The organism is Shimia sp. R10_1, from assembly GCF_017744095.1.
GTDB lineage: Bacteria > Pseudomonadota > Alphaproteobacteria > Rhodobacterales > Rhodobacteraceae > Shimia.
In genome coordinates this window covers 1-115343 of the sequence record NZ_JAGHQX010000009.1, presented here as the reverse complement: position 1 = coordinate 115343, position 115343 = coordinate 1, and the positions used below count along the sequence as shown (strand labels likewise).

General features: G+C 58.1%; 109 protein-coding genes (1 of these 109 running past the window's edge). 59 read left to right on the top strand and 50 right to left on the bottom strand.

The window, feature by feature from the left end:
* The 3 genes from J7413_RS16665 to J7413_RS16655 form a co-directional block, all read left to right on the top strand.
* Window positions 1-619, top strand: partial view of a Xaa-Pro peptidase family protein gene (locus J7413_RS16665; protein WP_209100237.1) — the 3' portion only. The gene continues 551 nt to the left of window position 1, outside the view; 619 of the gene's 1170 nt are visible here — the last part of the coding sequence; the start codon falls outside the window, past its left edge; its stop codon occupies window positions 617-619.
* 4 nt (window positions 620-623) lie between these two features.
* Window positions 624-1370 carry an aspartate/glutamate racemase family protein gene (locus tag J7413_RS16660; protein ID WP_209100235.1) on the top strand — a complete coding sequence of 249 codons (747 nt, stop codon included), beginning with the start codon at window positions 624-626 and terminating at the stop codon, window positions 1368-1370.
* 86 nt (window positions 1371-1456) lie between these two features.
* A complete protein-coding gene (locus J7413_RS16655; protein WP_209100234.1) occupies window positions 1457-2407 on the top strand; it encodes an NAD(P)-dependent oxidoreductase in 951 nt (316 codons plus the stop codon).
* 15 nt (window positions 2408-2422) lie between these two features.
* On the opposite strand, the gene J7413_RS16650 is transcribed toward J7413_RS16655, so the two are convergent.
* The 4 genes from J7413_RS16650 to J7413_RS16635 all read right to left on the bottom strand — a co-directional run bounded on the left by J7413_RS16650 (window position 2423) and on the right by J7413_RS16635 (window position 6350).
* Window positions 2423-2806 (bottom strand): cupin domain-containing protein, encoded by a 384-nt coding sequence (locus tag J7413_RS16650; RefSeq protein WP_209100233.1) that lies wholly within the window; start codon window positions 2804-2806, stop codon window positions 2423-2425.
* Between the two features lie 205 nt (window positions 2807-3011).
* The gene (locus J7413_RS16645) at window positions 3012-3926 is read right to left on the bottom strand and encodes a tyrosine recombinase XerC (protein ID WP_209100232.1); all 915 of its coding nucleotides are present in this window, start codon (window positions 3924-3926) and stop codon (window positions 3012-3014) included.
* Window positions 3923-4633 (bottom strand): DUF484 family protein, encoded by a 711-nt coding sequence (locus J7413_RS16640; RefSeq protein WP_209100231.1) that lies wholly within the window; start codon window positions 4631-4633, stop codon window positions 3923-3925. The genes J7413_RS16645 and J7413_RS16640 overlap by 4 nt, the downstream gene beginning before the upstream one ends.
* An 88-nt stretch (window positions 4634-4721) precedes the next feature.
* Complete coding sequence (locus J7413_RS16635; protein ID WP_209100230.1) at window positions 4722-6350, bottom strand: AMP-binding protein; 1629 nt, start codon at window positions 6348-6350, stop codon at window positions 4722-4724.
* 351 nt (window positions 6351-6701) lie between these two features.
* Between J7413_RS16635 and J7413_RS16630 the strand changes: the two genes are divergently transcribed.
* Complete coding sequence (locus J7413_RS16630; RefSeq protein ID WP_209100229.1) at window positions 6702-7379, top strand: Hint domain-containing protein; 678 nt, start codon at window positions 6702-6704, stop codon at window positions 7377-7379.
* A 93-nt stretch (window positions 7380-7472) separates the two neighbouring features.
* On the opposite strand, the gene J7413_RS16625 is transcribed toward J7413_RS16630, so the two are convergent.
* The 7 genes from J7413_RS16625 to J7413_RS16595 all read right to left on the bottom strand — a co-directional run bounded on the left by J7413_RS16625 (window position 7473) and on the right by J7413_RS16595 (window position 14874).
* Entirely contained in the window at window positions 7473-9671 is a 2199-nt protein-coding gene (locus tag J7413_RS16625) for a 3-hydroxyacyl-CoA dehydrogenase NAD-binding domain-containing protein (RefSeq protein ID WP_209100227.1), read from the bottom strand.
* Window positions 9672-9695: 24 nt separating this feature from the next.
* Window positions 9696-10907, bottom strand: a complete 1212-nt coding sequence (locus J7413_RS16620) for an acetyl-CoA C-acetyltransferase (protein WP_209100225.1) — start codon at window positions 10905-10907, stop codon at window positions 9696-9698.
* Window positions 10908-10931: 24 nt separating this feature from the next.
* Window positions 10932-11570: a glutathione S-transferase family protein gene (locus J7413_RS16615; protein ID WP_209100222.1), complete on the bottom strand. Its 639-nt coding sequence runs from the start codon at window positions 11568-11570 to the stop codon at window positions 10932-10934.
* Between the two features lie 56 nt (window positions 11571-11626).
* The gene (locus J7413_RS16610) at window positions 11627-11839 is read right to left on the bottom strand and encodes a hypothetical protein (protein WP_209100220.1); all 213 of its coding nucleotides are present in this window, start codon (window positions 11837-11839) and stop codon (window positions 11627-11629) included.
* Window positions 11840-11906: 67 nt separating this feature from the next.
* Entirely contained in the window at window positions 11907-13682 is a 1776-nt protein-coding gene (locus J7413_RS16605) for an acyl-CoA dehydrogenase C-terminal domain-containing protein (protein WP_209100218.1), read from the bottom strand.
* Window positions 13683-13730: 48 nt separating this feature from the next.
* On the bottom strand, window positions 13731-14132 hold the full coding sequence (locus J7413_RS16600) for a MerR family DNA-binding transcriptional regulator (RefSeq protein WP_209100216.1): 402 nt from the start codon (window positions 14130-14132) through the stop codon (window positions 13731-13733).
* Between the two features lie 361 nt (window positions 14133-14493).
* Complete coding sequence (locus tag J7413_RS16595; protein ID WP_209100214.1) at window positions 14494-14874, bottom strand: MerR family DNA-binding transcriptional regulator; 381 nt, start codon at window positions 14872-14874, stop codon at window positions 14494-14496.
* 118 nt (window positions 14875-14992) lie between these two features.
* Between J7413_RS16595 and J7413_RS16590 the strand changes: the two genes are divergently transcribed.
* The 4 genes from J7413_RS16590 (at window position 14993) to J7413_RS16575 (ending at window position 18568) form a co-directional block, all read left to right on the top strand.
* Entirely contained in the window at window positions 14993-15415 is a 423-nt protein-coding gene (locus tag J7413_RS16590) for a PaaI family thioesterase (protein WP_209100212.1), read from the top strand.
* Window positions 15415-15924, top strand: coding sequence for a PaaI family thioesterase (locus J7413_RS16585; RefSeq protein ID WP_209100210.1), 510 nt, complete (start codon window positions 15415-15417; stop codon window positions 15922-15924). Before J7413_RS16590 ends, J7413_RS16585 begins: the two co-directional genes overlap by 1 nt.
* Entirely contained in the window at window positions 15917-17251 is a 1335-nt protein-coding gene (locus J7413_RS16580; protein ID WP_209100208.1) for an MATE family efflux transporter, read from the top strand. Before J7413_RS16585 ends, J7413_RS16580 begins: the two co-directional genes overlap by 8 nt.
* A 153-nt stretch (window positions 17252-17404) precedes the next feature.
* Window positions 17405-18568, top strand: a complete 1164-nt coding sequence (locus J7413_RS16575; protein ID WP_209100206.1) for an isovaleryl-CoA dehydrogenase — start codon at window positions 17405-17407, stop codon at window positions 18566-18568.
* A 107-nt stretch (window positions 18569-18675) separates the two neighbouring features.
* On the opposite strand, the gene J7413_RS16570 is transcribed toward J7413_RS16575, so the two are convergent.
* The gene (locus tag J7413_RS16570) at window positions 18676-19281 is read right to left on the bottom strand and encodes an OmpW family outer membrane protein (RefSeq protein ID WP_209100204.1); all 606 of its coding nucleotides are present in this window, start codon (window positions 19279-19281) and stop codon (window positions 18676-18678) included.
* A 139-nt stretch (window positions 19282-19420) separates the two neighbouring features.
* Here J7413_RS16570 and J7413_RS16565 point away from each other — a divergent pair, with 139 nt between their 5' ends.
* The 28 genes from J7413_RS16565 to J7413_RS16430 all read left to right on the top strand — a co-directional run bounded on the left by J7413_RS16565 (window position 19421) and on the right by J7413_RS16430 (window position 46382).
* Complete coding sequence (locus J7413_RS16565; protein WP_209100202.1) at window positions 19421-21025, top strand: carboxyl transferase domain-containing protein; 1605 nt, start codon at window positions 19421-19423, stop codon at window positions 21023-21025.
* 69 nt (window positions 21026-21094) lie between these two features.
* Window positions 21095-23053: an acetyl/propionyl/methylcrotonyl-CoA carboxylase subunit alpha gene (locus J7413_RS16560; protein ID WP_209100200.1), complete on the top strand. Its 1959-nt coding sequence runs from the start codon at window positions 21095-21097 to the stop codon at window positions 23051-23053.
* Window positions 23050-23715: a glutathione S-transferase family protein gene (locus J7413_RS16555; RefSeq protein ID WP_209100198.1), complete on the top strand. Its 666-nt coding sequence runs from the start codon at window positions 23050-23052 to the stop codon at window positions 23713-23715. Before J7413_RS16560 ends, J7413_RS16555 begins: the two co-directional genes overlap by 4 nt.
* A 3-nt stretch (window positions 23716-23718) precedes the next feature.
* Window positions 23719-24579, top strand: coding sequence for a hydroxymethylglutaryl-CoA lyase (locus J7413_RS16550; RefSeq protein WP_209100196.1), 861 nt, complete (start codon window positions 23719-23721; stop codon window positions 24577-24579).
* An 11-nt stretch (window positions 24580-24590) separates the two neighbouring features.
* On the top strand, window positions 24591-25376 hold the full coding sequence (locus J7413_RS16545; RefSeq protein WP_209100194.1) for a crotonase/enoyl-CoA hydratase family protein: 786 nt from the start codon (window positions 24591-24593) through the stop codon (window positions 25374-25376).
* A 625-nt stretch (window positions 25377-26001) separates the two neighbouring features.
* Window positions 26002-26367 (top strand): NADH-quinone oxidoreductase subunit A, encoded by a 366-nt coding sequence (locus J7413_RS16540; RefSeq protein WP_209100192.1) that lies wholly within the window; start codon window positions 26002-26004, stop codon window positions 26365-26367.
* Window positions 26358-26891: an NADH-quinone oxidoreductase subunit B gene (locus tag J7413_RS16535; protein WP_209100190.1), complete on the top strand. Its 534-nt coding sequence runs from the start codon at window positions 26358-26360 to the stop codon at window positions 26889-26891. Before J7413_RS16540 ends, J7413_RS16535 begins: the two co-directional genes overlap by 10 nt.
* The gene (locus tag J7413_RS16530; RefSeq protein WP_209100188.1) at window positions 26888-27493 is read left to right on the top strand and encodes an NADH-quinone oxidoreductase subunit C; all 606 of its coding nucleotides are present in this window, start codon (window positions 26888-26890) and stop codon (window positions 27491-27493) included. The genes J7413_RS16535 and J7413_RS16530 overlap by 4 nt, the downstream gene beginning before the upstream one ends.
* Complete coding sequence (locus J7413_RS16525) at window positions 27493-28716, top strand: NADH-quinone oxidoreductase subunit D (protein ID WP_209100458.1); 1224 nt, start codon at window positions 27493-27495, stop codon at window positions 28714-28716. The genes J7413_RS16530 and J7413_RS16525 overlap by 1 nt, the downstream gene beginning before the upstream one ends.
* On the top strand, window positions 28713-28985 hold the full coding sequence (locus tag J7413_RS16520) for a hypothetical protein (protein WP_209100186.1): 273 nt from the start codon (window positions 28713-28715) through the stop codon (window positions 28983-28985). The genes J7413_RS16525 and J7413_RS16520 overlap by 4 nt, the downstream gene beginning before the upstream one ends.
* The gene (gene nuoE / locus J7413_RS16515; RefSeq protein WP_209100184.1) at window positions 28985-30076 is read left to right on the top strand and encodes an NADH-quinone oxidoreductase subunit NuoE; all 1092 of its coding nucleotides are present in this window, start codon (window positions 28985-28987) and stop codon (window positions 30074-30076) included. Before J7413_RS16520 ends, nuoE begins: the two co-directional genes overlap by 1 nt.
* A gap of 9 nt (window positions 30077-30085) precedes the next feature.
* A complete protein-coding gene (locus J7413_RS16510) occupies window positions 30086-30319 on the top strand; it encodes a DUF5337 domain-containing protein (protein WP_209100457.1) in 234 nt (77 codons plus the stop codon).
* A gap of 4 nt (window positions 30320-30323) precedes the next feature.
* Complete coding sequence (gene nuoF / locus J7413_RS16505; RefSeq protein WP_209100182.1) at window positions 30324-31622, top strand: NADH-quinone oxidoreductase subunit NuoF; 1299 nt, start codon at window positions 30324-30326, stop codon at window positions 31620-31622.
* A gap of 19 nt (window positions 31623-31641) precedes the next feature.
* The gene (locus J7413_RS16500; RefSeq protein ID WP_209100180.1) at window positions 31642-32013 is read left to right on the top strand and encodes a hypothetical protein; all 372 of its coding nucleotides are present in this window, start codon (window positions 31642-31644) and stop codon (window positions 32011-32013) included.
* 103 nt (window positions 32014-32116) lie between these two features.
* Window positions 32117-32521, top strand: a complete 405-nt coding sequence (locus J7413_RS16495; RefSeq protein WP_209100178.1) for a DUF5333 domain-containing protein — start codon at window positions 32117-32119, stop codon at window positions 32519-32521.
* Between the two features lie 3 nt (window positions 32522-32524).
* Window positions 32525-34543 (top strand): NADH-quinone oxidoreductase subunit NuoG, encoded by a 2019-nt coding sequence (nuoG, locus tag J7413_RS16490; protein ID WP_209100176.1) that lies wholly within the window; start codon window positions 32525-32527, stop codon window positions 34541-34543.
* Between the two features lie 7 nt (window positions 34544-34550).
* Entirely contained in the window at window positions 34551-34967 is a 417-nt protein-coding gene (locus J7413_RS16485) for a hypothetical protein (protein WP_209100174.1), read from the top strand.
* Between the two features lie 6 nt (window positions 34968-34973).
* Complete coding sequence (nuoH, locus tag J7413_RS16480; RefSeq protein ID WP_209100172.1) at window positions 34974-36014, top strand: NADH-quinone oxidoreductase subunit NuoH; 1041 nt, start codon at window positions 34974-34976, stop codon at window positions 36012-36014.
* Between the two features lies 1 nt (window position 36015).
* Window positions 36016-36510 (top strand): NADH-quinone oxidoreductase subunit NuoI, encoded by a 495-nt coding sequence (gene nuoI, locus J7413_RS16475; protein WP_209100170.1) that lies wholly within the window; start codon window positions 36016-36018, stop codon window positions 36508-36510.
* Between the two features lie 17 nt (window positions 36511-36527).
* Window positions 36528-36935: a carboxymuconolactone decarboxylase family protein gene (locus J7413_RS16470; protein WP_209100168.1), complete on the top strand. Its 408-nt coding sequence runs from the start codon at window positions 36528-36530 to the stop codon at window positions 36933-36935.
* Window positions 36936-36937: 2 nt separating this feature from the next.
* The gene (locus tag J7413_RS16465) at window positions 36938-37540 is read left to right on the top strand and encodes an NADH-quinone oxidoreductase subunit J (protein ID WP_209100456.1); all 603 of its coding nucleotides are present in this window, start codon (window positions 36938-36940) and stop codon (window positions 37538-37540) included.
* A gap of 45 nt (window positions 37541-37585) precedes the next feature.
* Window positions 37586-37891, top strand: a complete 306-nt coding sequence (nuoK, locus tag J7413_RS16460; protein WP_209100166.1) for an NADH-quinone oxidoreductase subunit NuoK — start codon at window positions 37586-37588, stop codon at window positions 37889-37891.
* Between the two features lie 6 nt (window positions 37892-37897).
* Entirely contained in the window at window positions 37898-40054 is a 2157-nt protein-coding gene (gene nuoL / locus J7413_RS16455) for an NADH-quinone oxidoreductase subunit L (protein ID WP_209100164.1), read from the top strand.
* A complete protein-coding gene (locus J7413_RS16450; protein WP_209100162.1) occupies window positions 40054-41598 on the top strand; it encodes an NADH-quinone oxidoreductase subunit M in 1545 nt (514 codons plus the stop codon). The genes nuoL and J7413_RS16450 overlap by 1 nt, the downstream gene beginning before the upstream one ends.
* A gap of 14 nt (window positions 41599-41612) precedes the next feature.
* Complete coding sequence (gene nuoN, locus J7413_RS16445) at window positions 41613-43052, top strand: NADH-quinone oxidoreductase subunit NuoN (protein ID WP_209100160.1); 1440 nt, start codon at window positions 41613-41615, stop codon at window positions 43050-43052.
* Between the two features lie 114 nt (window positions 43053-43166).
* Complete coding sequence (locus tag J7413_RS16440; RefSeq protein WP_209100158.1) at window positions 43167-43919, top strand: biotin--[acetyl-CoA-carboxylase] ligase; 753 nt, start codon at window positions 43167-43169, stop codon at window positions 43917-43919.
* 25 nt (window positions 43920-43944) lie between these two features.
* The gene (locus J7413_RS16435) at window positions 43945-44721 is read left to right on the top strand and encodes a type III pantothenate kinase (protein ID WP_209100156.1); all 777 of its coding nucleotides are present in this window, start codon (window positions 43945-43947) and stop codon (window positions 44719-44721) included.
* On the top strand, window positions 44718-46382 hold the full coding sequence (locus J7413_RS16430; protein ID WP_209100154.1) for a ribonuclease J: 1665 nt from the start codon (window positions 44718-44720) through the stop codon (window positions 46380-46382). Before J7413_RS16435 ends, J7413_RS16430 begins: the two co-directional genes overlap by 4 nt.
* A gap of 88 nt (window positions 46383-46470) precedes the next feature.
* On the opposite strand, the gene J7413_RS16425 is transcribed toward J7413_RS16430, so the two are convergent.
* The 5 genes from J7413_RS16425 to J7413_RS16405 form a co-directional block, all read right to left on the bottom strand.
* Complete coding sequence (locus J7413_RS16425) at window positions 46471-47868, bottom strand: DEAD/DEAH box helicase (RefSeq protein ID WP_209100153.1); 1398 nt, start codon at window positions 47866-47868, stop codon at window positions 46471-46473.
* Window positions 47869-48045: 177 nt separating this feature from the next.
* The gene (locus tag J7413_RS16420; protein WP_209100152.1) at window positions 48046-48996 is read right to left on the bottom strand and encodes a glycosyltransferase family 2 protein; all 951 of its coding nucleotides are present in this window, start codon (window positions 48994-48996) and stop codon (window positions 48046-48048) included.
* On the bottom strand, window positions 48993-49748 hold the full coding sequence (locus J7413_RS16415) for a hypothetical protein (protein WP_209100151.1): 756 nt from the start codon (window positions 49746-49748) through the stop codon (window positions 48993-48995). The genes J7413_RS16420 and J7413_RS16415 overlap by 4 nt, the downstream gene beginning before the upstream one ends.
* Window positions 49749-49796: 48 nt before the next feature.
* Window positions 49797-51404, bottom strand: a complete 1608-nt coding sequence (locus tag J7413_RS16410) for a peptide chain release factor 3 (protein WP_209100150.1) — start codon at window positions 51402-51404, stop codon at window positions 49797-49799.
* A 99-nt stretch (window positions 51405-51503) separates the two neighbouring features.
* Window positions 51504-52532, bottom strand: coding sequence for a Hint domain-containing protein (locus tag J7413_RS16405; protein WP_247743579.1), 1029 nt, complete (start codon window positions 52530-52532; stop codon window positions 51504-51506).
* 150 nt (window positions 52533-52682) lie between these two features.
* Between J7413_RS16405 and J7413_RS16400 the strand changes: the two genes are divergently transcribed.
* The 4 genes from J7413_RS16400 (at window position 52683) to J7413_RS16385 (ending at window position 57252) form a co-directional block, all read left to right on the top strand.
* Window positions 52683-53462, top strand: coding sequence for an SDR family oxidoreductase (locus J7413_RS16400; RefSeq protein WP_209100149.1), 780 nt, complete (start codon window positions 52683-52685; stop codon window positions 53460-53462).
* Between the two features lie 33 nt (window positions 53463-53495).
* Window positions 53496-54632 carry a hypothetical protein gene (locus J7413_RS16395; protein ID WP_209100148.1) on the top strand — a complete coding sequence of 379 codons (1137 nt, stop codon included), beginning with the start codon at window positions 53496-53498 and terminating at the stop codon, window positions 54630-54632.
* Between the two features lie 90 nt (window positions 54633-54722).
* Window positions 54723-56108, top strand: coding sequence for a sodium:proline symporter (locus tag J7413_RS16390; protein ID WP_209100146.1), 1386 nt, complete (start codon window positions 54723-54725; stop codon window positions 56106-56108).
* Window positions 56109-56208: 100 nt separating this feature from the next.
* Window positions 56209-57252 carry an ABC transporter ATP-binding protein gene (locus J7413_RS16385; protein ID WP_209100454.1) on the top strand — a complete coding sequence of 348 codons (1044 nt, stop codon included), beginning with the start codon at window positions 56209-56211 and terminating at the stop codon, window positions 57250-57252.
* Here the strand turns inward: J7413_RS16385 and J7413_RS16380 are convergent.
* Complete coding sequence (locus J7413_RS16380; RefSeq protein ID WP_209100144.1) at window positions 57249-57917, bottom strand: HTH domain-containing protein; 669 nt, start codon at window positions 57915-57917, stop codon at window positions 57249-57251. The genes J7413_RS16385 and J7413_RS16380 overlap by 4 nt on opposite strands.
* A 186-nt stretch (window positions 57918-58103) precedes the next feature.
* On the opposite strand from J7413_RS16380, the gene J7413_RS16375 reads away from it, so the two are divergent.
* From J7413_RS16375 to J7413_RS16360, 4 genes are all read left to right on the top strand, one after another.
* Window positions 58104-58322: a twin-arginine translocase TatA/TatE family subunit gene (locus J7413_RS16375; protein ID WP_209100142.1), complete on the top strand. Its 219-nt coding sequence runs from the start codon at window positions 58104-58106 to the stop codon at window positions 58320-58322.
* 17 nt (window positions 58323-58339) lie between these two features.
* Complete coding sequence (tatB, locus tag J7413_RS16370) at window positions 58340-58810, top strand: Sec-independent protein translocase protein TatB (protein WP_209100140.1); 471 nt, start codon at window positions 58340-58342, stop codon at window positions 58808-58810.
* Entirely contained in the window at window positions 58807-59742 is a 936-nt protein-coding gene (locus J7413_RS16365) for a twin-arginine translocase subunit TatC (RefSeq protein ID WP_209100138.1), read from the top strand. The genes tatB and J7413_RS16365 overlap by 4 nt, the downstream gene beginning before the upstream one ends.
* 116 nt (window positions 59743-59858) lie before the next feature.
* A complete protein-coding gene (locus J7413_RS16360; RefSeq protein WP_209100136.1) occupies window positions 59859-60698 on the top strand; it encodes an ATP-binding protein in 840 nt (279 codons plus the stop codon).
* Between the two features lie 46 nt (window positions 60699-60744).
* On the opposite strand, the gene J7413_RS16355 is transcribed toward J7413_RS16360, so the two are convergent.
* The 21 genes from J7413_RS16355 to J7413_RS16255 form a co-directional block, all read right to left on the bottom strand.
* Window positions 60745-61962, bottom strand: coding sequence for a LysM peptidoglycan-binding domain-containing protein (locus J7413_RS16355; protein WP_209100134.1), 1218 nt, complete (start codon window positions 61960-61962; stop codon window positions 60745-60747).
* A gap of 124 nt (window positions 61963-62086) precedes the next feature.
* On the bottom strand, window positions 62087-62740 hold the full coding sequence (locus tag J7413_RS16350) for a protein-L-isoaspartate(D-aspartate) O-methyltransferase (protein WP_209100132.1): 654 nt from the start codon (window positions 62738-62740) through the stop codon (window positions 62087-62089).
* Window positions 62740-63522 carry a 5'/3'-nucleotidase SurE gene (surE, locus tag J7413_RS16345; protein WP_209100130.1) on the bottom strand — a complete coding sequence of 261 codons (783 nt, stop codon included), beginning with the start codon at window positions 63520-63522 and terminating at the stop codon, window positions 62740-62742. Before surE ends, J7413_RS16350 begins: the two co-directional genes overlap by 1 nt.
* 166 nt (window positions 63523-63688) lie before the next feature.
* Window positions 63689-64363, bottom strand: coding sequence for an SDR family oxidoreductase (locus tag J7413_RS16340; protein ID WP_209100128.1), 675 nt, complete (start codon window positions 64361-64363; stop codon window positions 63689-63691).
* 83 nt (window positions 64364-64446) lie between these two features.
* Window positions 64447-64704, bottom strand: a complete 258-nt coding sequence (locus tag J7413_RS16335; protein ID WP_209100126.1) for a hypothetical protein — start codon at window positions 64702-64704, stop codon at window positions 64447-64449.
* A 138-nt stretch (window positions 64705-64842) separates the two neighbouring features.
* Window positions 64843-65409, bottom strand: coding sequence for a DUF2199 domain-containing protein (locus tag J7413_RS16330; RefSeq protein ID WP_209100124.1), 567 nt, complete (start codon window positions 65407-65409; stop codon window positions 64843-64845).
* Between the two features lie 5 nt (window positions 65410-65414).
* A complete protein-coding gene (gene purF / locus J7413_RS16325; RefSeq protein ID WP_209100122.1) occupies window positions 65415-66944 on the bottom strand; it encodes an amidophosphoribosyltransferase in 1530 nt (509 codons plus the stop codon).
* A gap of 367 nt (window positions 66945-67311) precedes the next feature.
* Complete coding sequence (locus J7413_RS16320; RefSeq protein ID WP_209100120.1) at window positions 67312-68574, bottom strand: TAXI family TRAP transporter solute-binding subunit; 1263 nt, start codon at window positions 68572-68574, stop codon at window positions 67312-67314.
* A 165-nt stretch (window positions 68575-68739) separates the two neighbouring features.
* Window positions 68740-69294 carry a CvpA family protein gene (locus J7413_RS16315; protein WP_209100119.1) on the bottom strand — a complete coding sequence of 185 codons (555 nt, stop codon included), beginning with the start codon at window positions 69292-69294 and terminating at the stop codon, window positions 68740-68742.
* A gap of 82 nt (window positions 69295-69376) precedes the next feature.
* Window positions 69377-70744 carry a DNA repair protein RadA gene (gene radA, locus J7413_RS16310; RefSeq protein WP_209100117.1) on the bottom strand — a complete coding sequence of 456 codons (1368 nt, stop codon included), beginning with the start codon at window positions 70742-70744 and terminating at the stop codon, window positions 69377-69379.
* A gap of 14 nt (window positions 70745-70758) precedes the next feature.
* The gene (locus J7413_RS16305) at window positions 70759-71196 is read right to left on the bottom strand and encodes a paraquat-inducible protein A (protein WP_209100115.1); all 438 of its coding nucleotides are present in this window, start codon (window positions 71194-71196) and stop codon (window positions 70759-70761) included.
* Window positions 71197-71587: 391 nt separating this feature from the next.
* The gene (locus J7413_RS20760) at window positions 71588-72895 is read right to left on the bottom strand and encodes an HlyD family efflux transporter periplasmic adaptor subunit (protein WP_209100112.1); all 1308 of its coding nucleotides are present in this window, start codon (window positions 72893-72895) and stop codon (window positions 71588-71590) included.
* Between the two features lie 8 nt (window positions 72896-72903).
* Window positions 72904-74979, bottom strand: a complete 2076-nt coding sequence (locus tag J7413_RS16295; protein ID WP_209100110.1) for an ATP-binding cassette domain-containing protein — start codon at window positions 74977-74979, stop codon at window positions 72904-72906.
* A gap of 7 nt (window positions 74980-74986) precedes the next feature.
* Window positions 74987-77401, bottom strand: a complete 2415-nt coding sequence (locus tag J7413_RS16290; RefSeq protein ID WP_209100108.1) for a calcium-binding protein — start codon at window positions 77399-77401, stop codon at window positions 74987-74989.
* Between the two features lie 110 nt (window positions 77402-77511).
* Window positions 77512-78258 (bottom strand): ATP-binding cassette domain-containing protein, encoded by a 747-nt coding sequence (locus J7413_RS16285; protein ID WP_209100106.1) that lies wholly within the window; start codon window positions 78256-78258, stop codon window positions 77512-77514.
* The gene (locus J7413_RS16280; protein ID WP_247743587.1) at window positions 78255-78980 is read right to left on the bottom strand and encodes an ABC transporter permease; all 726 of its coding nucleotides are present in this window, start codon (window positions 78978-78980) and stop codon (window positions 78255-78257) included. Before J7413_RS16280 ends, J7413_RS16285 begins: the two co-directional genes overlap by 4 nt.
* 56 nt (window positions 78981-79036) lie before the next feature.
* Entirely contained in the window at window positions 79037-80074 is a 1038-nt protein-coding gene (gene alr, locus J7413_RS16275) for an alanine racemase (RefSeq protein ID WP_209100102.1), read from the bottom strand.
* Between the two features lie 238 nt (window positions 80075-80312).
* A complete protein-coding gene (locus J7413_RS16270; protein WP_209100100.1) occupies window positions 80313-81800 on the bottom strand; it encodes a replicative DNA helicase in 1488 nt (495 codons plus the stop codon).
* A gap of 209 nt (window positions 81801-82009) precedes the next feature.
* On the bottom strand, window positions 82010-82690 hold the full coding sequence (locus J7413_RS16265) for an orotate phosphoribosyltransferase (RefSeq protein ID WP_209100098.1): 681 nt from the start codon (window positions 82688-82690) through the stop codon (window positions 82010-82012).
* Between the two features lie 21 nt (window positions 82691-82711).
* The gene (pyrC, locus tag J7413_RS16260) at window positions 82712-83758 is read right to left on the bottom strand and encodes a dihydroorotase (RefSeq protein ID WP_209100096.1); all 1047 of its coding nucleotides are present in this window, start codon (window positions 83756-83758) and stop codon (window positions 82712-82714) included.
* A 60-nt stretch (window positions 83759-83818) separates the two neighbouring features.
* Window positions 83819-84763 carry a phosphoadenosine phosphosulfate reductase gene (locus J7413_RS16255; RefSeq protein WP_209100094.1) on the bottom strand — a complete coding sequence of 315 codons (945 nt, stop codon included), beginning with the start codon at window positions 84761-84763 and terminating at the stop codon, window positions 83819-83821.
* A gap of 204 nt (window positions 84764-84967) precedes the next feature.
* Between J7413_RS16255 and J7413_RS16250 the strand changes: the two genes are divergently transcribed.
* From J7413_RS16250 to J7413_RS16215, 8 genes are all read left to right on the top strand, one after another.
* On the top strand, window positions 84968-85876 hold the full coding sequence (locus tag J7413_RS16250; protein ID WP_209100092.1) for a MoxR family ATPase: 909 nt from the start codon (window positions 84968-84970) through the stop codon (window positions 85874-85876).
* Between the two features lie 60 nt (window positions 85877-85936).
* Window positions 85937-87193 (top strand): VWA domain-containing protein, encoded by a 1257-nt coding sequence (locus J7413_RS16245; protein WP_209100091.1) that lies wholly within the window; start codon window positions 85937-85939, stop codon window positions 87191-87193.
* A gap of 93 nt (window positions 87194-87286) precedes the next feature.
* Entirely contained in the window at window positions 87287-88255 is a 969-nt protein-coding gene (locus tag J7413_RS16240; protein ID WP_209100089.1) for an XdhC family protein, read from the top strand.
* On the top strand, window positions 88252-89271 hold the full coding sequence (locus tag J7413_RS16235; protein WP_209100087.1) for a molybdopterin-binding protein: 1020 nt from the start codon (window positions 88252-88254) through the stop codon (window positions 89269-89271). Before J7413_RS16240 ends, J7413_RS16235 begins: the two co-directional genes overlap by 4 nt.
* Before the next feature lie 144 nt (window positions 89272-89415).
* Window positions 89416-89901: a (2Fe-2S)-binding protein gene (locus J7413_RS16230; protein ID WP_209100085.1), complete on the top strand. Its 486-nt coding sequence runs from the start codon at window positions 89416-89418 to the stop codon at window positions 89899-89901.
* Window positions 89902-90007: 106 nt separating this feature from the next.
* A complete protein-coding gene (locus tag J7413_RS16225) occupies window positions 90008-92371 on the top strand; it encodes a xanthine dehydrogenase family protein molybdopterin-binding subunit (protein ID WP_209100083.1) in 2364 nt (787 codons plus the stop codon).
* 12 nt (window positions 92372-92383) lie between these two features.
* A complete protein-coding gene (locus J7413_RS16220) occupies window positions 92384-93172 on the top strand; it encodes an FAD binding domain-containing protein (RefSeq protein WP_209100081.1) in 789 nt (262 codons plus the stop codon).
* A 128-nt stretch (window positions 93173-93300) separates the two neighbouring features.
* Entirely contained in the window at window positions 93301-93639 is a 339-nt protein-coding gene (locus tag J7413_RS16215) for a hypothetical protein (protein WP_209100079.1), read from the top strand.
* Between the two features lie 60 nt (window positions 93640-93699).
* Here J7413_RS16215 and infC read toward each other — a convergent pair whose 3' ends face one another.
* Window positions 93700-94245: a translation initiation factor IF-3 gene (gene infC / locus J7413_RS16210; RefSeq protein ID WP_209100453.1), complete on the bottom strand. Its 546-nt coding sequence runs from the start codon at window positions 94243-94245 to the stop codon at window positions 93700-93702.
* A 223-nt stretch (window positions 94246-94468) separates the two neighbouring features.
* On the opposite strand from infC, the gene J7413_RS16205 reads away from it, so the two are divergent.
* Window positions 94469-94810 (top strand): hypothetical protein, encoded by a 342-nt coding sequence (locus J7413_RS16205; protein ID WP_209100077.1) that lies wholly within the window; start codon window positions 94469-94471, stop codon window positions 94808-94810.
* Window positions 94811-94863: 53 nt separating this feature from the next.
* Here J7413_RS16205 and J7413_RS16200 read toward each other — a convergent pair whose 3' ends face one another.
* The 5 genes from J7413_RS16200 to J7413_RS16180 form a co-directional block, all read right to left on the bottom strand.
* Window positions 94864-95712, bottom strand: a complete 849-nt coding sequence (locus tag J7413_RS16200; protein WP_209100074.1) for a ferredoxin--NADP reductase — start codon at window positions 95710-95712, stop codon at window positions 94864-94866.
* 119 nt (window positions 95713-95831) lie between these two features.
* Window positions 95832-96239 (bottom strand): DUF934 domain-containing protein, encoded by a 408-nt coding sequence (locus J7413_RS16195; protein WP_209100072.1) that lies wholly within the window; start codon window positions 96237-96239, stop codon window positions 95832-95834.
* Window positions 96236-97033, bottom strand: a complete 798-nt coding sequence (locus J7413_RS16190; protein ID WP_209100070.1) for a phosphoadenylyl-sulfate reductase — start codon at window positions 97031-97033, stop codon at window positions 96236-96238. Before J7413_RS16190 ends, J7413_RS16195 begins: the two co-directional genes overlap by 4 nt.
* Entirely contained in the window at window positions 97023-98690 is a 1668-nt protein-coding gene (locus tag J7413_RS16185; RefSeq protein ID WP_209100068.1) for a nitrite/sulfite reductase, read from the bottom strand. Before J7413_RS16185 ends, J7413_RS16190 begins: the two co-directional genes overlap by 11 nt.
* A gap of 55 nt (window positions 98691-98745) precedes the next feature.
* Window positions 98746-99051, bottom strand: coding sequence for a DUF2849 domain-containing protein (locus J7413_RS16180; RefSeq protein ID WP_209100067.1), 306 nt, complete (start codon window positions 99049-99051; stop codon window positions 98746-98748).
* 141 nt (window positions 99052-99192) lie between these two features.
* Here J7413_RS16180 and J7413_RS16175 point away from each other — a divergent pair, with 141 nt between their 5' ends.
* Window positions 99193-99654 carry an Lrp/AsnC family transcriptional regulator gene (locus J7413_RS16175; RefSeq protein ID WP_209100066.1) on the top strand — a complete coding sequence of 154 codons (462 nt, stop codon included), beginning with the start codon at window positions 99193-99195 and terminating at the stop codon, window positions 99652-99654.
* A gap of 237 nt (window positions 99655-99891) precedes the next feature.
* Here the strand turns inward: J7413_RS16175 and J7413_RS16170 are convergent, their stop codons facing one another.
* From J7413_RS16170 to J7413_RS16155, 4 genes are all read right to left on the bottom strand, one after another.
* Entirely contained in the window at window positions 99892-101391 is a 1500-nt protein-coding gene (locus tag J7413_RS16170) for a BCCT family transporter (RefSeq protein WP_209100065.1), read from the bottom strand.
* 220 nt (window positions 101392-101611) lie between these two features.
* The gene (locus J7413_RS16165; RefSeq protein WP_209100064.1) at window positions 101612-102793 is read right to left on the bottom strand and encodes an MFS transporter; all 1182 of its coding nucleotides are present in this window, start codon (window positions 102791-102793) and stop codon (window positions 101612-101614) included.
* Window positions 102790-104037, bottom strand: coding sequence for a sigma-54 dependent transcriptional regulator (locus tag J7413_RS16160; RefSeq protein ID WP_209100063.1), 1248 nt, complete (start codon window positions 104035-104037; stop codon window positions 102790-102792). Before J7413_RS16160 ends, J7413_RS16165 begins: the two co-directional genes overlap by 4 nt.
* Complete coding sequence (locus J7413_RS16155) at window positions 104034-105806, bottom strand: ATP-binding protein (RefSeq protein ID WP_209100062.1); 1773 nt, start codon at window positions 105804-105806, stop codon at window positions 104034-104036. The genes J7413_RS16160 and J7413_RS16155 overlap by 4 nt, the downstream gene beginning before the upstream one ends.
* Before the next feature lie 200 nt (window positions 105807-106006).
* On the opposite strand from J7413_RS16155, the gene J7413_RS16150 reads away from it, so the two are divergent.
* The 3 genes from J7413_RS16150 to J7413_RS16140 are packed head-to-tail and all read left to right on the top strand — an operon-like array spanning window position 106007 to window position 109566.
* Window positions 106007-107185 carry a M20 aminoacylase family protein gene (locus J7413_RS16150; protein ID WP_209100060.1) on the top strand — a complete coding sequence of 393 codons (1179 nt, stop codon included), beginning with the start codon at window positions 106007-106009 and terminating at the stop codon, window positions 107183-107185.
* A 24-nt stretch (window positions 107186-107209) separates the two neighbouring features.
* Window positions 107210-108373: a M20 aminoacylase family protein gene (locus J7413_RS16145; protein WP_209100058.1), complete on the top strand. Its 1164-nt coding sequence runs from the start codon at window positions 107210-107212 to the stop codon at window positions 108371-108373.
* Window positions 108374-108399: 26 nt separating this feature from the next.
* Entirely contained in the window at window positions 108400-109566 is a 1167-nt protein-coding gene (locus J7413_RS16140; protein ID WP_209100056.1) for a M20 aminoacylase family protein, read from the top strand.
* A gap of 49 nt (window positions 109567-109615) precedes the next feature.
* Here the strand turns inward: J7413_RS16140 and J7413_RS16135 are convergent, their stop codons facing one another.
* A complete protein-coding gene (locus tag J7413_RS16135) occupies window positions 109616-112063 on the bottom strand; it encodes a response regulator (RefSeq protein WP_209100054.1) in 2448 nt (815 codons plus the stop codon).
* 243 nt (window positions 112064-112306) lie between these two features.
* Here J7413_RS16135 and J7413_RS16130 point away from each other — a divergent pair, with 243 nt between their 5' ends.
* Both J7413_RS16130 and J7413_RS16125 read left to right on the top strand, forming a co-directional pair.
* Window positions 112307-113608 (top strand): glycosyltransferase N-terminal domain-containing protein, encoded by a 1302-nt coding sequence (locus J7413_RS16130; RefSeq protein WP_209100052.1) that lies wholly within the window; start codon window positions 112307-112309, stop codon window positions 113606-113608.
* Window positions 113605-114942, top strand: coding sequence for a glycosyltransferase N-terminal domain-containing protein (locus J7413_RS16125; protein WP_209100050.1), 1338 nt, complete (start codon window positions 113605-113607; stop codon window positions 114940-114942). Before J7413_RS16130 ends, J7413_RS16125 begins: the two co-directional genes overlap by 4 nt.
* Window positions 114943-115343 lie beyond the last annotated feature (401 nt).

The window sequence follows — 115343 nt, the reverse complement described above, 5'->3', positions numbered from 1 at the left end:
CATCTCCGAATACGCCGCCGAGGGCCGCACCCATGCGCAGGTCTTCCGCGATTTCCAGCGTGTGTTGCTGGAGGAAGGCGCCGATTGGATCAGCTACACCGCTGGTGGCGCGGGGCAGGGCGGCTACGGCGATGTCATCTCCCCCGCTGGCGATCAAAAACTCATGGCAGGTGACGTCCTCATGCTCGACACCGGCGCAGTGCTCGATGGCTACTTCTGCGATTTTGACCGCAACTTCGCCATCACCCGCGCCGATGACGCCGCCAAACGCGCCTATGACGCACTCTACCGGGCCACCGACCACGTGCTTGCCACCCTGCGTCCCGGCCACCGCGCCTGCGATGTGCATGCCATGTTTGTCGACAGCCTCACCGCGCAAGGCGCCACCCCCGGCGACGGACGGCTCGGCCATGGCCTTGGCATCACGCTCACCGAATGGCCCAGCTTCACGCCACATGACACCACAGAGCTGCGCGCTGGCATGGTGCTCACGCTGGAGCCGGGCGTGGAAATCGCCCCGGGACTCTTTCAGGTGCATGAAGAAAACATCGTCTTGCGCGAGGATGGTTGCGAGCTCCTCTCAACCCGCGCCCCCGCCGCGCTCCCGATCCTGAGGTAACCCTATGGACACCATCCCTTTCACGCTTGGCACACCCGCCTCTGGCGAACACACGCTCGGCCTCATCGTGCTCAAATTTGACGAAACGCTGGAGCAGGATTTTCGCCGCCTCTTCCCCTCTCGTGATCTCGCGCTTTACACCTCCCGCGTGCCGTCCGGTGCCGAAGTCACCACCGACACCTTGCAGGAAATGTCCCAAACCCTGCCGGCAAGTGCCGCGCTCTTCCCGCCTGCCGCGCGCTTTGATGTGGTCGGCTACGGCTGCACCTCAGGCACCACCATGATCGGAGCCGCCAAAGTGGCCGCGCTCGTTGCGCAGGGCGTGAAAACCCCCGCCGTGACCGACCCGCTCTCCGCTGCCATCGCCGCCTGCCGCGCGCTCAACATCACGCGCCTTGGCATGGTTACGCCTTATGTGGCCGAGGTCTCCCTCCCGGTGCAACGCGCCTTTGAGGCCGCAGGTATTTCTGTCCCCGCACTGGTGTCCTTTGGCGAAGCCGGAGAGGAGAACGTCGCCCGCATCACCGCCGCCTCCGTCAAAGCCGCCGCAACCCAAGTGGGGCAGCAAGATGTGGAGGCGGTGTTCCTCAGCTGCACCAACCTGCAGACGCTTGATGTGATCGCCGAACTGGAGGCCACACTCAACAAGCCGGTGTTCAGCTCCAACACCGCGCTGGCATGGCATATGGCGCAGCTTTCCGGCGCGCCGCTGGCGTCGGAGGCACCGGGCCGCCTCTTTGGCAAATCATAGGTCAAAAACGCCAGATATGTCGCGCCCCGACCTGCCGCGCATGTCAACTCGCGCCACGCTGCAACAGAGGATAGGGGGGAACGCGTGTGAAAATTGGATTTATCGGGTTGGGCAATGTCGGCGGCAAACTCAGCGGCAGCCTGCTCAGAAACGGCAAAGAGCTCTATGTCCATGATCTGAATGTTGATCTTGTGGCCGACAAGCTGGCGCAGGGGGCCAAGGCGGTCTCCGGCCCGGCAGAGATGATGCGCCTCTGTGATGTGGTCATCACCTGCTTGCCGTCTCCCGCCGCCTCAGATGCGGTGCTGCAGCAGATGCTGCCAGAGGTCGGCCCCGGCAAAATCTGGATGGAAATGTCCACCACTGATGAGGCCGAGGCCAAGCGCCTTGGCGCATTGGTCGTCGCGGCTGGTGGCGCTGCGGTCGATTGCCCGGTGTCGGGCGGGTGCCATCGGGCCGACACAGGCAACATCTCCATCTTCGCAGGCTGTGATCGGGCGACCTTCGAGCGCATCCTGCCGCTCCTCACCACCATGGGCCGCCGTGTTTTGCACACCGGCGATCTCGGCTCGGCTTCGGTGTTGAAAGTCGTCACCAACTACCTCGCCACCGCACATCTGGTGGCCAGTGCCGAGGCGCTCACCACCTGCGCCGCCGCCGGCATGGATCTCAACACCGCCTATGAGGCGATCAAGATCAGTTCCGGCAACTCCTTCAGCCATGAGACCGAAAGTCAGGTCATTCTCAACGGCTCGCGTGACATCTCTTTCACCATGGATCTGGTCAAAAAGGACATTGGCCTGTTTCAGGATGTGGCCGACCGTGCTGGCGTGCCGCTGGAGCTCAACCCGCTGATGATCGCGATGTTTGACGACGCCATCGCGCGCTTTGGGGAAAGAGAACTCAGCCCCAACATCATCAAGCGGCTGGAGGAGGCCACCGGTCTTTCTGTGCTGGCCCCGGGCTTCCCGCCTGAGATGGTGGATGATGAGCCCGAGGAGCCGGGGTATGAGGTCGTGCCGCAGGGGCGGGGCTGAAAGGCGCGCAGTTTGTCAGACGGTCGGCGGCCATGCCCCGTCAACATGAGAGGCTTCCCGATCGCCCGGCCATGGCGGCATGGTGATACATATGAATGTCAGCGGCACCTCTCCGGTGCAGCGATACTGAAACGCTGTGCCCAAAGGAATATCAATCGACACACCGGGCGCGAGGGGCGTGATTCTTTCCTCACTCTCGTCGCGTCGCCAGATCTCCCCCTGACCTTCCAGAACATACCAGAACTCGCTAACGCTCTTGTGGATGGTTGCTCTGTTGATCTGCCCCGGGGGAACGGTGCTGTGAATCATATTCCCCGTGGTGCCATCCATAATGAAACGGATGTCGGCCCCGGCGGGTGATTTTGCATCTGGCGCTTCGGGCAAGACGGTTTCTTTCATCACGGCTTCCTTCTGTAAATGGCACCTGTGGCAAAACACGGCGCTTCAGATCGCTGCGGTGGTGGGGCTGGCCCCTCAATCCCCTAACCATGGCGGCCGATTAACCATTTCTGACCCCGAATTTCGCACCTCCGCAATACCGTCGCGATACAGACGCAATACCGACGTTCAAAACAGGCGGTTTTTGACGTTAACTATTTGCCACTCACGCTTTTGGGTGGGTGTTGTTGTAGACTTCCATCAGGCGCGCCGCATCGACCTGCGTGTAGGTCTGTGTGGTGGCAAGCGAGGCATGCCCAAGCAGCTCCTGAATGGCCCGCAAATCGCCCCCCGCGCTCAGCAGATGGGTGGCAAAACTGTGCCGCATCGCATGGGGGGTGGCGGTCGCAGGCAGGCCCAGTTGCTGGCGGGTTTTCTGCATCGCCATCTGCACAATCCGCGCGCTCAGCGCCCCACCACGCACGCCACGAAACAGCGGACCTTCTCGGCTAAGATCATGCGGACAAAGGGAAATATATTGATCCACCGCCGCGCGTGCCGCATCCAGAACCGGCACGATGCGTTCCTTGCCGCCTTTGCCGACAATGCGCAACGTCTTGGGCAGTGGGGCGTCTGCACCTGTCAGGCTCAGGGCTTCGGAAATTCGCAGGCCACAGCCGTACAGCAGGGTGATCACCGCCGTATCCCGCGCGCCAACCCAATCGTCACTTGATTGAAATTCAACGGTTTCAATGACTTGCTTAGCGGCCTCCTCGGAAAGCGGACGGGGCAGTTTGGCATTGAACTTGGGCGACCGGGTGGCCAAAACCGCTGTGGGATCGCATCCCTCGCGTTCCGCCAGCCAGCGGTAAAAACTCTTTACTGCCGAGAGTTTACGCGCCAGAGATCGCGGCGCAATGCCCGTGCGGCGCGCGCTGGCCATCCAGCTGCGCATGTCCTGCACCGACACGGCCATCAACGGCGCAAGCCCCTGCGGCGCGCCTTTGTGAAGCGTTAAAAAGCTTGCGAATTCAATCAGATCGCGCTCATAGGCCGAAATTGTGTTGCTTGAGGCCGCCTCCAATGCGGCCTTATGGGCCAGAAATCGCGTGATCGCGTCACTGACCGCCGCGCTGATCACGCCAGCCAGCGGCGCATGGCGCGCTCAAAAACACCGGCAAAAAACGCCAGCAAATCAGTGCCTTGTTGCGGTGTGAACTGATGCGGATCTTCCGCGCCCATCACCAGCAGCCCCGGCAGGCGGCCCTTGCCGAAATCGAGTTTCAGACAGGCTTCTGAGCAGATCCAGTCACTGTCCTCGCCATAGACCTCCGCACGCGCGCCCTGCACCTGGCGCAACGTCACCTGTCGTTGTGGTATGTTGCGGCCTCCGGTCAGATACTCCTCGACAAATCCCGGCGCCGCCGTCGACAGCACATCACCAAGCCGCGCCAGAGCATTGTCGCCCTCGGTCTCCTGCTCGGTTTCCAGCACCAGCCGAATGGCATCCACACGCAAAATATCGGCGACCTCGCCGCTCAGATCATGGAGAAAACGTTCAAATTCAACCGGATCCAACATCCGCAGGATGGCACGATGCACCTGATTGGTGCCCGCCAAATTGTCGTAAGCCGCCGCAATCACGCTGCGGTGGGTGTCTTCCAGCCGGTCCAGCCGTGCTTCAAGGCGTTCCATCGCAATGCCACGCAAATCGACAATATTGCCGCCCATGGTCTTTTCATTCGCGGCGATCAACGCGCGCATCAGATCGCGATCCTCAAGGATCACATCCGGTTGCGAGATGATTTTCTCACGCAACCCGTCTTCAATCTTAGGAGTGCTGCTCATATCGCTGCCATTTACGGTCGTTAACGAGAGTCTACCAGAGCCTTTGGGCAAATGCCGCAACTTTTTGCAAAGACTTGCCCAAACACACCTAAAGCGCCTTGGCCTGTTCGCGCAGGGCGAATTTCTGGATCTTACCTGTCGAGGTTTTGGGCAGTTCGCCAAACACAACTTTCTTAGGGGTCTTGAAACCAGCCAGATGTGCTCTCGCAAAGGCGATCACCTCTGCCTCCTCAACGCTCACACCGTCCAGAAGTTCGACAAAAGCACAGGGCACTTCCCCCCATTTGTCATCCGGCTTGGCCACCACCGCAGCCAGGCTGACGGACGGGTGATCCATCAATGTGGCCTCTACTTCAACCGAACTGATGTTCTCACCGCCTGAGATGATGATGTCTTTTGCGCGATCCGTGATTTGGATGTAGCTGTCGGGGTGCTGAATGGCGATGTCCCCGGAATGAAAATACCCACCGGCAAAGGCTTCTCGCGTGGCGTCTGGGTTCTTCAGATAGCCTTTCATAACGGCATTACCACGGATCATGATCTCGCCATCCGAAGCGCTATCCATCGGAATCTGTTGCAGTTTTTCGTTTGTAACAGTCACTTCTTCGATAAAAGGCATGGTCACACCCTGCCGCGCTTTGATCGCAGCGCGCTCTGCTGTGTCCAACCCATCCCAACGGGTGTCGTCCCACAGGCATTCGGTGACAGGACCGTAAACTTCGGTCAACCCGTAGATCTGGGTCACGTTGAATCCCATGGGCTCGAACTTGGCCAATATGGCTGGGGCAGGGGGAGCACCTGCAGTGAAAACCTCCACCAGATGGTCAAATGTGCGGCGTTCGCTGTCTGGGGCATTCACCATCATATTGAGCACAATTGGCGCGCCCCCCATATGGGTCACACCTTCATCGGCAATGGCATCAAATATCGGTTTTGCCGCCACATCCCGACAACAGATCAATGTGCCGCCCACCATTGGCATCAGCCACGTATGGCACCAGCCGTTGCAATGAAACAGGGGGACAACCATGAGGTAAACGGGATAGAGCGTCATCTGCCAGCTCAGCACTTGCCCCATCGCATTCAGATAAGCGCCGCGATGGTGATAGACCACGCCCTTCGGCTGTCCGGTCGTCCCGGATGTGTAATTCAGCGAGATGCTTTCCCATTCATCTTTGGGCATAATCCAGTCAAATACTGGATCACCTGAGGCCAGAAGCGCCTCATATGTCATGTATTTTCCACTTGCCGGAAAGCCTGCCGCCTCATCCGGCACTTCCACAAGGGTTGGGCCATCTCCGTCCATCTCTGCAATGGCGGCTTCCGCGAGCTCTAGGAATGCGGTGTCAACCAGCGCGACTTTGGCTTCCCCGTGACCAAAAATGTAAGCCACGGTGTGCACATCCAGTCGGATGTTGATCGCGTTCAGCACGCCGCCACAGGCAGGAACGCCAAAATGGGCCTCCGCCGCGGCAGGGATGTTTGGAACGATGGTGGCAACCACATCCCCCGGCATGACGCCAAGCTGGGCAAGGCCCGACGCAAGGCGTGTGCAGCGTTCATGATATTCGGAATAAGTGCGGCGAGTGTCGCCGCTCACCATCGCTATACGGTTTGGGAAGACCTGAGCCGCGCGGCGTAATCCAGACAGCGGTGTGAGCGGTACAAAATTTGCATCGCATTTTTCGAGACCTGTTTCGTCCGCCATCCAACCCATCGACATCTCCTCCTTGTCGGCCACCCTGTGTGGTGGCAAGTATCTGGTTGCCAAAAGAAAACCTCGGAACGGTGTTGCAATCAAGCAGGATTGCGACAATGACAGCGTAGAAAACTGCATGAGGCCGCGCAAAACGCCTCGTTGCGGCAACGCATATGCCCCAAGAGGCACCGCGATGACGTGCATTTACGGCGCGATTTGTCAAAAGTTTGGATCGAATGCCATGCAAGCGATCTGGATTGTTTACCGATTATCAACGCTGACACAGAACAATCGCAATTGGGGCGCATTGCTTCCTTATTGGCGGCGTGCAGTGGAAATACCAAAATCGTTGGGGATGTTGCGGGACCGATGGAACATGCGGTGGGATCAATTCGTGACAAGGCGATCAAGGCCTTGGCAGAACGGCGCGAGGCGGCGGGCATCAAGCCTGTTTTGATCACAGCGGGATGCGGTTTCGTTCAAGGCACGCGGGTTGTCACGCCCGGGGGCTGGGCTTCCGTAGAAAGCCTTCATGTTGGCGACGAAGTGCTGACATTTGACGCAGGCTTTCAGCGGATCAGAGCTGTGGCTTCTGATTTGATAGCGTCCCCTGACCAAGTGACACCGCACAAACTCAGACCATTGTTCGTACCAAGGGGGACGATCGACAATCGGCGCGACTTGGTTGTGCAACCGCATCAGGGGGTCTTGGTTGAAAGTCCGAAGGTGCGCGACAAATGGGGGGACCCTTTCGCTGTCATTCCTGGGGCGGCGCTTGAGGTTCTGGAGGGGGTCTATCGACTGCAGATGCAGGAAACCCTCAGGGCTTACTTGCCTGCGTTTGCAGAGGATCAGATGATCTTTGCCAATGGCGGGACGCTGCTTTTTTCGCAGTGTGTATGGGGTGTTCGCGCAGGGGTGCGGCCTCGGTTCGCACATGTGGCGAACTACAATTTGATGCCTGTTATTGAGGCCAAGGCTCTTTTGCAAGGCGGTGCCGCGCGTCCTGTGGATGTGAACCTGCAAGAGCTCCGCCGCGCCGCTTGATCTGAGCGCCGAAGGCTTTCGCGCTTTTGAGACGAGATTAACACATGAAAAAACGCCCACCAATTGGCGGGCGTTTTGTTTTGCTTGATCGCGTTACGCTGCGGCTTTGGCCTGTGGACCGAAACGGCCATAGAAGGTCTCACCCTTGTCAGCCATCTCGCGCAGAAGGGCCGGGCACTCAAAGCGCGCACCAAATTTTGCGGTCAGTTCGTCGCAACGCTCTGCCGCCCAGGCTGCGCCCACGATGTCGAGCCAGCTGAACGGGCCACCAGACCAAGGCATAAAGCCCCAGCCAAGGATCGCACCAACATCGCCTTCGCGGATGTCTTCGAGAACACCGGCTTCCAGCGCGCGCACCGCTTCCAACACCTGAACAAAGATCAGGCGGTGCTGCACTTCAATCAGATCGGGTTGCTCTTCCAGAAGCGGGAACTTCTCGTTGAAGCCCGGCCAATAGCCCTGACGCTTGCCTTTTTCATCATAGTCAAAGAAGCCGGCTTTGGCCTTACGGCCCAAACGCCCTTCTTCGACCATCCAGAAGGTCACATCATCCGCGACAGACTTTGGATAGGCATCGCCCATGGCGTCCATCGTTGCTTTGGCAATCTTGGCACCCAGATCAAAGGAGGTTTCATCCACCAGCTGCACCGGCCCCACAGGGAAGCCCAGAAGCTGTGCGGCATGATCCAGAAGCGGGCGGCCCACACCTTCGCCAGCCATCATCACACCTTCGTTGATGTAAGGAATGATGCAGCGGTTGGCATAGAAGAAGCGTTCGTCGTTCACAACGATCGGGGTCTTCTTGATCTGGCGCACATAGTCGAGCGCTTTGGCCACCGCGCGTGGGCCGGTTTCTTTGCCTTTGATGATCTCCACCAGCGCCATCTTCTCAACTGGGGAGAAGAAGTGAATGCCGATGAACTGCTCCTTGCGCACCGATGCTTCCGCCAGACCGGTGATCGGCAGAGTCGATGTGTTGGAAGCAAAGATCGCATCCTCAGGTATGATGGCCTCAACCTTCTTGGTCATCTCCGCTTTCACGCCAACGTCTTCGAACACCGCTTCGATGATCAGATCCACATCAGACAGTGCGTTGAGGTCTGTGGTCGCGTTGATGCGCGCCAGCATAGCCTCTTTCTTGTCTGCCGTGACCTTGCCGCGCTTCATGCCTTTGTCGAGATAGGTCTCGGTGTAGGCTTTGCCGCGATCTGCCGCCTCTTGGGAGGTGTCGATCAGCACAACATCCATGCCTGCCTGAGCAGAGACCAAAGCGATGCCAGCACCCATCATACCCGCGCCAAGAACGCCAACTTTCTTGACGGTTTGATCTGGCACGTCGGGGCGGTTTGCGCCTTTCTCCAGCGCCTCTTTGTTGATGAACAGAGACTGGATCATCGCAGAGGAGGACGGGTTCAAGAGCACGTTCACAAACCAGCGCGCCTCGATTTTGAGCGCTGTGTCAAACGGCACTTGAGCGCCTTCGTAAGCGGCAGACAGCAGCGCCTTGGCGGCAGGATAAACACCCCAAGTGTTGCCGTTCACCATGGCAGAGGCGCCCGCATAGGTCATGAACCCGGCTGGGTGATAAGGCTCACCGCCCGGCATTTTATAGCCCTTGGTGTCCCATGGTTTCACGATATCCGCGTCAGTTGCATTGAGCACCCATTCGGTGGCTGCCGCGACTGGATCGTCTACCACTTCATGAATAATGCCCGCAGACTTGGCTTTCTTTGGGTCCACCATCTTGCCTTGGAGCAGGAAAGGGGAGGCCGCCATGGCGCCCATCATGCGGATAAAGCGGGTGGTGCCACCCATACCGGGGAAAATGCCAACCATGATTTCTGGCAGGCCGATTTTGGCCTTCGGATTGTCTGCCGCAAAGATACGGTGTGTCGCCAAAGGCAGCTCCAGACCGATGCCAAGCGCGGTGCCAGGCAGGGCGGAGGCAATCGGCTTGCCGCCTTTGTTGGTCTTCGGATCCATCCCCGCGCGCTCGATTTTGCGCAGGAACTTGTGGCCCATCATGGTAAAATCAAACAGGGCTTGCGCAGGCTCGTCACCTGCATCTGCGCGAATTGTGCCCAGAACATTGAGATCCATCCCGCCGGCAAAGGTGTCTTTGCCAGAGGTGAGCACGGCGCCTTTGATGTCGTCATTGGCCAGCACTTCGTCGATCAGGGCTTCCAACTCGCCAAACGCTTCGCGGCGCAGGACGTTCATGGATTTGTCAGCCACGTCCCAGGTGATAATGGCGACACCGTTGTCGCCGACGTTCATTGTGAAATCAGTCATGTCTCTTATCCTGTTGTCGGCGGATTACACGCGTTCAATGATGGTGGCTGCCCCCATGCCGGACGCAATGCAAAGCGTGGCAAGGCCAACTTCTTTGTCCTGACGCTCCAGCTCGTCGAGCAGCGTGCCGATGATGATTGCACCGGTCGCGCCCAGCGGGTGGCCCATTGCGATGGAGCCGCCGTTGACGTTCACCAGCGCCGGATCAACATCAAACGCCTGTTGGAAGCGCATCACAACAGAGGCGAAAGCCTCGTTCACTTCAAACAGATCGATGTCGCTGATCGCCATGCCTGCGTCTTTCAGGATCTTTTGGGTCGCGGGCACCGGGCCGGTCAGCATGATGGTTGGGTCCAGACCAATTTTGGCGGTCTGCTTGATCACCGCGCGCGGTTTGATCCCGTATTTCTCACCAAACTCTTTGTTGCCAACCAGAACGCCAGCCGCGCCATCCACGATGCCAGAGCTGTTGCCCGCGTGGTGGATGTGATTGACTTTTTCCAGATGCGGGTACTTCATCAGAGCCAGCTTATCAAAGCCTGGCATCACTTCGCCCTGCTCTTTGAATGCTGGCTTCAGGCCGCCGAGGGATTGCATGTCGGTGCCCGGACGCATGTATTCATCACGGTCCAGAATAGTCAGCCCATTGATGTCTTTCACTGCCACAATGGATTTGTCAAAACGGCCTTCGTCCCATGCCTGCGCAGCACGGCGCTGAGATTCCACCGCCAGCGCATCCGCTTGGTCACGGGTGAAGCCATATTCGGTTGCGATGATGTCGGCAGAGATGCCTTGCGGCACGAAATACATGTCCATGGCGACAGACGGGTCAACGGCAATGGCCGCACCGTCAGATCCCATTGGCACACGGCCCATCATTTCTACACCACCGGCGATGTAGGCATCACCAGCGCCCCCTTTGACCTGATTGGCCGCGAGGTTCACAGCTTCCATGCCGGAGGCGCAGAAACGGTTGATGGCCAGGCCGGGAATGATCTCATCCAGATCCGAAGCCAACACAGCCGTCCGGGCGAGGCAGCCGCCTTGCTCTTTCACCTGAGTCACGTTGCCCCAGATCACATCTTCAACGGCGTGGCCTTCCAGATCGTTGCGGTCTTTCAGTGCGTTCAAAACAGTCGTTGAAAGCGCAACAGAGGTCACTTCATGCAGGCTGCCGTCTTTGCGGCCTTTGCCGCGCGGAGTGCGCACGGCGTCATAGATATAGGCTTCGGTCATTTTGGTCTCCTATGTCAGGCGAATTCAGGCGCGGTCCGCAGGGGAGCCGGGCATAAGGTCGTAAGGGTGCTTCCACCCCGGTGTGTTCGAAATATTGGTGAGCCAGCGGTCAATATTGGGCCAGTCGGCACGATCAAAGCCGAAAGGCTCCGGGTAGTAGAGGTAGGAACAACAGGTCAGATCCGCATTGGTCAGCCCGTCGCCCACAATCCAGTCACGGCCCTCGAGATGTTTGTTGAGAACGTCGTAAGTGCCTTTCAGACGCCCTTGATTGAAGGCAATCACCTCTTTGGGCTGTTTGTCCTCAGGCAGGAAGTTGATCAGAAAACGGGTCGGTCCAGCGACGGCAGACAGCTTGGTGTTGTCCCACAGCACCCAGCGGAACACTTCCAGCTCTTCTTCGCGGGTGGTGCCGCCAAACTTGCCGGTTTTGTCGGTGATGTACGCTTGAATCGCCCCAGACTGAGACAGCTTGAAATCGCCGTCTACCAGTACAGGCGCTTCGCCCATGACATTCACATTGGTGCGGTAGTCTTCGCCGCGGGTTTCACCTGCAAAGAAATCCACTTTTACGGCTTCCCAGCTCAAACCTGAAAGTTCCAGTGCCAAAGCCGCTTTGTAAGAGTGTCCGCTCTCCCCAAAACAATAGAGTTTGATCGTCATGCCTTCCTCCCCTTGGCATTTGGTTCAGCAGAATGGGGCATATCCCAACTCCGCCGTCACCGTTTACGTGCGTCCAATGTTGCGTTGAACTGGCGCAAGCGTTGCGCCAGTTGCTCCGTGTCTGTCACAGCGTCAAAATTCTCAAACAGGAACGACAGCGCCTCGCCTTCATCCAGACCCGCCTCGGCCGCAAAGCTCTTGAGCTTGCGATACCCATCTTCTGTCATGGCCACGGGAAACCGTCGGGTCAGGCGAAAGCGTTTTGGCATCTGTCCTCCTTTGAGACAGCTGTTCGCAATACGCTGGGCGGGGGATAAGCCCCGCCCAGCCGATGCATTAGAACTGGTCTGCCGTCAGCGCCATCACAGTGTCGCCACCCGATTGGATGCGCGCCAGGTGCATGCCTGTCGCCGGCAAACGACGTGCCATGTAATAGCGGCCGGTTGCGAGCTTTGTCTCGTAGAACGCGGCGTCGCCTGTGCCCGCAGCCAATGCAGCATTAGCGGCTTTTGCCATTTGCGCCCACATCAGGCCGAGGCACACGTGGCCAAACAGATGCATGAAGTCATTGGAGCCTGACAGCGCATCGTTGGGGTTCTTCATACCAGCTTGCATAAAGTACATCCCAGCCGCTTGTAGATCTTTGGAGGCTTGCTTCAGCGGGCCAACAAAATCCGCGAGCGCTTCGTCTTCGCCGTTTTCCTTGCAGAAGGTTTTGACCAGCTCAAAGAACGCCATCACGTGCTTGCCGCCATCCGCTGCGAGTTTGCGGCCCACAAGATCAAGCGCCTGAACGCCGTTTGCCCCTTCGTAGATCATCGCGATACGCGCATCGCGGGTGAACTGGCTCATGCCCCATTCTTCGATGTAGCCGTGGCCGCCATAAACCTGTTGGGCTTTGACGGTCATGTCATAGCCTTCATCTGTCAGGAAGCCTTTGATGACGGGCGTCAGCAGAGATATGAGGCCATCGGCGTCTTTGTCGCCAGAGCGGTGCGCCTTGTCGATCATGGTTGCACCCCAGAGGATGAACGCGCGTGCGCCCTCGGCAAAAGACTTCTGATCCATCAGGGAGCGGCGGATATCAGGGTGCACGATGAGCGGATCGGCAGGGCCATCCGGGTTTTTCACACCGGTCACGTCGCGGCCTTGCAGCCGGTCTTTTGCGTATGTCAGTGCGTTTTGGTAGGCGACTTCGGCCTGTGCAAGGCCCTGCATGCCCACACCCAGACGCGCTTCGTTCATCATGGTGAACATGGCACGCATGCCTTTGTTCAGATCGCCAATCAAATAGCCTTCGGCGTCGTCATAGTTCAGCACGCATGTGGAATTGCCGTGGATGCCCATCTTCTCTTCGATGCTGCCCACAGACACACCGTTGCGCGCGCCGATGTTGCCTTCGTCGTCGACAAGGAACTTTGGCACGATGAAGAGGGACACACCCTTAATGCCTTCTGGGCCGCCTGGCACTTTGGCAAGCACGAGGTGCACAATGTTGTCGGCCATGTCGTGATCGCCAGCAGAGATAAAGATCTTCTGACCGGAGATTTTGTAGGTGCCGTTGTCTTGTGGTTCCGCCTTGGTGCGCATCAGGCCAAGATCGGTGCCGCAATGCGGTTCCGTCAGGTTCATAGTGCCGGTCCACTCACAAGAGACCATCTTTGGCAGCCATTTGTTTTTCTGCTCGTCGGTGCCGTGCGCAAGGATCGCTGCTGCCGCACCATGGGTCAGGCCCTGATACATGGTGAAGGCTTGGTTGGAAGCAGAGAACATCTCGCCAACCGCGGTGCCAAGAACATAAGGCATGTTCTGCCCGCCGTATTCTTCCGGCATGTCGAGGCCAGTCCAGCCGCCTTCCTTGACCTGCTCAAACGCATCCTTGAAGCCGGTAGGTGTGTAGACAACCCCGTTCTCTAGACGGCAGCCTTCGTGGTCGCCAACAACGTTCAGTGGCGCCAGCACTTCGCTGGTCAGTTTTCCGGCTTCTTCAAGTACGGCGCTGGTGAAATCGGCTTCCAGCTCGCTGTAGCCGGGAACGTCGGAACCAGAAACATTCAGAACATCGTGCAGGACAAACTGCAGGTCTTTCACAGGTGCGGTATATGTTGGCATTGGGCTCTTCCCTTTGGGTGATCCGATACGGAGGTCTTTGTGACGCGCTTACTGCGCGGCGTCTTTTTCTGTGTTGAGGTCAGAGAGGAATCTCTCGCCCCATTTCAGCTGCTCACGAAGATCGTCGATGGCTTCATTAAGCTCATCGCGTTGTTCTTCCATGTCCTTGAGGCGGTGTTTCGCCACCTCATATGTGCGCTGAAGTTGTGTCGCCTGTTGGTCTCCCATGTCGTAAAGATCCAGAAGTTGACGGATCTCTTCGAGGGAAAATCCAAAACGTTTGCCGCGCAGGATCAGCTTCAGCCGCGCGCGATCGCGTTTTGTGAACAGGCGTTTCTGGCCTTCGCGAATGGGGAACAGAAGTTCCTTGGATTCGTAAAAGCGCAGGGTACGAGGTGTCACGTCAAAAGCGTCGCACATCTCGCGAATTGTCATCGTATCTTCGCTCATAATTGCGTCCTTTCTCTATGAAAGTTGAGAAACAAAATGGGCTTCGGGAATGCCAATACTATAGCAGTTGACGTTAACGTAAGTAAGACGTCACGTCACATTAGGAAGTGACGTTGGATCATTTCCAAGTCACGACTTGGTGCATGTGAGGGACGTAAATTGGCGGTTTTGAACACTGCACCAGAGTGGGTTGTGCGTCTCTGAATGACTTTAATAGTAAGTTATATAATGTTGAAAATATTATGTATTCAGGGTGTTTGTGGCTGGTGTGCTTGCATCATTGGAAAGCAATGCACCGCAAAAAAAAAGACCGCGCCTAAGGCGCGGTTTCAAAATTTGGTGAGCTTCGGCTGTGTTGGCGTCAAGAACTGCCGTCTACCAAAAACGCAGCGGTTTCGTCGCGCAATTCCTTGAGTTCACGCATCGCTTCTTCCAGCTGCAGGCGTTGCTCTTCAAGCTCTGCATACTGGCGATCCGCCATTTCCACAAAGGCTTGCATCTGTGCAGACGTGCCCTCGTGTTCATAGATCAGCAGCCACTGGCGAATGTCTTCCAATTTAATCCCAAAGCGGCGGCCGCGCATGATCAGGGTCATCCGGGCGACTTCTTTAGGGCCAAAAAAACGGCTGCGCCCAGACCGCTCAGGGTGCAGCAATTCGATATACTCGTAATAGCGGAGCGTGCGCGGTGTCACATCGAACTTTGCGCACATTTCTTTGAAAGACAGACGAGTATCAGACATGGGCGGGATCTCCTTGCACGGGCAAACTTAGTTTGCATCTGCAGCGAGGGCAACCGCCCCCTTGCGACAGGTCGATTTTGACGCGCATAAATGAGCCCAAGGTTGTAGGAGGCAGTGCATGGACACTCAAAAAGCAAAAATGGCGGAGCACTTCATAAATGCCATTCCGCATTGCAAGGCGCTCAATATGAAATTGACGCAGATCGGCAATGGTAAGGCGTCAATGGAGCTGCCCTACGATTCCAAAATTGTTGGGGACCCTGAAACGGGCGTTTTGCATGGCGGCGCGGTCTCTGCATTGATGGACACGTGCTGCGGGGCGGCCGCAATGTGTCATCCGTCCTCGCCATCAGGAACGGCGACGATTGATCTGCGGATTGATTACATGCGCGCGGCAACGCCCGGGCAAGCGGTGCGCACTACGGCAGAATGCTACCGAATTACCAAGTCAGTCGCGTTTGTGCGTGCCACCGCAGTGGATGACGATGAGCAGCGCCCCGTGGCCACTGCCACCGGCGCTTTCACAGTGGAGCGCAAGTGATGGCGCGTAAACGTCCAGAACCGGTGCAGGTGGTCAAGCAACGTCGCGATGCGGCACTGAATGCCTTGGTGCATGGTGTCCCCTATATCAATTTCCTTGGCATTGAATTTGAGCGTCGGGGCGATGAGCTTACCGCAATACTGCCCTTTGATGACAAGCTGATTGGCAACCCAATGTTGCCTGCCATTCATGGTGGGGTCACAGCAGGCTTTTTGGAAACCACGGCTGTGATTGGTCTCGCGTGGTCGGGGTTATGGGATGATATAGAAAGTGGGCGGCTGTCGATGGAGCGCCTGTCAGAGGGGCATTTGCCACGCATGCCAAAGACCATCGACTTTACCGTCGATTATTTGCGTTCCGGTTTGCCGCGCGATGCCTATGCGCGGGCGCGCGTCAATCGCTCGGGGCGGCGTTATGCCTCTGTGCATGTGGAAGCATGGCAAGATCAGCGCAACGTGCTGTTTGCGCAGGCCACCGGGCATTTCCTGATGCCAAGTCAGGATGACTGACCCCAACGTGCAAGCCGGTGGTGTCGGTGAAATCACGCATCGCCGTATTTTGCACACAGCCCTTCCGATTGTGCTGTCAAACGCCACCGTTCCCATTCTTGGAGCGGTGGACACGGGCGTTGTTGGTCAAATGGGGGAGGCGGCGCCGATTGGCGCAGTGGGGATCGGGGCGATCATTCTTGCCGGACTTTACTGGATCTTTGGTTTCCTGCGGATGGGGACCACCGGCTTGACGGCCAAAGCCATCGGTGCGGGACGGCAAGGCGAAGTTGCGGCCATGCTCACGCGGGCGGTGATGATTGGTTTTGCTGGTGGCGTGCTCGTGATTGTAGCGCAGGTCTACCTCTTTCGCGCGGCGTTCTGGCTGTCCCCTGCGTCGCCAGAGGTGGAAAGCCTCGCGCAGCAATATCTGCAGATTCGGGTCTGGTCTGCGCCTGCGGCCATTGCGATTTACGGGCTGACCGGGTGGCTGATTGCGCATGAACGCACCAAGGCAGTGCTTGTGATCCAGATCTGGATGAATGGGCTGAATATCCTGCTGGATCTGTGGTTTGTGCTTGGCTTGGGCTGGGGCGTGGGTGGTGTGGCGACTGCGACGGTAATCGCCGAAGTATCTGGCGCTTTCTTGGCGTTGTGGCTGTGTCGGGATGTGTTTCAGACTCCGGCCTGGAAGGATTTGGCGCGTCTTTTGGATGCTGTCGCATTGCGTGAAATGGCAATGGTCAATCGCGACATCTTGCTGCGATCACTTTTGCTGCAGGCGATCTTTATGTCTTTTCTGTTTCTGGGTGCCGACTTTGGGGATGTCACGCTCGCCGCCAATCAGGTGCTTTTGCAGTTCCTTGAAATCACGGCCTATGCGCTTGATGGCTTTGCCTTTTCCGTTGAGGCTATGGTGGGGCAGGCCTTTGGGGCCAAAGACAGGGCAAGCTTGCGCAAAGCCTCTCTGATGTCGAGTTTCTGGGGGCTGATCTGCGTGGTTTTGATGTCACTGACCTTTGCGCTGATAGGCGGCTGGGTCATTGATGTGATGACCACCGCGCCGGAGGTGCGTGTCGAGGCAAGGGCGTATTTGCCCTGGATGGTGCTTGCGCCCATCATTGGTCTGGCGGGATGGATGCTGGATGGGATTTTCATCGGTGCCACCCAAACGAGAGAGATGCGCAATATGATGTTCATCTCGGCTCTGGTCTATCTGGTGGCGTTATTGGTGCTAGTGCCAAGTTTTGCCAATCATGGTCTTTGGATCGCGCTTTTGGTCAGCTTTGTTGCACGCGGCGTCACGCTTGGCGCGCGTTATCCGGCGCTTGAGGCCAAGGCCTCCTGAGCGGCGTACTTTTTCCTCTAAATTTACACCCCGTGCGCGGTTCGGTTGCGCGCGTTTCATGTTGTGATGCGGGCCGATGAGGAAATCCTCTTGATCCGATGCGCGAGTCAGCCTAATTATATGAACAAGTGTTCAATAACGGAGGAGGGGCCAATGTTCACGCACACCATGAATTTTGATCTGGGTGAGGACATCAACGCATTGCGCGAGATGGTGCACCGCTTTGCGCAGGAGCGCATCAAGCCGATGGCCGCCGAGATTGATCAGAAGAACGAATTTCCAAATGAACTTTGGAAAGAGTTTGGCGAGCTGGGTCTGCTTGGCGTCACCGTGCCGGAGGCCTACGGCGGTGCAGAGATGTCCTATCTGGCCCATGTGATCGTGGTGGAGGAATTGGCGCGTGCAAGCGCATCGGTGTCTCTTTCTTACGGCGCGCATTCCAACCTCTGTGTCAACCAAATCAAGCTCAACGGCACCGAAGAGCAAAAGCAGAAATACTTGCCGCGCCTGATTTCGGGTGAACATGTGGGCGCTTTGGCCATGTCAGAGCCATCGGCGGGCTCTGATGTTGTTTCAATGAAGTTGCGGGCCGAAAAGCGTAACGACCGCTTTGTGCTCAACGGCAACAAATATTGGATCACCAATGGCCCGGATGCGGACACACTGGTTGTTTATGCTAAGACCGATCCAGATGCGGGGCCGCGTGGCATCACCGCTTTCCTCATTGAAAAAGAGATGAAGGGATTCTCCACCAGCCCGCATTTTGACAAGCTGGGCATGCGGGGGTCCAACACTGCAGAGTTGATCTTTGAAGATTGCGAAGTGCCGTTTGAAAATGTGCTGGGCGAAGAGGGTAAAGGTGTCGCTGTTCTGATGTCCGGGCTCGATTATGAGCGGGTTGTGTTGGCGGGCATCGGCACGGGTATTCTGGCGGCCTGTCTGGACGAAGTGATGCCCTACATGGTGGAGCGCAAACAGTTTGGCACTTCCATCGGAAACTTCCAACTGATGCAGGGCAAGATTGCCGACATGTACACCGCGATGAACTCGGCACGTGCCTACGTTTATGAATGCGCAAAAGCCTGTGATCAGGGGCGCATCACACGTCAGGATGCCGCGGCCTGCTGTCTTTATGCTTCAGAAGTGGCCATGACACAGGCGCATCAGGCGGTGCAGGCTTTTGGTGGGGCTGGGTATTTGTCAGACAATCCCGTCGGCAGGATTTTCCGGGATGCCAAGCTGATGGAAATCGGCGCAGGCACCAGCGAGATCCGCCGTATGCTGATTGGCCGTGAATTGATGACGGCCATGAGCTGATGGGCGCATTGGCTCCACATCTGAAGACGCGCAAAGCAAAAGGGCGAACCAGAGGTCGCCCTTCGCAAATGTGTCGGCGTTATGCACTGCGGCACAATGCACTGTCTTCAGAAGCGGTGCACATAGCTTGCAGAGATGACAATCGGGTCGATTTCTGCGGTGCCGATGTTGCCACCGTCCAAGGTCACGTCGGAGTCGATATCGATCCAGCGCACGTTAAAGCGCACCGCGCCTTTATCAGAAACCGCGTAGTCAACACCCGCATTCAGCGCGATACCCCAGGAGTCATCGAGCTTCAGAGTGCCAAGGGCGGATTCTTCTTCAAAGAAGGTTGTGTAGTTCAGGCCCACGCCGAAGAATGGGGTGAATTTGCTGTTGGTCGGAATGTGGTAGTTCACCGACAGCGTGGGCGGCAGCTGTTTCACTTTCCCGGCGGTCGCACCGTTCGACAGCGTCACAGTGTGCGAAAATGGGGTTGCTGCAAGCAGCTCGATGCCGATGTTGTCGCGGATGAAGTATTCCAGCGTAAAGATCGGGCGGGTGTTGTCGTCAACGTCTGCTTCAAGGTTCGCGAGCGTGCCGTTGCCAGATTTCGGGTTCACGTTCCCAAAGCCAATACCCACAGTCCAATCCCCTTGGGATTGCGCAAAAGCAGGCGCAGAGAATGCGGCAAGAACGGCGGTCAGAGCCAGCGTGGAGGTCATACGTTTCATGGAGGATCTCATTTCATAGTCGTTATGAGGGGTTATGTCGGGAGTATGACTCAGGCCGCGCGCGCCCGCTCTGATCTGGATCAAAATCGCGTGAGCAAAATCTGCGCGCATCAAAACATTCGCCGCAATTGGGGGGCATATGAAGCTGCAATCTAAAGTTATGACCGGCTCTGAGGACTTTGCCGCCAACCGCGCGGCGCACCTTGAGATGCTGGAAACCGTGCAATCCGTGGCACAGGCTGCCCGTCAGGGCGGCGGCGAAGCCTCTCGTGCGCGCCATGAAAGCCGCGGTAAAATGCTGCCGCGTCGCCGCGTGGCGGGGCTTTTGGATCCGGGTTCGCCGTTTCTGGAAATCGGCGCGACCGCTGCGCATGGGATGTATGAAGGCGCGGCGCCCTGTGCGGGTGTTGTCGCGGGCATCGGGCGTGTGCACGGACAGGAGGTCATGGTGGTCTGCAATGACGCCACCGTGAAAGGCGGCACCTACTACCCCATGACCGTCAAAAAACACCTGCGGGCGCAGGAAATTGCCGAGCAAAACAACCTGCCTTGCGTCTATCTGGTGGACAGCGGCGGCGCCAATCTGCCGCAACAGGACGAGGTCTTCCCGGATCGCGACCACTTCGGGCGCATTTTCTTCAATCAGGCGAATATGAGCGCCAAAGGCATCCCTCAGGTCGCCGTTGTTATGGGCTCCTGCACCGCAGGTGGGGCCTATGTGCCCGCCATGTCCGACGTCACCATCATTGTGAAAGAGCAGGGCACCATCTTCCTTGCAGGCCCGCCGCTGGTGAAGGCCGCAACGGGCGAGGTGGTCAGCGCCGAAGACCTTGGCGGCGGTGACGTCCACACACGGCTTTCGGGAGTTGCGGATTATCTGGCCGAAGATGATGCGCACGCACTGGCATTGGCGCGCGAGTCGCTCAGGCATCTGAACCGCACCAAGCCCCAAACGGTGGATTGGGCCAGCCCCGAAGATCCGGCTTACGATCCCGAAGAAATCCTTGGCGTGGTGCCGGGCGGGCTGCGCACGCCTTATGACATCCGTGAGGTGATTGCGCGGGTGGTGGATGGCAGCCGCTTTGATGAGTTCAAAAAACGTTTTGGCGAAACGCTGGTGTGCGGCTTTGCCCATGTCAAAGGCTGCCCGGTTGGCATCATCGCCAACAACGGTGTGCTCTATTCCGAAAGCGCCGCCAAGGGGGCGCATTTTGTTGAACTTTGTTCGCAACGCCGCATTCCGCTGGTGTTCTTGCAAAACATCACCGGCTTCATGGTCGGGCAGAAGTATGAGGCCGAAGGCATTGCGCGCCATGGTGCCAAGCTGGTGACGGCTGTTGCCACCACCAAAGTGCCGAAAATCACCATGCTTGTGGGCGGCTCTTTTGGGGCGGGCAACTACGGCATGGCGGGGCGTGCCTACAGTCCGCGGTTCCTCTGGACATGGCCAAACTCGCGCATCTCCGTGATGGGAGGGGAACAGGCCGCTGGTGTGCTTGCCACCGTGAAACGTGATGCGATCGAACGGAGGGGCGGGGAATGGTCGGCAGAAGAAGAGGCTGCCTTTAAGCAGCCCACGCTTGAGATGTTCGAAGAACAAAGTCACCCGCTTTATGCATCCGCACGCCTTTGGGATGATGGGATCATTGATCCCCGCAAAACCCGCGATGTGCTGCATCTGAGCCTGTGTTCTGCGCTCAATGCACCAATCGAAGAGACCAAGTTCGGCGTGTTCCGGATGTAAGCGGTGGGGGTCTGCCCCCGCACCCCGGCGTCGTCCGGGCAGAATGAAGGATAAGGTCGGGAGGCCGCTATGTTTGAGAAAATCCTGATTGCCAACCGTGGCGAAATTGCCTGCCGCGTGATGGAGACCGCGCGCGCCATGGGTGTGAAAACCGTGGCCGTCTATTCCGATGCTGATGCGGGTGCCAAACATGTCGCGCTGGCCGATCAGGCCGTGCACATCGGGGGGGCTGCGCCTGCGGAAAGCTATCTTAAGGGCGATGTGATCATTGCCGCCGCTTTGGAGGCAGGTGCGCAGGGCATTCATCCGGGGTATGGCTTCCTGTCTGAAAACCCCGAATTTGTCGAAGCGGTAGAAGCCGCAGGTCTGACCTTCATCGGTCCCTCAGCAGAGGCCATTCGCGCAATGGGTCTCAAGGATGCAGCTAAGGTTTTGATGGAGAAAGCCAGTGTGCCCGTTGTGCCGGGTTATCACGGCACCAATCAGGGTGCTGCGTTTCTGGCGGATCAGGCAGAGGCGATTGGCTATCCCGTTCTGATCAAAGCGGTTGCTGGGGGCGGTGGCAAAGGCATGCGGCTTGTCGAAAATCCTGCTGATTTTGCGGATGCGCTGGCGAGTGCGCAGGGCGAAGCCACAACAGCCTTTGGCAACTCTGATGTGTTGATAGAGAAATTTGTCACAAGCCCGCGCCACATAGAGGTGCAAGTCTTTGGTGATGGCACCAATGCGGTGCATCTATTTGAGCGGGACTGTTCACTACAGCGCCGCCACCAGAAGGTCATTGAGGAGGCGCCTGCGCCGGGGATGACGGAAGAGATGCGTGCCGCCATGGGGCAGGCCGCCGTCAGGGCTGCCGAGGCGATCAATTACAAGGGCGCGGGCACCATCGAGTTTATTGTTGATGGTAGTGACGGGCTGCGTCCGGATGGGTTCTGGTTCATGGAGATGAACACCCGCCTGCAAGTCGAGCACCCCGTGACTGAGGCCATCACCGGAGTCGATTTGGTTGAATGGCAGTTGCGAGTGGCCGCTGGGGAGCCGCTGCCAAAATCCCAAGAGGCGCTGACCATCACGGGCCATGCCTTTGAGGCCCGCATTTACGCCGAAGATGTGCCCAAAGGTTTCCTGCCCGCCACCGGCACATTGAGTCATCTGACCTTCCCACCAGAAGCGCGTGTAGACAGTGGCGTGCGCGCCGGGGATACCATCTCCCCGTGGTATGACCCGATGATTGCCAAGCTGGTCGTGCATGGGCCAACGCGGGATGTGGCGCTCAAACAGTTGGAGCGCGCCCTGCGCTGGACAGAGGTTGGCGGGACCGTCACCAATGTGAGTTTTCTCGCGCTCTTGGCCGCCCAGCCAGATTTTGTCGCGGGCAATGTCGACACTGGGTTGATCGAGCGTCATTTGGAAACACTGGCGCAGCAACCCTCGGCCTGCACCAAATCACGCGCCATCGCTGCGCTCACCGCGCTGGGTCTGCGCCCCATGGATGGGTCTGCCCCGGCAGAAACGCTGGTGCTCTGGTCGCCGCTCACCTATTCGGTATCGCTTGTGCACAATGACGCGCAAATCGACGTTTCAGTGCAAGTGAACGGCACCGGTGATTTTACCGTTGGTGTGGACGACACCACTCACGCGGTCACCTACCGCCACGGCGCATGGTGGGTGGACAGCACCAAGGCGCTTGCCCGCACCGCGCGTGAGGCACAAGAGCTCACGGTGTTCTGGGGCAATGGCTACCGCTTTCATGTTGTGGATCCGCTCGAACGTGAAGATGAGGCCGCTGCCGGAGGCAATGTCATCGCCGCACCAATGCCGGGCGTGGTGAAAGCAATCTTTGCCAGCGCTGGGCAGGCGGTGGCACAGGGAGACCGGCTCGCCATTTTGGAAGCGATGAAGATGGAGCACGCTCTGCTTGCCCCCCGTGATGGCGTTGTTGCAGAGGTGATGGTTGCTGACGGTGCGCAAGTCGAAGATGGCAGCGCACTGATTGTGCTTGAGGACGAAGCGGAGGATGCGGGATGACCATACGCTTGCATCATATCCCGATTTCTCGGTCATTTCGTGTGATCTGGATGCTGGAAGAGCTTGGGCTTGAGGCCGAGATCATCGAGCACAGCATCCGACGTGGCACCATGTACACTCCAGAGATACAGGGGGTCAGCCCTGCCTCACGCGCACCCGCCGTCGAGATCGACGGAATTCCGATGATCGAAAGCGGTGCGATCCTCGAATACCTTGCAGAGACCCACCCGGACGCGGGCCTTGGGGTGGCAATCGGTGCCCCCATCCGTGCGCGCTATTTGCAGCTGATGCATTTTGCCGAAACCCAGGCCGCACAGATCGAGCAGCTCAATATGCAGCATGTGTTCCTGCGCGATCCTGCCATGGCTTCCGTTACAACGATGAAGCTCAACACCAAGCGTTTGCAGCTGACCATGCGCGCACTCGAAGGGATGATTGAGGAAAGCGGCTATTTGCTGCCCACAGGATTTTCAGCGGCAGACATCATGTTTGGTCTCAATCTGCGATTGGCGCGCTATTATGTGCACTTGGAGGAGTACCCAAAGGTTTTGGCCTACCGGGATCGGCTCATCGAGCGTCCAGCCTACAATGCGGCGCTTGCCAAAGATGGCGAACAGGAAATCTACACGCAGGATTTTTATCCTCTTCCGGAAGGCGCATGATCCATGTCTGACTTTGTTGAGATATTTGAAGTCGGCCCACGTGATGGGCTGCAAAACGAAAAGCGACAGATCCCTACAGCCGAGAAAATCGCGCTTGTGGATTGCCTAAGTGATGCGGGTTTCAAACGTATCGAGATCGCGAGTTTTGTCAGCCCCAAATGGGTGCCGCAAATGGCGGATTCTGCGGATGTGCTGGCGGGGATCAGGCGCGCGCCCGGTGTGCGATATGCTGCCCTCACGCCAAACATGCGCGGCTTTGAGGGGGCTCTGGCTGCAAAAGCGGACGAAATTGCCATATTTGGATCGGCTTCTGAAGGGTTTTCCAAAGCCAACATCAACGCAACCATCGCCGAAAGCCTTGAGAGATTTGCGCCGGTGGTCACCGCGGCAAAAAAAGCCGGCATTCCCGTGCGCGGTTACATCAGCTGTGTCACCGATTGCCCCTATGATGGCCCGACACCGCCCAGCAAGGTCGCGGCCGTTGCCAAACACCTCCATGAGGCTGGTTGCTATGAGATCAGCCTTGGTGACACAATTGGACAGGCCACACCAGAAAGTATCTCCATGATGCTCCGGGCAGTGCTCACCGAAGTGCCTGTGGAAAAACTTGCAGGCCACTATCACGACACATCCGGGCGCGCGCTGCTGAATATTGAGGCGTCGCTTGCGCTGGGCGTGCGGGTGTTTGATGCCGCGGTCGGAGGGCTTGGGGGCTGCCCCTATGCGCCCGGCGCAGCAGGCAATGTCGCAACAGAGGCGGTGGTCGCTCGTATGGAAGCGCTCGGTTATGCGACAGGGCTGAACCAAGCTGTTTTGGCCAAAGCCGCCAAGTTGGCGCGCGCCATGCGCACATCAGAGGAGTAAGGACCGTTTCGATGCGCTATGAAACTTTGCTGATTGATGTCGATGCGCGGGGCGTGGCAACGCTCACGCTCAATCGCCCGGAAAAGCACAACGCCATGTCTGGCAAGATGATTGAGGAGCTCAAGGAAGCCGCAGAGGCTTTGGGTGCAAGTCCAGAGGTCCGCGTGGTTGTGCTGACAGGGGCAGGCAAGTCGTTCTGCGCTGGGGGCGATTTGGGCTGGATGCAGGCCCAAATGGCGGCGGATCCAGAAACGCGCTTTGTCGAGGCCCGCAAACTGGCCGAAGCCTTGCAGGCGCTCAACACACTGCCCAAGCCATTGATTGGGCGTTTGCAGGGCAATGCCTTTGGTGGCGGCGTCGGTATGGCCAGCGTCTGCGATATGGCGATTGGTGTCGATAGTCTGACCATGGGGCTGACAGAGACCAAGCTGGGTCTGATCCCCGCCACCATTGGCCCTTACGTGCTTGCCCGCATGGGGGAGGCGCTTGCGCGTCGGGTGTTTATGTCGGCACGCTTGTTCAAAGCCCAAGAGGCTGTGTCGCTCGGGTTGCTGGCAAAATCCGTGCCCGCCGATGCGCTTGACGAAGCTGTGGAGGCGGAAGTGATCCCTTATCTCTCTTGTGCACCTGAAGCCGTCGCGCGCGCCAAAGCATTGGCCCGGCGGCTGGGCCCTCAAATCGACGACACCGTGATTGATCATACGATTTCAGAGTTGGTTGCATGTTGGGAAGGTGCTGAGGCGCAGGAGGGCATCACGGCATTCTTTGCCAAGCAGAAACCGCGCTGGGTGCAATAGCCGCTCAGCTCATTGCATCAAAGGCCTGACGCCAGGACTTGAGCTTATGTCCGTCAGGAGGGGAGGAACGCCCGCATTCTCCGGTCGACTCCTGCGGCAAATTGGCGCTGACTTGGGTTCGCTGATAATGGGGCGTTATGGTCCAATCCTCCACGAACGCGGCCCCGCGCAGGAGAACGCTCAGGGTAAAACGCTGATCAGCCGCAGGCATAGCTGAGGCTTTGTGATGCGATGTCAATGTGTTTTGCTGAGCCATGAGCATCAGAGACCATCACGTATTTGCCCGCCAACCCGTTGATTGGCGCACCAAAATGCGCCTTTTGACCAAATTCTTTGTGAAAGATGCGGTCTCTTAGGAAAACTGTAGGAAATAGATGTCGGAACTGACACTCCGGCTCCGGCCATGCACGACAGTGTTTTAATGGGTGCATCGGGCTGGGTTGAGGGGGCAGCGACCTATGATTTTAAGGCCTAACAGGCTCTTTTTAATCAAGAAACATAAGCCCATCACACTGTGGTGTGATAATGCAAATTGTTGACCCAGACCCAGCGCAGGGGTAAACCGTCTGGGAGTGTTTAAAGCCATCTGACTGCACCGGCTTCGCGTGCATGAAAGGAGCTAACATTGGAAGAGATGCTCAGGGAATATTTCCCAATTCTCGTCTTCATGGCCGTCGCCATCGGGCTTGGCCTAGTTTTCATACTTGCTGCTGTTGTTTTGGCTGTGCGCAGCCCGGACCCTGAGAAGGTGAGCGCCTACGAATGTGGCTTCAACGCCTTTGATGACGCTCGTATGAAATTTGATGTGCGTTTCTATCTGGTGTCGATCCTCTTCATCATTTTTGACCTCGAAATCGCCTTCCTGTTTCCTTGGGCCGTCGCCTTCAAAGATGTCTCCATGGTTGGATTTTGGTCGATGATGGTATTCCTGGCCGTACTCACCATTGGATTTGCCTATGAGTGGAAAAAAGGAGCCTTGGAATGGGAGTGATGACCGGTGCCAACACAGCAGGTGTGGACCGCGAAACGGTCACGCAAGCGCTCAATTCCGAACTCCAGGACAAAGGCTTCCTGCTCACCAACGCCGAAGATCTGATCAACTGGGGGCGAACTGGCTCTTTGCACTGGATGACCTTTGGTCTGGCCTGCTGCGCGGTTGAGATGATGCACACCTCCATGCCGCGCTATGATGCAGAGCGCTTTGGCATCGCGCCCCGTGCCTCCCCGCGTCAGTCTGATGTGATGATCGTGGCTGGGACGCTCACCAACAAAATGGCCCCGGCACTGCGCAAGGTTTATGACCAGATGCCAGAGCCACGCTATGTGATCTCCATGGGATCCTGCGCCAATGGCGGCGGTTATTATCACTACAGCTACTCGGTTGTGCGCGGCTGTGACCGCATCGTACCCGTTGATATCTACGTGCCGGGCTGCCCGCCCACCGCAGAGGCACTGCTTTACGGATTGCTGCAACTCCAACGCAAAATCCGCCGCACAGGGACGATTGAGAGATGAGCGAAGCCCTCAAAGAACTCGGCGCTCATATTGAGCTTAAGCGTCCTGAAAGTGTTCTGGGCTGGGATGTTGCTTTTGACGAGCTGACCATTGATGTGACCGCGTCTCACATTCTGGGATTTGTCGATTTTCTGCGCAGCGATGCGACCTGCCGCTTTTCGACGCTGGTCGATATCACCGCCGTTGATTATCCAGAACGATCGCGCCGCTTTGATGTGGTGTATCATTTCCTCAGCATGTTTCAGAACCAGCGCATTCGCCTGCGGGTTGCCGCGCGCGAGGATGAAACCGTGCCTTCGATCACCTCCGTGCATCCGTCGGCCAACTGGTTTGAGCGCGAAGTTTTTGACATGTTCGGCATCATTTTCTCAGATCACCCGGATCTGCGTCGCCTGCTGACCGACTATGGCTTCCGCGGCCATCCGCTGCGCAAGGATTTTCCGACCACCGGCTATACCGAAGTGCGCTATGACGAAGTGCAAAAGCGCGTGGTCTATGAGCCGGTTCAGCTCACGCAGGATTACCGCCAGTTTGATTTCATGTCGCCATGGGAAGGGGCCAATTACATCCTGCCCGGTGATGAGAAGGAGGGGACGCAATGATGGACGGCTCCAAATTTGATGACGGCAGTGTTGATGCGCTGAGTGGCGAACAGAAGATCCGCAACTTCAACATCAACTTTGGCCCGCAACACCCGGCGGCCCACGGCGTTCTGCGTCTGGTGTTGGAGCTGGACGGCGAGATTGTCGAGCGCTGCGACCCCCATGTCGGCCTGTTGCACCGTGGCACCGAAAAACTGATGGAGAGCCGCACCTACCTGCAAAACCTGCCCTACCTTGATCGCCTCGACTATGTGGCGCCGATGAATCAGGAGCATGCATGGTGCCTTGCCATTGAGAAGCTCACAGGCACCGAAGTGCCCCGTCGTGCGCAGCTCATTCGCGTGCTGTTCTGTGAAATTGGCCGCATCCTCAACCACCTGATGAACATCACCACACAGGCGATGGATGTGGGCGCGCTGACCCCACCGCTCTGGGGCTTTGAGGAGCGTGAAAAGCTCATGGTGTTTTATGAGCGTGCCTGTGGCGCGCGCTTGCACGCGGCCTATTTCCGTCCCGGTGGCGTGCATCAGGATCTGCCCGACAAACTGGTGGATGATATCGAAGAATGGGCGATCGAATTCCCGGAAGTGATCGATGACATTGACGGGCTGCTGACCGAAAACCGCATTTTCAAACAGCGCAACGTCGATATTGGCGTTGTGACAGAGCAGGACGTGCTGGATTACGGCATGTCCGGCGTGATGGCGCGCTCTGTTGGCATGGCCTGGGATCTGCGCCGCGCGCAGCCCTATGAGTGCTACAACGAGTTTGAATTTCAGATCCCGGTCGGCAAAAACGGCGACTGCTATGACCGCTATCTGATGCGCATGGAAGAGATGCGCCAGTCGGTCAGCATCATGCGTCAGGCGATTGTGAAACTGCGCGAAGCCACCGGCGATGTGCTGGCACGTGGCAAACTCACGCCTCCCAAACGCGGTGATATGAAGACGTCGATGGAAAGTCTGATCCACCACTTCAAGCTTTATACCGAAGGCTTCCACGTGCCTGCTGGCGAGGTTTACGCCGCTGTCGAAGCGCCCAAAGGCGAATTTGGCGTTTACATGGTGGCGGATGGCACCAACAAACCCTACCGCGCCAAACTGCGCGCGCCGGGCTATCTGCATCTGCAAGCGATGGATCACATCGCAACCGGCCACCAGTTGGCCGATGTCGCAGCCATTATCGGCACCATGGACATCGTGTTTGGGGAGATTGATCGGTGAGAGTTGCCGCTACAATCGTCGCCATGACCCTCACAACCTCCGCATGGGCCAGTGAGGAGCCACCTGTTTCTCAAGAGCTTGTCGACCTCGTGATTTCAGTTGGGGAAGCCAACAATTGCCTGATCACACGTGATCTTGCCAAAGCTGAGCTGCTGCCCGCCGGTTTCACAGGCCGGTCTTTTGAAAAGACTCTGCGTTACCTTGAGAAAGCGGGGCAGGGCGAGATCGACGCCGGCACATTCAAACTCAATACGGAGGCTTGCCAGTAATGCTCCGCCGTTTGCACCCTGAACAGCCCGAAAGCTTTGCTTTCACCGCCGCCAATCAAACCTGGGCAGAGGCCCAGATCACCAAATATCCCGATGGCCGACAGGCCTCTGCGGTGATCCCGCTGCTGTGGCGTGCACAGGAACAAGAAGGCTGGCTGACCAAACCCGCCATTGAGGCCGTCGCTGACATGCTCGGCATGGCCTACATGCGCGTGCTGGAAGTGGCGTCTTTCTATTTCATGTTCCAGCTGCAACCGGTGGGCTCTGTGGCTCACATTCAGATTTGCGGCACCACCTCCTGCATGATCTGTGGGGCTGAGGATCTCATTTCGGTGTGCAAAGAGAAAATCGCCGCCAAGCCGCACGAGCTCTCCGCAGATGGCAAATTTTCTTGGGAAGAGGTCGAATGTCTTGGCGCCTGCACCAACGCTCCCATGGCGCAGATTGGCAAAGACTACTTTGAGGATCTGACCGCCGAAGGCTTTGCTCAGATGCTGGATGACATGGCGGCTGGCAACGTGCCCACTCCGGGGCCGCAAAATGGCCGCTACGCTGCCGAGCCGCTCGCCGGTCTGACCAGTCTCAAAGACTATGACAGTGGGCAAACGCAGTACAACGCCTCTGTACAGCTTGCCAAAGATACTGGCGACACCATCAAACGCATCGACGGCACCGAAGTGCCGCTTCTGACCCCGTGGGTGGGCAAAGATGGCACCGTTGCGGGCCGCGCCGCCGAAGGGCAGCCGCCCAAACCCGCGCCAGCGCCCAAACCTGCCGCCAAACAGGCCGAAGCGGCCAAGAAGGCGAAACCCAAGAAAACCGCGAAGTCAGATGCCGCTGCGGATGATCTGAAACAGCTCAAAGGGGTTGGCCCGGCGCTGGAAAAGAAACTGCATGATGCTGGCGTTACGACCTTTGCGCAGATCGCCGCGTGGCAGGCCGACGACATAGCCGAAATGGACGAAAAGCTTTCTTTCAAAGGCCGCATAGATCGGGATGGCTGGGTTGATCAGGCCAAGCTCTTGGCCGCAGGGGAAGAAACCGAATTTTCCAAGAAAGTCGCCAAGGGCGACGTGTATGAGGACAAATAGCAGATGTCGATGGGGCAGGCAGAACAGGCTTTGGCACGCAAAGGGCGGGTTGTCGCGCTTGTGATTGCGGGTGCCATGGTGCTCTGGATCACGGCCCAGTGGCTTGCGCCGGTTTTGGGCTTGCCGGGGCGTTTTGCTTTCTTGTTCGATTTTGCCGCAATGGCCGCGCTGATCTGGGCGATGGTCAATATCTATCAGATCTGGCGCGCCCGCCAGACAGGCGACCAGGCAGACGAAAGGTAACGGGATGCTCAAAGATCAGGACCGTATCTTTACCAACCTCTATGGCATGCATGACCGCACGCTCAAAGGTGCACAGGCGCGTGGCCATTGGGATGGCACTGCCAAGCTGATCCAGCAGGGGCGCGATGCGATCATTGACACGATGAAAGCCTCCGGCCTGCGCGGGCGCGGTGGCGCGGGCTTCCCGACGGGTTTGAAGTGGTCATTTATGCCCAAGGAAAGCGACGGGCGTCCGGCCTATCTGGTGATCAACGCTGATGAATCAGAGCCCGGCACCTGCAAAGATCGCGAAATCATGCGCCATGATCCGCACACGCTGATCGAAGGCGCGCTGATCGCCTCTTTCGCGATGAACGCCCACACCTGCTACATCTATTTGCGCGGCGAATACATTCGCGAGCGTGAAGCGCTTCAGGCGGCAATTGATGAAGCCTATGATGCCGGGCTGCTTGGCAAAAATGCTGCCGGGTCCGGCTGGGATTTTGATGTGTTCCTGCATCATGGCGCAGGCGCTTATATCTGCGGTGAAGAGACCGCATTGATCGAAAGCCTTGAAGGCAAAAAAGGCATGCCACGCATGAAGCCGCCTTTCCCGGCGGGCGCAGGTCTCTATGGCTGCCCAACAACCGTCAACAACGTGGAATCCATCGCGGTGGTGCCAACCATCCTACGGCGCGGTGGTGAGTGGTTTGCCAGTTTTGGCCGCCCCAACAACGCAGGCACCAAACTGTTTGCGATCTCTGGCCATGTGAACAACCCCTGTGTTGTCGAAGAAGCCATGTCGATTTCCTTTGAGGAACTGATCGAAAAGCACTGCGGCGGCATTCGCGGGGGCTGGGACAATCTTTTGGCGGTGATACCGGGCGGCTCTTCCGTGCCATGCGTGCGTGGCGAAAATATGCGCGATGCGATCATGGATTTCGACTATCTGCGCAACGATCTTGGCTCAGGTCTTGGCACCGCTGCCGTGATTGTCATGGACAAACAGACCGACATCATCAAAGCAATTTGGCGTTTGTCCAAATTCTACAAGCATGAAAGCTGCGGCCAGTGCACTCCGTGTCGCGAAGGCACAGGCTGGATGATGCGTGTGATGGAGCGTCTTGTCGAAGGAAATGCAGACCCCGAAGAGATCGACATGCTCTGGGATGTGACAAAGCAAGTTGAGGGTCACACCATTTGTGCTCTTGGCGATGCCGCCGCTTGGCCGATACAAGGGCTTATTCGCAACTTCCGCGATGAAATCGAAGGCCGCATTAAAGCCAAAAAAAGCCGACGCCCCGGCGTCATGGCGGCAGAGTGACATACAGATGGACCCAACTATGACCACAGCTCTCAAATCTCCACGCGGCAAACTCTTGATGATCCTGGCTGCGGCCACGGCGTTGTCTGCTTGTGGGGACGGGTTTCGCGACAGTTTTCGCAGCAAACGTGACAAGGTGACATTCGACGGCCACCTTTACAAAGCCAAAGCGCAACAAGTCTCTCGCGGGACGCGAGACCATTTCTCCGTGACAGTGTCTCGGGCCAACCAAAGTTTGGTGGGCGCACGTCAAGCAGGAGAGTACGAAGCCTTCAAATACTGCATTTCGGAGTATGGCACCTCCAGCGTCGATTGGCTGATTGGGCCAGAGCATGAAAACATCGTGCCTGTGGACGACAAAATCACGTTGGAAGGGTTCTGTCGCCCTTGATCGGATATCTGACATACGCTGGCTGTTATTGCCTAACAGCGCCACACGCGCCTTTGAGTGTGCAGGCAAAGGATCACTTTGCCCATGCAAAAGGAGTGTGTGCATGAAACGTCTGATATCGGCCGCCCTGTTGGGAAGCATCGTTCTGGCTGGGGGTGCCTCAGCCAAACCCTCTCTGCGAGAGGTCGAAGAGATCTATGAGCCCCTCTATTGGGCATTGGTGGCTTTTGAAATTGCGGATGCCTGCGACAGTCTTGAGGGGCGCAAGCTCAAAGGGGCCACAGATGGCTGGGCGCTGGTGCGCAAGGCGCGGTCGCTGGGCTACAGCAATGAGGAAATCCGCGCGTTCCTTGACTCCGATGAGGAGAAGGCACGCATGCGTGCGCGGGGCGATGCCTATTTCAAACACAAGGGCGCAAGCCTCTCCAATCCGGAAACATTCTGCGCGCTGGGGCGGGCGGAAATGGAACGCAACAGCCAGATCGGCGTGTACTTGAGGGCGAAGTAATCCATGTCTGACCTCCGCAAGATCATCATCGACGACAGCGAAATCGAGGTCGAGGGCGCGATGACCCTGATTCAGGCCTGCGAAGTGGCCGGGATAGAAATTCCGCGTTTCTGCTACCACGAACGCCTGTCGATTGCCGGCAATTGCCGGATGTGTCTTGTAGAGGTTGTGGGCGGCCCGCCCAAACCGGCGGCGTCCTGCGCCATGCAGGTACGGGATCTGCGTCCCGGCCCGGAAGGGCAGCCGCCTGTTGTGAAAACCACATCGCCCATGGTGAAGAAGGCGCGGGAAGGGGTGATGGAGTTCATGCTCATCAACCACCCGCTGGATTGCCCGATCTGCGATCAGGGGGGCGAATGCGACCTTCAGGATCAGGCCATGGCCTATGGCATCAGCGAAAACCGCTTTCGCGAACCCAAACGGGCGGTGGATGATCTCAACCTCGGCCCGCTTGTCGCCACCACCATGACGCGCTGCATCTCTTGCACGCGCTGTGTGCGCTTCACGACCGAGGTCGCAGGCATCACTCAGATGGGGCAGACCGGGCGAGGGGAAGACGCGGAAATCACCAGCTACCTCAATGAAACGCTCGACAGCAATCTGCAGGGCAACATCATTGATCTTTGCCCCGTGGGCGCGCTGACCTCCAAACCCTATAGTTTCACCGCCCGCCCTTGGGAGTTGAGCAAGACCGAAACCATCGATGTGATGGATGCGCTTGGTTCCAGCATTCGTGTGGACACAAAAGGGCGCGAAGTGATGCGCATTCTGCCGCGCAACCATGACGGGGTGAACGAGGAATGGATTTCCGACAAAACCCGCTTTGTCTGGGATGGGCTGCGCCGTCAGCGTCTTGATCAACCCTATGTGCGTGTGGATGGGAAGCTGCGACCCGCCAGCTGGCCAGAGGCGCTGACAGCGGCCGCCAACGCCATGAAGGGCAAAAAAGTGGCGGGACTTGTCGGCGATCTTGTCCCAACAGAGGCTGCCTTTGCCCTCAAACACCTGATCGAAGGGCTGGAGGGGCATGTGGAATGCCGCACCGACAACGCACGCCTGCCAATCGGCAACCGGTCTGGTTATGTTGGCACCGCTGCGATTGAAGATATCGACAGCGCCGAAACCATCTTGCTGATCGGCACCAACCCGCGTGACGAGGCGCCCGTTATGAACGCCCGCATCCGCAAAGCGTGGCTCAAAGGGGCCAAAGTTGCGCTGATCGGCGCAGCGGCAGATCTCACTTATGAGTACACACATCTGGGGGATGATCGGGATGCGCTGACCGAACTGGCGGCACAGGATCATGGGGGTCAACACGGCAAACCCGGTGTTGTGATCGTGGGGCAAGGCGCCCTGCGCGAAGCAGACGGTGCCGCTGTTCTGGGCACTGCGATGGCCCTTGCAGAGGCCGCGCAGTCCAAATTCATGGTCTTGCACACCGCCGCCTCTCGCGTAGGGGCGATGGATGTGGGTGCCGTGACCGAAGGCGGACTGAGCGCCGCTGTTGAGGGGGCCGAGGTGATCTACAATCTCGGCGCAGACGAGGTGACAATTGATCCGGGTGTGTTCGTGATCTATCAGGGCAGCCATGGCGACCGCGGCGCCAATCGCGCTGATGTCATCTTACCCGCTGCCGCTTACACCGAAGAAAACGGTCTCTTTGTGAACACCGAAGGCCGCCCGCAGCTTGCCATGCGCGCAGGCTTTGCGCCCGGCCAGGCCAAGGAAAACTGGGCCATCCTGCGGGCGCTCAGTGCGGAGCTTGATGCGGTCCTGCCTTATGACACGCTTAGCCAGCTGCGACAGGCTCTTGTGAAACAGGTTCCGCACCTTAAGAAGATCGATCAAGTTATTGAAAACGAATGGCAACCTCTGGACGCTGCCCATCTGGGTAAAGCCACTTTCCTGCCAGCCATACAGGATTTTTACCTGACAAATCCCATTGCCCGGGCCAGCGCGTTGATGGCGGAGCTTTCCGCCAATGCAAAAGCTCGCGGTGCTGAACAGATCGCGGCAGAATGAAGTGAAGATGACACAGACGCCTCTCCATATCACAATCGCAGCGGCAAGCCTGGCCGCGCTTGCGGCCTGTGCGCCGCAACCCAGCGGTGATGTGAGCCGTGGCGAGACGGAATTCGCCCCGCTCTACCTTGGCGTGGACACGCGCCTGCTTGAAGGCGATCTTGTGAATTTTCATGTGACGATGAGCGGCGCCCGCGATGCGGAAGACGTGCATGATTATGCAGAATGCGCCGCCGCGCAGTACACGCTGATCCGCGGGTTTGGCTTTGCGCGACATGTGCGCACAACGACCGATAATCAGGACGGCGTCTGGAAAGGGGATGCGGTGTATACCATTTCCCCGGCGCTACCGCGTGGTCTCAAAACGATAGACGCAGAAGTCATCGTTGCGAACTGCCAAGAAAACGAAATACCAACGGTGTGAGGCTCTATGACTGATTTCTTTTCCTCCACATACCTCGGCATTTTCCTTCTGACCCTTGGGCAGGTGCTGCTGGTTGTGGTGCCGTTGTTGGTGGCACTGGCCTTCCTGCTCTATGCGGATCGCAAAATCTGGGCGGCGGTACAGCTGCGCCGTGGCCCCAATGTGGTGGGCACCTTCGGCCTGCTGCAGAGCTTTGCGGATTTCATCAAATACGCAGTGAAAGAAATCGTGTTCCCGGCGGGCGCAGACAAAGCTGTGTTCCTGCTCGCGCCCATGGTCAGCCTTGTGATGGCGCTGATCGCTTGGGCGGTGATCCCATTCAACGACGGTTGGGTGGTGTCTGACCTCAACGTTGCCATTCTTTACGTCATGGCGATCAGCTCGCTGGAGGTTTACGGCGTGATCATGGGGGGCTGGGCCTCCAACTCCAAATACCCGTTTCTTGGCTCGCTGCGTTCTGCAGCGCAAATGATCTCTTATGAGGTGTCGCTCGGCCTGATCATCATTGGGGTGATCATCACCACCGGCTCGATGAACTTCGGCGATATTGTGAACGCGCAAGACGGCAAATATGGCGCGCTCAGCTGGTACTGGCTGCCGCATTTCCCGATGCTGTTCCTGTTCCTGATCTCCGCGATGGCAGAGACCAACCGCCCGCCGTTTGATCTGCCCGAAGCGGAATCCGAGCTCGTCGCCGGATATCAGGTGGAATACAGCTCGACGCCCTTCCTGCTGTTCATGATCGGCGAATATGTCGCCATCGTTCTGATGTGCGCGCTGGTGTCACTGCTGTTCCTGGGCGGCTGGCTCTCCCCGGTGAATTTCCTGCCCGATGGCATCTTCTGGATGTTCGCCAAGATCTGCTTTGTCTTCTTCATCTTCTCGATGGTGAAGGCGATCACCCCGCGCTACCGCTATGACCAGCTGATGCGCATTGGTTGGAAAGTCTTCCTGCCGATGTCGCTCGCTTGGGTCGTGTTGGTGGCCTTCCTTGCAAAATTCGAACTTTTTGGCGGCGCATACGCCCGCTGGGCGATTGGAGGCTGACATGACAGCAATCGACTACAAACGCGCGGCTGGCTATTTCCTGCTGAAAGATTTCATTGGCGGCTTCCGTCTTGGCATGAAGTACTTCTTCAAACCCAAGGCCACCGTGAACTACCCGCATGAAAAGGGCCCGCTGTCGCCGCGCTTTCGGGGTGAACACGCCTTGCGCCGCTATCCCAATGGCGAAGAACGCTGCATCGCCTGCAAGCTCTGCGAGGCGATCTGCCCGGCTCAGGCCATCACCATTGATGCCGAACCGCGCGACGATGGCTCCCGCCGGACCACCCGCTATGACATTGACATGACCAAATGCATCTACTGCGGTTTCTGTCAGGAAGCCTGCCCGGTGGATGCCATTGTCGAAGGGCCAAACTTCGAATTTGCCACCGAAACACGCGAAGAGCTTTTCTATGACAAAGAGAAGTTGTTGGAAAACGGCGCAAGATGGGAAGCGGAAATCGCCCGCAACCTCGAAATTGACGCGCCCTATCGCTGAGTGAGGATCAAAGGACCATGAGCGACACCAAAAACCCATATCAGGCGATGTTCGCCCAGTATCAGGAGATGGCAAAAGCCTTCAATCCCGCGCTGGAGAGCTTCACGCCCAAAGGGTTTGAGGCGCTCTGGCCGACCATGCCCAAGGATGTGATGGAAATGTTCTTTGGCAACACCCTCAATCAGGGGGGGCTTGATGCCAAAACCCGCCTTCTGCTCACGCTGGGGGCGCTCACCATGCTGGGGGCACAGGCGGACGCACAGATGCGTCTCACCATCCGACATCTGGTCGAGGCAGAGGCCACAAAACAAGAAATTGTGGAAACCATCGGCCAAATGTCGATGTTTGCCGGTATTCCCGCCACCACCCGCGCGATGGAAATTGTGCAGGAGGTTCTGGCCGAACAAGAGGGGCAAGACACATGACCATGGCAGCGATGGCATTCTGGCTGTTTGCAATCTGCGTGATCGCAGGGGGTCTTTTCACCGTGATCAGCCGCAATCCTGTGCACTCGGTGCTCTGGCTGATCCTCGCGTTTCTGAGCTCGGCCGGGTTGTTTGTGCTGCTTGGGGCGGAATTTGTCGCCATGCTTCTGATCATCGTTTACGTCGGTGCGGTCGCGGTGCTCTTCCTCTTTGTGGTGATGATGCTGGATGTGGATTTCGCCGAGCTGAAGGCGGGTATGGCGCAATACATGCCGCTGGCACTGCTCATCGGTGTGATCCTCCTGATGCAGCTTGGCATGGCCTTCGGGGTTTGGCAGTTCGCCGATGAAGCGCAGGCGCTGCGCGGTGCGGTAACGCCAACGGATGCCCATAACACCGAGGCACTGGGGCTGATCCTTTATGATCAGTACTTCCTGCTGTTCCAGCTGGCGGGTCTGATCCTGCTTGTGGCGATGATTGGCGCGATTGTGCTGACCCTGCGACACCGCAAAGACATCAAGCGCCAGAATGTGCTCGAACAAATGTGGCGCGACCCCGCAGATGCGATGGAACTGAAAGACGTAAAACCGGGGCAGGGGCTTTAAGCCGCCGCCGCAGAACCGGAAGACAAAAGAACCGAGGGACCGAGAATGATTGGTTTGGAACACTACCTGGGCGTCGCAGCGACGCTGTTTGTGATCGGCATTTTTGGCCTCTTCCTCAACCGGAAGAACATCATCATTCTGTTGATGTCCATCGAACTGATCTTGCTGTCAGTCAACATCAATCTCGTCGCATTTTCGTCGTTCCTCGGTGATCTTGCTGGGCAGGTGTTTGCGCTCTTTGTGATGACAGTTGCCGCAGCAGAGGCCGCGATTGGCCTTGCGATCCTCGTCTCCTTCTTCCGAAACCGTGGCACCATCGCGGTCGAAGACGTCAATATGATGAAAGGCTAAGCGCGCATGGAAACCTTCATCCTCTTTGCACCGCTGTTTGGCGCGCTGATTGCGGGCTTCGGCTGGCGCGTGATTGGCGAAAAAGCGGCGCAGTGGCTCACCACGGGCATTCTCTTCTGGGCCTGCCTGCTGAGCTGGATTGTCTTCCTCGGGCTCGATGCCGAACACGTGAAACAGATCCACGTTCTGGATTTCATCCAATCCGGCCATTTGGACACCAGTTGGTCCATCCGGGTGGATCGACTGACGGCGATCATGTTGATTGTGGTCACCACGGTGTCCGCCCTCGTGCACCTTTATTCCATGGGCTATATGGCGCATGACGAAAACTGGGGAGACGGCGAGCCCTACAAGGCGCGTTTCTTCGCCTATTTGTCCTTCTTTACCTTCACCATGCTGATGCTGGTCACAGCAGATAACCTCCTGCAGATGTTCTTTGGCTGGGAAGGTGTGGGCGTCGCGTCCTATCTCTTGATCGGGTTCTACTACAAAAAGCCGTCCGCAAACGCCGCGGCGATCAAAGCCTTTGTGGTGAATCGGGTTGGCGATTTTGGCTTCCTTCTCGGGATCTTCGCGATCTTCTTTTTGACCGAGAGCATCAAGTTTGACGATATCTTCGCCGCGGCTCCCGTGTTGGCAGAAACACAGCTTGAGTTCCTCTGGCGCGAGTGGAACGCAGCCAATCTGGTGGCTTTCCTGCTCTTCATAGGGGCGATGGGCAAATCGGCACAGCTGTTCCTGCACACTTGGTTGCCAGACGCGATGGAAGGCCCGACCCCGGTGTCAGCGCTGATCCACGCGGCCACCATGGTGACTGCCGGCGTATTCCTTGTTTCGCGTATGTCCCCGCTGATCGAATATGCCGATGAAGCCAAGGCCTTTATCGTATTCCTCGGGGCCGCCACGGCTTTTGTCGCCGCCACCATCGGCCTCGTGCAAAACGACATCAAACGCGTGATCGCTTATTCCACCATGTCTCAGCTCGGTTACATGTTTGTGGCCGCAGGTGTGGGCGTCTACTCCGCCGCAATGTTCCACCTCTTCACCCACGCTTTCTTCAAGGCGATGCTCTTCTTGGGTGCAGGCTCAGTCATCCATGCGATGCATCATGAGCAGGACATGCGCAACTACGGCGGCCTGCGCAAAAAGATCCCCTATACCTTCTGGGCGATGATGATTGGCACACTTGCCATCACCGGTGTTGGCATCCCGCTGACCCACATCGGTTTTGCAGGCTTCCTGTCCAAAGACGCCATTATCGAAAGCGCTTGGGCGGGCACTGCTGGTGGCTTTGCCTTCTGGGCGCTTGTTGTGGCCGCCATGTTCACCAGCTTCTACAGCTGGCGCCTGATGTTCCTCACCTTTTATGGGGAGCCACGTGGCAATCGCAAAACCCACGAGCACGCCCATGAAAGCCCGATGGTCATGCTGATCCCGCTCGGCGTTCTGTCGCTGGGCGCGATCTTTGCTGGGATGATCTGGTTTGGCGCCTTCTTTGGCGATCATGACACGGTCAACAAATTCTACGGCGTGCCGGGGCATCACGCAGAACACAGCGAAACCCATGACGATCACGGTGATGACCATGCTGAGGCCAAAGCCGGTGATGCTGAGGCCAAAGCCGGTGATCATGCGCATGATGAAGGCCACGCAGAGACACATAGCAATGCAGATCACGCAGCAGTGGCTGCGGCGCATCACGGCGAAGCCCCTCAAGGCGCGATTTTCACCCATCCGTCCAACCATGTGATGGATGAGGCGCACCACGCACCGAAGTGGGTCAAGGTCAGCCCGTTCATCGCCATGCTGTTCGGCTTTGTGATGGCCATGTGGTTCTATATCTGGGATCCGTCGATGCCAGCCAGAACCGCCGAAAGCCAGCGCTACCTGTATCAGTTCCTCTTGAACAAGTGGTATTTTGACGAGCTTTACGACGCGATTTTTGTCCGTCCTGCCAAAGCCATAGGACGCTTCCTCTGGAGGCGCGGCGATGGTGCTGTGATTGATGGCGGCATCAATGGCTTGGCGATGGGCTTTGTTCCGATGCTCACGAAATTGGCGGGCCGCGCACAGACCGGATACATCTTCACCTATGCTCTGGCGATGGTGGTCGGGATCGTGATTCTGGTCACCTGGATGACCATCAGCGGAGGCGCAAACTGATGAATGACAGCCTGCTCTCCCTCGTCACTTTCTTGCCGACCTTTGCGGCGTTCATTCTGTTGGTGTTCCTGCGCGGCGAAGATGAAATGGCCAACCGCAACGCCAAACGCGTGGCGCTCACCACCACGGTGATCACCTTCTTGGTCTCGCTTTTCATTTTGTCGGGGTTTGATCCCAGCAACACGGATTTTCAGTTCGTGGAACAGCGGGAATGGATCATGGGGTTCACTTACAAAATGGGCGTGGATGGGATCTCTGTGCTCTTTGTGATGCTGACCACCTTCATCATGCCGCTGGTGATCTGGGCCTCCTGGGATGTGAAGACCCGTGTCAAAGAGTATATGATCGCTTTCCTGCTGCTGGAAACGCTGATGCTTGGCGTGTTCATGGCGCTGGATCTGGTGCTGTTTTATCTCTTCTTTGAGGCCGGTCTCATTCCGATGTTCCTGATCATCGGCATCTGGGGCGGCAAGAACCGCATCTATGCCTCCTTCAAGTTCTTCCTCTACACCTTCCTCGGCTCGGTGCTTATGCTTGTGGCAATGGTGGGCATGTTTGTGCAGGCAGGCACCACTGACATTCCGACACTCATGACCTATGAGTTTGCCTCTGAAACCATGAATGTTCTGGGCTTCACGGTGATTGGCGGCGTCCAGACTTTGATGTTCCTCGCCTTCTTTGCCTCTTTCGCGGTGAAGATGCCGATGTGGCCGGTCCACACCTGGCTGCCTGATGCCCACGTACAGGCTCCGACGGCGGGCTCCGTGGTGCTGGCTTCGATCCTGCTGAAGATGGGCGGCTACGGCTTCCTGCGCTTCAGCCTGCCGATGTTCCCGATTGGCTCTGAGGTGCTGACCCCTCTGATCCTCTGGATGTCGGCGATTGCGATTGTCTACACCTCGCTGGTGGCGCTGGTGCAGGAAGACATGAAAAAGCTCATCGCTTACTCTTCGGTGGCGCATATGGGCTATGTGACCATGGGTATCTTTGCCGCCAACCAGCAGGGCATTGACGGTGCCATCTTCCAGATGCTGAGTCATGGCTTTATCTCTGGCGCGCTCTTCCTCTGTGTTGGGGTGATCTATGACCGCATGCACACGCGTGAGATCGACGCCTATGGGGGTCTGGTGAACCGCATGCCCGCCTATGCGCTGATCTTCATGTTCTTCACCATGGCCAATGTCGGTCTGCCGGGCACCTCGGGTTTTGTCGGCGAATTCCTCACCCTGATGGGCGTGTTTCAGGTCAACACTTGGGTCGCTCTGGTGGCCACGGCAGGCGTGATTTTCTCAGCGGCCTATGCGCTCTGGCTCTACCGCCGCGTGGTGCTGGGCAATCTCATCAAGGAAAGCCTGAAGTCGATCACCGATATGACCCCGCGCGAAAAGATGATCTTTGCGCCGCTTGTGGCCATGACGCTGATCCTCGGTGTGTACCCTTCGCTGGTCACCGACATCATCGGCCCCTCTGTTGAGCAGCTGATTTCCAATTATGACATCGCTCTGGCCAATGGCGCTGCCGCCAGCCAGATGGCATCGCACTAAGGAGCGTATGAGATATGATCCAGGCTGATCTGAATATCATCTTGCCGGAAATCTTGCTGGCACTTTACGCGATGGGTGCGCTGGTTGGCGTGGTCTACACGGGCAAAGACAAAATGGCGGGGCTGCTCACATGGCTGACCGCAGGTGTGTTTGTGCTCCTTGCCATATGGATTGGCGCGTCAGGAAGCGGCGAAAACGTCGGCTTCAATGGCATGTTCCACGATGATGCGTTTTCGCGCTTTGCCAAAGTCGCCATCCTGCTTGCGGGCGCGGCTGTGCTTGTGATGGGGCAGGACTACATGGCGCGGCGCCGGATTGCGCGATTTGAATATCCGGTCCTGATGGCTCTGGCGACCGTTGGCATGATGACGATGGTCTCTGCCGGAGATCTGATCGCACTCTATATGGGGCTGGAGCTGCAATCGCTCGCGCTCTATGTGGTGGCCTCTCTCCGCCGGGACAGTGTGAAGTCGACAGAGGCGGGTATGAAGTACTTCCTTCTCGGTGCATTGTCCTCAGGCCTGCTGCTTTATGGCGCGTCGTTGGTCTATGGATTTGCTGGCACCACACAGTTTGCGGGCATCATTCAGGCCGCAGGCGACGACAATCTGCCGCTTGGTCTGCTCTTTGGGCTGACCTTCGTGATCTCCGGTCTGGCGTTCAAAGTCTCTGCCGTGCCGTTCCACATGTGGACCCCGGATGTGTATGAGGGCGCACCAACCCCGATCACCGCGTTTTTTGCAACGGCTCCCAAGCTTGCGGCCATGGGTCTGTTTGCCCGCGTGCTGTTTGACGCTTTTGGCGGCGTTGTCAGCGACTGGCAGCAGATCATCGCGCTTCTGTCCGCTTTGTCGATGTTCCTTGGCGCCATCGCCGCAATTGGGCAGCGCAATATCAAACGTCTGATGGCCTATTCCTCGATTGCGCATATGGGCTATGCGCTGATGGGGCTCGCAGCAGGCACCGCATTGGGTGTGGAGGCAATGCTGGTCTATATGGCGATCTATCTCACCATGAACATTGGCACCTTCGCTTTCATTCTGTCGATGGAGAAAGACGGCCGCCCGATGCTTGATATCGATGCGCTCAACATGTATGCCAAACGGTCTTCGGGCCGCGCCCTGGCGATGCTGTTCCTGTTGTTCTCGCTCGCAGGTGTGCCGCCGTTCCTCGGCTTCTTTGGCAAGCTCTATGTGCTGCGCGCCGCTTTTGATGCGGGTCTTGCCTGGCTGGCCGTAGCCGGTGTGATTGCCTCGGTGATCGGCGCATTTTATTATCTGCGCATCGTCTATTTCATGTATTTCGGCGAAGAGCGTGATGCGCTTGATCCACCGCGCTCCCCCATGCAGCAAGTCCTACTGATGGTAAGCGCCGCAGTCATGCTCCTTGGGGTGGTCAACTTCTTTGGAGTGGACACAGCCGCACAGGCGGCTGCCGCAGCATTGCTGCAATGAGTGTTTTGCCGTATGGCGTTTGTAAATGAAGTGTGACGCGTCCAGACAGGGCGCGTCGCTGTTTTTGAAAGTGCCTTCGCCGAAGGTATTTTGACCAGTAGAAGACGAATACATATGACCAATTGGCCCGAAGGCTATGGCCGCCGCGTTTTGGCGGAAGTGGACAGCACCAACGCAGAAGCCGCGCGTATCGCACCAGAGCTTATGGCGCCAGAATGGATCCTTGGGCTGCGCCAGACCAAAGGCCGCGGCCGCCGTGGCCGCGCATGGGTAGATCCTGTTGGCAACTTTGCCGCCACGCTGGTCATGCGCCCTTCAGAAAGCCCTGATCAAGTGGCCTTGCGCTCCTTTGTGGCGGCGCTGGCACTTTATGATGCTTTTGTCGCCGTGACTGGGCGCAGCGCGGGCCTTGCGCTCAAATGGCCCAACGACGTTCTGCTCAATGGGGGCAAAGTTGCGGGGATCCTGCTGGAAAGTGCGGGGCTTGCGGGCGGCGCTGTCAGCCACATCGCCATTGGGATTGGGGTCAATCTTGCCCATGCGCCAGACACAGGCGCGGTAGAGGCACAGGCAACGCGTCCTGTATCGCTGCTGTCAGAAACCGGCGCTGCTGTGGATCCTGAAAGCTTTTTGGATGCGCTGGCCGCGTCTTATGCACGGTGGGAGGCGCAGTTTGTCACCTATGGCTTTGAACCGATCCGCACCGCTTGGCTCGCCCGTGCGGCCCGCATCGGTGAGGTCATGACGGCACGTACCACGCGCGAGGAGACCACAGGCACCTTTGAAACGGTAGACAGCGCTGGAAATCTGGTGTTGAAGACCGCGAAGGGCCGCGTCGCTGTTGCGGCGGCTGATATCTTTTTCTGATCCACGGGATAGGGGGATCTGCGCCATGCTTCTGGCCATCGACTGCGGCAATACCAACACCGTGTTCTCCATCTGGGATGGGGAGAAGTTCCTGTGCACCCTGCGCACTTCCACACACCATGCCCGCACCGCAGATGCGTATTTCACATGGTATTCCACGTTGATTACGCATTACGGCATCGATGCAGATATCACCGATGTGGTGATTTCTTCCACCGTGCCACGTGTTGTGTGGAACCTGCGCGTCTTTGCGGATCGCTTTTTCAACTGTCGCCCACTGGTGGTGGGCAAACCCGATTGCAAATTGCCCCACGCGCCACGCGTGGATCAGGGCACACAGCCCGGTCCCGACCGTCTCGCCAATGCGGTCGCCGCCTATGACCGCCACGGCGGCAATGTTGTTGTGGTGGATTTTGGCACAGCGACAAACTTTGACGTGGTGGCCGAGGATGGCGCTTATGTGGGCGGTGTGATTGCGCCGGGCGTGAACCTCAGCCTAGAGGCGCTGCACTCGGGCGCGGCAGCACTGCCGCATGTCGATGTCAGCCAACCCGAAAAGGTGATTGGCACAAACACTGTGGGCTGTATTCAGTCTGGCGTGTTCTGGGGATATACCGGCCTGATCGAAGGCATTATCTCCCGGATCAAGGCGGAATATGGCGCACCCATGAAAGTGGTGGGCACGGGCGGCCTCGCGCCGCTCTTTGAGCAGGGCGACCACCTGTTTGACTCCATCGAAGATGATTTAACGATGCACGGCTTGACCGTCATCCACGACTTTAACAAGGAGCAGGGCGCATGAGCGACCGCTTGATTTATCTGCCGTTGGGCGGATCCGGCGAAATTGGCATGAATGCCTATGTCTATGGCTACGGGCCAGCAGACAACGAACGACTTATTCTGGTGGATATTGGCGTGGCGTTTTCCGACATGGAAACCAGCCCCGGCGTGGATCTGATCTTCGCCGACATCCGCTGGCTTGAGGAAAACAAAAACCGTCTTGAGGCGGTCTTCATCACTCACGGACACGAAGACCACATCGGCGCAGTTGGCCACTATTGGGAGCGCCTTGGCGTGCCGGTCTATGCCCGTGCCTTCACCGCGAACCTGGCGCGTCACAAAATGTCGGATCGCGGCCAGCCCGAAGAGATGGTGCGCACCGTCTCTGCTTGGCCCGAGGTCACGCAGGCAGGCCCTTTCAAAGTGGGCTTCCTGCCCGTCAGTCACTCGATCCCGGAAAGCGCTGCCTTGGTGATCGACACGCCCGCAGGCCGTGTCATTCACTCTGGTGACTTCAAACTCGATGAAACCCCGCTGGTGGGCGAACCCTTTGATCCAGCGCTCTGGGCGGAAGTGTCCAAAGATGGCGTCAAAGCGCTGATCTGTGACAGCACCAATGTTTTCTCCCCCCATGAAGGCCGTTCAGAAGCCTCCGTCGGGCCGGAAATCGAAGGTCTGGTTGCCAAGGCGCCCAACATGGTGGTCGCCACCACCTTTGCCTCCAACGTGGCTCGTGTGAAAACGCTGGCAGAGGCCGGCGAACGGGCGGGGCGCTCGATTTGCCTGATGGGCCGTGCCATGCGCCGCATGATCGAAGCCGCCATTCAAACCGGCGTTTTGGCTGACTTCCCCAAAGTGGTCAGCCCCGAAGACGCCGCCAGCATTCCGCGTGAAAACCTGATGCTGTTGGTCACCGGCTCCCAAGGCGAACGCCGCGCTGCGAGCGCGCAATTGGCCCGTGGCAAATACAATGGCATCAAGCTGAAAGAGGGCGATCTGTTCCTCTTCAGCTCCAAAACCATTCCGGGCAACGAAAAAGGCGTGATCCGCATTATCAACCAATTCTCCGAAATGGGTGTGGATGTGGTCGATGACAGCTCTGGCAAATACCACGTCTCCGGTCACGCCAACCGCCCGGACCTCAAACGCCTGCATGACATCGTGAATCCAACGATGGTGATCCCCAACCACGGTGAACACCGTCACCTGCGCGAACATGCCAAGCTTGCCAACGAAGGCGGACGGGCCTCAATCGTGGCGGTAAACGGCACCATGTTGGACCTCTCTGGCGACCAGCCGTCGATCGCGGGTTATGTGGAAACCGGCCGCACTTATCTCGACGGCAGCGCTCAGATCGGCGCGCTTGACGGCATTGTGCGCGATCGTATCCGTATGGCGCTCAATGGCCATGTGATCGTCACCGTGCTGCTTGACGAAGATGACGAGCCTCTGGGCGAAGCCTGGTGCGAAGTCATGGGCCTTCCCGAAATGGGCCGGTCCCAAGCGCCACTGGTTGATGTGCTCGAAGAAGATGTGACCCAGTTCCTGGGCCGTGCCAAAGAGAAGACGCTGTCCGATGATGACAAACTCGAAGGCGACATTCGCCGCATCGTGCGTAACGCCGCACGTGATGAGATTGGCAAAAAGCCCGAAGTCACTGTGATTGTCAGCCGCCTAAGCTGACCTGAGCTGACGGTCACAACCACACGCAACAAAGAAGGGCCCCGGCGGGGCCCTTTGTCGTTTCAGTGGTCTTTCAATAAGTTCTACGTTAGACCGCAGCGTTTTCTGCTTCGCGCCGCTCATCAAAGCTCAGCGCAATGAAGCTAGGTAGATGGTCGCCCATGCCCACCACGCGGTTGTTGTCGTCGCGCCGGTCATAGCGGCCACGTCCACGGCCACGGTTGTTGCGACCACGTGGTTCGTCCTGCGCTGGCATGTCGAGTGCCTCAACCACCGCTGGCTTTTCCTCAACCTTGGCCGCATCCGCTTTGGGCTTGCGCGGTTTGCGTGGCTCAATTTTGACCGGGTTCTCGACGCGAGGGATCTCTTTTTGGATCAGCGCTTCCACCGCTTCAAAGGCTTTCTCGTCCCGTGGATTACAGATTGTGAAGGCCTTGCCTTCACGTCCCGCACGGCCTGTGCGGCCAATCCGGTGCACGTAGTCCTCAGCATGACCTGGCACATCAAAGTTAAACACATGGCTCACGCTGGGAACGTCGAGACCACGCGCCGCCACATCAGAGGCCACCAGAATGCGCAGCTCGCCGCCGCGGAACGCTTCCAGCGTTTTGGTGCGCTGGGATTGATCCAGGTCGCCGTGGATCGGCGCCGCGTCATAGCCGTATTTCTTCAGCGATTTTGCACAGATATCCACATCCGTCTTACGGTTGCAGAAGATGATCGCATTGCTGCATTTGTCGCCTTCGCCATCAATCAGCGCGCGCAGTACTTTACGCTTCTCGCTGCCTTCGCGATCTTTGCGCGAGGCTTTGAACATCACAACGCCTTGCTCAATCGTCTCGCTCGCAGTCGCCTGACGGGCCACTTCCACACGCTCCGGGTTGGAGAGGAAGGTGTTGGTGATCCGCTCGATTTCCGGCGCCATCGTGGCAGAGAAAAACAGCGTCTGACGGGTGAAGGGGGTCAGGCCAAAGATGCGCTCAATATCCGGGATAAAGCCCATGTCGAGCATACGGTCCGCTTCGTCCACCACCATGACTTTCACGTCAGACAGGATCAGCTTGCCGCGCTCAAAATGGTCAAGCAGGCGGCCCGGTGTGGCGATCAGAACATCGACACCTTTGTCGATGATCGCCTCTTGCTCCTTAAAGCTCACCCCGCCAATCAGCAGCGCTTTGGTCAGCTTCAGGTATTTGGAATAGGTGTCAAAGTTCTCGGCAACCTGTGCGGCCAATTCCCGTGTGGGGCACAGCACCAGACTGCGCGGCATCCGTGCGCGCGCACGTCCACGCGCCAGCAAGGAGAGCATCGGCAGAGTGAAGCTCGCGGTTTTCCCGGTGCCGGTTTGCGCAATGCCAAGAACATCTCGCCCTTCAAGTGCGGATGGAATCGCACCCTCCTGAATGGGGGTTGGCGTTTCATATCCCGCTTCGCTGATCGCTTTCAGCACCTTCGGGTTGAGGTTCAGGTCAGAAAATTTTGTCATTTGTATCCGTGGTTTACGGACACATCTTGGCCCGTATCGGCTTTTGGATCAGGCCCGTATGGCCCCGCAACACATGGCGATATCGATCCATGGCGGGCGTTCTAACCCACGAAAGGCTCTAGGTCAACGAAACCAGCAGCGTCTCATCATTTTGGCGTGATTTAGGAAACATTTAGCCTAAAACTCAGGGAAGTGTTTCTGCCGTGTCGCATCCAAATGCAATGCGCAGTCTTGCAGCAGGTCGTGCGCCTGCAATCGGGCAATCAATTCAGGCGTTGCCAGACAGGCTTCTTCATAAAACTGGCGCAATCCGTCTGGCTCCTCCGCAAGATGGGCAAAGAGCTTGTGCAGATTAAGTCCGCCTTCCTCTTCTGGTGTCGCCGCGCCAAGCTCATCACGGTAAGAGCCTTTGCGATGGCGGTAAGCGAAGCTCTTTTCCCAATGCGCCCACCCTTTGGTGTGCATGTGTAGCAGCGTTGTGTCCGTCAGTTCTACCTGACCCGGATTGCGGTTTCCGTTCTGGATCACGTTGTGAATTTTGATCGTCATGTCATCCTGTTTGGTGCGCATGAAGATCTTGCCTGCCACATGACTCACAAACCCGCCTTTCAGATAGGGCGCAAACGTCGGATAGATTTCGGCCACAAGCCGCGTACGGTCGTCTTTGCTCGCAATGAAGCGTTTATACAGCCGTGGCTCCGTCCCGTCTTCGAGCGGGGCCAGCGCCTCAGCAGGCCGCACACGCGCCACCAGACAGTCAGTGGGTAAGGCCGCAAGTTGCGCTGCAATGGAACGGTCTGGCCACAAAAACTCATCCACATCGCAATGCAGCAACCAGTCCAAATTCCGCGCTCGGTGATAGGCGTGACGCGCGTTGTAGGCTTGTCTGTTCTGATGCATCGGCGGGCGTTTTCCGCGCGCCTTCAGCCAATAGTTCTCCCCCGTGCTCACCGGGGTCACCTTTGGGTGCGCTTTGAGCAGCGCTTTGGCCTCCGGATTGGGCGCGTCCAGATAGATCCAGATATGCTGGGCACCCATTTCCAAGTGATGGGCAACAAAATTCAAGATATCTTTCGCAGGGGCTTTGACGGTCGCAACCACGCCCCAGCTTGTTTGTTGTCCTGTCATTTATCAGCCTTTTGCCGCATGCGTTTGGCGCGCATTTGCGCGAGCCTGCGAAACACGCCACCCGGCTCCGCAATCAGTTCCGACAGCAAATGTTCCGCCAGCGGGGCAATCACGGTATCTCGCTTGGCCATGTCCCAGACGGGTGCAATCAAGTTGATGTCCAGCCCCCCGTGAATCAGTGAAAACGGCTCCATATCCAGCGGCAGCCGGGTTCTTATCCGTTTGCCGAAGCTATGTTCCTTTTGCGGAGGCAACCCACTGAAACTGCGCTCAAACTCATAGAGTTTCATCATGCCAAACAGCATCTTCAAAGCCTGCCCAACCTCCCGCTGTGCGGCGGTGTCCCCATGGTCGGCGAATGTCTGTGCCGAGCTCACCAACCAGCGCAGGTTCAACTCTGCGATGAGGTGCGCGTGTTCTTCGGCCCAAATCCTGTGAAACAAAGCGGCAGACTGCGGCGGGTGTTCACGTTTGCGCAGGTTGGAAATCAGCTGCGCATTCAGAAAAGCCAACGCGCTTTTGCCGACAAACTCTTCCGCAATCTGGCGACGCTTGCGCGCCCAACTGGTGTTTGGGTCATCCGGCTGTTTTTGCGTGGCGCTTTCCGGCACAATTGTTGCCTTCAACGCCGCCAGATCCACATCCAGCGGCGGCAGGTCTTCGGGGCCAAAATCAAAGGGATCGCGACGCCCCTCATAGCGCTCCATCATATAGGCGAAGCCGCCCGGGTAGGTGAGGGTGTCGTCGGTCATGGCGCGATGTTTGCACGAGGGCAATCCCCCGTGCAATCGCAGACTGTGTCAGACCATCATTTCTTTGGTGGCCGTCAGTGTCACATCAGGATAATCGCGTGCAACGCGGTCGATGTCCCACTGCAGACGCGTCAAGAACACCACATCGCCATCATGGTCGTAGCTGATGTGCTGTTTGTTCATATCCGCAAATTTTTCAACGGCTTGCCGTTCGCCATTCACCCAGCGGGCAGAGGTGAACTGGCTCTGTTCAAAGCGCACGGGCAGGCCGTATTCCATCTCGATCCGGCTGGCGAGCACTTCAAACTGCAGCTGCCCAACAACCCCCACAATAAAGCCGGAACCGATCATCGGTTTGAACACTTTCGCCGCGCCTTCTTCGGCAAATTGCATCAGCGCTTTTTCAAGGTGTTTCGCCTTCAGCGGATCGCCTGCGCGAATGCCCTGCAACAATTCTGGCGCAAAGCTCGGAATGCCAGAAACCCGCAGCGCCTCGCCCTCGGTCAGCGTGTCGCCAATCCTCAGTTGTCCGTGGTTGGGGATACCGATGATATCACCCGCCCAGGCTTCGTCTGCGAGCTCTCGGTCAGACGCCAGAAACAGCACAGGGTTGGAAATCGCCATCGGCTTTTTGGTGCGCACATGGGTCAGCTTCATGCCGCGCTTAAAGTGGCCTGACGCCATCCTCACAAAGGCCACACGGTCGCGGTGTTTGGGGTCCATATTGGCCTGAACCTTGAACACAAAGCCCGCGACCTTCTTCTCCTCGGGTGCAATTTCACGCGGCTGCGCGGTCTGCACCTGCGGCTCCGGCCCGTAAGAGCCAATGCCATCCATAAGCTCTTTCACCCCAAAGGAGTTGATCGCAGAGCCAAACCAGATCGGCGTCATATGCCCTTCCAGCACCGCCTGCGGATCCAGCTGCGGCAGCAGCTCTTTGGCCATCTCAACCTCTTCCTGCAGCTTCTCCAGCAGATGCGCAGGCACGTGGTCGGCCAGTTTCGGATCGTCCAGCCCATCAATCTGGATGGTCTCGGCGACCACATTCCGATCCGCGCGGTCCATCAGCTCCAGCCGATCGTTCAGCATGTCATAGCAGCCGAGGAACTCGCGCCCCATGCCAATCGGCCAGCTTGCTGGTGTCACGTCAATCGCGAGGTTTTCCTGAATCTCGTCAATGATATCAAAGGTATCGCGACTCTCGCGGTCCATCTTGTTACAGAAGGTCAGGATCGGCAGGTCGCGCAGACGGCAGACCTCAAACAGCTTCTGTGTCTGGCTTTCCACACCTTTGGCGCCGTCAATCACCATCACCGCCGCATCCACGGCGGTCAGCGTGCGATAGGTGTCTTCAGAGAAGTCGCTGTGGCCCGGTGTGTCCACCAAGTTGAAACGGAAGTTGCCAAAATCAAACGACATCGCAGAGGCCGATACGGAAATCCCGCGGTCTTTCTCCATCTGCATAAAGTCAGAGCGTGTCCGCCGCGCCTCGCCCTTGGCACGCACCTGGCCCGCCATCTGGATCGCACCACCATACAGCAGGAACTTCTCCGTCAGCGTGGTTTTCCCGGCGTCCGGGTGCGAAATGATCGCAAACGTACGGCGGCGCGCAATCTCAGGCGGCAATTCGGGGCGGTTTGTGCTCGTGTCCAACATGGTCGCGCGTATAGGCGCGCGCGCGCCTTTTCGCAAGGAAAAGCAGAGAGCAGGGCGCGACAGTGCCCCGTCAAATCATCCCGTTAAATCAATTGGAATTCACTTGGAGGAGGCGCGCCGCAACAGCTCAACCGCGTCGGGGCGGTCCAGCAGGCTTTCATGCACTTCAAGATGCGCGGCGGGGGCCCCACGCGTGCTGTTGTTTGCGGCCTGCCGTTGCAGGCGTTCCGTCACCTCTTTGGGCACAGCGGGACGGGTGCGTGTGTCCATCTGCATGGTTTCCGCCGAAATCCCTTCGGCAAAAATGATCTGATGAGTGTCAAACATCAGCTGGTAGTAGTCGACAAAACCACCCTCAGCCGCATAGACGGTTTCGCCGTTCACCAGATGGCGGGCCTTTACAAGCAGCTCGCTGCGGCCCACGCCAATATGGTCATGACGTTGATACACAAACAGCCGGTGGTCCGGGCTCACCCGAAGATCGTCGGCGTTGTTTAACGTGCCTTTGGTAATCACAATCGGCGCAAATTCCCCGCTGGCGCGTTGAACAGAATGGCCAATCCAGCGCAGTTCCTGCGGGCCGTCGTCCCGTGTCAGGACGCGATCCCCAACTTTCAGATCTTCGACCCTGCGCTGCTCACCGGTGGCCATCGTGATATGTGTGCCGCTGGTGAAACTCACACAGGCCAGCTGCGCCAGCCGCGTTTCTGCCACGCCACGATCAACGCCAACCAGCGCGTAGTTGGTTTTGGGGGTCAGCGGCGCCAACGCCGCCCCATATATCTGAACAACGCCTCCGGCGTCATCCACCTCTACCAGTACCAGCACCTCAATCGTGTCACCGCTTGGGGGCATGAATGTTGCGACACAATCTAAAAACACCCGCGCATCTTTTGCGCCCAGTCCACGGGTATTTGCCACAAAATGCTGCCCTGCCGCATCTGTGCGCAACGACAGGCTCTGCACTTTGGCGGACCCTGCAAGCGTGTAGATGTCATCCAGCACCAGTTCTTCTGCAAAAGATAGAGCATCCCCAAGGTTTGCACCATCCGTTACAGAGAATGCTTCCGCAAGATACACTGGCAGCCGCTGTGACGGCATCGCTGTGTCCTGACCTTGTGCAAACATATCTAACTTTCTCATTTGGTTCCGAGTGGGCGCCCTAGGAGGCCTAACCTATACCGCAATTGTGGCAGCAAGAAGCCCGCGCATTGGTATATTGCTGGCATCCCAAAGGAATTAGGTATTTCTTAGCCGCAATACAAAGGGGAGAATCGCATGGAATTGGGAATCAAAGGTAAACGCGCGCTTGTTTGTGCGTCTTCCAAGGGTTTGGGGCTGGGCTGCGCCCGCGCGCTCGCCGCTGAAGGTGTCGATCTCATCATGAATGCCCGTGGCGTTGAGGCGCTGGAAGCCTCCGCCGCAGCCATCCGCAAAGAGTTCGGCGTGCAGGTCGAGGCCATCGCCTGTGATGTCACCACGCCGGAAGGGCAGGCGAAGCTGATTGAGGCCGCTGAGGGTGTAGATATCCTCGTCAACAACGCCGGTGGTCCGCCCCCCGGAATGTGGACAGATTGGAACCGCGACGATTTCATTTCCGCGCTCGATGCCAACATGCTCGCCCCCATCGCGCTGATCAAGGCGCTGGTCCCGGGCATGATGGAACGTGGCTGGGGCCGCGTGGTCAACATCACTTCGGTTTCCGTGAAATCCCCGATCCCGGTGCTGGGATTGTCTAACGCTGCGCGCGCAGGGCTCACCGGCTATGTGGCTGGCACAGCCCGTCAGGTGGCAGGCGCAGGGGTGACCATCAACAACCTTTTGCCCGGCATTCACGCCACCGACCGCGCGGTGTCCCTCGACACGGCCGTGACCCAGCAACAGGGCATCACCATGGAAGAGGCGCAGGCCCAACGCGCTGCCACCATTCCTGCTGGCCGCTATGGCACCGCAGATGAATTTGGCGCAACCTGTGCCTTCCTCTGCTCCCATCATGCAGGCTTTATCGTGGGTCAAAACGTGCTGCTGGATGGCGGTGCTTTTGCCTCAGCCATGTAAGAAGGGTCACTGAATTTGGCGCGGGGTGTCGGTGTGTCGCAAGGGTTTTCGCTGAAAGATCATCTGTTTAACGCAGAAAGCATGGCCGATCTGGCGACAGAATATGCCGCCGGTGTGCCGGGCTTTGATGCGGAAGGCTTTCAGGCGGAAACCCTTGCTGGTTTTCCAGAGCGAGAGCTTATGGAGCGGCTCGACTGGATTGCCGACTGCATCGAGAAACGCCTCGCGCCTGATTTCCCCACCATGGCGGATCAGCTGGAGGCCGCCATGCCTCCGGCGCTCGATCCCGCGCTCACCGATGATGACTTTGGCCGTTTTATTCATGCTGTGCCGGGCATCCTTGCCGTGCGCCACGGGTTGGAAGATCACCGGGACCGCGCCTTTGATCTGCTTTATGCCGCGACCCAACGCTTCTCCATGGAGTTTTACATTCGTCCCTTCCTCAACCGCTGGCCCGAGGAAACCTTTGCGCGGCTCACCGTCTGGGCGCAGGATGAAAACTACCACGTGCGCCGACTGGTCAGCGAAGGCACACGTCCGAAGCTGCCTTGGGCCAAGAAGATTGACATAGACCCCCGCGCACCCTTGCCATTGCTGGCTGCGCTGCACGCAGATCCCACCCGGTATGTGACGCGCTCGGTGGCCAATCATCTCAACGATATTTCCAAGATCGACACGGGGTTGGTCGTGGACCACCTCAAATCTTGGCAGGCAGAAGGGCGGCAAGCCGTTAAAGAGCTTGATTGGATGACCCGCCACGCCCTGCGCACCGCCGTGAAAGCCGGCGATGCCGACGCACTTGCGCTGCTGGGTTTTGCAGCGGATGCGCCGGTAACCGTTGAAAACCTCTCTGTTGGGGCTGGTCGCATCGCCATTGGGGAGGCGCTCAATGTGGCCGTGACCCTCAGTACCGACGCTGCCAAACCCGTGCCCGTGATGGTCGATTATGTCCTGACGTTCCACCGCCCGGATGGCAAAACCGGCCAGAAGGTGTTCAAGCTCAAACAGGGAAAAGTGCCCGGCAATGGCCAATTGGAGCTTGCCAAAAAGCACCCATTGAAAGGCAATGCCACCACCTTCACCCTGCATCCCGGCCCGCACAAGCTCGCCATTCAGGTGAATGGCACGCAGCGCGCTGAAGTGGCGTTTGAATTGGTGGCCGCAGGGTAACCCTATAACAGCACTTCACATTTTTGTGGGGCGGCTGGTGCGGTTTGGGCCTGCCTGCTAGGCGAATGTCAGACCAACTGGGGAAGTACCATGCAGGCCACCGCTATTATCGCAATATTTGCCGCCATCATCGCGCTCAGTTTTCTTGTCGCGCCGCGTCGCGCCTCCGTCGAAGGCTTCTTTGGCGGGCAATCCACCACAGGTGATGCGCCCAAACTCTGGACGCTGGTGTTTTCGCAGGTCACCACGTGGATCTTTGCGCGCTCTCTGATGAACGCCGCCATTCTGGGCTTTTACTACGGCATCGCTGGCACGCTGGCTTATGCGGCATACTACGGCTCCTTCCTCACCGGTGGCTATATCGTCAATCGCATGCGGGCGCAGGGCGCACGTTCGGTACAGGATTGGCTGACCGATCGGTTTGGCAGCACCGGCACCACCGCCTACAACGTGGTGATCGCACTGCGCCTGCTGTCTGAAGTTTTTGCCAATCTGCTGGTGGTTGGCCTGATCTTTGCGGCCGCCTTCCCCGAGGTCTCCAGCGCCAGCACCACCGCGATTTTGGTCGTTGGCGTGCTTGCATTGGCCTATTCCGCTTGGGGCGGTCTGTCCGCCGCCCTGCGCACAGACGTGGTGCAGATGAGCCTGTTTCTTGTGGTCTTTGGCGCGGCCTTTGTCGCACTGATCCTGCGCCCCGGATTTGATCTCGGTGCAGTGCTGACCGCGCCGGGCGTTGCTGGCCCACACAATGGCTGGGTGCTGCTCGTGGTCGCCGCGCTACAGGTGTTTTCCTACCCGGTGCATGATCCGGTGATGATGGATCGCGGCTTCCTGGCGGATCGCGACACCACACGCAAAAGCTTCCTGCACGCCTTCTGGATCTCCACGCTCTGCATCATCGCCTTTGGCTTCTTTGGCATTCAGGCTGCGCTTGAGGGGGCCGCTTACGAGGGCCAGCTTATTGGCACATGGGCCACGATGCTGCCCACTTGGGTCTTCACGCTTCTGCTGGTGTCCTTGCTGGTGTCTGCGCTGTCCACCTTGGATTCTGCGCTTAGCTCTGCCTCTCGTTTGGTGGTCGAAGAGCTGCGTGTTGCCCCCCGCACCTTGCTGGGTGGCCGCATCGCGATGTTGGTCTTTGCACTGGCCGGTGGCGCGCTCACGCTTTGGGGCAATCAGACCCTGTTTGATGCCGTCGCTGTGTCGGGCACAGCTTCAATGTTCCTCACGCCGGTGCTGGTGGCGGGCCTGCTGACCAATCGTGATGTCCCGCTCTGGGCCTATCTGGTCAGCTTTGCCGCCGCGCTCACCGGTGCCGCCGCCTATATGTTTCGCGACAGCGCGCTATTGTCTGGTTTGCTTTATGATGGCCACAAATACGAACAGCTCCTGCAGATCTGTTTGATCGTGCTCGTGGTGGGCTTTGCGGCTGTGATCCTTGGCAGTCGCAGGGTTGAAGCGCGGGTAGGGGGCTGATAAACCTGCACGAAACCCGATGGAAACCATCGGGGATCGCATGAGGCCATAAGTGCAGTCACAGACCGAAACACTCCCCCCACGTCTTGAGATCCGCAACATGCGCCGCCGGTTTGGCAACCGGCAGGTGGTGGATGATGTGTCCCTGTCCCTGCATTCGGGGCAGGTAACCTGCCTTTTGGGCCCTTCTGGCTGCGGCAAATCCACCACGCTTCGCATGATCGCCGGGGTGGATATGCAAGACAGCGGTGAAATCTATGTGGATGGCAACCTGATCTGCGACACGGTTTTTCGTGTCCCCCCAGAGCGTCGCCAGATCGGCCTGATGTTTCAGGACTTTGCCCTCTTCCCGCATCTGTCGGTGGCCGACAATGTTGCATTCGGTCTCAAGGGCAGCGGCGCGGCAAAACGCGCCCGTGTCGAAGAGCTGCTGGCCAAGGTGAACCTCGGCTGGGCGATCGACAAGTATCCACATATGCTGTCGGGTGGCGAACAACAGCGCATCGCCTTGGCCCGCGCCCTCGCCCCGCGCCCGCGCATCATGCTGATGGATGAGCCGTTCTCTGGCCTTGACAACCGCCTGCGCGACGGCATTCGCGATGAAACCCTTGCGGTGCTCAAAGAAGAGGACACCGCCGTCCTGCTCGTGACCCATGAGCCCGAAGAGGCCATGCGCATGGCCGATGAAATTGCCCTCATGCGCGACGGCAAGATTGTGCAGCAGGGCGCGCCCTACAACATCTACAATGCTCCGGTGGACAAACAGGCGGTGGCGTTTTTCAGCGACATCAATGTGATCCGGTCCACCAGCAACGGCGCTCTTACAAACACCCCATTTGGTGATTTTCTGACCCCGGGCCTGGCCGATGGCGCACCGGTGGAAATCGTGATCCGCCCGCAACACCTCAAGCTTGATTTTGACCGTAAAGGCAATGGCCCGCGCCCGACCAAAAGCGACGGTATCGCCGCGCGCGGACGCGTCAGGCGCGCACGTTTCATGGGCAATGAAAGCCTTGTCGAGTTCATCATGGATCACGACGCCTCAGAGCTGAAAGTGACCGTGCCCAATGTGTTCCTGCCCAAAGAGGGCACCCCGCTCTGGCTCACCATTCGTCGTGACCGGTGCTTTGTGTTCCCAGCCTAAAGCTGTGCCTCAAAGTCGCGCAAACTCTTGCCCGGCTCTTCCACAAACAGGCCGGGCAGGGGGGTGATCTCAGTGATCTGATCCACGCGCTGCTCTGCAAACGCGTTGCCTGTTTCATCCCACACCGCCAGCACCCAGACACGCCCCCAATAGCGCAGCTTCAAAGGGCGCACATCCCGCGCTCCGTCCTGCGTGACCAGCCGCAGCTTTTGTTTGGCCCGGATCGCTGTGCGCAAAGGCTCAAGATGCCTGAGCGCCCGCGCGCTTAAGTCAAACGGATAGCTGGCAAACCCAAACCCCTGCACCACACCACCTGCCTCTTCAGGCAACACCGCATCAATTTTTGCGCTCAGGCTTTCCGCCGCAGCGCGCAACTCACCTTCCATCCCGGTGCCCACCACCGCCAAGCCAATATGCAGAGCCTCCAGCTCGGTCTCCGTCAGGTTCAGCGGTGGCAGGGTCAGCGCCGTCTGCGCGCGGTATCCAGTGCCACGCGCGCCCTCTATCGCCACGCCGCTTGCCATCAGGGTTTTCATGTCGCGGTAGATCGTGCGCAATGACACCCCCAGCGTTGCAGCCAGGTCTTCCGCCCGGTGCAGCTGTCCGTCGCGCAGAACGTCCATCAACGCCAGCAACCGTTCGGCTCGATTTTGCGATGTCCCCATGGGCTGATTCTCACATCTGCTGTCAGTTTTTTGGCAACTGACACAATAGTGACAAATCAAGCGCTGAAAACCTTCGAATTCCGCTCAATTGCCCGTGCGCGCGCCTTTTCCGCACCCAGCCCAAGGAGTAGGAAAAGGGCAGGGAATTTTTTCGGGGCCAACGCCCCACCAAGAAGGAGAGACATCATGGGTATTGGAAACATCGGTCTGCCCGGCATTCTGCTGATCGCGGTTGTGGTTCTGGTGCTGTTTGGTCGCGGCAAAATCAGCGGTCTGATGGGCGAAGTTGGCAAAGGCATCACCTCGTTCAAAAAAGGCATCAACGAAGGCCAGCAGGAGCTGGAAGAAGAGGCCGCTGACACAGCCAAAGACGTGACCCCATCTGACGACAAAGACAAAGTTTGATCTGAGGCCCAGTCCATATGTTTGATTTGGGTTTGCCAGAGCTGTTGGTCATTGGGGTGGTCGCGTTGATCGTGGTCGGTCCCAAGGATCTGCCGGTTCTGTTCCGCAATGTGGGCCGCTTTGTTGGCAAGGCCAAGGGTATGGCGCGGGAGTTCTCCTCTGCCATGAACCAGGCCGCCGATCAGGCGGGCGTCAAAGACGTGACCGACACCATCAAGGGCGCCACTGACGGTCTGAACAAAGTGTCCAATCCGCTGAAAGCGGCCAGCGATGCTTTTGCCGACAGTGCCAATGAGGTGAAGCGCTCCATGAGCTATGAGCCGGGGGCCGAAACCACGCGTCTGTCCAAAGAACGCGCCGAAGCGGCAGAGAAGATCCGCAAGCATTCGGCAGATGTTGCGCAGGCCCGTCTGGACAAAGAAGCCGCCGAGAAAGCGGCGTCAGAGGCGGCGGAGCCAGAAACCGCGCCCAAAAAGGATGAGGCATGAGCAACACTGACGAGATTGAAGACAGCTCCGCCCCGCTGATCGAGCATCTGGCAGAGCTGCGCACCCGGCTGATCCGCTCCGTGCTGGCGTTCATTGTGGCCATCAGCTTCTTCTTCGTACCGATTGGCGGGCAGTTCATCGCCGAACACGTGCTGCATTTCCTTGTGGCACCCATTGTCGAAGTGCTGCGCGATCTGGGCGACCCGTCGCCAACGCTGCAATTCACCTCGCCACAGGAATACCTGTTCACCCTGTTCCGCATCTCCATGGTGGGCGGCTTTGCGCTGGCCTTCCCGGTGATCGGCTATCAGCTCTGGCGGTTTGTCGCGCCGGGTCTGTACAAAAGTGAGCGCGGCGCGTTTCTGCCCTTCATGATCGCCTCGCCGTTCATGTTCCTCTTGGGCGCAAGCTTTGCACAGCTGGTGGTGACCCCGCTGGCGATGCAGTTCTTCCTCGGCTTTGCCGATGTGGCGTCTGTCTTTGCCAATCTCATGGCCCCGGCGGTTGAGGATGTGCCCGGCACTGTCGCAGCAGCCACGCCGCAGGCCGCAGAGGGGGTACAGATCACCTTCTTTGGTAAGGTCAACGAAAGCCTTGATATCACGCTGAAATTCATCATGGCCTTTGGTCTGTGTTTCCAGCTTCCTGTGCTTCTGACCTTGATGGGCAAGGCCGGTCTGGTCAGTGCCGATGGCCTCGCATCTGTGCGCAAATACGCCATGGTTGGCATTCTTGTGCTCGCTGCGTTGGTCACGCCGCCCGATGTGGTGACACAGTTGATCCTCTTCACAGTGGTCTATGGCCTCTATGAGGTCTCGATCTTCCTTGTGCGCCGTGTGGACAAACAGCGCATCGCCAAACTGAAAGAAGAGGGCGTCTACTTTGAAGATGACGAAGAGGCCGAAGACCTCGCCGACATCGACACGAAGTAAACTTCGCTCAATGCAGACAAACGCGCCCCACGTTGGGCGCGTTTTTCGTTGGGCCTATGCCCTTGTTGTTGCGCATAGAAAGTGCTCTTTAGCGGCAACAACACCGGAGGCCCGCCATGGATGACACCACTTTGACCCGCATTGCCGACGCGCTGGAGCGTCTGTCCCCCGCGCCACTGGCCGCGCCGGATTTCGCCGCCGCAGATGGGTTTGTCTGGCATGTGGAGCCGGACCGTCTGGAACCTGTGCCAGACATCAACCGCGTCTCCCTCGATCTGCTGGTCGGCATAGACCGCTCCCGCGACACGCTTCTGGAAAACACCCGCCAGTTTGCGCAAGGTTTGCCTGCAAACAACGCGCTTTTGTGGGGCGCGCGCGGCATGGGTAAATCCTCCATCGTGAAAGCCGTACATGCACAGGTGTTGTCTGAAGGCCATGCGCTTAAAATCGTAGAGCTTCAGCGCGAAGATCTCCCCACGGTGTCACGCCTGCTGAATCTCCTGCGTGCCAGCTCCGAACGGTTCCTGCTGTTCTGTGATGACCTCAGCTTCAGCCACGACGATCAGCACTACAAATCGCTGAAGGCGGTGCTGGATGGTGGCATCGAAGGGCGGCCTGACAATGTGGTGTTTTACGCCACCTCCAATCGCCGCCACCTGATGCCGCGCGACATGATCGAAAATGAACGCTCCAGCGCGATCAACCCGTCAGAGGCCGTAGAGGAAAAAGTCTCGCTGTCAGACCGTTTCGGTCTCTGGCTTGGCTTCCATCCCTGTTCGCAGGATGACTACCTCGCGATGATCGACGGCTACTGCGCCGCCCACGGCGTGTCCGTTGACCCAGACCGCCTGCGTGCCGAGGCTATCGAATGGCAGGCCACACGCGGGGCCCGTTCTGGCCGCGTCGCATGGCAGTTTTTCCTGGATCTGGCCGGGCGCGAAGGCGTCAAAATCTGACGGATGAATAAGGCAGTGCAGGGGGCGTACCCCCTGCAAGCCAAGCTCACTTCAGGTAGGGCGCAGGGTTCACGCTCTCAAAACCATCCCGCACTTCAAAGTGCACAAAGGCGTTTTCAGCGGGCAGTTGCGCCATGGTTTGCCCCCGTTTCACGGCAGCCCCCTTAGCCACTTTTACCTCGGCCACATTGTAGTAGACCGTCATCAGATTGTTGGGGTGGCGCACCACCAGAATGGTCACATCATCTGCATCTGTCGTGATCGCGGCCACTGTGCCATCTGCCGCGGCGAGCACCGGCGCGCCCGCATCCCCTGCAATGTCGATGCCGTTGTTTTTGCCTTTGGCATATGGGCGAATGATTTTGCCCGCGACCGGATAACCCATCGCAGCCTTAGAGGCGCTTTGCTGTGCGCCAAGATCCGGGCTTTCGGGTTTCGGGGCTGGGGCCGCTTTGGGGGCGGTGGCATCATCGGGCAATGGTTTGGACGCACTTGGTGGTGTTGGCGTCGGGGAGCCTTCCCCCGGTTTCGTGGTGGCCGTTGTCGCCACCGGTGCTGGTGCCGGTGCAGGCGCGTTTGTATCCGCTGGTGGGATCAGCAGGATCTGGTTCTCGCGAATGGTGAAATCACTGCCCAGTCCGTTCCACTCTGCCAGCGAGCGCACCGACACATTGTAAAGCCGCGCAATGGTAAAGGCCGTCTCGCCGCGTTTGACCTTATGGCGCACCGGTTCAAGCCCGGTTTGGGCATTCTCTGTCGGCGTCGCAATTGGTGCCGCGGCAGGTGAGAGCGTGCTGGTCTGTACTTCGGTGGTATTGGCATTGGCAATTGCACCGCCCGCAAGCGCCGCAATGTCCACGCCACCCGGCGGCACAATCACACCGGTGCCCCCTGTCGCTGCAGAGGGCTCCGCCACGCGATAAGGCAGCACAATCACCTCATCTTTGCGCAGTTTCACATCCGGGGCGATGCCATTGGTGCGGCTCAGTTCTTCCACCGGGATACCAACCCGGCCAGACACATCTTGTAGCGTGTCGCCGCCTTGGGCCACCGCCACCTGATAGTTTGGATAAGAGATCACACCCCGATTGTCAGGCAAGGGCCGTTTGGAGGTCGCCGTCAGCGCCGCATCCGAGGTGTCGAGCCCACCGCCTGCCGCATCTCCGCGCAGATCATAGTCAAAACCACCCTCACAGGCCGCCAGCACACTCAGCGCCAGTCCTGCACCAAAAAAGCGAATGCGCTTGGGCTGGGAAAAAACCATCTCGATATCCTCACATGCGGTCCCTTAAGTAGGGGTCTGATGCCATGACCGCTTTGGTTCCGTTTACTGCTTGTGCCCAAATGGGCGACGCTGCCCCCTTTGCCAAGAGGAAAGCCCTGAAAAGTCAATCGTTTTCCCGGGCAACGCCTTCCAGCAAAGGCACAAAACGCACCGCCCTGAGCTCGTCATAGTCAAACCCGCTCTCTGTGCGCCGCACCCGGATCAAACTTTGAACCGCATCCGACTGCCCAACGGGCACCACCATGATACCGCCGATCTTCAGCTGCGCCAAGAGGGGGCCGGGGGGATCCTCGGCTGCGGCGGTGACGATGATGCGATCAAACGGCGCCTGATCAGGCAGGCCAAAGCTGCCATCGCCAATCAAAGAGGTGATATTGACGATGCCCAACGTGTCAAAAACACCCCGGGCCTCTTGCACCAGACGCTTGTGACGGTCCACTGTATAGACCCGCCGCGCCAGCTGCGACAGAATGGCCGCCTGATAGCCAGAGCCGGTGCCAACTTCGAGCACTTTGTCTCGCGGCGTGACCTCCAGCGCCTGCGTCATCAATCCCACCACCGAGGGTTGAGAAATGGTCTGCCCACAGGCAATCGGCAAAGGTGTGTCCTCATAGGCGCGCTCCGCAAACAGCCCACGCACAAACAGCCCCCGGTCCACGGCTTCCATGGCGCCAAGAACCGCAGCCTCCGTCACCCCGCGCGAACGCAGGGCAAACAGAAATTGCATTTTGCGTTCTGCGAGCGCGTCCGGGTCCATTATTCGATGTCTTTCAAAGCGCTCAGCGCATCATGTGCGGTCAGATCCGCACGCATGGGTGTCACGCTGATATAGCCGTCCAGATTGACCGCCGCATCGGTGTCTGGGGCGGTTTTGACCTGCTGATTGCCACCCTTTGCCCACAGGAACCGACGCCCAGATGGCGAGGTATGCGGCGCAACAGAGAAGCTTGTGCCAGCACGCAACCCTTGGGCAACAACCCGCACGCCCTTCACGTCATCGGCCAAAACCGGCGGAAAGTTGATGTTGTAAAACAGCCCATAGTCAGATCCATTGGGCACCTCGGTGGCCAGAATCTTGCGCAGGACCTGCGCACCATGGCGTCCAGCGGCCTCAAACGGATCCTCTGCATTGGCATTGTGTGGGCCATAAAACTGCGATAGCGCAAAGGATGGGATTCCCTGCAAAGCGCCCTCAATGGCAGCCCCTAATGTGCCGGAATAAAGCGCGTTTTCCGCAGAGTTGTTGCCCCGGTTCACGCCCGACAGGATCAGGTCAGGACGCGAGTCCTTCATCACGTCATGCACACCAGCCAGCACACAATCTGCCGGGCTGCCTTCGGCGGCAAACCGGCGCGTGCCCATCTGCGCGATCATCGTGGGGTGGGTGTAGCTGATGCAATGGCCCACGCCGGATTGCTCAAACGCCGGGGCGACACACCAGACTTCGCCGTCCGCGCCTGCAAGGTCGGCGGCAATCTGTTCCAGAACCGCCAAACCGGGCGCGTTGATGCCGTCGTCATTTGTGATGAGAATGCGCATGGTGCCTGCCCCCAAGTTTTGCTGTCGCCACAAGGCCTAAGCCCCACTGATTTTCTTCTGTCTAGTGGAGCGATCACAGCGGGGCAAGCGCGACAATGTAGGACGCGGTGCAAGCCCGTCACATTGGGGAAACCCCGTCACAGTCTGGCGGCGCTTCGCGGGACCTTTAGAGACCTAGCTCTGCGATCAAGCGCGCCGCCTCTTCGCGCGGGTGCACAAGCGTGTCACGATCCTCCCCGGGGAAGAACCGTGCGCGCGTACCCGTGGGCATGCCTTTGGGCGACAGGATCGACACTTTTGGGCCGATGGCGGCGGTTTCCGCCTGCCAACTTTTGGCGAGCGCGATCTGCGCACCTTTCGTGGCCCCATAAGAGCCAAAGAATTTCTGTCCCGCACGGGGATCGTCAAAGAAAACCGCGTGCCCACTATGGCCCAGCAGCGGGCTCAAAAAGGGGATCAGCCGGCCGACAGCATCCAGATTGATCGCAACAGATTTCTGCCAGTCTTTGGCATCAATGTGATCCGCAGGCGTCAGTGGCGCGCCGTGGGCGGCGGTATGCACCCAAAGATCCACCTTGCCCCAACGGTCATGGATCGAACGGCAAAGCTGTGCCATTGCGTCCTGATTGGTGATGTCCATTGGTGCCAGCGTGGCCTGTCCGCCCTTGGCGCGGATGCGGTCATCCAGCTCTTCCAATGCGCCAGTGGTGCGCCCAACAGCGACAACATGATAGCCCGGTGCCAGCGCTTCAGCAAAAGCGGCACCAAGACCGCGGGAGGCCCCCGTGATCAAAGCGATTTTTTCGTCCTGGGGTGCGGGAGAGGCATGTGTATCTGTCATGCCTCTGGAATGCGGCCATTGCGCTATGAGGTCAAGAGGCAAGCAGGCGCATCAATGTCGCAGCGTGCGCGCGATCCTGCGTCTTACCGCGGCATCGACAGGCGTGTTGCGCCCTGACCGCTGTGAAGCACGATGCTTTGGCCATCAATGGCGATCACCTTGCCAGAGGGCGTGCGGTCCCCAAGTTGCACGCGCAAGGTCCGTCCGCTGCCTGTCATCAGCAGCGCGCGGGGGGCTGATTTTGATCCCATGACGCCGATCAGCGTGAGGCGAGATCGCTTTTTCAGCACACCCGTTTCTGTGGCCAGTCCGGCCACCTTCGAAGACGTTCTGGAGGTCATGGGCTATCCCGATAATGTGAGTGGTGGCGGCCTTATAGAGATCGCTCCATTGACTGCCAGAGCTGGATATCGGGATCGTGGTTAATGAGGGCTTAATGTCGCCGATGGGCGCGATTTTGTCATAAAAATAAGCGGATTTCAGCCGGTCAGGTCAGCGCGGATATCATTGCCGGTTGCAGCGTAGAGATCCAGCAACGCCTCAAAGGAGATCCCCTCTGCCTGCGCCTGTTTCAGCGGTCCGTCATTCGCCTCAAATGTCGGCCGCTCATCTGCGTCACCGGGAATCAGCTGCCCTTCAAAAGGGGTGTCGCTTTCAAATCCGGGGATGTCATTCATCAACCAGGCTGCGCATCCGGCAAAGCCCGGCGTTTCGCCGGTGGCATCTTCCAGATACCGGTAGAAGTCGGCGTCATCCACATGCGCCCAGATGGCAAATTGCACGGCCTCATCGCTGCCTTTGATCGGCAGCGCCAGCATGGCGCGCACAAAGCGCATCCCGTCACAGCGGCACAGGTCGGCGGAGAGCTTGTCCGCGCCGACCTCCAGCACATCTTGCCCGCACTCAGCCAGATCGCCATGCGGCCATGGATCCGGGTGGTCATAGCCAATGTCGATCAGCCCGCCAAAGCTGCGACCGCTCTTGGGGCTGATCCACGCCGGGTCATGGAGACGCCGCCATCGGCTATCAAGCGCAAGCAGGTTCACCGGGCTCAGCTTTGCGTGGTTGCCAAAGTGGCGCCATTCCAGCTTGCGCCAGGGGCCGGGGCCTCCGCGATTTTTTTGCTCACACGGCTGCTGTTTTCCAGATCGGCCAAGTACTCTGGCGTCACGCCACCCGTGATGTAATTGCCGTCAAAGCAAGAACAGTCAAACTGATCGATCTCGGGATTGCCTTCCTTGGCGGCCCAGATCAGATCATCCAGCTTCTGATAAAACAGCGCATCCGCTCCCAGCTCGTCCCGGATCTGCTCCACGCTCATGTCATGGGCAATCAGCTCATGTTTGGTGGGCATGTCGATGCCATACACATTCGGATAGGCCACAGGCGGGGAGGCGGAGGCGATATAGACCTTTTTCGCGCCTGCTTCGCGGCACATCTGCACAATCTTCTTGATGGTGTTGCCGCGCACAATGGAGTCGTCAATCAACAGAATGTTGCGCCCGTCCATCTCACGCGGGATCGCATTCAGCTTGCGCCGCACGGATTTCTGACGCTCTTCCTGTCCCGGCATGATGAAGGTCCGACCCACATAGCGGTTTTTCACCAGCGCTTCACGATACCGCACGCCGGTGATGTTGCTGACCTCCAGTGCCACGGGGCGGGCACTGTCTGGCACAGGAATAACCGCGTCAATCTCAAGACCGCTGTCTGCAATCTGTTTGGCCAGTGTTTTGCCCATGCGGATCTGCGCCTGATAGACGGACACACCGTCCAGCACGCTGTCAGGCCGCGCCAGATAAACATACTCAAAGATACAGGGCGTCAGCTGGCCTTCCACCGCCTGGAACTCATGCAGGTTGCCCTCCAGGTCCACCAGCAGTGCCTCGCCGGGCTTCACATCGCGCAGCTTTTCAAACCCATTGATGCCAAAGGCCACGTCTTCACTGGCAAAAGCGTAGTCATCGCCTTCGCCGTCAGCCGCACGCTTGGCCACCGACAATGGGCGAATGCCATGTGGGTCACGGAAGGCGAGCATGCCAACACCCGCGATCAGGCAGATCACCGAATAGGCCCCCTGCACGCGCTCCATGGTCATTTTGACACCGGCAAAGATATTGCGGATCGCATCCGCGCTGCCGTTCACCTTGATCGCATCAGCCACTTTGTCGGCCAGCACGTTCAGCAGAATTTCACTGTCGCTGGTGGTGCGCAGGTGGCGGCTGTATTTGCCTGTCACCTTCTCGCGCTGCGCATCTGTGTTGGTGATATTGCCATTGTGCACCAGATAAATGCCATAAGGGGCATTCACAAAAAACGGCTGCGCCTCCGCTGCGCTCAGGCTGCCAGCGGTCGGATAGCGCACATGGCCCATGCCCACACGGCCGGTCAGCGTTTCCGCATCGCTGGCCTGAAACACGTCTTTCACCAGCCCGTTGGCCTTGCGCTCTCGGAAAAATCCGCCGGTGTAGGTCACCACACCTGAGGCGTCCTGCCCCCGATGCTGCAACATCAGCAGACCGTCATAAATCTCCGCAAAAACGTCGTCATTGCGATTTGCGATCCCCAGAATTCCGCACACGTGCAGTGCTCCTATTTTCGGACTAGGCTTGGCTAGATTGGGTGGTCAGGCACCTTTGTTGCGCAGAGGCTCTGTGCTTGGCAAAGGTCGGTGGGTGTGCACGGTCGGCGCAATGCGCATAGGTTGGGATGCAAATCCACGTCCCGCGAGGCGCGGTTGCGTGTCGGGTATGTGTCAGCCCAATGACCACAGAGGTGGCTCCGAATCCCTGTTTCGTGCTGGCCCTGTCTTAAGCGCTCTGGGGGGGCATGTCACGAAAGGATCACATTCCAAGTGCCAGAATCCGCAGCCCCTAGGGTAAAGTTGATCAAGCGGTTAAAAATGCTGCGCAATTCCCACTTTTCCAGCGCCGTGCGCGAACGCGGGCTTATTTGGCTTTCGATGTCAGTTCAGCAATGCGGCTTCGCACCAGATCAATGTGCAGTCGCGCGTGGTAGGCTGTTTGTCGATAGGCTGGCGGCAGCCGCAACTGGGAGATTTTCTGATCCAGCGCGTCCAGAGCATTTGAGAGCTTCCTGAGCTGCTTGGCGCTCGACGTTTCGCTCACCTTCGCTTCGATCTCTCGGATCTGGCCATAGTGTTTCCACACCTGCCAGCCACGAAAATACGCATAAACCGCAGGCACGATCCGCAGCAAAGGCAACAGCACCAATAGAATGGGCAAAATCAACAGCAAAAGCCGGTTCACCTGAGCCGCCATCCAATAGGGCAACAGATTGTGCCAAGTGGACGGCCCGTTCTGGATCAGCTGCCGCGCGACATTGTTTTCTGGCATGCCAATGCCTTCGGCGGAGGGAAAGGTGCCTCGATCAGAAAGAATATCGCGCCCCGCATGCAGTTCTTTGGCGGCCATGGTCAGGCGGTTCACCAGCGCCGGGTGAAGCGCCGGATCGATCGCCATTTGCGCCTTCAGCGCCAGAAGCTGTTGGGTTTCCATTGGCTGCACCGGATCCAGAGAGATCGCCCCAATCGGGATGTCCACGATATCTGCGTAGTCCATATGCCGCGCAATCGCTTTGACGTAAGACAGCGGCAAAAGGCTGATGTCGTCAGTGCTGAACGCCTGCGCAAGATAGGGCGCCTCAATGCTGCTCACCAGAAAAGCCATGTCGATCCCGCCTGCCTGCAACGCAAAAATCGACTGCGCCGCGCCCAGATCCAATTCCTTGTTGGCCTCTTCTGGCAGGCCGACTGCGGCGCGAAAATCCGAAAATGCCGCTGCGGTGCCAGAGCCTATCTTGCCCCGCGAAATCTGAAGCCCTTGCCAGAGCGCGGGGTTTAACGGCAGTTGATGACCTTCTCGTACAAGGAAGATCATAGGCTCATAAAAGATACCACCAATGGCCTCCGCTTTGCCTGGGGGCACAGAAATCCCGGCCTGCAGAAACGCGGCATCCACAGCCTCAAGCGCCAAAAGTTCTGCATTATCAACGGATCCATTGGTATAGAGGATCTCCAGCGTGATCCCGTCGCGCGCCAAAATATCCCGGTAGCGCTCCGCCATAAGCGCATAGGCGCCGCCACGCGCACCTGCCGCCAGTGTGAGTGTTTTGGGCGGCAGCAACAGCAGTGCTACAAGAGTCGCGCATACCGCGAGTGTGACAGTGGTGATGGCGATCCAAAGGCGCATAAACGGCTCGAAAATAGCTTGTTTCTCCGAACGTTAGCCGCCGTTGGTTTCGCAAACAAGAGCCAGTAGAGAGCGGCGTTTAAAAATCTGAATTGGGTAAAAATTTCGCCCAGAAAAAAGCCCGCAACCATGTGGTGCGGGCTCTGAAAACTTCTAAAGTGCGGCTTAGCCTTCGCAGACGCCGACCAGCTGTTCATATTGCGCTGTGATCCAGCCCAATGCGTCCTGCGGGTCGCGGTCGTCAATCTGGCGTGTGATGCGGCTGAACACTTCGGCAGACCGGCTGTCATCCACCATCGCAATCGACTGGCTGGTGATCACGGTTTCATAGACAAAGAAGGCAATCGCCACCAACAAAATGCCGCGCAGCACACCAAAGATGAAGCCCATCCCTTGGTCGAGCCCGCCAAGTGCAGAGCGCTGAATGATCGAGGAAAACAGCGGGGTGAACAACGATACAACAACCAACGAGAGTGCAAACACAGCTGCAAAGGCAGCGATGATCGACAATTCACAGCTGTCGGCGAGGTATTCGCCCAGCACGGGCACCTCTTTGACCAGCGGCTGTAAAGACCCGGCAAACATGAAGGCCAGCACAGCAGCGGCAACCCAGCCCGCAATGGCCATGGTTTCCCGCACAACGCCGCGGCTGTAGGCCAGCAGCGCCGAGATAACAATGATGCCTGCCACAACGGCATCGATGATGGTGAAACCTTCCATGTATTCCTGTCCCTTTTGGATGACGCAATCTGTGGGCCAACCTGCCTTGCGGCGTATTTATGTGCGCGTGCCTCAGATGCCCTCAGCCCGCTCCGAAAACTTCGCCAACAAAACTCGCCAAATCCCCGATCCGGTTCAGCTTGATGCCGTCCACCGGATTGGATTTGCCGCCCTTCGGAGCGATTGCAGATGAGAAACCAAGTTTTTGGGCTTCTTTCAACCTATTTTCCGTCTGACTGACCGCGCGCAGCGCGCCAGAGAGGCTGATTTCGCCAAAAACCACCGTGTCAGCGGGTAAGGCGCTGTCTTCACGCGCAGAAACCAGAGCGCAGGCCACGGCCAGATCGGCGGCAGGTTCGGCGATTTTCATGCCGCCTGCCACGTTCAGGTACACATCGAGCCCTGCAAAGGGGATGCCGCAGCGCGCTTCAAGCACGGCAAGAATCATCGCAAGCCGCCCGCTGTCCCAGCCCACAACCGTGCGGCGCGACTGGCTGTGCGGCGACGGGGCCACCAGCGCCTGCAGTTCTGTCAACACAGGGCGCGTGCCCTCGATGCCGGCAAACACCACGCTGCCGGGCGTGGGCTGGCCGCGATCTGACAGAAACAGCGCGCTAGGATTGCCCACTTCCACTAGGCCGCGTCCGGTCATCTCAAACACGCCAATTTCGTCAGCCGGGCCAAAGCGGTTTTTCACCGCCCGCAGAATGCGGAACTGGTGGCCGCGTTCGCCCTCAAAATAAAGCACGGTATCGACCATATGTTCGACCACGCGAGGTCCTGCGATCTGGCCTTCTTTGGTGACATGACCCACCAGAATGATTGCCATGCCTTTGCGTTTGGCAAAGGCCGTCAACTCATGGGCTGCGGCGCGTACCTGACTGACAGAGCCGGGCGCACTGCCCACGGTGTCGCTCCACATGGTTTGAATGGAGTCAATGATGGCAAGCTGCGGCCGCTCTGCCTCCAGCGTGGTCAGAATATCGCGCAGATTGGTTTCGGCAGCCAATAACACCGGGCTTTCGGTCAGCCCCAGTCTTTGGGCGCGCATGCGCACCTGTGCGCTGGCTTCTTCACCGCTCACATAGATGGTTTTCACACCTTGGCGCGCAAACCGCGCGGCGGCCTGCAACAACAGCGTGGATTTGCCGATCCCCGGATCGCCCCCAACCAACAAGGCGCTTGCGGGCACCAGCCCGCCACCCAGCACCCGGTCGAGTTCTTTCACGCCGCTTATGGTGCGCGGCGGAGGGGTTTCTTTGGTGGCCAGATCAGACAGTTCCATCCGCCGCCCTTTGGCATTGCCAAGCGCGCTGCCAGCGGGGCCTGCCCCAAAAGGCGCTTCCTCAACGATGGTGTTCCATTCGCCGCAGGCCTCACAGCGCCCCGACCATTTGGTCGAGACCGCGCCACAGGCCGAACATGTAAATTGGGTTTTGCTTTTTGCCATGGGGACGTTTTGGATCACGACCGCTTGCGGGTCAAATAGCTAATCGCCAGTGACACCAAAATGCATCCGGTAAACAGATAAAGCCCCCAGCCGGTATAGACGGTGACATGTCCCGCGCCTTTGGCGATCACAATGTATAGGGCGATCAAAAACACATCGCCCATCGCCAGCTTGCCCAAGAATTCAAGCACCGGCAGCACCTTGCGCCTCAGCAGCCCAAACTGGATCAGCGCGACACCGATGACTTTCACATAAGGCGCAAAAATCGCCAGAAAAGTCACCAGCAGCGCGAGCGCCACGTCGCTGTCCCAGAGCGATTGTAAACCAGACACAATGGAAATCTCACTCAGTCCAAAAATCGGCAACAGGCCAGCGCGCATCAATGGCGCAAACCATGCGATTGGGAACAATAGCAACAAAGAGAGGTTCGCAAGGCGTAAAAACAGCTTCATGCGCCAAGAGCTATCTGCATTGCTCTGCGCAAACAAGCACGCAACCGAGGGGAAAATGGAGGTGGTTTTGTCAGTCTCTGACGTTTCAGCGCCCGGTGACGACGCGCCGCGTCCTGAGGATCAAAGGGTAGGTGCCGCGCCGGGAGCCTGTTTCTGTCTGCCGAGCTATTCGGGTGCGGCCTGCCTATGTTCGGGGCGCTCAAGCGGGCTCGCGCACAACCGGCTTTGCTTGCCCCGTGATCGCTCCCGCCAAACCAACTGGCGCGCCGAGGATCGGCTTGGGCATTTTCCCTAAGCGCCAGATCAGCTTGATCTACATCGCAGATTTGCCAAGGGTATCTTGAGTGGACTGGCTGCCTTGGTTGGTGTCACGCGCATTGGGTCGCCGGTTTCAGTCCTGCATTGCTTTTTCCAAAAAGCCCCAAAACGGCCCCACCAAATAGGCGCCGAAGGTGGTCTGACGACCGGCAAAAACCACGCTTACAGGCATATCCGTGGTCAGCGTTGCATCATCGCCCAGCTGTGCCAGCAGTGCGGCATGGTCCTCTGCATCGATCTCTGCCACGCCGTCATAGCCCACCACCGCCCCGTCACTATTGCGCCGGGCTTCTGGTGACAGAGAGGTGATCGTCGCGCTGACCCGAGGGTGGCTGCGTTGCGGCAGTGCTGCGACCGTAAGCTGGCCGGGCATGCCCACGTGCAATTGATCGATCACCTGCGGGTTTGCGATAAAAGAGACTTGATGCCGCTCGGTAGGGCGAGACAACGTCAAAACCGTATCCCCACGTGCCACAACCATTGCGGCGGTGTCATAGAAAAGGGAGGCCACAATACCTGCTTCCGGCGCGCGAATGTCTGCTTGGTCGATGCGTGCTGACAGGCCGAGCACCTGGCGCTGCAGCCGCGGTATCGCTTCTTCCAGTTGCGCAAGGCGATCCAGCAGTTTCTGGCGATGTTCGACCTGTTCGCGTGTGGCCTGCATCTCTGCCTGCAGCGCTTGATTGCGCAGGGACGCCCGTTCCGCCCGGTCCCGTTCCAAGGCGGAGTCCAGTTCCAGAATATCTTCGCTCAGGGCGTCGATGTCGGCCGCCCGAAAGGCACCTTGCGCGCGCAGCCCCTCATAGCGTGCTTTGCGGGCCATCATAGACCGCTGTTGGGCTTCGCGCTGCGAAATGCTGCGGGCCAGAAAGGCTGCGCGCTCCTCAAGTGCTTGTTTTTGTGCGGAGCTCATGCGCGCGCGCAGCCGCATCGCTTTTTCCATATTTTGCATGCGTCTGATGGCCATTTGTGCGGGATCGCGCAGCGCATCTATGCCCTGCATGTCAAACAGCTGCCCCGCAACGGCTGCGCGTATGGCGGCCCGTTCCTCCATCATTTGGGTCAGCGCGCGCTGCAAGGCGGCGCGTTCGGCCTGTTCCTGTGTCACATCCAAAGTGATCAGCAGGGCGCCTTCGGTAACGGTGGCATGTTCACGAATGTGAATCTCCGCGATCTTTCCGCCGTAGGGATGCTGCACATCAAAACTGGGGCGACTGGCATTGAGATGGCCCTGGGTTGGGATGGATGTCGAAAGCGGGGCAAGTGCGGCCCAAAGAACAAACAGGGTCACACCCGCAACAATACAGGCAAACCCAATGTGCAGCGGGCGCAGCACATGAGGCGGCAGCCTGCGGTCTTGCGCCAATGGATGAGAGATCACAGCGGGGCTCAATGTCGTGCCACCCCTTGCAATGCGATCGTACGTGTTGAAATCGCCGCCCGATAGACCGACTGTCCTTCCTGATTTTGTATGTCCAAGCGGTCACTCATTTGCGATAGCACAGCGAGGGCGGCTTCGTCGCTTGGCAGCTCAGCGATGTTTGCGTCAGGGCGGCGCAACAGGTCCGCCACCTTGCGCATTTTGGTGTCGGCAGCAGTATGGCCTGCTTCCGTGACAGTGAGTTCGCAGCTTTGCTCTGAGAGGAAGCGAAACAGGAACACCGCCGTGCGTGCCGCGTCAGAGGCCCCGCTTGCATGCGCCAGCGCGAAGAGCTCTGTGGCCACCAATTCCGCGCGTTTTGACAGTGCCGCATCAGAGGCACGTGTGAATTGCGCGCTCACCCAATCGGTCAGATCCTGCAAACTGGTTGCGCGCAGTGGCAGCTCGATGCGCCGTCGGCCGCTGCTCATGCGGCCAAGCACCTCACCACGGGTCCCAAAATCGGCCATGCGACCATTTTCGAGAGACAGGATCTGATCTGCCAGCCCCATCAGGCCGGAGCGATGCAGCACCATAACCACCGTGGTCCCCTCACTTTTCAGCCGCGCCAGCGCGGCGCAGAGTTGTCGCTCTCCGGCCGCATCCAAAAGCGCGTTGGGCTCATCAAGAAAAAGATAACGCGGGCGGTGATAGATCGCACGCGCCAAGGCCACACGTTGTTTTTGCCCGGCGGACAGCAGATGCGGCATGGCGCCGATATCGGTGTCATAAGAGTGAGGCAGGGCGGATATGAGCCCATGAACCCCTGCGGTTTTTGCCGCGGCTATGACATCCGCGTCGCAGAGATCCAGATCGAAAGACGCAATGTTCTGTGCGAGCGTGCCGTGAAACAGCTGTGCCTGTTGTGGCAAAAATCCAATCTGTTTGGCGTGGCTGGCAACGGAGAGCGTTTTGACCTCTGTTTCGTCAAACCAGACTGCCCCAATGGGGCAGGGGTGCGCACCGCTCAGCGCATCCAGCAATGTGGTTTTGCCACTGCCGGAAGGGCCGATGATCGCAAGGCACTGGCCGGCGGACAATTGGAAGCTGATCCTGTCCAGTCTGGGTGGGGCGCCTGCACCACGGGGCGCGATCAGGCCCTCACAGCGCAGCGCGCCAGAAAGGGTGTCGATGGTCGTGCCGTCACGCGATGGGGCATTTGGTATGTCACGCAGATCTTGATAGGCCGCCAGTGCCGCGCGCATGTCAGGCAGCGCCGCGAGAGCGGTTTCAAAGCTGTTTACTGTTTTCATGAGGATCAGACTGGCCGCGATCATGCCGCCAGCGCTCAGGGATCCGTTCACCACCAAGCCTGCCCCTAGGCTGAGGCCGAGCAGCTGCGCCATGTTGCGTAGCAAACTCTGCGCTGCTGTGCTGGCGGCGGACATAGGGGTCATTTGATCTTCGACTGTCGCGCGTTTGGCCATCGCCTGTGTCAGCTTGGACATAAGGTTGCGGCTCAGCGTATCCAGTCCGCGCAACGCATGCGTGGTTTGCGCATCACGCTGCGCATGGCTTTCCGCTTCAACGGTCTGGTTCAGTTCTGACTGCTGTGGCGCCAGCACTCCAGAGGTGATGATCCGCAGGGCTGCGGTCACCGCAAACAAGGCACAGGCAAGCGCGACAAACAAAGGATGTATGAGCCAAAGCACTGCCACAAACAGCGGCAGCCATGGCATCGTCAATGCCGCAACTGCGGTGGCGCCGAGCAAGCTGTTTTTCAGCGTCGCAAGCGATGCGATCAATGTCTGACGCCGCTCTGGTGTGGCTGACAGGATCTCAGGGAGGCAGAGGGTTTCGCTCCAACGTGCGCTATATTGCAATGTGACATCTCGCAACCCATCCACAATGGCTTGCAAAAGAAAGGCCCCCACCGCAACCACCAGCAGTAGGACAAGTGTATGCAGATTTTCAGTAGGGATGACGCGGTCCAGAACCTGCATCATGAAGATCGGGCTGATCAACACGGCGAGATTGGACAGCGCGCTCAACCCGATGAGCGGGGGTAGCAACCGTTTTAGTTGCGTGAGTGGCGAGGTTTGCATGATCGGATCAGAGCAAGAAGTTTGTTTCGTCCAGATCGTCCGGATCCACAGATTTCAGGATGAGCCTGTCATTGCTGGCCCCACCTGTCAGTGCCGACAGATCAATCACGGTGGCCCAGCCCTGATCCTGGATATGGGCCTGCAGGTCGGCAAACTCGATGCCATAGCTGGAGAGATCGATCACATCATGGTCCACTTCAAAGTCGTGTATCATGTCCCGGCCGCCGCCTGCCGATCCAACAAAGGTGTCCGCATCACCGTCTTTCCACCAATTGCCGCCCCAGAGGTGATCATTGCCTGCGCCGCCGGCAATTGTGTCTGCACCTGTCCCGCCGACCAGTTTGTCGTCGCCATCGCCGCCCGTCAGACTGTCAGCGCCATGTTCGCCATGCAGGTAGTCACGCCCTGCGCCGCCTTCGGCGGTGTCGGCACCGTCCCCCATGGTGAGACTGTCGTTGCCTGCGCCGCCGGTGGCAAGATCATCTCCATCGCCGCCCATGATACGGTCGTTGCCGGCCTCACCATGCAGGGCGTCATTGTCGCTGCCGCCGTGCAGCTTGTCATCGCCTCCGCCTCCAAACATCGTGTCGTTGCCATCGCCTCCGCGCAGGTCGTCATTGCCGCCCTGGTCGCTGAGGATCGCCGGTTCGCGTATCAGGACAGTGCTTTCGGTATCGACGGGGGCGAAGGGGTCGGGCGCGCGGGGATCTACGGCGCCATCATTGCTGCCCGTGCTTTGCGCTTCTGCCATGAACTCGGAATAGGCAGTGCCTGCGTTCCAATCGACCTCGACACGATAGATGCCGCCGTTGGCCCCGGTGCTGCCGTCCAGATCATGGTCGCCGTTGTTCAGCCCGAAATACAGATTGCCTTCGCCATCCATGAAGACCGCACCATAGGCGCCTTTGGGCATGCCCGCGCTCATGCTGTCGTCATAAAGAGTGGCGGTGATCGGGACAGAGCTGATCTGAGGGCTGCCGCCATTGGGCACATCTGACATGTCAATGCGGTGCACCGCGCCTGCAGACCCATTGCGTCCGGGGGATTCCACCGCGTAAAAAGCGCCGTCCTCAGCATTGTAAGCCACGTCGTATGTGCGCCCACGGAACAGGCCATCCGGAAGATCGTAGTTGATCACCTGTGGGTTGCCATGCGCATCCAGTGTGTCTACGTCGATTTTTGTGACACGGTTCAGGCTGGATTGAAACGTCCAGAGGTTGCCCTCGCTGTCAAAATCGCCCACGTAATCGGCCACAGGGGTTTCCCCCACGCGATAGGCATAACCTTCGGCATCCACCATCACCAGATCGCGCACCGACACCGGGTTTCCCAATGCGTCCACGCCATTGGCCTTGGCGATGCCGTAGATCAGATCATCTTCGGTGTTGAAGCCGATTGCATTGATGCGCAGCCCCGTAGGATCGCCCGCCACCTCATATTGTTCGGTCTCCGGGTCAAACACGTTGAGCTGCCCGTCAATCATCTGAAACAGTTTTGACTGTCCGGGCGCAAAGGCATGAACCTCCACGTTTTCGCCATTCACAGCAACCTCTTTGCTGTAAAAACTGATCGGCCCGTCCATGTTGATGCTGGGCGTGACATCCGGCGGGGCGAGTTCGCGCAGCGTGAGCCCACCCGCGTCGCCCGTCCCGGTGACCTCAAAGCTATGGGTTTCAAACACGCCGGATGTGGCCTCCACAGTGCCGACCACCTCGCCATTCCACAGCACCTCGACCTTGCCACAGGCCGCACCGCCAGCCAGATTGGCGGCCATTTCAAAGCTGATGGTGTAGGTCTCACCAGCTTCGGTCGCGACCTCTTGGGAGAGCGCGGTTTCGCCTGCGACATCGCTGAGTGCCCAGCCGCCTTGCGCGGCCATCTGGCTGAGTGTTGCGGCCCCGCCGCCTGCGCCATTTAAAAGATTGTTGTTTTCCAAATCGCCAAAAACAAGGTCATGCCCGCCGCCGGCGTTGATTGTATCAGCGCCCATGCCCCCCGCAGCCACATCATGGCCGTCTTCCAGATTGAGCAGATCATCCCCCGCGCCGCCGTCCACCGTGTCATCCCCGGTGCCCGCGTTCACCGTGTCATCCCCCGCGCCGGAGGAGAGCACGTCCTCCCCTCCGTTGCCCAGGACCACATCGTCGCCCGCGCCGGTTGAAATCACGTCATTGTAGCTGCGATCAGCGGCGTCCCCATTAGAGACGATGGCGTCAGGGTTATAGACCCAGCGCCCATCGACAAATATCCATTCATTGCCGACCATATCCCCCGCGGCGAGGTCATTGCCCGCGCCTGATGTGAGGGTGTCATCTCCTGCGTGACCGTTGAGCTTGTCCACGCCCGCGCCGGTGGTGAGGGAGTCGTCGCCAGTCGTGCCAATAACCTGATTGACCGACGCCTGCGGCTCGTTTTCTGGCATACCAAAATACCTTTTACCAATACACACAGAACATTCTGCGAACGAAAGGTTGATAAAAGGTAAAGAGCTTGCGTGTGCTGAGCTGATGCGGCTCCCGTTAGGCGCGCAGCTCACCGCACCGCCTCAATCGGCCCATCCGCGCTGCCTGCGATAAACTGTGTCAGATAAGGGTCGCCACTGGCGTCCATATCGGCTACCGGGCCGGTCCATTGGATCACGCCACCGTGCAGCATCGCGACATTGTCGGCAATGGCGCGCACAGAGCTCATGTCGTGGGTGATGGTCATGGCCGTGGCGCCCATCTCAACTACAATTTCGCGGATCAAGTCATTGATAACGCCCGACATAATCGGGTCGAGTCCGGTGGTTGGCTCATCAAAGAAGATGATGTCGGGTTGCGCGGCAATCGCCCGCGCCAGCCCCACACGTTTCTGCATTCCGCCGGACAGTTCAGAGGGATAAAGATCGGCCACATCCGGGGTCAGCCCCACACGGCGCAGCTTTTCAATGGCAATCTCACGCGCCTCCGCTTTGGGGCGCTTCAGGCTGCCACGCAGCAGGCGAAACGCCACATTCTGCCAGACCGTCATACTGTCAAACAGCGCGCCGCCCTGAAACAGCATGCCAAACTGCGCCAGAAACGCATCGCGATCCCCTTGGGTGGCGTTTTTGCCATCTACCGAGATTTGCCCACTGTCCGGTGTCACCAGCCCAAGCACGGATTTCAGCATCACCGATTTCCCGGTGCCAGAGCCTCCGATAATCACCATGGAACTGCCCTTGGCGATCTCAAGGTTCACCCCGCGCAGCACCTGTTTGGGGCCAAAGCTCTTATGCACATTGTCAAAGCGGATCATGTCGAGAAAAACAGTCCTGTCAGTACGAAGTTCGCAGCAAGGATCAGCACGGCCGCCGCCTGTACTGAGCTTTTGGTGGCTTGGCCCACGCCTTGTGCGCCGCGCCCCGAGTTCATGCCATAGTAACAGCCCATCACCGCCGCAATTACGCCAAAGGCACAGCCCTTCACGAGGCTCGAAACAATGTCGTTCAGATGCAGGAAGTCCACGGTGTTGCGCACGTAATTGGCCGGGTTGAAGCCAAGGTTTTCTGTCGCCACCAGAAAGCCGCCGTAGATTCCGATGATGTCGCCAATTCCCACCAGCACAGGCACCACAATGGCGGCGGCCAGCACGCGCGGTGCGGTCAGATACTTCATCGGATGCGTTGAAAGGGTTACCAGCGCGTCGATCTGTTCCGTCACCTTCATGGTGGCGATTTCAGCGGCAATGGAGCTTGTCACACGTGCCGCCACCATCAGCCCCACCAGCACCGGTCCCAATTCGCGCACCATGCCGATGGCAACAATCTGTGGTACCACGCTTTCCACGGAAAACCGCGAAGAGCCATCATAAATCTGCAAGGCCAATGCACCGCCTGTGAACACGGCAGTCAGGCCAACCACGGGCAGGCTCAGCCAGCCGATGTTAAAAAGCGCGCTCAGAAACTCGCGGCCGTAAAACGGCGGGCGAAAAATGTGGCTCAACGCGCCCCACAGAAACAGCGCCAGATCGCCGATCATCGTGAGGATGGCCAACGTGTTGCGCCCAATGGCGTTGAACGGTTTCAACAAAACGTTCATGAGGATTTGTACCGCCGCTGATAGCGTTGGCCCATAGACGTCAGGATTTCATAGCCAATGGTGCCCGCCGCCTCTGCCAGCGTGTCCACCGACTGATGTTGCCCCAAGAGTTCGACCTCGCTTGGCTCTGTGGTCACATCGGTCACGTCAATGCCGATCATATCCATAGAGATGCGGCCAATCAGAGGGCAATGCGCCTCATCTGCAAATACATCAACTTTCTCGCCCATCGCGCGAATGATGCCGTCTGCATAGCCTGCTGCGATGGTGGCGACGCGGCTGTCACGTTTTGCGATCCAGGTGTTAGAATAGCCAACACTTTCGCCCGCCGCCACATCACGCACCTGAATAACCGGGATGCGCAGGCTGACCACCGGAGCGGCGTCCACAAACGGCATGCCACCATAAAGCCCAACACCGGGGCGGGTCAGATCAAAGTGATAATCCTCACCCAGCAGGATCCCGCCAGTCGCTGCCAGCGAGCGTGGCACCTCAATGCCGTCGGTCATCTCCTTGAAGGCCGCCAGCTGGCGTGGGTTCATCGGATGCTCCGGATCATCGGCACAGGCCAGATGGGACATCAAAAGCGTCGGCCCACGTTGCAGCACCAGCTCCCGCACCGCGTCCCATTCAGGCGCTTCCAGTCCCAGCCGGTTCATGCCGGTGTCCAGCTGCACGCCAAAGGGATGCGCCGGCAGCGCTTCCACGTGACGCACGATCTGATCCACCGAGTTCAGCATCGGGGTCAATCCCATGTCGCTGATCATATCGGTGTCGCCGCGCATGTGCCCGCTAAACACATTGATCTCCGGATCTGGTCCAACAGCTTGTCTTAAGGCCGCGCCTTCCTCGGCGGCGGCGACAAAGAAACGGGACACGCCCGCGCGCATCAATGCGCGCGCCACACGATCCGCACCCAAACCATATCCATCTGCCTTTACAACGGCAGCGGTCTCCGCGCCGGAGCGCGCATCCAGCGCCCGCCAATTGTGCAGCAGGGCGTCCAGATCAATTGTCAAAGTTGCAGTAGCCATGACCGCGTTTGTTGACGCCTCACCGCACAAGGTCAAGGGCTAAGACGCGGCGAATTTTCGCATGCAGGGCTCAGTTTCGCTGTTGCGCAACGTCCGCTGTATCAACGATCTCGATTTGGCGGCTTTCTGAAAATTGCACCTACGCAATACCGTAGGGATACCGACGCAATACCGACGTCCCGTTTTGGCTCTGGGACGCCGTTTACCTTTTGATTCGTTCGCACAAAAAAAGCGGAGGTCAGTACTCCTCCGCCCCTCCCTGCTGCCAGGGCTGCACAAGGTTGCCAAAACGTGTGAACCGCCCCTCAAAGCTCAGTTCCACGGTGCCAATCGGGCCGTGACGCTGCTTGCCGAGGATCACCTCTGCTTTGGCGTGCAAACGCTCCATACGCTCCTGCCAGGCCGCCATCTCATCCAGACGGTCATCCGAAGGCTTTTCACGCTCCACATAGTATTCCTCACGGAACACGAACATCACCACATCGGCGTCCTGCTCAATCGAGCCAGATTCCCGCAAGTCACTGAGTTGTGGGCGTTTATCGTCGCGGCTCTCCACAGTACGGGAGAGCTGAGACAGCGCAATCACAGGGATATTAAGTTCCTTGGCGATGGCCTTCATCCCCATGGAAATCTCCGCGATTTCCTGCACCCGGTTGTCTGCCGTACCGCGACAAAGCTGCAGATAGTCGATGATCAGAAGGTCTAGCCCATGGGTCCGCTTCAAGCGCCGCGCCCGCGCCGCCAGCTGTGCAATCGGCAGGGCAGGGGTGTCATCAATGAACAGCGGGCAGGCTTCAAGATCCTTTGCGGCCTGCACAAACCGGCGGAATTCCTCCTCGGTCATGTCCCCTTTACGGATCTGTTCTGAGGGGATCTCAGCCGCCTCAGACAGGATACGTGCAGCCAGCTGTTCTGCTGACATTTCAAGGCTGTAGAAGCCAACAACCCCGCCTTCGACAGCTCCTTCAGAGCCATCCGGCTTGATGCCTTTCTTATAGGCTTTGGCCACGTTAAATGCGATGTTGGTGGCCAGCGAGGTTTTCCCCATCGAAGGACGCCCCGCAAGGATCAGAAGGTCAGACGGGTGCAGGCCCCCGAGCTTCTTGTCCAGATCGATCAGACCAGTGGAAATCCCGGCCAGACCACCCTCACGCTGATAGGCGGCGTTGGCCGTGTTTACGGCCTCCGTCACAGCCTTCAGAAAGCTCACAAATCCACGCTCAGAGGAGCCCTGTTCAGAGAGCTTATACAGCGCCTGTTCGGCCTGAACGATCTGCTCTTTCGGCTCAAGCTTGATGTCCGCTTTCTTGGCCTTGGTGGCAATGTCATTGCCGAGCCCAATCAGCTCACGCCGCATCGCCAGATCATAGATGATTTGCGCGTAATCCCCTGCCGCAAAAGCAGAAATCGCCGCCCCAGCAAGGCGCACCAGATACGCCGGACCGCCCAATTCTTTTAGGCCTTCGTCGTCTTCCAGAAAGGCTTTCAGCGTCACAGGGGAGGCCAGATTGTTCTTCGCAATCCGCGCAGCCGCCACCTCGAAAATACGGGCATGCACCGGCTCATAGAAATGCTCGGAATTGATAATCGAAGCAACGCGGTCAAATATGTCGTTATTGGTCAGGATCGCACCCAGAAGCTGTTGCTCAGCCTCAATGGAGTGCGGCATTGGGTCGTCTTCTGGGGCCGCTTCTGCGCCCGGATTGATGCTCGATATTTCGTTCATGATTTCGCCCAATTGCCCCCTGACGTCGGTTCTAACAACCGCGCCAAAACCGGGCAAATTGTATGTTTCTGTGGATCACCTGTGGATAACTGCAATACCCCTGATCTTGTCAAAAGATAGGGCCCTACGTCAACATATAGGGGCAAAGCAGCGTTCTCATGCCCGCATATTAGGCAGGCATGAGACAAATTTCGCCGATGATTTCGGCTTTAGCCCTTGCTGCGTGCCTCTTGCCATGCACGCGGGTCTTTGAGGAAGGTTTCAACCTCCGCCAGCGTCTCCTCAGAGAAGGCGCCCTGCGCTTTGGCTTCCGCCAGCACATCCCACCATGTGCAGAGGTAGTGCAGATCTACGCCATGGTCGCCGAGGGTTTTCTCGGTTTCTGGGAAGATGTCGTAGTAGAAAATCACCGCCGTGTTGCCACAGCTTGCGCCGGTCTCGCGGATCGCATCCACAAAGGACAGCTTGGAGCCGCCATCGGTGGTCAAGTCTTCCACCAACAGCACGCGCTCGCCTTCGCTCATCGCGCCTTCGATGCGCGCGTTTTTGCCGTAACCCTTTGGTTTCTTGCGCACATACGTCATCGGCAGCGCCATGCGCTCCGCCACCAGCGCGGCAAAAGGGATGCCCGCAGTTTCACCACCAGCAATGTTGTCAAACGCCTCAAACCCGGCTTCGCGCATCACTGTAACAGTCATGAAATCCATTAGCGTCGCCCGGATGCGCGGGAAGGAGATCAGCTTGCGGCAATCGATATAGCTTGGGGACGGCAGGCCAGAGGCCAGCGTGTAGGGCTCATCGGTGTTGAAGTTCACCGCGCCGATTTCCAACAGCATGCGAGCAGTCAGGCGGGCGATTTCTTCTTTCGGCGGGAAGGCGGTTGGGATCATCTCAATGTCCTTTGGCAGCAGTTATTGGTCGGCGACGGTCCAGAACACGTCAAAGCCCGGATCAAACACAGTGACCGGCCCGTCAGAGCATTCGATTTTCTCTGGGAAAACTGTGGCTTCGGCGCCTTTGGTCAGCGTGAGTTTGGCGTCGTTCACAGGCAGCCCATAGAAGTTCGGGCCATTGCGGCTTGCGAATTTTTCGAGGTTCTCAAGCGCGTTTTCCTCTTCAAACACATGCGCGAGCAGCGCCATTGTATTGGTCGCGGTAAAGCAGCCCGCACAGCCACAGGCGTTTTCTTTCAGATCGTCCACATGCGGCGCGCTGTCGGTGCCAAGGAAGAACCGCGCATCCCCCGACGTTGCCGCTGCGCGCAGCGCCAGGCGGTGCTCTTCGCGTTTGGCCACAGGCAGGCAGTAGTAATGCGGTTTGATGCCACCCACGAGAATGTGGTTGCGGTTGATAATCAGATGGTGCGTGGTGATTGTTGCGCCCAGATCGGTCGCATTGTCTTGCACATAGGCAACACCGTCCTTGGTTGTGATATGCTCCATCACAACGCGCAGACCCGGTGTGGCTTTGCGGATCGGATCCAGAACGCGGTCGATAAACACCGCTTCGCGATCAAAAATATCAATGTCGTGGTCTGTGACCTCGCCATGCACACAGAGCGGCAGGCCGATCTCGGCCATTTTTTCCAAAGCCGCGCGTACGTTTTTGAAGTTGGACACGCCACTTGCGGAGTTCGTTGTCGCCCCAGCCGGATAAAGCTTCACGGCTTTGATCAACCCGCTCGCATGCGCCGCTGCGATGTCGTCTGGGTCACTGTCCTCGGTGAGGTAAAGCGTCATCAGAGGGGCGAAATCCATACCCGCAGGCAGCGCCGCCATAATGCGGTCTTTATAGGCTGCAGCCTGCGCACCCGTCACCACAGGTGGCACCAGATTCGGCATGATGATCGCGCGGGCAAAATGGCGCGCAGTTTCAGGCAGAACGGCTTTCAGCATCGCGCCATCGCGCAGGTGCAGGTGCCAGTCATCGGGGCGGGCAATCGTCAAGCTTTGGGTCATGCCTGCGCCTTACACAAAAGCTTTCCTGCTGGCTAGCCTTTGATGCAAATTGGCGTGCATTCAACCCGCAAGCCTGCCTTGCTCTGCCGCCCGCGCCAGGCCGTTCAGGTGTCTCAGAAAACGCGGCGCTTTCAGACGCCGCGCCACATTTGCGCAAAGCAGCGCGCTGACAAAAGGCCTCTGTTTCCGGCTCACCGCCTCAAGCAGGTTGTTGAGATAAGGCAGATGTCCACGCCGGGCGCGATACAGTTTGAAAAAGGCCGTCCTGCTGAGCGTTCCCGATCCGGCTTTTGCCAAAACCCTGTAGAGAATCTGCATCTCCAGCAGGTCTGTCTCAATTGACGTCCCAAGATGGGGCGTGGGCAACAAAATACTGTTTTCAAGCGCAAAAAGCGTTGCGTGCATGGCGTCCAGCACAACCCGAGGATCATAGATCACAAAGCAACGATCCGCCGCTGCCGCCAGTTCTGGTGCAAAGCCATAGCGGCCATCAAACAACAATCGTCGCGCTTTGGGAAACCTTTGATCCCATCCGGCGAGGTGCGGTGCCAAACTGGCTTGCGGCTGAACGACCACAACCTGAGGGTCCTCTGCCACAGAGGAAAACGCAGCGGCCGCATATCCACCGGAGCCTGCACCGTAAAACACAACTTCCTCAAAACGTTCAAAAAAACCTTCGTCGCGCAGTTTGTCAAAGTGATCCAGCACGGCGTCATCTCGAAACCATGTGTCGCCATTGCTCAGCAGACACAGGTGGGACCAGCCAAGCTCTTTCACCAGTTCCCAGCCCAAAGGTTGACCGGTGTCCGCACGTTTTTGAATGCTTTCAACGGATTCAAAGGTCACGAGCAGGACAGGTTTGTCTTCGATGAGAATGGCACAATGGTCCTCGCCTAGGGCGCTGTACTGACCATGCTGAGTTGCAACTTGCTTGAGTTGGTTGCGCCAAGCCTGTTTGGACAGCCCGAGCATAGGCGTGTCAAACCCGTTGGGTGAATCCTGCATGTTGTTTCCTTTTGGCTCGGTTTGCCCGGCTTTATGGCATAGGTTTTGGCTCTTGTAGGACAGAATAGGAACTGTTTGCGGCAGAAATGTGGTGATGGTCGTGTTTCTACAACTTTTGTCCCAACCGCCTGCGCTTGACGCGCGATCACCGGGAGTGCAGCCTGAGGCGAGAACTCAAAAGCGCGCATTGTAAGGCGAGAGAAGATGCAAGCCATTGAAAGTATTGATGCCGTCCAGTCCATGCTTGCTGAAGAGGGCTATGTTTGCGGACGCCCTCTTGCGACCGTGGTTTTTCTCGCCCTGCGGCTGGGACGCCCTATTTTCCTGGAAGGTGAAGCGGGGGTGGGTAAGACGGAGATCGCCAAAGCCCTGTCTGCTGCCCTAAGTCGCAATCTGATCCGGTTGCAGTGTTATGAGGGACTGGATGCTGCCAGTGCCGTGTACGAATGGAATTTCGCGGCTCAAATGGTTGCGATCCGTACCGCTGAGGCCAGTGGTGGGGCAGATCGCAGCGCTCTGCAGCAGGAGCTGTTCAGCGAAGACTACCTTGTTGAGCGGCCTTTGCTGAAAGCGATGCGGCCTGACCCTGCCGGGGCGCCGGTGCTCCTTATTGATGAGCTGGACCGGACGGACGAGCCTTTTGAAGCCTTTCTGCTTGAAGCGTTGAGCGATTTTCAGGTGACCATACCAGAGCTTGGGACCATCAAATCGCCAGAGCCCCCTATTGTGATTGTCACCTCCAACCGCACGCGTGAGGTGCACGATGCGCTCAAGCGCCGCTGCCTGTATCATTGGGTGGACTACCCGGATTTTGAGCGCGAGATGTCCATTTTGCAGGCCCGTGCACCCGAAGCTGCCGCCAGCCTGAGTCGCGAAGTCGTGGCTTTTGTGCAGAAGTTGCGCACTGAAGACCTGTTCAAAAAACCTGGCGTCGCGGAAACCATTGATTGGGCCAAATGTCTGCTGGCGCTTGATGTTTTGACGCTCAGCCCTCAGGTGATTGCAGATACGCTTGGCGCGGTGCTGAAGTATCAGGATGATATCGCCAAGCTACAGGGATCAGAGGCCAAGCGGCTTCTAGACGAAGTGCGTGCGTCGCTGGAACCGGCCTGATGTTTCCTCTTGCCTTAAATATCCCGGGGGGTGCCGGGGGCTGGCCCCCCGCCCGGCGCGATGCCTGAGTACCTCCCGCTCGACATTCCCGATGATCCCAAGCTGACGCAGAACATCACGTGGTTTGCACGGGCCCTGCGCAAAGCCGGTTTGCCGATTGGCCCGGGGAGATTGCTCGATGCGATTAAAGCTGTTGAGGCCGCAGGTTTCACCAGCAAACAGGATTTCTATTGGACGCTGCATGCGTGTTTTGTGTCACGCCCTGAGCACCGCACAACCTTCGCGCAGGTGTTCCGTCTCTATTGGCGAGACCCGCGATATCTTGAGCACATGATGTCCATGATGCTGCCCGCAGTGCGCGGCGTGCAAGAAGATCGCACAGCGCAGGCAGGGGAGAAACGCGCAGCAGAGGCGCTGCTAGACGGGGCCAACGCTGAACTGCCGGAGGCAGAAACGCAGGAGGAAGAAGGCACACAGATCGAGATTGACGCCTCTATGACGATATCTACGGAGGAAAAGCTGCGCACGCTGGACTTTGAGCAGATGAGCACCGATGAAATTGCCCAAGCCAAACGCATGCTGGCGCGGCTGAAATTGCCTGTGCAGCCTATTCAATCTCGGCGCACCAAAGCGGATCCTCTTGGCGTGGGCGTGGACTGGCGCGCCACCATGCGCAAATCCATGCGGCAGGGCGGAGACCTCTCCGAAATCGCGCGAAAAAGCCGCCGCACGCGCTGGCCCAATCTCGTGGTGATCTGCGATATTTCCGGTTCTATGAGCCAGTACAGCCGCATGGTGCTTCATTTTCTGCATGCCGTGGCCAATCAAAAGGGCGCGGGATGGGCGCGGGTGCATGGTTTCACCTTTGGCACACGGCTGACCAATATCACTCGTCATCTTGCAACCCGGGATGTGGACGCCGCATTGGCCGCCGCTGGTGCTGAGGCGCAGGACTGGGAAGGCGGGACGCGGATTGGCGAATGTCTACATGCCTTTAACCGGGATTGGTCGCGCCGGGTGATGGGGCAGGGCGCGGTTGTATTGCTGATATCGGATGGTCTGGATCGCGGAGCGTCTGAGGATCTCAGCAAGGAGATGCAACGTCTTCATCTGTCTGCGCGGCGTCTTATCTGGCTCAATCCTCTGCTGCGCTGGGAGGGATTTGCCGCTAAGGCGCAAGGCATTCGTGCCATGCTGCCCCATGTGGACAGCTTTCGCGCCGGGCATTCAATTGCGTCTATTGAGGCCTTGGCGGATGCTTTGTCTCGGCCGGACGATGTCGGTGAGAAGGCGCGGCTCTTGCAGGGAATTCAATAGGCTGGCGTATCTGTGTGAAGTTGGGGAGAGGCCAATCGGTCTTGTGTTACGCAAAGGGCTCCCCCATGTTCAGCCAAGATGAGGGAGAGCAAAATGAGCCAACCACCCAAAGAAGCGCCTGAATTGGCGCTGGAATGGCATCGCGCGGGGCGCGGTGCAGCGATCGCAACGGTGGTGGAGACTTGGGGGTCCGCGCCGCGGCGGGTGGGCGCTCAGATGGTGGTCTCTGGTGACGGGCAAATCGAGGGATCGGTCTCGGGCGGTTGTGTCGAAGGCGCGGTGATGGTCGAAGCGATGGACGCGCTCGACACGGGCAAGGGCACTCTGCTTGAATTCGGCGTGAGCGATGGCGATGCATTTGCCGTGGGTCTTGCCTGTGGCGGCACCATCAAGGTTTTGGTGGAACCGGTTGGCGCGGTCCTGCGTGAAGACGTGCTGTCAGAGCTTGTGGCCGCCCGAGCCGCGCGCGAACCGGTGGCCTATGTTTGCGATGTTGAAACTGGAGGAGGGGCGCTGACTCGCAACGGTTATGAGGAACGCTTCCGCATGGACAGATCCGGCGTCGAGGAAGGCGGGCGCTTTGTGGCCATCCACAATCCCCCTTTGCGAATGGCCGTTGTTGGCGCGGTCCACATCGCACAAGCACTGGTGCCCATGGCGCGTATCGCAGGATTTGATCCGCTGATCATCGACCCTCGCTCCGCCTTTGGTTCAGAAGCTCGTTTTCCGGGGGAAACGATCCTTGAAGACTGGCCAGATGAAGCGATGGAGCAAATCGGTCTCGACGCGCGTACCGCGCTTGTTCTGTTGACACATGACCCTAAGCTCGACGATCCGGCGTTGCACATCGCCTTGGGATCTAAGGCTTTCTATATCGGGGCGCTCGGGAGCACGCGCACCCATGCCAAACGGGTGGAGCGACTGACAGAGGCAGGATTTGAGGAGGCCCAGATCGCCCGTATTCACGGTCCGATTGGTCTGGACATCGGAGCAGCCAGTCCGGCAGAGATTGCGGTTTCAATCATGGGTGAGCTTCTCCGCGTGTTGAGGAAGGGCGCATGAAATTTGGCTCTGTTGCACTTTCCGAAGCGGAAGGGGCCATTCTTGCCCATTCGCTGGTTTTGTCAGAGGCGGACGCAGGCACAAGGCCGGTACGCATTCCTAAGGGGACCTGTCTGACCAAGGAGCACTTGCAAGATCTTGCCAGATCAGGGACTGAGGCTGTCACCGTCGCTCGCCTTGAACGCGGTGACATCGGAGAAGATGACGCCGCTAACAAGCTCGCAGCTGTTTTGCTGGAAGGGGGCGCGGCGGATGGTTTCTATGCAAAAGGAGCGGGGGCTGGTCGCGTAAACCTGTATGCATCAGGCTGTGGCCTCGTTCGGATCAATGCAGAGGTGGTCAACCTCATCAATCGTGTAGATCCCATGATCACCCTGGCGACAGTCCCTGATCGCCACAGGGTAGATGCCGATGGGATGGTCGCGACCATAAAAATCATCTCCTACGCCGTGCCTGAAAACTCTTTGAACGCGGCATGTGACGTCGCCGAGGGCGCGTTTTCGTTGCGTAGGCCCCAGTTCAAGACCGCCACACTGATCGAAACAACCATTGGCGGTGACATTCTGTCTGACAAAGGGCGCAGGTCTATGGCCGGGCGGGTCGAGCGGATGGGGATGGCCCTTACCCCGCGCACGCTTGTTGTGCATGAGGTGGATGCCTTGGCCTCTGCTATTGAGGCCGCTTCGGGAGATTTGATTTTCGTACTGACAGCCTCGGCCACCTCAGACACGCTTGACGTTGCGCCGCAAGCGTTGCGGGCTGCTGGTGGTGTTGTTGAGAGGTTTGGCATGCCAGTTGACCCCGGCAACTTATTGTTTTTGGGTCAGTTTCACAACAAACCTGTGATTGGGCTTCCTGGGTGCGCGCGATCGCCAGCTTTAAACGGTGCGGACTGGGTGCTGGAACGTGTAATATGCGGTGAAACAGTGACCCACGATGATATCGCAGCGATGGCCGTGGGGGGATTGCTCAAAGAGATACCCATCCGCCCAATGCCACGAGAAAAGGGTGTGTGAGGCGCGCGACAGCGTTTTGAAAGTGACTGTTTACGACCAAGGTCTTAGCGCTTTCTCCCGATCCCGCGAAAAATCGGGTTCTCAATCGTCAAGCAGACTGCTTTACTCTTATTCAATGACAAAGCCACTTATCGGGAGGAGCCAATGTCGCATGTCAGCATGACTGTGAACGGCAAGCAAATGTCCGGAGACGCCGAAGGACGCACATTGCTCAGTCAATTTTTACGAGAAACACTTGGCCTAACAGGAACCCACGTTGGATGTGACACCAGCCAGTGCGGCGCGTGTGTTGTGCACGTTGATGGCGTCGCGGTGAAATCTTGCACGATGTTGGCCATGGAGGCGGACGGGGCAGATATTTCCACAATCGAAGGTCAGGCAGCAGAGGACGGTACGCTGAACGCACTGCAGCAGGCGTTTCAAGATCACCATGGTTTGCAATGCGGTTTTTGCACCCCTGGCATGATTATGTCTGCCGCAGACCTTCTGAAGAACAACCCGACGCCGACGGAGGCAGAAGTTCGCCATCACCTGGAAGGCAACATCTGCCGCTGCACCGGCTACCACAACATCGTCAAGGCGATCATGGCAGCCAGCGGCCAAGACGTGAGCAGTATCGCTGCTGAGTAAAACTGTTCGCCGCGCAGGAGGAGGCGTGGCGAACGTGTTTGAGATCACGGACCGGAGGTAGAGCGCCGTAAATCGCGCGCCACCCCGGTTGATAGGGAGGAAAGACATGCCAAAAGATCATGGCATCGGCGCCAGCCCCAAGCGGCGCGAAGACGTAAGGTTCCTGAGCGGAACTGGAAACTACACAGATGACATCAACGTAAATGGGCAAGCCTATGTGCATTTCTTGCGCTCCGATGTTGCGCATGGCCGGATCAAAACGATAAATACGGATGCGGCTTCCGCCATGCCCGGTGTTTTGAAGATTTTCACCGGCGCGGACTTTGAAGGCGTGGGTGGTATTCCCTGCGGTTGGCAGGTGACCGACCGCCACGGCGAGCCGATGCAGGAGCCCGCACACCCGGTGCTCGCGCAAGGCAAGGTGCGCTATGTGGGCGATCAGATCGCTGCTGTGGTTGCCGAAACGGTTGAGCAGGCACGCGATGCGGCTGAGGCCATCGAGGTCGATCTGGAGGAACTACCAGCCGTTGTGGACATGAAAGCCGCACTGGCGGACGGGGCCACCAAAGTCCACGACGATTTGACCTCCAATCTTTGCTATGACTGGGGATTTGTTGAGGAAAACAAACCTGCTGTGGATGCAGCCTTTGAGGCGGCGGCGCATGTAACCACCTTGGAGCTGCGCAACAATCGGCTTGTTGCCAATCCTATGGAACCACGTGTTGCGATTGGGGACTTTAATCGCGGGACGGGTGACAGCACGCTTTACACCACAAGTCAGAACCCGCATGTGATCCGCCTTTTGATGGGCGCCTTCGTGTTGGGTATTCCTGAGCATAAACTGCGTGTGGTTGCGCCAGACGTTGGGGGCGGGTTTGGCACAAAGATTTTTCATTATGCCGAGGAAGCCTTCTGCACCTTCGCAGCCAAAGCACTGAACCGCGCCGTGAAGTGGACCTCAACCCGGTCTGAAGCCTTCATTTCAGACGCACATGGCCGTGACCACGTGACCAAGATTGAATTGGCGCTGGATGCGGATAACAACTTCACCGCCATTCGCACCGATACCCATGCAAACATGGGGGCCTATCTCAGCACCTTTGCACCGTCTGTTCCGACCTGGCTGCATGGCACGTTGATGGCGGGCAACTACAAAACGCCGCTGATTTATGTGAACGTCAAAGCGGTCTTCACCAACACCGTGCCTGTTGACGCATATCGCGGCGCGGGACGTCCGGAAGCGACCTACCAGCTGGAGCGTGTGATCGACAAAGCCGCGCGAGAGCTTGGTGTTGATCCGATTGCGCTGCGCCGTCAGAACTTTATCACAGAGTTCCCCTATGCCACGCCGGTGGCAGTGGAATATGACACAGGTGACTATCACGGCACGATGGATGCGCTGGAGAAGATCGCCGATTTCTCGGGCTTCGAAGCGCGCCGCAAAGACAGCGAAGCGCGTGGTAAACTGCGTGGCCTCGGCGTGAATTGCTATATTGAGGCTTGCGGCATCGCGCCATCCAATCTGGTTGGTCAACTTGGTGCGCGTGCGGGTCTTTATGAAAGCGCAACGGTCCGCGTGAATGCGACCGGGGGCCTGGTTGTCATGACAGGCAGCCACAGTCATGGGCAGGGGCATGAGACCTCCTTCCCGCAGGTGATTGCCGAAATGATTGGCATCGACGAAAGCATGGTCGAAATCGAGCATGGCGATACCGACAAAGCGCCTATGGGCATGGGCACCTATGGCTCACGCTCCCTTGCAGTTGGTGGGTCTGCAATGGTCCGTGCAACGGAGAAGATCATCGCAAAAACCAAAAAGATTGCCGCACACCTGCTCGAAGCTGCGGAGGCAGACATCGAGTTGAAGGATGGCACATTCTCTGTCGCGGGTACGGACAAATCCGTGGCGTGGGGCGATGTGACATTGGCCGCTTATGTGCCTCATAACTACCCATTAGAGGACATCGAACCGGGCTTGGAAGAGACGGCTTTCTACGATCCGGCAAACTTTACTTATCCTTCTGGCGCTTATGCCTGTGAGGTTGAGGTGGATCCGGAGACTGGGAAAGTCACCATCGAGGCGTTTTCTGCCGCGGATGACTTTGGCAATGTTGTGAACCCGATGATCGTTGATGGTCAGGTCCACGGCGGGATCGGTCAGGGTATCGGTCAGGCGCTGTTGGAAAACGCCGCCTATGATGAAAATGGTCAGCTGCTGAGTGCGTCTTACATGGACTACGCGATGCCGCGCGCCAGCGACGTACCTTACTACAATGTTGACCATTCCAGCCAAACCCCCTGTACGCACAACCCACTGGGTGTGAAAGGTTGTGGCGAGGCCGGTGCGATCGGGTCGCCACCCGCAGTTGTCAACGCCGTGGTTGACGCGCTGCAATCCGGGGGCCACAAAGTTGACCACGTAGATATGCCCGTTTCGCCATCGCGCGTCTGGGCGGCGATGAACGCCTAAGGAGGAGACATCATGTATAATTTTGACTTTGAGAAGCCCTCCACAATCGCGGATGCGGTGGCAGCGCTGGGGGATGATGAGGCTCAGGCGCTGGGTGGCGGACAGACCTTGATTCCCACGTTGAAGCAGCGTTTGGCGAGCCCCAGCAAACTGGTGAGCTTAAAGGGCATTGGCGAAATGCAGGGGATCTGTATCGCCGATGATGGGGCTGTTTGTATTGGCGGTGCCAGCTGTCACGCAGATGTGGCTGGCAGTTCGGATGTTTTTGCAGGGCTTGCGGGTCTTGCCGGTGGCATCGGTGATCCGGCGGTGCGCGCGCGTGGCACCATTGGCGGCTCTCTGGCCAACAATGATCCGGCAGCCTGCTATCCAGCGGCGGCATTGGGCTGTGGTGCAACGATCATCACAAACAATCGTGCAATCGTCGCAGACGACTACTTTGAGGGCATGTTTGCGACCGCACTTGAGGAAGGTGAGATTGTCACCGAAGTGCGCTTCCCGGTGCCTGAGGCGTCCAACTATCAGAAGTTTGAGCAACCCGCCTCCCGCTTTGCGCTGGTGGGCGTGTTTGTTGCCAAATACGCCGATGGCGTCCGTGTTGCAGTGACCGGCGCGTCTGAGGAAGGCGTGTTCCGCTGGGCAGAGGCAGAGGCAGCGCTTTCCGCCAACTTCTCTGCTGAGGCTATTGCGGATCTGAAACTGGATTCCGATGGTATGATTGCTGATTTGCATGGCACCTCAGAATATCGTGCGCATCTTGTTGGCGTTCTCACACGGCGTGCGGTTGCAGCGGCTGCCTAATGCGTCACATATTTTGAAGACCGAAAAGGCGGCTGTGTGATCAGCCGCCTTTTACTTTTGGCGGGTGATGTATGTGTCTGGAAATTTGGGGTAGTTTTCGTCGGCTCCCGCTGTGGGTGCAGGTCTGGATGTCTACGCTGCTGGTCCCGATCAACCTTGCGCCGCTTCTGTTTATTGGCGTTCACCCTTCAGCGAAATGGATCGCCCTGCTCTCCGTTATGGGGATGCTGGCAAACGTGCCCATCCTGATAATAGAGCGCGGATTTTCTGCGGCTTTGTCTTTTGCGCATTTGATTGTCTGGCTGCCGCTCGTCTCGGCTTTGTTCACGCGTCCGCCGTTCCTAGACGGGGTAACCGGCGTCTATGAGAACTTTCTTGTGACCCTATTGATTGTAAACACCATTTCCTTGGGCTTTGACATCAGAGAAGCAATCAATTGGCTGCGCGGTTGGCGTGATATTGCATGAGGCAAAGAAAAAGCCCCGGCCGATGGCTGGGGCTTGAACATTGGTACGAATTTGTCCGGTTTACTTGGACAGTGGGCCGATCATCATGATCATCTGGCGGCCTTCCATCTTGGGCATGTTTTCCACTTTGCCCAGTTCTTTGATGTCTTCAGCCACACGCTCCAGAAGCTCGCGACCAAGATTCTGGTGGGCCATCTCACGGCCACGGAAGCGCAGGGTGACTTTGACTTTGTCACCATTTTCCAGGAACTTCACGACATTGCGCATCTTAACGTCATAGTCGTGTGTGTCCGTGTTCGGGCGGAACTTCACCTCTTTGACCTCAATGGTCTTTTGCTTTTTGCGGGCCTCGGATTCGCGTTTCTGCTGTTCGTATTTGAACTTGCCGAAATCCATGATTTTGCAAACCGGAGGCGTTGCATTTGGGGAAATCTCAACGAGGTCCAGACCAGCTTCTTCTGCCATTGTCATGGCCTTGGCCGGGTGCACAACACCGACGTTTTCGCCGTCTGCGCCAATCAGGCGGATTTCGGGTGCGCGGATGCGCCCGTTGATACGAGGTCCAGTGTCACGCTGAGGCGGTGCGTTATGAGGTCTGCGGGCTATCGTTTTGTTCCTTCGATGGTGAATGCCTATCAGCGGCTAATTTATTCGCGGTTGCGCGGCGATACAACAGCGGAATCAACGTCTGTGATGCAAATACTGATGCTTTCCCCCTTGAGAAAGAGCGGTTCAATCTCAAGATGTGCTTCAAAGGCAGCTGCCCGGTTCGGTGGCGTTTGCCAATTGGAGTGGGTTAATGAGAAACTTGTTGTGGAGTTTGGTCGCTTTGGTCGCCGCAATTGCTACACATTTGTTTTGGGAAAGCGATGTCGAACCGGTTCCCTTTCCCGCCCCACATACGAGTCTGTTGACTTCGAAAGACGAGGTCGACGCGAAGGCACTCACTGCAACACAGTCAGTTACAAGCGCGGCAGCGCAGAAGGCGGCACTTGACGCCCTTTTCACGCCGCAGGGCTTTGACTTGCAGCGTGTGCTTGAGTTGATTGACAGCGCTGACATTGGCGAACGACAAAAAGCAGCGCTCAAACTCACTTTAGAAGGTTCTATGAACAATCCCGAGTTTCTGCCTTTGGCGCTTGAAAATGCCAAGGATGTACTCGGATACTAAGACATGACGCCCTCGAACAACGAAGGCGCCACGGTATTCTTGGCTTTCAGTGATTAGTCGAGAAACGCTTTTTCGACCACATACTGCGCAGGTTTTGAGTTTGCGCCTTCTTCCAAGCCTGCATCCTCTAACAGCTCTTTAAGCTCTAGGTTGAATGCCAGGTTGCCGCAAATCATGGCACGATCGCTTTCTGGATTGAGAGGCTCGATGTCCAAGTCTTCGAACAGCTCACCTGAGCGGATCAGATCTGTGATCCGGCCCATCTTGGGGCTCTCTTCACGAGTCGTCGTTGGGTAATACCGAATCTTCTTGTGGAAATCTTCGCCCATCAGCTCCGCAAGCATTTCGTCGTTACGGATGCTTTCGATGAGGTCGCGCCCGTAGGTCAGTTCACCAACTTCGCGGCATGTGTGGGTGATGATGACTTCATCGTAGTCTTCGTAGGTTTGCGGCTCGCGCAGCAGCGACGCAAACGGGGCAAACCCTGTTCCGGTCGCAAAGAACCAGATGCGCTTGCCCGGCAATAGGGCATCATGCACCAGCGTGCCCACTGGCTTGGGGCGCAGGATGATTTCATCGCCCGGTTTGATATGCTGCAATTTGGATGTCAGCGGACCATCCTGCACTTTGATTGAGTAAAACTCCATCTCTTCATCCCATGCAGGGGACGCGATAGAATAAGCGCGCAGCAGCGGCTTTTGTTTGCCGGTTTTTGGATCAGGATCGCCCATCAAGCCAATCATGACAAATTCGCCCGAGCGAAAACGCAGCGACGCTGGACGCGTACAGCGGAAGGAGAACAGGCGATCGGTGTAGTGCTTCACCTCAGTTACGCTTTGCGCATCAGGCAATGTCGGCACTTTTACGGATTTTTCTTCGGTCACAGGCGTTTGCTCGGTCATATAAAAACAGGCGGGATTGCCACGCCTCCTCATCTATCATGTCTATTGGGGTTTTGAAGCTCTATCGGAGATATGGCTTTGACATAACGCAAAGCCACATCTCATTTTTGCGATGTGTGTCAGCCACGCATGCGCGCTTGGTAGTCGTTTGCTTGCCAGTTCGCACGAAACTTCCATTCGCTCTCTGGCTGGCGTGCGGCCAATTCGTCTGAGATTTCGACCTCATCAAAGCCACAGCGCCGCGCCATGGCATATTGGTCTGAGATCACGTGGCCCTTTGCACGCAGACGACCAGTGTACCCTGCAAGCCGCAATTGGCGCGCGATTGTAAAGCCGCGGCCATCGGCGAAGCTGGGAAAGTCTACGCGGATCATCTTTACACCCGACAGCTGTGCGATGAGCACGGCCGGATCCGTATCAGATGTCACATCCAGCGAAGCCACGTCATTTGCTGCCTCATCCAGCGCAGCAAAGCCGAGGGTCCAGTCGTCGGTGCCAAAGCCATTGTCGGTCACGATCACAGTCATGTTTTCTCTCCGGTTCGCACAATTTTGCCGTCGACAAAATGAATGCCACATTCTTCTTTGTTCTGGCCCCGCCAACGGCCAGAGCGAGGGTCTTCGCCTTCTGCCACCGGCGAGGTGCAAGGCGCACAGCCGATAGACGGATAACCTTTGGCCACCAGTGGATGGCGCGGCAGGCGGTTTTCTTCCATATAGGCGCGTACATCTTCTGGCGCCCAGTGAGCCAGAGGGTTCACCTTTATGCGGCCTGTGAAGTCTTCGATTTCAAAGAACTCCAATGCGGCGCGTGTGCCAGATTGGAAGCGCTTGCGTCCCGTAATCCAGCCGTCATAGCCGCGCAGGGCTTTCTGCAGCGGGCGGGTTTTGCGCAATGCGCAGCAGGCGTCCGTGTCCTGCTGGTGCAGTGTACCATCCGGGTCTTCTGCGGCCAGCGTGGTGTCGCTTGCGCGGATCACTTGCACATTTTCCAGACGCAGCTGTTCGGCCAAATCCTGTTGATAGACAATCGTTTCCGCAAAGAGCATTTCCGTGTCCACGAAGAGCACGGGAATTTTGCGGTCCACGATTGCCGCCATGTGCAGCAGGACGGCGGATTCGGCCCCAAAAGAGGACACCATAGCCAGTTTCCCAGCTTGGGGGTCCTGCAATGCGGCTTCCATCACCGCCGTTGCAGAATGATGCCGATAGCGCGCGTTCAGCGCATCCACCTTTGCCTGCAGCGGATCCACGCGCTCCGCACCCGGGGCTTGCCCGGTGGTCAGAGGCGAGGTCAGTGGCGTTAGGCCGTTATGCTGCATTCGCCTGCGCCTCTGGGTAGAGATGGGCCTTGAACGGTGCCAACCCCAAACGGCGGTACGCTTCCAAGAAGGTTTCTTCCGGGCCTTCACGCAGTTCCAGATAGCCTTTTACGAGACGTTCGATCGCCGGAACGATTTCATCATAGGCAAAACCGGGGCCTGCGCGTTCACCAATTGCTGCGGTCCATGTCGCATCACCACCCAGCGTGATCTGGTAGTTTTCTACCCCTGCACGGTCGAGACCGAGGATGCCGATGTGACCAACATGGTGGTGACCACAGGCGTTGATGCAGCCTGAGATCTTGATTTGCAGGTGGCCGATGTCGTGCTCGAGCTTCAGCTCTTCAAAGCGGGTTGCGATTTGCTGAGCCACTGGGATTGAGCGTGCAGTCGCCAGCGCACAGTAATCCATGCCGGGGCACGCGATGATGTCGCTCACCAGGCCGATGTTTGCAGTGTGCAAATCTGCTTCGCGCAGCGCGGCATATACCGCTGGCAGATCCGACTTATGCACATGCGGAAGGATCACGTTTTGCTCATGACTGATGCGCAGCTCGTCGTGGCCATAGTCGCGCGCGATCTGAGCCAAAGCACGCATTTGCTCGGCCGTTGCATCCCCAGGAGTCTGGCCGTGCTTCTTGATGGACACTGTCACAATTGTGTAGCCGGGAGCGCGGTGTTCTGTGAGGTTTGTATCCACCCAGCTGCGGAACAATGGGTTTGAATTGTATGTGTTTTCGAACTCCGTCACAGGCGCATTGCGGAACGCAGGCGGCGCGAAATGCGCTTTGATTTCAGAAAGCAGTTCCTGATCGACGCCAGAGAAAGTTGGTTGCACTGATTCAAACCGTTCTTCGACCTTGGCGCGGAACTCTTCCAGACCGGTTTCATGAACGGTGATTTTGATCCGCGCTTTGTACTTGTTGTCGCGGCGGCCGATCTGGTTCCAAACCGAAACCGTTGCCTCAATGTAGGGCAGAAGATCCTCGCGAGGGAGGAACTCATTGAGGACTTTTCCAACCATGGGTGTACGGCCCAAACCGCCACCAACGAGAACTTGGTAGCCCGTTTCGCCTGCATCATTTCTGACGACGCGCACGGCCAGATCGTGTGCTTTGAGAACGGCACGATCCGCTTCGCCTGCGCTTACAGCGATCTTGAATTTGCGGCCCATGAACTGGAATTCCGGGTGGTCTGTGGACCACTGGCGGATCAGTTCTGCGATCGGACGCGGATCTTCGAGCTCGTCAGCCGCTGCGCCTGCGAAATGGTCCGCGGTTACGTTGCGGATGGTGTTGCCGGAGGTCTGGATCGCGTGCATTCCGACTTCACCCAAGGCATCCAGCATATCTGGAACATCCTTTAGTTTCGGCCAGTTATACTGGATATTCTGACGCGTGGTGAAGTGGCCGTAGCCTTTGTCCCACTTCTCAGCGAGGAGCGCGAGCGTGTCCATCTGCGCAGAATTCAAAGTGCCATAAGGAATGGCGACGCGCAGCATGTAGGCATGCAGTTGCAGATAAAGACCGTTCATCAAGCGCAGCGGCTTGAATTCATCTTCGGTCAGGTTGCCGGCGATGCGGCGTTCTACCTGTGCACGGAACTGACGATTGCGCTCTGCCAGGAAGGCTTTGTCAAAGTCGTTGTATTGATACATGGGTGGACCTTTAGCGTTGGGGCGTAGGTTGAGGTGATCGCTGGGATCACTTTACCTAGTTCGCGGCGTCTGCCTGTTTGCCGTGGAAGTAGTTTGATGGGCCGGTGCGGCGGAATTCTTCGCGAAAATGCGTGGGTTCTGGGCCGGTTTCCCCGGCCACAGCATCCGCCAGATACGCGCCAACAACTTCGCTAACTTGTTGAGAAGCCTCAACAAGTCTCAGTTGTGCGTGGGCTTCATCAATTAGTAACTCTGCGTCTGTCAAGTCACGTGACCAATTGTCTTCTGCTGTGAAGTAGATCACGTCGCCTTCTAGCAATGCGTTGGCGGTGATGACTTTGGGTGTGAATGCGCGGGGCATTTGTCCGACTCCGGTGTTTGACTTTGATCCATATATAGGAAATATTCCCCATCAACCGCCAGATACTGGCGAAAATAGAAACGTGCGTTTCGGTGTCAGCGGAAAACTGCGCCGATGTTCCAAATACTAGGGGGAAACGGAATGGCGTTGCGCATTGACGACATGGATAAGAAAATTCTTGGGGAGTTGCAACGGGACGCTGCGCAATCTCTTGATGAAATTGCAAAACGGGTTGGGTCCTCCAAGACACCTGTGTGGAACCGCATCCGTAAACTGCGCGAAGCGGGGGTGATCCGGCAGCAAACTGTGTTGCTGGACGCAGAAGCCCTTGGTTTTGATGCCTGTTTCTTTGTTCTTATCCGCACCAGCGAGCACGAGGCCGACTGGCAGGCAAAGTTTCTCAAAGCTTTGCGGGAACGCCCGGAAGTTCTGGAGGCGCACCGGTTGGCCGGGGACATAGACTATATCCTGAAAGTGCAGGTTCAAAACGCGCGCGCCTATGACACCTTTTATCAAGCTTTGATTTCAGAGGTGAAGGTGCACAACGTTACTGCCTTGTTATCTATGGAAGAAATCAAATCCACCAGTATGTTACCGCTCTGAGAGGTAAGATTTGGCCGGATTTGGCGACCGGCTTGTATTTTACATCGGTATTGCGTCGGTATCGCGACGGTTTTGCGGAGGTAGATTTTCACCGTTTTGCCCCCTAAGCCTGCGCGCGCAGCGTTAACACTTGCGCGCACAAAAACGGGCGAAGCTGCGGTTCAGGGGCGCATCAAAAGCCAGACCATCGCGCCAATGAACGCGAAGGTGGTGAGATTGAGGATGGTGTTTTGCAGATCACCGATCAGCATCTGACATCTCCTCTCGCAATCCGCGGATCAGACACACACACAGCAGCACGCAGACAAAGACAAATGGCAGCGCCCCAATTGCGATCAGCTTTTTGATCGCATCGATCGACCCGGATAGGATCATGGCCGCGCCAAGCAGGCCCAGCAGAAGTCCCCAGATCAGACGCACGCGGGGGCTGGGATCTGGATCGCCCCCTGTGGAGAATGTGCCAAGCACAAACGCGGCACTGACCACACTGGTGACGATGAACAGGAAAGCCGCCAGAATGGTCGCAAGCGTTGTCACTGTTGTCAGTGGCAGGCGCTCTAGCAAAGCGAAGGTCACGCGCTCTACGTTGGTTTGGGTCATTTCCAGCAGAGCGCCATTGCCCCGCAATGCGTCAAACAGGCCAATGCCTCCAAAGGCGCCAAACCAGATCACTGAAAACACAGTTGGCCCTATGAGAACCCCCAAGACAAATTCGCCTATGGTGCGGCCTTTGGAAATGCGTGCGATGAAGACGCCGACAAACGGGCCCCATGCGATCCACCAGACCATATAGGTGAGCGTCCAGTCGTGAAATTGGGTTTCCACTTCGCTGCCAAAAAAGGTGAGGGTTTGAAACCCACGCGGGATTGCCGCGAAAATATAGGTTCCAAATCCATTCAGTATGGAATTGAGCAAAAACTCGGTGGGGCCGAGAACGACGGTATAGAACACCAGAAAAATTGCGATGATCATGGCTGTGTTGGACAGTCGGGCCATTCCGGTTCCGAGATCGACCAACAGCGGCGGAACATAGGCCGCGACCATCACCGTGAATACGGCTGCCAAAAGCCATGGCTCGGCGCGACTGCCGCCGCGCATTACATCAATACCATCCGCAACCTGAAACACCCCCATCGCGATGGAGCCGCCAACGCCAATTGCAATCGCGACAATCGCCATGAAATCAGACAGCCAGCCCACGAGCTGGGCCCATCGTTCCTGTGGAAACAGTGTTTCGATGGGTGCGCTGACCAGCATGGGCGTGCCGCGCCGAAACGTGAAATACGCGATTGTCAGTGCCGTGGTTCCATAGATCGCCCACGCGTGAATGCCCCAGTGAAAGTTTGTTGCCAGCAGAGCTTCTTGTGCTGCGTGTGGAGGCGGTGTGTAGTTGCTGACAAATGCAAAATGCGTGAGCGGTTCTGCCACGGCCCAAAACAGCAAGCCGACACCCATTCCTGCTGCGAACAACATGGCGATCCAAGACGGTGTCGAAAATTCGGGCCGGTCGTCATCCGCACCAAGGCGGATGTTGCCGTATTTTGAGAAAGCCAGCCAAAGGCACAGAAGCAACATGCCGGATACTGAGAGCATGACAAACCAGCCTCGGCTGTCAAAATACTGTTCCACGACTTGGGCAGCCAGTTGCACGAGGCTGTCAGAATCCAGAATGCCCCACGCGCCAATCGCGGTGATAAGTGCGCCGGAAGTGGCCAATGTGATCTGCGCGCGGTTCATTTCAGGTGCCTTGCCACGGGAATGCGGCGCAGGACCTTGCGCGAAACCGGGCGCATCGGGTTGGTGCGTTCATTGTGCTTCAATTGTGTCACAGCAGTTTAGAAACATGTGCGGTGGTTGTTTGCATGATCGAGCATGTCAAATCAGCTGAAGTCAACGGTTGTGCCGATTTTGTCGCTTGTCTGTTTCGCCGTGCGGCCTCTCAAACGGGTGAGGGTGGTTAGGGTCGCTTTAGGGCGTTGCCAAGCAGTGCGATCATCAGGGCAAGCGCTGCAAGCACCGCAAAGGACACGCGCAATGATGTGGCACTGGCGATGAAGCCGATCAGCGGTGGGCCCAAAAGTATGCCGCCGTAGCCAAAGGTGGCGGTGCTGGCCAGCGCTTTGCCGGGGCTGACCACAGGGTCGTTGGCCGCGCGGCTGAAGGCCAGCGGGAAGATCAGCGCGTAGCCCATGCCCATCAGCACAAATCCAGTGAGCATCATGGGCGGTGTCGGGAAGAGCACGGTGAGGGCCGCACCCAGGGCGGCGGTGAGGCCGCTAACCCGTGCGGCCAGTTGTGGTGAGCTGTGTCGCGTGATGCCATCGCCCAGCAGGCGCATGATCACCATGGTGGCGGAGAATATGGCATAGCCCATGGCGGCCCAGTTTTCCGGGGCTTTGCCGATGTCCACAAGATAGACCGCGCTCCAGTCGGCGACGGCACCTTCGCCCATGGAGGCGCCAAGGGCGAGCAGGCCGACCAGCACAAGCGGGCCATTGGGCAGGGAAAACACCGGGTCTTTGGCGTCGCGTGACACAGGGGAGGTCCAGGGGATATGCCCCAGAGCAAAGAGTAGGATCACCAAGGGAAGCCCCACCGCCAGATAGTGGATCAACGGCGTGGCCCCAAGGCTGATGGCGACAAAACCTGTGCCCGCAGCAAGACCGGCGCCCAGGCTCCACATGGCGTGATAAGACGACATCTGTGGCCGCTGGGCCCAGCGTTCCACTTCTGCGCCCCAGACATTCATGGTCACATCCATGCCGCCATGGATCGCCCCGAAGACAAAGAGCGCGACGGCCAGCGTGGGCACATTGGGGGCCAGCGCCAGCGCAAGAAGTGAGGTGATCTTGATCCCGGCCAGAATTTTGGTGACCCGCGCCGCGCCGTAGTGATCGGCCAGTCGGCCCGCCAGCGGAAAGGCGCAGATCGCCCCCCCTGCGAGCAGCAGCAGAAGCGCGCCAAGGCCGGCGTGGCTGAGATCATGCGTGGCTTTAAAGGCTGGGATGCGGCTGGCCCAAAGGCCAAAGAGCGCGCCATTGAGGGCAAACATCGCGGCAATGGCACCCCAAGCACGGCGGCGGGTGAGGCTGTCGGGGGCAGGCTGAGGCGCCGGGGTGGGGTCGGCCAGAGTGCTCATCGGAAGCTTTCAGGTTTCAGGCCGTATTTGGCGAGTTTGTCATACATGGTTTTGCGCGGCAGTTTCAGCGCTTCTGCGGCGGCGGCGGCACGGCCTTCGTGTTTGCGCAGCGCTTCGGCGAGCAGGGAACGCTCGACCTGTGCCATCTGTTCTGTCAGGCCAAGGGCGGCGCTTTGCGGCTCTTCGCCGGGCAGACCCAGCACAAAGCGCATGGCGACACTCATGAGGGCGCGGGCGTTGCCGGGCCAGTCCTGCGCCATGAGGCCGGAAATGACCTCTGGGGTGACCTCTGGGGCGGTGACGCCGGCTTGTTCTGCCGCCTGCGACACATATTGGCGAAACATCACGGGGATGTCTTCGGGGCGTTCGGCAAGGGCCGGGATGCGGACTTGCAGCGCATCCAGACGGTAAAAGAGGTCGGCATGCAGCTGGGCACTGGCCACCGCTTCCGACAGATCTGCGGCGCTGCCAAAGATCAGGCGGGGGTGATCGTCTGTTTCCATGAGGGAAAGCAGGGCGAATTGCGTCTGCATGGGCATGGCCTGGATTTCATCCAGAAAGAGGCTGCCCCCGGCGGCGGCCTCAACCGCCTGTTCAAACCGCGTGACATCCATGTCAACGGTGGTGTGTTTGCCAAAGGGGCCTTTGCTGAAGGGAGAACACAGATGCACCACTTCAGCGACTTTGGAGATGCCCGCGCCGGGTGGGCCGCTGACCAGAACTTCTGCGGGGATGCGGGCCACGGAGCGGACGCGGCGGCGCAGGGTTTCAGACTGCGCTGAGGTGCCAAAAATCCAGCGTGCAGCGGCGTCACCGGTTTCAAGCTGTGCCTTCAGGCGGCGGTTTTCCAGTGCCATGGCGCGGGCCTTTTGTGCCCGGTTGATCACAGCAACAAGCTCTGTCGGGGCGCAGGGTTTTTCCAAAAAACCAAAAGCGCCCTGTGTCATGGCTTTCACCGCCATGGGGATGTCACCTTCGCCGGTCAGAAGGATCACGGGCAGTTCGGTATCTGCGTCCTTGGCGAAGTTCAGCAGGTGAAATCCGTCGCGCCCGGGCATGCGCATGTCTGACAGGATCACACCGGGAAATTGCGCGGTGATGTGGTCTTTGGCCTCAACAAAAGAGCCCGCTGCGATCACTGGAAAGTCTTCGAGCTCTAGGGTTTGTGTGAGCGCCTCGCGCACAATGGGATCATCGTCCACGACGAGGACCGGCGCGGGAGCCTCGGGCAGGGGGGAAGTCATGCGGCGCTCTCCTGTGGCCAGCTTTCAAGTTCAACAGTGAAGAGCGCGCCGCCTTCGGGATGGTTGCTGCCCCGGATATTGCCGCCAAAGCTCTGCACCAAGCCGTAGCTGATGGACAGGCCAAGGCCCATCCCCTCTGAGGTGCCAACCTCTTTGGTGGTGTAGAACGGATCAAAAATCTTATCCGGCGCGTCGATGCCGGGCCCTGTGTCACGCACCAACACACAAAGACGGGGCGCTGTTTGGATTGAGATGTCAATCTGGCGCGCGGGTTGGTCTATCATGGCGTCAGCGGCATTGGTGATGAGGTTCACAAAAACCTGCCCCAAGCGCACTTCGCCACCGCGCACAAAGATTGGCATTTTCTGCGCCTCCGGTGACCAGTTGAGGGTGATGTCATCCTGCAGCAGGCGTGGCTCTGTCAGCTCTACAGCCTGTGTGATGACAGAAACCAGATCGACACGACCCGTGGGCTCGTTTTCATTGCGTGCAAAGGCACGCAGGTTCTTGATGATGCGGGCCATGCGGGTGGCCATTTGAGAAATGCGGGAGAGGTTTTCGCCCGCTTTATCTGCTTTGTCACGTTCCAGAAAACGAGTGCCGTTTTCCGCAAATGTCTGAATAGCCATAAGCGGTTGATTGAGTTCGTGGCTGATGCCTGCGCTCATCTGGCCAAGGGCGGAGAGTTTGCCAGCCTGTACCAGATCGGCCTGCGCTTTTTTCAAAGCGGCTTCGGCTTCTTCACGTTCGGTGATTTCACGGCGCAGAGCCTCGTTGGTGGCGCTGAGCGCCTGCGTGCGCTGGGTGACACGGTTTTCAAGTTCGGCGTTCGCTTCGGTCAACACGCGGCGGCGTTCCAGAACCTGCAACAGGATCAGGCCAAAGATCATGAAGATCGCTGCGATGGTGCCGGCTTGCAGACCTGCAATGCGACGGGCGAGGCTGACGTCGACGATGGCTTCGGCTACCATGTCAATCACCGGCAGATCCTGTACGATGTGCAGGCCGCGTGCAGGGATGTACGGCCCCCAGTCCAGTTGCCAGATTTCGTGTCCTGCTCGGGAATAGGCGCGGAACGCAGGCGCGGTGCCCTCTGGGGGAAGCAATCCGGGGGCTGTGGGGTTTCGCCGCCAGAAGACAAGTTCTGAGCGGTTGGAGATAAAGACCTCGTTCAGATCATCCACAAAGAAAACCGTTGGCCCATCGCCGCGCCAGTTGCCCTCTACATCTTCGACATCCAGCACCACGGTGAGCACTGCACTGACCGTGCCTTCTGCTGAAAAACTCGGGACTGCGTAGTAGAAGGCGCGGCGGCCAAAGCGCGGGTCGACCTGGTGATGTGCGCCAAGCGCGCCCTGGAGAGCGCGCTTGAAATAGGGGGATTGCGCAAGCGTGGTGGGCGGCGCGACGTCTTGCTGTGCGGTCGCCAGAATGGTGCCATCGGCACGGGCATAGATGAGATCAAGCGCGGCGGTTTTATCGGCGGCTTCCAACAGAAGCGGATGGCCGCGCTCTGCGGTGGCGATCGCCGGGTTTTGGGAGAGGGCGAGCAAGCTGGGATGCTCTGCCATGAGCACTGCAAGCTCTTGATATCGTTTGAGTTGGGCGGTCAGACTATCCGCGCCCAAGGCAAGATCTGCCTCTCCGCGGCGCGCGAGTTGATCAAGCGCTTGCCCATAGCCATAGCGCCAGACCCCACCCGCCACGGCGAGCACGGTGAGCAAGAAGATGATCAGAATCGCCGCGCGATGGCGGATCCAGGTGCGCATGGCGCGACCCTATCGCACTTTTGTAGGCAGCGGCGAGTCGTGCTTGTGGTGGTGTGAGGCAATTTTTGTGCGGTATTGCTGGACGCTGGGGGGCTGATACCGCGTTTGGGGATGTGGTTTGTAGAATTTTAGTGAGCCCCCTTGCCCCGGAGTGAACAATCATTCAGTCTCTGCAGGTCAGCACATGGGGAGAGTGACACATGCCAATCAAAAACCGCTTTGCACAGATGCAAGAAGAGATCACAGGCTGGCGGCGCCATTTGCACGCACATCCAGAGCTGATGTTTGATGTGCATGAAACGGCGGCTTTTGTTGAGGCGCGGCTGAAAGAGTTTGGCGTTGATGAGATCACGCCGGGCATTGGCCGCACCGGCGTTGTGGCCGTGATTAAGGGTAAGACAGACACCAAGGGGCGGGTGATTGGCTTGCGCGCGGATATGGATGCGCTGCCCATTGAGGAGATCACGGGGGTCGACTATGCCTCGACCGTGCCGGGCAAGATGCATGCCTGCGGCCATGACGGGCACACCGCTATGTTGCTTGGGGCCGCGAAATATCTGGCCGAGACGCGCAATTTTGACGGCACGGCGGTGATGATTTTCCAGCCAGCCGAAGAGGGCGGCGGTGGCGGCAAAGAAATGTGTGATGACGGGATGATGGACCGTTGGAACATCCAGGAAGTCTATGGCATGCACAATGCGCCGGGCCTGCCGGTGGGGCAGTTTGCCATTCGCGCGGGTGCGTTGATGGCGTCTGCGGATGAATTTGAGATTGAGGTGACCGGCAAAGGTGGTCATGCGGCAGAGCCTCAGGAGGCTGTGGACACCACTTTGGTTGCGGCGCAGATCCTTGTGTCGCTGCAGTCCATTGTGGCGCGCAATGTGAAGCCGATTGAACGTGTGGTGCTGACAGTGGGCACGCTTGAGACAGACAGTAATGCCTCCAATGTGATCGCCCATAAGGTGCGCATGAAGGGCACGGTGCGCACGCTGGACAACAACAACCGGGCCTTGGTGGAGCGCCGTATTCGTGAGGTCGCGACCCATACAGCGCTGGCTTTTGGCGCGACGGCGGAGGTGACATGGGAAGACGGCTATCCGGTGACTGTGAACCATGAGATGGAGACGGCATTCGCGGTGGAGGCGGCGCAGGCTGTCGCGGGGGAGGCCAATGTGGACCCGGATGTGGAGCCGATTATGCCAGCGGAGGATTTCTCTTTCATGCTGGAAGAGCGGCCCGGCGCCTATATTCACCTTGGCAATGGCGACAGTGCGCAATGCCACCACCCGGCGTACAACTTTGAAGATGAAGCGATCCCGTTTGGCAGCAGCTGGTATGCGGAGATGATTGAGCGGCGTATGCCGGCGACAGACAGTTAAGCTGTTGATGGGGAGTAGAAAAACATGCCTGTAAAGAACCGTTTTGCTGAATTGCATGCTGAGATCACGGAGTGGCGGCGGGACATTCATGCGCATCCCGAAGTGCTGTATGACACTCATCGCACGGCGGCGCTTGTGGCCGAGAAACTGCGCGCCTTTGGTTGTGATGAGGTGGTCGCCGGCATTGGCCGCACCGGGGTTGTGGGGATTATCAAAGGCAAGAGCAATGCGTCCGGCAAGGTGATCGGGCTACGCGCCGATATGGACGCGCTGCCGATGCAGGAGCAGACCGGTTTGGACTATGCCTCTGAAAATGATGGTGCGATGCATGCCTGTGGCCATGATGGGCACACCGCCATGTTGCTGGGTGCGGCGAAGTATCTGAGCGAGACCCGCAATTTTGACGGTGCCGTGGCGCTGATCTTCCAGCCAGCAGAAGAGGGCGGCAATGGCGCGCTCGCCATGGTGGAAGATGGCATGATGGAGCGCTGGAACATTCAGGAAGTCTACGGCATGCACAACCAGCCAGGCATGCCGGTTGGAGAGTTTGCCATCCGCAAAGGCCCGATGCTGGCGGCGGTGGATTTCTTTACCATCCATATTGAGGGCAGGGGTGGGCATGCCGCGCATCCTGATCAGACGGTTGATCCGACTTTGATTGGCACACAGATTCATGCGGCGCTCCAGTCGATTGTGAGCCGGAATGTGGATCCGGTGGAGCGCGCGGTGGTGTCTGTTACGTCGTTTCAGACCGGATCGGATGTGTACAACGTGATCCCGCACACTGCGACGTTAAAAGGCACGGTGCGCACCTTTGCGCCAGACACACAGGATATGGTGCAGGCGCGGATAGAAGAGATCGTGGCTGGGGTGGCGGCAAGTTTTGGCGGCACGGCACGGCTTGATTATCAGCGCATCACCCCCGCAACGATCAATGGTGAGGATCAGGCGGCCTTTGCTGAGGAAGTGGCCACAGCCATTTCCGGGGGCTGCAATGAGGCGGCTATCAGCATGGGTGGCGAGGATTTCTCCTATATGTTGCAGGCCCGGCCCGGGGCCTTCATCATGGTGGGAAATGGCGACAGCGCGGCGCTGCACCACCCGGAATATAATTTTGACGACGATGCGATCCCTTACGGGAGCAGCTTTCTGTCGGAAGTGATCGAGCGCCGCATGCCTGCGGCTTAAGGCAAGAGTTAAAGCGAGGAACCAAGATGCCAACCAAAAACCGTTTTGCAGAACTGCATGATGAAATCACCACATGGCGACGTGATCTGCACGAAAACCCAGAAATTCTGTTTGAAACCCACCGCACCAGCGCGATTGTGGCCGAGAAGCTGCAGGCCTTTGGCTGTGATGAGGTTGTCACGGGTATTGGCCGCACCGGTGTTGTCGGTGTGATCAAAGGCAAGGAAACCGGCTCTGGCAAGGTGATTGGCCTGCGCGCCGATATGGATGCGCTGCCCATTCATGAGCAGACCGGGCTGGAGTATGCCTCCAAGACGCCGGGTGCGATGCACGCCTGTGGGCACGATGGTCACACTGCGATGCTGCTTGGCGCAGCCAAATACCTGAGCGAGACCCGCAACTTTGACGGCACGGTTGTTGTGATCTTCCAGCCAGCGGAAGAAGGCGGCGGCGGCGGCAAAGAAATGTGTGATGATGGCATGATGGACCGCTGGGGCATCCAGGAGGTCTATGGCATGCACAACTGGCCGGGCATGCCGCTTGGCAGCTTTGCGATCCGTCCTGGATCCTTCTTTGCGGCGACAGACCAGTTCGACATTACCTTCGAAGGCAAAGGTGGTCACGCGGCCAAACCGCAGGAGACCGTAGACACAACCGTGATGGCCGCGCAGGCTGTGGTGGCGCTGCAGACCATCGCGAGCCGCAACGCGAACCCTGTGGATCAGGTGGTGGTGTCTGTCACCAGCTTTGAAACCAGCTCCAAAGCCTTCAATGTGATCCCTCAGAAGGTGCAGGTGAAGGGTACCGTGCGCACCATGAGCGCGGACATGCGCGATCTAGCGGAACAGCGGATCAAAGCGATTTGTGCGGGTATGGCCGCGACGTTTGGTGGCACAGCGGATGTGACCTATCATCGTGGGTATCCGGTGATGGTGAACTCTGAGGTGCAGACAGAATTTGCGGCTGAGGTCGCGAAATCCATTTCTGGCCAATGTGATGAAGCCCCGCTGGTGATGGGCGGCGAAGACTTTGCCTTCATGCTGGAAGAGCGCCCCGGCGCTTACATTCTTGTGGGCAATGGGGAAGGCGGCGCAGCGGTGCACCACCCAGAATACAATTTCAATGATGAAGCCATTCCGGCGGGCTGTAGCTGGTGGGCGGAGATTGTTGAGAAGCGGATGCCAGCCGCTTAACAAACGAAAGGCCGCGCTGATGGGCGCGGCCTTTTTCTTGGCATTTTGTCTAGGACGCCAAGCGCCTCTCCAGATATGTCGATAAGGTCTGCAAAAGGTGCATCTTGTTGATTGGCTTTGACAAAAACATATCCATTCCTGCGTCCAGACAGGCTTGTTTGTCGCTTTCAAAGGCGTTTGCGGTCAGCGCGATGATCGGTGGCTGCATGATGGGCAGCTCACGAATAATGCGTGTGGCCTGCAGGCCATCCAACTCTGGCATCGACATGTCCATCAACACCAGATCCGGGCAGTTTGTTTTGCATTGCTCGACCGCCTGAACACCATTTTCAACCTCAATCAGTTCCAACGGATATTCTGAAAGATATTTACGGATCAGAAGGCGATTGGTTTTGTTGTCTTCGGCCAGAAGAATGCGTGTGCCAAAAAGGTGTTCGGGGGTGAATTCGAGGGGATCCGTTTTCGTCTGTTCCACGCCAAGAGGCGCTTTGCCCATGATTGTGGCCTTAAAACAAGCGCCGTCTTCGTATTGGTCACATAGAAAGATGTCGCCGCCCATGCGGCGGGCAAGCATTGTGGAGATTGTGAGCCCCAAGCCGGTACCGCCAAATGAACGCGTGATCGCGGCGTCCGCCTGTGAAAAGCGATCAAAAATATGGCGGGCCTGCTCAGGCGTGATCCCGATGCCGGTGTCAAATACATTGACCGCGATGCCGTAGGTGGTGTTTGGCTGTCGGGCCACGACAACGCGCACGCCCCCTTCGGTGGTGAATTTGACGGCGTTGCCTATCAGGTTCATCAAGATTTGGCGCAGTCGTCCGTCATCCGCGCGCACCATGCGGGGCACGTCGCCTTCATATTCGACCGTCAGATAGAGACCTTTCTGCTTGGCTTTGTGACGCAGCAGATCGGCGACACTGTCAATGCAGCGGTGTAGATCAAAATCCACTTCAGAGACTTCCAGCTTGCCGGACTCAAGACGTGAGAGATCCAGAATATCATTGATGATTTTCAACAGAGCATGGCCGGATTCACGGATCGTGGTCACGTTCTGGCTGTCTTCGGAGGACAAATCGGCAGCCGACAACAATTCTGACATGCCGATGATTGCATTCATGGGCGTGCGAATTTCGTGGCTCATGTTTGCGAGAAACTCTGATTTTGCACGGTCGGCCATCTCTGCGGCGCGCTTTGCTTCGGCGAGGTCCTCTTCGTAGCGTTTGGACTCTGTGATTTCCCGCTCAATACCGATGCTCATGGCCACTTGGCCGTTTTCATCCAGCACCGGAAAGAGATTGGTGTCCACCCAAATGGATTTGCCGTGTTTGGTGCGGTTCAGGATTTCGGTGTGGAAGCGTGCGCCGCGCTTTTGGTGGCGTTTGATGGATTCAATTGTGTATGGGTCGGTGTCTTCATGGTTCAGCAATTCGCCTGCCGTACGCCCGATTGCTTCTTCGGATGTATATCCGGTCATTCGGGTGAAGCCATCGTTGACCCATATGATTTTTCCATCTGGATCTGACAGCAGGACACTGTCTGAGGCGTGCTTTGCCACAAGAGAGAGGCGTTCAAGCTCTTCGTCACGTTTCTCCAGCTTGGCAATCAGGGTGCGGCGTCTGTCAGACAGGCGAGCGGCGGCGATTGTTGGCGCGAGGACAAGCAAAAGAGCACCTAGGAAAAACAATCGCACGCCAACCATATCTTCGGCGTGGCGCATCCAGCCCCCTTTGGGGCGTGTGGCGAGTTGCCAGCTGCCGTTGGGCAGATGGATGTCCATCAAAATCGGGTTGTCGTCTAGAACGTCAGGATTGCCAAAAAAGAGGTCTCCCTCAGCGCCTCTGCCATCTTTGCCGACCAGAGCAATATCAAGTGTGAGGTCCGGATCGCGCAGTCCTGCGCTGTCATAAAGGTGTTCGGCATCGATGACGGCTGCAATCAGTCCCCAGAAACGCCGCTCGCCGTCGCGTTCATCCCAGACGGGCAGGCGTGCGATCAGCCCTACGCCGCCCTGTACCAGATCCAGAGGCCCGGCGATGGCCATTTTGCCGGTATCGCGCACCTGATAGGCGACTTTCCAGCGCGCTTCGTTTTCATGGTAGTTCAGCCCAAGGGCCGGGCGGTTGCTTTCCAGAGGGTATACCCGGGTGATCACAAGATCTGGTGCGGCAGCGATGTTGATAAATTCCATAGTGTCGCCCGTGATACGGCTCATCAGGGCGCTGTAGCGCTCCTGAGACATATCGAGATCGTCTGAGAAAGCCGCAACAATGCCGCGTACAAGCTGAATGCGCGCGCCGAGCTGACCTTCGATTTGTGCGCGTAGGCGGCTGGTTTCGCTGCTTGCCAGGTTGCGCTGTTCCTGAATTGCGAGCCTGTTGTTCTGGTAATCTGCATAAAGCGCAAAGGACCCAACTGTCAAAATCATCAGAAAAGAAGGGAGGTAGGCGCGCCGAAATATTGCGCGAAAGAGTTTGGGAAAGGTCACTTTCGATGGCATTCTTTTGTTCCGGTCCTTCTGTCCGGCCGCACGGGCATAGTCTTTCTCTGCACGAGCCATATTAAAACCTGTTTAACAGTCTTGAGCGTTTCAGCCTACCACAATGCCGGTGTTGCGTGATTTTAGCGGCCGCCGCCCTCCTCGTGTGGCGCCAAAATACGGCCTTGGCATGGCATGTGGCTGGGCTCTGTGTATAGAAAGAGGGAACGTCTGATTTGGCGTGATGAAACGAAGGCCTTGTTGGTGCAGACAAAATCACTTTCCATTGGATGGCAATTGCGCGCCTATCTTATGCTGCGCCCCCTGTTGCAGCCGCTGATGCGCCGTGTCGTGGCCAAGCGCGTGGCGCGGGGCAAAGACGATCAATTGCGCAGTGCGGAAAAATTTGGGCAAACGCAAATTGCGCGCCCTGAGGGGCGTTTGGTCTGGCTGCATGCGGTTGGGTTGGGCGAAGTGCTCGCGCTGCGCCCCTTGCTTAAGGAGATGACCAGGCAGGCTCCGGATGTCTCTTTTCTGGTGACGTCGACCGCGCGCAGTTCGGCGCAGGTGATGGGCGCGCACCTGCCGGCCAATACCATCCACCAGTTCTTGCCGCTGGACGGCCCCCGATTTGTGGCGGCCTTCCTGGACCATTGGCAACCGGACCTGTCGATCTGGTCTGAGCAGGATCTCTGGCCGGGGGCGATTTGTGACACCGCGCGGCGCGGCATTCCGCTGGCTTATATCAACGCGCGGATCACGGAAGCGGGCCACAAAAGCCGCGCCCGGTTTCGGCATGCCTTTGGCGATCTGATGAAGATGTTTGAACTGGTCGCCGGTCAGGATGCAGACAGCGTGGCGCGCCTGCGCGCTCTGGGGGCGCAAGCGCCTCGTCAAATGGGATCGCTCAAACCAGCTGCTGATCCGCTTCTGGTGGATGCCGCGGCTTTGAGCGCTGTCAAAGCGGAGACCGCAGGGCGCAGGCTTTGGGTTGCTGCCTCAACCCACAAAGAGGATGAGGCTGTTGTCATCGCTGCGCATCAAAAGCTTTTGCGCACGGAGCCTTCCGCGCTCATGATACTTGCCCCGCGTGTGCCTGATCGTCGCGCGGAGCTTGGCGAGGCACTGGCCAACGCAGGGCTGACTTATGCACTGCGCAGCACAGGCGCGGCGCCAGCGGCGGATCAACAGGTCTATGTGGCCGACACATTTGGTGAGCTTGGGCTGTGGTATCGACTGGCAGAAATGGCGTATGTCGGGGGCTCTGCAGGCGATGTCGGCGGGCATAATCCATGGGAAGCAATCGGACAGGGCTGTGCCGTTTTGCATGGCGCCAATACCAGCAATTTTCGACAGGACTATGCCGATCTTGCTGCAGTGGGGCTTGCGACGCAGTGTTCCGGGGCAGAGGCGGCGGCCCAAGTCGCTGATGCCATTGCCCATTTGGACAAGACCGGAGATGCAGCACAGGTGCGGCAGAAAGCGGAGGCTTTGGTTGCGAAGGCGCGTGAGGAGCTGACACCTCTTGCCCGTGATTTGCTTGCCCTGCTAAGGGCGGCACCATGATCCTGACACTCTTCAATTTGTTCTATCGGTTGCTTTGGATCCCTTTGCTGCCGCTCCTTATGATCTACCTTTATATGCGCGGACGCAAAGACCCACGGTATCTGCGTCATGTCAAAGAGCGCTTCGGCTTTTATGGGCGCGCGTTGCCGCAGGATGCGATCTGGATCCATGCGGTGAGCCTTGGCGAAGTGCGCTCCGCCCTTGGTCTGATCCGGCTGGCACTGGCGCGTGGCGATAAGGTGATCCTCACCAACTTCACCCCTGCGGGACGCGAAGAGAGCGAGCGCCAGTTTGCTCGTGAGATCGCCGAGGGCCGCCTTGCGGTGCTGTGGGTGCCCTTGGACATGCATTGGTGTCTACACCGGTTTTACCGTGCTTGCCGGCCGCGCTTTGGTCTGACGCTGGAAGTGGAGATCTGGCCTGCGATGATTGCAAGTGCCCGTCGCGCCGGGGTGCCGCTCTATCTGTGTAATTCTCAATATACCTCTGGGGCCTTTGCCAAAGATGGCAAGGGGCTGCGGTTGCGACAACGTGTGATTGCCAGTGTGGACGGTGCTTTTGTGAAATCAGAGATCCAGCGCGCGCGCTTTGCCTCGGTCGGGGTGCAGAATATCACCGTGACAGGCGAGCTGCGGTTTGATCAGCCCATTCCCGAGGCGTTGCTAGACGCGGCGGGGCAAGTCCGTCCTCAGCTCACGGCGCAGGGGCGTCAGGTGATCACCATCGCCTCAGGCGTGGCGGGAGAAGAAGAGATCTTCCGCGATATGATTCTGTCGCTGCGTGCAGCGGCCACGCGCGCGCATGCACCTGCGCCACTGTTTGTTTATGTGCCACGCGCGCCCGAACGGTTTGAGGCGGTTGGCCAGATGCTAGAAGAGGCAGGGCTTGCAGTAAGCGCACGCAGTCAGGCAGCTAAAGCAGGCACCACGGGGCTGGCCGCGCTTGGGCGAGCCTTGGCGGATATGCCCGATGTGCTGCTCGGCGACAGTTTTGGCGAGATGTACTTCTATCTGGGTCTGGCCGATCAGGTCATTGTCGGGGGGGGCTTTACCCCGGCGGGGGCGCATAACATCATTGAGCCGCTGGCGGTTGGCAAACCTCCGATCACCGGGCCGGAAACCTGGCCGATCGAGTTTCCCTTTGCAGAGGCCGAAGCGGCCGGTGTGGCCAAAAGCTTTGAAACACCGGACGCTATGGTGGCCGCGCTCTGGCCTGCACGCGCGGCACCGCTCAAAGAGGCCGCGCAATTCATGGCCGAACATCGTGGCGCGAGTGCACGGACATTGGAAGCGATGGATCAGGTATTGATGGAACAGAACCGCAAATCGGGCTGAATTTTGGAAGGGGTGCATGATGCACCCCTTTTTCGTGCTTTGGGCAGGACGAGTCGGCAGGTTTCTGGGCTTGCCTGCGGAATCCGGAGGGTTTCAGCCGTTAGACAGACCCGCACTCGGCGCGTTTGGTCCCACCGTTAGGTGCCGACCCGATTTCTGGAATGTGTCAAACCCATAAAAATAGGGCGATCGCGGGAAAAGAATGTGCAGGGCGATAGTTTTTTCATTTTTCTGTCAAAAACCGCTTGCGACTCATCCGTACCAGCACTAAACACCCCTTCACCGGCGGCGCTGAGGCGCACAACGGCGGGACGGACTGGGACGGAGCGGCGCTCTGGATTGGGAAGTTCTGAAAATATTGAGGATTGTCAGCGGGTTGCGCTAGGAAGTTTTTCTGCGCT

Coding starts and splice junctions, on each gene's coding strand:
- J7413_RS16660 (WP_209100235.1), top strand. CDS start 624: ATGGACACCATCCCTTTCACGCTTGGCACACCCGCCTCTGGCGAACAC.
- J7413_RS16650 (WP_209100233.1), bottom strand. CDS start 2,806: ATGAAAGAAACCGTCTTGCCCGAAGCGCCAGATGCAAAATCACCCGCC.
- J7413_RS16640 (WP_209100231.1), bottom strand. CDS start 4,633: ATGAGCAGCACTCCTAAGATTGAAGACGGGTTGCGTGAGAAAATCATC.
- J7413_RS16635 (WP_209100230.1), bottom strand. CDS start 6,350: ATGGGTTGGATGGCGGACGAAACAGGTCTCGAAAAATGCGATGCAAAT.
- J7413_RS16630 (WP_209100229.1), top strand. CDS start 6,702: ATGGAACATGCGGTGGGATCAATTCGTGACAAGGCGATCAAGGCCTTG.
- J7413_RS16625 (WP_209100227.1), bottom strand. CDS start 9,671: ATGACTGATTTCACAATGAACGTCGGCGACAACGGTGTCGCCATTATC.
- J7413_RS16620 (WP_209100225.1), bottom strand. CDS start 10,907: ATGACCGAAGCCTATATCTATGACGCCGTGCGCACTCCGCGCGGCAAA.
- J7413_RS16615 (WP_209100222.1), bottom strand. CDS start 11,570: ATGACGATCAAACTCTATTGTTTTGGGGAGAGCGGACACTCTTACAAA.
- J7413_RS16610 (WP_209100220.1), bottom strand. CDS start 11,839: ATGCCAAAACGCTTTCGCCTGACCCGACGGTTTCCCGTGGCCATGACA.
- J7413_RS16605 (WP_209100218.1), bottom strand. CDS start 13,682: ATGCCAACATATACCGCACCTGTGAAAGACCTGCAGTTTGTCCTGCAC.
- J7413_RS16600 (WP_209100216.1), bottom strand. CDS start 14,132: ATGAGCGAAGATACGATGACAATTCGCGAGATGTGCGACGCTTTTGAC.
- J7413_RS16595 (WP_209100214.1), bottom strand. CDS start 14,874: ATGTCTGATACTCGTCTGTCTTTCAAAGAAATGTGCGCAAAGTTCGAT.
- J7413_RS16590 (WP_209100212.1), top strand. CDS start 14,993: ATGGACACTCAAAAAGCAAAAATGGCGGAGCACTTCATAAATGCCATT.
- J7413_RS16585 (WP_209100210.1), top strand. CDS start 15,415: ATGGCGCGTAAACGTCCAGAACCGGTGCAGGTGGTCAAGCAACGTCGC.
- J7413_RS16580 (WP_209100208.1), top strand. CDS start 15,917: ATGACTGACCCCAACGTGCAAGCCGGTGGTGTCGGTGAAATCACGCAT.
- J7413_RS16575 (WP_209100206.1), top strand. CDS start 17,405: ATGTTCACGCACACCATGAATTTTGATCTGGGTGAGGACATCAACGCA.
- J7413_RS16570 (WP_209100204.1), bottom strand. CDS start 19,281: ATGAAACGTATGACCTCCACGCTGGCTCTGACCGCCGTTCTTGCCGCA.
- J7413_RS16565 (WP_209100202.1), top strand. CDS start 19,421: ATGAAGCTGCAATCTAAAGTTATGACCGGCTCTGAGGACTTTGCCGCC.
- J7413_RS16560 (WP_209100200.1), top strand. CDS start 21,095: ATGTTTGAGAAAATCCTGATTGCCAACCGTGGCGAAATTGCCTGCCGC.
- J7413_RS16555 (WP_209100198.1), top strand. CDS start 23,050: ATGACCATACGCTTGCATCATATCCCGATTTCTCGGTCATTTCGTGTG.
- J7413_RS16550 (WP_209100196.1), top strand. CDS start 23,719: ATGTCTGACTTTGTTGAGATATTTGAAGTCGGCCCACGTGATGGGCTG.
- J7413_RS16545 (WP_209100194.1), top strand. CDS start 24,591: ATGCGCTATGAAACTTTGCTGATTGATGTCGATGCGCGGGGCGTGGCA.
- J7413_RS16535 (WP_209100190.1), top strand. CDS start 26,358: ATGGGAGTGATGACCGGTGCCAACACAGCAGGTGTGGACCGCGAAACG.
- J7413_RS16530 (WP_209100188.1), top strand. CDS start 26,888: ATGAGCGAAGCCCTCAAAGAACTCGGCGCTCATATTGAGCTTAAGCGT.
- J7413_RS16525 (WP_209100458.1), top strand. CDS start 27,493: ATGGACGGCTCCAAATTTGATGACGGCAGTGTTGATGCGCTGAGTGGC.
- nuoE (WP_209100184.1), top strand. CDS start 28,985: ATGCTCCGCCGTTTGCACCCTGAACAGCCCGAAAGCTTTGCTTTCACC.
- J7413_RS16510 (WP_209100457.1), top strand. CDS start 30,086: ATGGGGCAGGCAGAACAGGCTTTGGCACGCAAAGGGCGGGTTGTCGCG.
- nuoF (WP_209100182.1), top strand. CDS start 30,324: ATGCTCAAAGATCAGGACCGTATCTTTACCAACCTCTATGGCATGCAT.
- J7413_RS16500 (WP_209100180.1), top strand. CDS start 31,642: ATGACCACAGCTCTCAAATCTCCACGCGGCAAACTCTTGATGATCCTG.
- J7413_RS16495 (WP_209100178.1), top strand. CDS start 32,117: ATGAAACGTCTGATATCGGCCGCCCTGTTGGGAAGCATCGTTCTGGCT.
- nuoG (WP_209100176.1), top strand. CDS start 32,525: ATGTCTGACCTCCGCAAGATCATCATCGACGACAGCGAAATCGAGGTC.
- J7413_RS16485 (WP_209100174.1), top strand. CDS start 34,551: ATGACACAGACGCCTCTCCATATCACAATCGCAGCGGCAAGCCTGGCC.
- nuoH (WP_209100172.1), top strand. CDS start 34,974: ATGACTGATTTCTTTTCCTCCACATACCTCGGCATTTTCCTTCTGACC.
- nuoI (WP_209100170.1), top strand. CDS start 36,016: ATGACAGCAATCGACTACAAACGCGCGGCTGGCTATTTCCTGCTGAAA.
- J7413_RS16470 (WP_209100168.1), top strand. CDS start 36,528: ATGAGCGACACCAAAAACCCATATCAGGCGATGTTCGCCCAGTATCAG.
- J7413_RS16465 (WP_209100456.1), top strand. CDS start 36,938: ATGGCAGCGATGGCATTCTGGCTGTTTGCAATCTGCGTGATCGCAGGG.
- nuoK (WP_209100166.1), top strand. CDS start 37,586: ATGATTGGTTTGGAACACTACCTGGGCGTCGCAGCGACGCTGTTTGTG.
- nuoL (WP_209100164.1), top strand. CDS start 37,898: ATGGAAACCTTCATCCTCTTTGCACCGCTGTTTGGCGCGCTGATTGCG.
- J7413_RS16450 (WP_209100162.1), top strand. CDS start 40,054: ATGAATGACAGCCTGCTCTCCCTCGTCACTTTCTTGCCGACCTTTGCG.
- nuoN (WP_209100160.1), top strand. CDS start 41,613: ATGATCCAGGCTGATCTGAATATCATCTTGCCGGAAATCTTGCTGGCA.
- J7413_RS16440 (WP_209100158.1), top strand. CDS start 43,167: ATGACCAATTGGCCCGAAGGCTATGGCCGCCGCGTTTTGGCGGAAGTG.
- J7413_RS16435 (WP_209100156.1), top strand. CDS start 43,945: ATGCTTCTGGCCATCGACTGCGGCAATACCAACACCGTGTTCTCCATC.
- J7413_RS16430 (WP_209100154.1), top strand. CDS start 44,718: ATGAGCGACCGCTTGATTTATCTGCCGTTGGGCGGATCCGGCGAAATT.
- J7413_RS16425 (WP_209100153.1), bottom strand. CDS start 47,868: ATGACAAAATTTTCTGACCTGAACCTCAACCCGAAGGTGCTGAAAGCG.
- J7413_RS16420 (WP_209100152.1), bottom strand. CDS start 48,996: ATGACAGGACAACAAACAAGCTGGGGCGTGGTTGCGACCGTCAAAGCC.
- J7413_RS16415 (WP_209100151.1), bottom strand. CDS start 49,748: ATGACCGACGACACCCTCACCTACCCGGGCGGCTTCGCCTATATGATG.
- J7413_RS16410 (WP_209100150.1), bottom strand. CDS start 51,404: ATGTTGGACACGAGCACAAACCGCCCCGAATTGCCGCCTGAGATTGCG.
- J7413_RS16405 (WP_247743579.1), bottom strand. CDS start 52,532: ATGTTTGCACAAGGTCAGGACACAGCGATGCCGTCACAGCGGCTGCCA.
- J7413_RS16400 (WP_209100149.1), top strand. CDS start 52,683: ATGGAATTGGGAATCAAAGGTAAACGCGCGCTTGTTTGTGCGTCTTCC.
- J7413_RS16390 (WP_209100146.1), top strand. CDS start 54,723: ATGCAGGCCACCGCTATTATCGCAATATTTGCCGCCATCATCGCGCTC.
- J7413_RS16385 (WP_209100454.1), top strand. CDS start 56,209: ATGCGCCGCCGGTTTGGCAACCGGCAGGTGGTGGATGATGTGTCCCTG.
- J7413_RS16380 (WP_209100144.1), bottom strand. CDS start 57,917: ATGGGGACATCGCAAAATCGAGCCGAACGGTTGCTGGCGTTGATGGAC.
- J7413_RS16375 (WP_209100142.1), top strand. CDS start 58,104: ATGGGTATTGGAAACATCGGTCTGCCCGGCATTCTGCTGATCGCGGTT.
- tatB (WP_209100140.1), top strand. CDS start 58,340: ATGTTTGATTTGGGTTTGCCAGAGCTGTTGGTCATTGGGGTGGTCGCG.
- J7413_RS16365 (WP_209100138.1), top strand. CDS start 58,807: ATGAGCAACACTGACGAGATTGAAGACAGCTCCGCCCCGCTGATCGAG.
- J7413_RS16360 (WP_209100136.1), top strand. CDS start 59,859: ATGGATGACACCACTTTGACCCGCATTGCCGACGCGCTGGAGCGTCTG.
- J7413_RS16355 (WP_209100134.1), bottom strand. CDS start 61,962: ATGGTTTTTTCCCAGCCCAAGCGCATTCGCTTTTTTGGTGCAGGACTG.
- J7413_RS16350 (WP_209100132.1), bottom strand. CDS start 62,740: ATGGACCCGGACGCGCTCGCAGAACGCAAAATGCAATTTCTGTTTGCC.
- surE (WP_209100130.1), bottom strand. CDS start 63,522: ATGCGCATTCTCATCACAAATGACGACGGCATCAACGCGCCCGGTTTG.
- J7413_RS16340 (WP_209100128.1), bottom strand. CDS start 64,363: ATGACAGATACACATGCCTCTCCCGCACCCCAGGACGAAAAAATCGCT.
- J7413_RS16335 (WP_209100126.1), bottom strand. CDS start 64,704: ATGACCTCCAGAACGTCTTCGAAGGTGGCCGGACTGGCCACAGAAACG.
- J7413_RS16320 (WP_209100120.1), bottom strand. CDS start 68,574: ATGCGCCTTTGGATCGCCATCACCACTGTCACACTCGCGGTATGCGCG.
- J7413_RS16315 (WP_209100119.1), bottom strand. CDS start 69,294: ATGGAAGGTTTCACCATCATCGATGCCGTTGTGGCAGGCATCATTGTT.
- radA (WP_209100117.1), bottom strand. CDS start 70,744: ATGGCAAAAAGCAAAACCCAATTTACATGTTCGGCCTGTGGCGCGGTC.
- J7413_RS16305 (WP_209100115.1), bottom strand. CDS start 71,196: ATGAAGCTGTTTTTACGCCTTGCGAACCTCTCTTTGTTGCTATTGTTC.
- J7413_RS16295 (WP_209100110.1), bottom strand. CDS start 74,979: ATGCAAACCTCGCCACTCACGCAACTAAAACGGTTGCTACCCCCGCTC.
- J7413_RS16290 (WP_209100108.1), bottom strand. CDS start 77,401: ATGCCAGAAAACGAGCCGCAGGCGTCGGTCAATCAGGTTATTGGCACG.
- J7413_RS16285 (WP_209100106.1), bottom strand. CDS start 78,258: ATGATCCGCTTTGACAATGTGCATAAGAGCTTTGGCCCCAAACAGGTG.
- J7413_RS16280 (WP_247743587.1), bottom strand. CDS start 78,980: ATGATCGGCGATCTGGCGCTGTTTCTGTGGGGCGCGTTGAGCCACATT.
- alr (WP_209100102.1), bottom strand. CDS start 80,074: ATGGCTACTGCAACTTTGACAATTGATCTGGACGCCCTGCTGCACAAT.
- J7413_RS16270 (WP_209100100.1), bottom strand. CDS start 81,800: ATGAACGAAATATCGAGCATCAATCCGGGCGCAGAAGCGGCCCCAGAA.
- J7413_RS16265 (WP_209100098.1), bottom strand. CDS start 82,690: ATGATCCCAACCGCCTTCCCGCCGAAAGAAGAAATCGCCCGCCTGACT.
- pyrC (WP_209100096.1), bottom strand. CDS start 83,758: ATGACCCAAAGCTTGACGATTGCCCGCCCCGATGACTGGCACCTGCAC.
- J7413_RS16255 (WP_209100094.1), bottom strand. CDS start 84,763: ATGCAGGATTCACCCAACGGGTTTGACACGCCTATGCTCGGGCTGTCC.
- J7413_RS16250 (WP_209100092.1), top strand. CDS start 84,968: ATGCAAGCCATTGAAAGTATTGATGCCGTCCAGTCCATGCTTGCTGAA.
- J7413_RS16245 (WP_209100091.1), top strand. CDS start 85,937: ATGCCTGAGTACCTCCCGCTCGACATTCCCGATGATCCCAAGCTGACG.
- J7413_RS16240 (WP_209100089.1), top strand. CDS start 87,287: ATGAGCCAACCACCCAAAGAAGCGCCTGAATTGGCGCTGGAATGGCAT.
- J7413_RS16235 (WP_209100087.1), top strand. CDS start 88,252: ATGAAATTTGGCTCTGTTGCACTTTCCGAAGCGGAAGGGGCCATTCTT.
- J7413_RS16230 (WP_209100085.1), top strand. CDS start 89,416: ATGTCGCATGTCAGCATGACTGTGAACGGCAAGCAAATGTCCGGAGAC.
- J7413_RS16225 (WP_209100083.1), top strand. CDS start 90,008: ATGCCAAAAGATCATGGCATCGGCGCCAGCCCCAAGCGGCGCGAAGAC.
- J7413_RS16220 (WP_209100081.1), top strand. CDS start 92,384: ATGTATAATTTTGACTTTGAGAAGCCCTCCACAATCGCGGATGCGGTG.
- J7413_RS16215 (WP_209100079.1), top strand. CDS start 93,301: ATGTCTACGCTGCTGGTCCCGATCAACCTTGCGCCGCTTCTGTTTATT.
- J7413_RS16200 (WP_209100074.1), bottom strand. CDS start 95,712: ATGACCGAGCAAACGCCTGTGACCGAAGAAAAATCCGTAAAAGTGCCG.
- J7413_RS16195 (WP_209100072.1), bottom strand. CDS start 96,239: ATGACTGTGATCGTGACCGACAATGGCTTTGGCACCGACGACTGGACC.
- J7413_RS16190 (WP_209100070.1), bottom strand. CDS start 97,033: ATGCAGCATAACGGCCTAACGCCACTGACCTCGCCTCTGACCACCGGG.
- J7413_RS16185 (WP_209100068.1), bottom strand. CDS start 98,690: ATGTATCAATACAACGACTTTGACAAAGCCTTCCTGGCAGAGCGCAAT.
- J7413_RS16180 (WP_209100067.1), bottom strand. CDS start 99,051: ATGCCCCGCGCATTCACACCCAAAGTCATCACCGCCAACGCATTGCTA.
- J7413_RS16175 (WP_209100066.1), top strand. CDS start 99,193: ATGGCGTTGCGCATTGACGACATGGATAAGAAAATTCTTGGGGAGTTG.
- J7413_RS16170 (WP_209100065.1), bottom strand. CDS start 101,391: ATGAACCGCGCGCAGATCACATTGGCCACTTCCGGCGCACTTATCACC.
- J7413_RS16165 (WP_209100064.1), bottom strand. CDS start 102,793: ATGAGCACTCTGGCCGACCCCACCCCGGCGCCTCAGCCTGCCCCCGAC.
- J7413_RS16160 (WP_209100063.1), bottom strand. CDS start 104,037: ATGACTTCCCCCCTGCCCGAGGCTCCCGCGCCGGTCCTCGTCGTGGAC.
- J7413_RS16155 (WP_209100062.1), bottom strand. CDS start 105,806: ATGCGCACCTGGATCCGCCATCGCGCGGCGATTCTGATCATCTTCTTG.
- J7413_RS16150 (WP_209100060.1), top strand. CDS start 106,007: ATGCCAATCAAAAACCGCTTTGCACAGATGCAAGAAGAGATCACAGGC.
- J7413_RS16145 (WP_209100058.1), top strand. CDS start 107,210: ATGCCTGTAAAGAACCGTTTTGCTGAATTGCATGCTGAGATCACGGAG.
- J7413_RS16140 (WP_209100056.1), top strand. CDS start 108,400: ATGCCAACCAAAAACCGTTTTGCAGAACTGCATGATGAAATCACCACA.
- J7413_RS16135 (WP_209100054.1), bottom strand. CDS start 112,063: ATGCCATCGAAAGTGACCTTTCCCAAACTCTTTCGCGCAATATTTCGG.
- J7413_RS16125 (WP_209100050.1), top strand. CDS start 113,605: ATGATCCTGACACTCTTCAATTTGTTCTATCGGTTGCTTTGGATCCCT.